The organism is uncultured Algibacter sp. (assembly GCF_947487605.1).
Lineage (GTDB): Bacteria > Bacteroidota > Bacteroidia > Flavobacteriales > Flavobacteriaceae > Algibacter_D.
The window spans coordinates 115,344-230,686 of sequence record NZ_CANKXK010000001.1 but is presented as its reverse complement, the minus strand read 5'-3'; the positions used below and the strand labels follow the sequence as shown (position 1 = coordinate 230,686).

103 protein-coding genes and 2 tRNA genes (2 of these 105 cut by a window edge) are annotated in these 115,343 nt (G+C 32.1%); 39 read left to right on the top strand and 66 right to left on the bottom strand.

The window, feature by feature from the left end; genetic code table 11:
- Both Q0739_RS01050 and Q0739_RS01045 read left to right on the top strand, forming a co-directional pair.
- On the top strand, positions 1-554 hold the final stretch of the coding sequence (locus Q0739_RS01050; RefSeq protein ID WP_298236841.1) for a hypothetical protein. 949 nt of this gene lie to the left of the window's left edge; only the last 554 of its 1,503 coding nucleotides appear in the window; the start codon falls outside the window, past its left edge; it ends in the stop codon at positions 552-554.
- Between the two features lie 28 nt (positions 555-582).
- Positions 583-1,275, top strand: a complete 693-nt coding sequence (locus Q0739_RS01045; RefSeq protein WP_298236840.1) for a peptidoglycan DD-metalloendopeptidase family protein — start codon at positions 583-585, stop codon at positions 1,273-1,275.
- Between the two features lie 87 nt (positions 1,276-1,362).
- On the opposite strand, the gene Q0739_RS01040 is transcribed toward Q0739_RS01045, so the two are convergent.
- From Q0739_RS01040 to Q0739_RS01020, 5 genes are all read right to left on the bottom strand, one after another.
- On the bottom strand, positions 1,363-1,539 hold the full coding sequence (locus Q0739_RS01040; protein ID WP_298236839.1) for a hypothetical protein: 177 nt from the start codon (positions 1,537-1,539) through the stop codon (positions 1,363-1,365).
- 91 nt (positions 1,540-1,630) lie between these two features.
- A complete protein-coding gene (locus tag Q0739_RS01035; protein WP_298236838.1) occupies positions 1,631-2,011 on the bottom strand; it encodes a hypothetical protein in 381 nt (126 codons plus the stop codon).
- A gap of 20 nt (positions 2,012-2,031) precedes the next feature.
- Positions 2,032-4,305: a TonB-dependent receptor plug domain-containing protein gene (locus tag Q0739_RS01030; RefSeq protein ID WP_298236837.1), complete on the bottom strand. Its 2,274-nt coding sequence runs from the start codon at positions 4,303-4,305 to the stop codon at positions 2,032-2,034.
- Positions 4,306-4,342: 37 nt separating this feature from the next.
- Positions 4,343-5,254 (bottom strand): FecR family protein, encoded by a 912-nt coding sequence (locus tag Q0739_RS01025; protein WP_298236836.1) that lies wholly within the window; start codon positions 5,252-5,254, stop codon positions 4,343-4,345.
- Positions 5,255-5,527: 273 nt separating this feature from the next.
- Positions 5,528-6,043 (bottom strand): sigma-70 family RNA polymerase sigma factor, encoded by a 516-nt coding sequence (locus Q0739_RS01020; protein ID WP_298236835.1) that lies wholly within the window; start codon positions 6,041-6,043, stop codon positions 5,528-5,530.
- 147 nt (positions 6,044-6,190) lie between these two features.
- Here Q0739_RS01020 and Q0739_RS01015 point away from each other — a divergent pair, with 147 nt between their 5' ends.
- The 4 genes from Q0739_RS01015 to Q0739_RS01000 all read left to right on the top strand — a co-directional run bounded on the left by Q0739_RS01015 (position 6,191) and on the right by Q0739_RS01000 (position 11,380).
- Entirely contained in the window at positions 6,191-7,954 is a 1,764-nt protein-coding gene (locus Q0739_RS01015; protein ID WP_298236834.1) for a hypothetical protein, read from the top strand.
- A 374-nt stretch (positions 7,955-8,328) separates the two neighbouring features.
- Positions 8,329-9,657 (top strand): signal recognition particle protein, encoded by a 1,329-nt coding sequence (gene ffh, locus Q0739_RS01010; protein WP_298236833.1) that lies wholly within the window; start codon positions 8,329-8,331, stop codon positions 9,655-9,657.
- A gap of 76 nt (positions 9,658-9,733) precedes the next feature.
- On the top strand, positions 9,734-10,612 hold the full coding sequence (gene folD, locus Q0739_RS01005) for a bifunctional methylenetetrahydrofolate dehydrogenase/methenyltetrahydrofolate cyclohydrolase FolD (RefSeq protein WP_298236832.1): 879 nt from the start codon (positions 9,734-9,736) through the stop codon (positions 10,610-10,612).
- Between the two features lie 30 nt (positions 10,613-10,642).
- Positions 10,643-11,380 (top strand): TIGR02206 family membrane protein, encoded by a 738-nt coding sequence (locus tag Q0739_RS01000; RefSeq protein ID WP_298236831.1) that lies wholly within the window; start codon positions 10,643-10,645, stop codon positions 11,378-11,380.
- Here the strand turns inward: Q0739_RS01000 and Q0739_RS00995 are convergent.
- The 7 genes from Q0739_RS00995 to Q0739_RS00965 are packed head-to-tail and all read right to left on the bottom strand — an operon-like array spanning position 11,373 to position 16,904.
- Positions 11,373-11,801, bottom strand: a complete 429-nt coding sequence (locus tag Q0739_RS00995; RefSeq protein ID WP_298236830.1) for a VOC family protein — start codon at positions 11,799-11,801, stop codon at positions 11,373-11,375. The two genes, Q0739_RS01000 and Q0739_RS00995, sit on opposite strands and share 8 nt — an antisense overlap.
- Positions 11,794-12,558: a 23S rRNA pseudouridine(2604) synthase RluF gene (gene rluF, locus Q0739_RS00990; RefSeq protein ID WP_298236829.1), complete on the bottom strand. Its 765-nt coding sequence runs from the start codon at positions 12,556-12,558 to the stop codon at positions 11,794-11,796. The genes Q0739_RS00995 and rluF overlap by 8 nt, the downstream gene beginning before the upstream one ends.
- Before the next feature lie 16 nt (positions 12,559-12,574).
- Positions 12,575-13,402: an alpha/beta hydrolase gene (locus tag Q0739_RS00985; RefSeq protein WP_298236828.1), complete on the bottom strand. Its 828-nt coding sequence runs from the start codon at positions 13,400-13,402 to the stop codon at positions 12,575-12,577.
- The gene (locus Q0739_RS00980; RefSeq protein ID WP_298236827.1) at positions 13,399-13,764 is read right to left on the bottom strand and encodes a cupin domain-containing protein; all 366 of its coding nucleotides are present in this window, start codon (positions 13,762-13,764) and stop codon (positions 13,399-13,401) included. The genes Q0739_RS00985 and Q0739_RS00980 overlap by 4 nt, the downstream gene beginning before the upstream one ends.
- A 1-nt stretch (position 13,765) precedes the next feature.
- Positions 13,766-14,740, bottom strand: coding sequence for a YitT family protein (locus Q0739_RS00975; RefSeq protein ID WP_298236826.1), 975 nt, complete (start codon positions 14,738-14,740; stop codon positions 13,766-13,768).
- Positions 14,741-14,758: 18 nt separating this feature from the next.
- Positions 14,759-15,316 (bottom strand): hypothetical protein, encoded by a 558-nt coding sequence (locus Q0739_RS00970; RefSeq protein WP_298236825.1) that lies wholly within the window; start codon positions 15,314-15,316, stop codon positions 14,759-14,761.
- Between the two features lie 43 nt (positions 15,317-15,359).
- Positions 15,360-16,904, bottom strand: a complete 1,545-nt coding sequence (locus Q0739_RS00965) for a helicase HerA-like domain-containing protein (protein ID WP_298236824.1) — start codon at positions 16,902-16,904, stop codon at positions 15,360-15,362.
- A gap of 103 nt (positions 16,905-17,007) precedes the next feature.
- On the opposite strand from Q0739_RS00965, the gene Q0739_RS00960 reads away from it, so the two are divergent.
- On the top strand, positions 17,008-17,637 hold the full coding sequence (locus tag Q0739_RS00960; RefSeq protein WP_298236823.1) for a 7-carboxy-7-deazaguanine synthase QueE: 630 nt from the start codon (positions 17,008-17,010) through the stop codon (positions 17,635-17,637).
- Between the two features lie 160 nt (positions 17,638-17,797).
- On the opposite strand, the gene Q0739_RS00955 is transcribed toward Q0739_RS00960, so the two are convergent.
- From Q0739_RS00955 to Q0739_RS00940, 4 genes are all read right to left on the bottom strand, one after another.
- Positions 17,798-18,340, bottom strand: a complete 543-nt coding sequence (locus tag Q0739_RS00955) for a DUF2911 domain-containing protein (RefSeq protein WP_298236822.1) — start codon at positions 18,338-18,340, stop codon at positions 17,798-17,800.
- 242 nt (positions 18,341-18,582) lie between these two features.
- Positions 18,583-21,927 (bottom strand): bifunctional amidotransferase subunit GatB/aspartate--tRNA ligase AspS, encoded by a 3,345-nt coding sequence (gene gatB/aspS, locus Q0739_RS00950; protein WP_298236821.1) that lies wholly within the window; start codon positions 21,925-21,927, stop codon positions 18,583-18,585.
- A complete protein-coding gene (locus Q0739_RS00945; protein ID WP_298236820.1) occupies positions 21,927-23,327 on the bottom strand; it encodes an amidase family protein in 1,401 nt (466 codons plus the stop codon). The genes gatB/aspS and Q0739_RS00945 overlap by 1 nt, the downstream gene beginning before the upstream one ends.
- Positions 23,328-23,329: 2 nt before the next feature.
- Complete coding sequence (locus tag Q0739_RS00940) at positions 23,330-23,596, bottom strand: hypothetical protein (protein ID WP_298236819.1); 267 nt, start codon at positions 23,594-23,596, stop codon at positions 23,330-23,332.
- 1,067 nt (positions 23,597-24,663) lie between these two features.
- Here Q0739_RS00940 and gyrB point away from each other — a divergent pair.
- On the top strand, positions 24,664-26,613 hold the full coding sequence (gene gyrB, locus Q0739_RS00935) for a DNA topoisomerase (ATP-hydrolyzing) subunit B (RefSeq protein WP_298236818.1): 1,950 nt from the start codon (positions 24,664-24,666) through the stop codon (positions 26,611-26,613).
- Between the two features lie 157 nt (positions 26,614-26,770).
- Here the strand turns inward: gyrB and Q0739_RS00930 are convergent, their stop codons facing one another.
- Positions 26,771-27,535 (bottom strand): membrane metalloprotease, encoded by a 765-nt coding sequence (locus Q0739_RS00930; protein ID WP_298236817.1) that lies wholly within the window; start codon positions 27,533-27,535, stop codon positions 26,771-26,773.
- 111 nt (positions 27,536-27,646) lie between these two features.
- Here Q0739_RS00930 and Q0739_RS00925 point away from each other — a divergent pair, with 111 nt between their 5' ends.
- The 4 genes from Q0739_RS00925 to secDF all read left to right on the top strand — a co-directional run bounded on the left by Q0739_RS00925 (position 27,647) and on the right by secDF (position 33,636).
- Positions 27,647-28,663, top strand: a complete 1,017-nt coding sequence (locus tag Q0739_RS00925) for a DUF6588 family protein (protein WP_298236816.1) — start codon at positions 27,647-27,649, stop codon at positions 28,661-28,663.
- Between the two features lie 197 nt (positions 28,664-28,860).
- Entirely contained in the window at positions 28,861-29,787 is a 927-nt protein-coding gene (gene mdh, locus Q0739_RS00920) for a malate dehydrogenase (RefSeq protein ID WP_298236815.1), read from the top strand.
- A 72-nt stretch (positions 29,788-29,859) separates the two neighbouring features.
- On the top strand, positions 29,860-30,477 hold the full coding sequence (locus Q0739_RS00915) for a hypothetical protein (RefSeq protein WP_298236814.1): 618 nt from the start codon (positions 29,860-29,862) through the stop codon (positions 30,475-30,477).
- 177 nt (positions 30,478-30,654) lie between these two features.
- Positions 30,655-33,636 carry a protein translocase subunit SecDF gene (secDF, locus tag Q0739_RS00910; RefSeq protein ID WP_298236813.1) on the top strand — a complete coding sequence of 994 codons (2,982 nt, stop codon included), beginning with the start codon at positions 30,655-30,657 and terminating at the stop codon, positions 33,634-33,636.
- A 304-nt stretch (positions 33,637-33,940) separates the two neighbouring features.
- Here the strand turns inward: secDF and Q0739_RS00905 are convergent, their stop codons facing one another.
- Together Q0739_RS00905 and Q0739_RS00900 are read right to left on the bottom strand one after the other, a co-directional pair.
- Positions 33,941-34,138, bottom strand: coding sequence for a hypothetical protein (locus tag Q0739_RS00905; protein WP_298236812.1), 198 nt, complete (start codon positions 34,136-34,138; stop codon positions 33,941-33,943).
- Between the two features lie 162 nt (positions 34,139-34,300).
- Positions 34,301-35,032 (bottom strand): hypothetical protein, encoded by a 732-nt coding sequence (locus Q0739_RS00900; RefSeq protein WP_298236811.1) that lies wholly within the window; start codon positions 35,030-35,032, stop codon positions 34,301-34,303.
- A gap of 123 nt (positions 35,033-35,155) precedes the next feature.
- On the opposite strand from Q0739_RS00900, the gene Q0739_RS00895 reads away from it, so the two are divergent.
- From Q0739_RS00895 to Q0739_RS00885, 3 genes are all read left to right on the top strand, one after another.
- Positions 35,156-36,034, top strand: coding sequence for a PPK2 family polyphosphate kinase (locus Q0739_RS00895; RefSeq protein ID WP_298236810.1), 879 nt, complete (start codon positions 35,156-35,158; stop codon positions 36,032-36,034).
- Between the two features lie 73 nt (positions 36,035-36,107).
- Complete coding sequence (locus Q0739_RS00890) at positions 36,108-37,520, top strand: M20/M25/M40 family metallo-hydrolase (protein ID WP_298236809.1); 1,413 nt, start codon at positions 36,108-36,110, stop codon at positions 37,518-37,520.
- Between the two features lie 7 nt (positions 37,521-37,527).
- Complete coding sequence (locus Q0739_RS00885; RefSeq protein ID WP_298236808.1) at positions 37,528-38,085, top strand: hypothetical protein; 558 nt, start codon at positions 37,528-37,530, stop codon at positions 38,083-38,085.
- A gap of 5 nt (positions 38,086-38,090) precedes the next feature.
- Here Q0739_RS00885 and Q0739_RS00880 read toward each other — a convergent pair whose 3' ends face one another.
- The 9 genes from Q0739_RS00880 to lysA all read right to left on the bottom strand — a co-directional run bounded on the left by Q0739_RS00880 (position 38,091) and on the right by lysA (position 49,080).
- Entirely contained in the window at positions 38,091-39,020 is a 930-nt protein-coding gene (locus Q0739_RS00880; protein WP_298236807.1) for a hypothetical protein, read from the bottom strand.
- A 44-nt stretch (positions 39,021-39,064) separates the two neighbouring features.
- Positions 39,065-40,360 carry an APC family permease gene (locus Q0739_RS00875; RefSeq protein ID WP_298236806.1) on the bottom strand — a complete coding sequence of 432 codons (1,296 nt, stop codon included), beginning with the start codon at positions 40,358-40,360 and terminating at the stop codon, positions 39,065-39,067.
- A gap of 12 nt (positions 40,361-40,372) precedes the next feature.
- A complete protein-coding gene (locus Q0739_RS00870) occupies positions 40,373-41,554 on the bottom strand; it encodes a heparan-alpha-glucosaminide N-acetyltransferase domain-containing protein (protein WP_298236805.1) in 1,182 nt (393 codons plus the stop codon).
- A 6-nt stretch (positions 41,555-41,560) separates the two neighbouring features.
- Positions 41,561-42,844, bottom strand: a complete 1,284-nt coding sequence (locus Q0739_RS00865; RefSeq protein ID WP_298236804.1) for an amidohydrolase family protein — start codon at positions 42,842-42,844, stop codon at positions 41,561-41,563.
- A gap of 13 nt (positions 42,845-42,857) precedes the next feature.
- A complete protein-coding gene (locus tag Q0739_RS00860; protein ID WP_298236803.1) occupies positions 42,858-44,273 on the bottom strand; it encodes an MBOAT family O-acyltransferase in 1,416 nt (471 codons plus the stop codon).
- A 2-nt stretch (positions 44,274-44,275) separates the two neighbouring features.
- Positions 44,276-45,316: a hypothetical protein gene (locus Q0739_RS00855; protein ID WP_298236802.1), complete on the bottom strand. Its 1,041-nt coding sequence runs from the start codon at positions 45,314-45,316 to the stop codon at positions 44,276-44,278.
- 11 nt (positions 45,317-45,327) lie between these two features.
- Positions 45,328-46,641: a DUF418 domain-containing protein gene (locus Q0739_RS00850; RefSeq protein ID WP_298236801.1), complete on the bottom strand. Its 1,314-nt coding sequence runs from the start codon at positions 46,639-46,641 to the stop codon at positions 45,328-45,330.
- Between the two features lie 3 nt (positions 46,642-46,644).
- Positions 46,645-47,517 carry an ester cyclase gene (locus tag Q0739_RS00845; RefSeq protein WP_298236800.1) on the bottom strand — a complete coding sequence of 291 codons (873 nt, stop codon included), beginning with the start codon at positions 47,515-47,517 and terminating at the stop codon, positions 46,645-46,647.
- A gap of 327 nt (positions 47,518-47,844) precedes the next feature.
- Positions 47,845-49,080, bottom strand: coding sequence for a diaminopimelate decarboxylase (gene lysA / locus Q0739_RS00840; protein WP_298236799.1), 1,236 nt, complete (start codon positions 49,078-49,080; stop codon positions 47,845-47,847).
- 198 nt (positions 49,081-49,278) lie between these two features.
- On the opposite strand from lysA, the gene sucC reads away from it, so the two are divergent.
- The gene (gene sucC, locus Q0739_RS00835) at positions 49,279-50,469 is read left to right on the top strand and encodes an ADP-forming succinate--CoA ligase subunit beta (protein WP_298236798.1); all 1,191 of its coding nucleotides are present in this window, start codon (positions 49,279-49,281) and stop codon (positions 50,467-50,469) included.
- 41 nt (positions 50,470-50,510) lie between these two features.
- On the opposite strand, the gene Q0739_RS00830 is transcribed toward sucC, so the two are convergent.
- Positions 50,511-50,771: a DUF1456 family protein gene (locus Q0739_RS00830; protein ID WP_298236797.1), complete on the bottom strand. Its 261-nt coding sequence runs from the start codon at positions 50,769-50,771 to the stop codon at positions 50,511-50,513.
- A gap of 333 nt (positions 50,772-51,104) precedes the next feature.
- Here Q0739_RS00830 and Q0739_RS00825 point away from each other — a divergent pair, with 333 nt between their 5' ends.
- Positions 51,105-51,506 (top strand): TerB family tellurite resistance protein, encoded by a 402-nt coding sequence (locus Q0739_RS00825; RefSeq protein WP_139002933.1) that lies wholly within the window; start codon positions 51,105-51,107, stop codon positions 51,504-51,506.
- 45 nt (positions 51,507-51,551) lie between these two features.
- On the opposite strand, the gene uvrB is transcribed toward Q0739_RS00825, so the two are convergent.
- The 5 genes from uvrB to Q0739_RS00800 all read right to left on the bottom strand — a co-directional run bounded on the left by uvrB (position 51,552) and on the right by Q0739_RS00800 (position 66,466).
- A complete protein-coding gene (uvrB, locus tag Q0739_RS00820) occupies positions 51,552-53,555 on the bottom strand; it encodes an excinuclease ABC subunit UvrB (RefSeq protein ID WP_298236796.1) in 2,004 nt (667 codons plus the stop codon).
- A 46-nt stretch (positions 53,556-53,601) separates the two neighbouring features.
- On the bottom strand, positions 53,602-55,941 hold the full coding sequence (locus Q0739_RS00815; RefSeq protein ID WP_298236795.1) for a choice-of-anchor L domain-containing protein: 2,340 nt from the start codon (positions 55,939-55,941) through the stop codon (positions 53,602-53,604).
- A 58-nt stretch (positions 55,942-55,999) separates the two neighbouring features.
- On the bottom strand, positions 56,000-61,021 hold the full coding sequence (locus Q0739_RS00810) for a T9SS type B sorting domain-containing protein (protein WP_298236794.1): 5,022 nt from the start codon (positions 61,019-61,021) through the stop codon (positions 56,000-56,002).
- Between the two features lie 279 nt (positions 61,022-61,300).
- The gene (locus Q0739_RS00805) at positions 61,301-66,208 is read right to left on the bottom strand and encodes a T9SS type B sorting domain-containing protein (protein WP_298236793.1); all 4,908 of its coding nucleotides are present in this window, start codon (positions 66,206-66,208) and stop codon (positions 61,301-61,303) included.
- A gap of 129 nt (positions 66,209-66,337) precedes the next feature.
- Positions 66,338-66,466: a T9SS type B sorting domain-containing protein gene (locus Q0739_RS00800; RefSeq protein WP_298236792.1), complete on the bottom strand. Its 129-nt coding sequence runs from the start codon at positions 66,464-66,466 to the stop codon at positions 66,338-66,340.
- Between the two features lie 238 nt (positions 66,467-66,704).
- Here Q0739_RS00800 and Q0739_RS00795 point away from each other — a divergent pair, with 238 nt between their 5' ends.
- The gene (locus Q0739_RS00795) at positions 66,705-68,105 is read left to right on the top strand and encodes a serine hydrolase (RefSeq protein WP_298236791.1); all 1,401 of its coding nucleotides are present in this window, start codon (positions 66,705-66,707) and stop codon (positions 68,103-68,105) included.
- A gap of 27 nt (positions 68,106-68,132) precedes the next feature.
- Here the strand turns inward: Q0739_RS00795 and Q0739_RS00790 are convergent, their stop codons facing one another.
- Genes Q0739_RS00790 through Q0739_RS00780 form a run of 3 tightly spaced genes read right to left on the bottom strand, consistent with a single transcriptional unit; the run spans position 68,133 to position 72,623 of the window.
- The gene (locus Q0739_RS00790) at positions 68,133-70,853 is read right to left on the bottom strand and encodes a T9SS type B sorting domain-containing protein (protein ID WP_298236790.1); all 2,721 of its coding nucleotides are present in this window, start codon (positions 70,851-70,853) and stop codon (positions 68,133-68,135) included.
- A 28-nt stretch (positions 70,854-70,881) separates the two neighbouring features.
- Positions 70,882-71,706 carry an ABC transporter permease subunit gene (locus Q0739_RS00785; protein ID WP_298236789.1) on the bottom strand — a complete coding sequence of 275 codons (825 nt, stop codon included), beginning with the start codon at positions 71,704-71,706 and terminating at the stop codon, positions 70,882-70,884.
- 20 nt (positions 71,707-71,726) lie between these two features.
- The gene (locus Q0739_RS00780; RefSeq protein ID WP_298236788.1) at positions 71,727-72,623 is read right to left on the bottom strand and encodes an ATP-binding cassette domain-containing protein; all 897 of its coding nucleotides are present in this window, start codon (positions 72,621-72,623) and stop codon (positions 71,727-71,729) included.
- A gap of 111 nt (positions 72,624-72,734) precedes the next feature.
- On the opposite strand from Q0739_RS00780, the gene Q0739_RS00775 reads away from it, so the two are divergent.
- The gene (locus Q0739_RS00775) at positions 72,735-73,793 is read left to right on the top strand and encodes a hypothetical protein (RefSeq protein ID WP_298236787.1); all 1,059 of its coding nucleotides are present in this window, start codon (positions 72,735-72,737) and stop codon (positions 73,791-73,793) included.
- Here Q0739_RS00775 and Q0739_RS00770 read toward each other — a convergent pair.
- From Q0739_RS00770 to Q0739_RS00745, 6 genes are all read right to left on the bottom strand, one after another.
- A complete protein-coding gene (locus Q0739_RS00770; RefSeq protein WP_298236786.1) occupies positions 73,790-74,299 on the bottom strand; it encodes a hypothetical protein in 510 nt (169 codons plus the stop codon). The genes Q0739_RS00775 and Q0739_RS00770 overlap by 4 nt on opposite strands.
- 131 nt (positions 74,300-74,430) lie before the next feature.
- Entirely contained in the window at positions 74,431-75,447 is a 1,017-nt protein-coding gene (locus Q0739_RS00765) for a COX15/CtaA family protein (protein ID WP_298236785.1), read from the bottom strand.
- On the bottom strand, positions 75,423-75,899 hold the full coding sequence (locus Q0739_RS00760) for a GNAT family N-acetyltransferase (RefSeq protein WP_298236784.1): 477 nt from the start codon (positions 75,897-75,899) through the stop codon (positions 75,423-75,425). The genes Q0739_RS00765 and Q0739_RS00760 overlap by 25 nt, the downstream gene beginning before the upstream one ends.
- 1 nt (position 75,900) lies before the next feature.
- Positions 75,901-77,319, bottom strand: coding sequence for an HD domain-containing protein (locus Q0739_RS00755; protein WP_298236783.1), 1,419 nt, complete (start codon positions 77,317-77,319; stop codon positions 75,901-75,903).
- 67 nt (positions 77,320-77,386) lie between these two features.
- Complete coding sequence (locus Q0739_RS00750; RefSeq protein WP_298236782.1) at positions 77,387-77,947, bottom strand: L-threonylcarbamoyladenylate synthase; 561 nt, start codon at positions 77,945-77,947, stop codon at positions 77,387-77,389.
- 21 nt (positions 77,948-77,968) lie between these two features.
- A complete protein-coding gene (locus tag Q0739_RS00745; RefSeq protein WP_298236781.1) occupies positions 77,969-78,814 on the bottom strand; it encodes a glycosyltransferase in 846 nt (281 codons plus the stop codon).
- Between the two features lie 144 nt (positions 78,815-78,958).
- Between Q0739_RS00745 and Q0739_RS00740 the strand changes: the two genes are divergently transcribed.
- On the top strand, positions 78,959-79,714 hold the full coding sequence (locus Q0739_RS00740; protein WP_298236780.1) for a lipopolysaccharide kinase InaA family protein: 756 nt from the start codon (positions 78,959-78,961) through the stop codon (positions 79,712-79,714).
- Position 79,715: 1 nt separating this feature from the next.
- Here Q0739_RS00740 and Q0739_RS00735 read toward each other — a convergent pair whose 3' ends face one another.
- Positions 79,716-80,474: a glycosyltransferase family 2 protein gene (locus Q0739_RS00735; RefSeq protein WP_298236779.1), complete on the bottom strand. Its 759-nt coding sequence runs from the start codon at positions 80,472-80,474 to the stop codon at positions 79,716-79,718.
- Positions 80,475-80,517: 43 nt separating this feature from the next.
- On the opposite strand from Q0739_RS00735, the gene Q0739_RS00730 reads away from it, so the two are divergent.
- Positions 80,518-81,339 carry a glycosyltransferase family 2 protein gene (locus Q0739_RS00730; protein WP_298236778.1) on the top strand — a complete coding sequence of 274 codons (822 nt, stop codon included), beginning with the start codon at positions 80,518-80,520 and terminating at the stop codon, positions 81,337-81,339.
- A gap of 2 nt (positions 81,340-81,341) precedes the next feature.
- Here the strand turns inward: Q0739_RS00730 and Q0739_RS00725 are convergent, their stop codons facing one another.
- Positions 81,342-82,418 (bottom strand): CDP-glycerol glycerophosphotransferase family protein, encoded by a 1,077-nt coding sequence (locus Q0739_RS00725; RefSeq protein WP_298236777.1) that lies wholly within the window; start codon positions 82,416-82,418, stop codon positions 81,342-81,344.
- A 190-nt stretch (positions 82,419-82,608) separates the two neighbouring features.
- On the opposite strand from Q0739_RS00725, the gene Q0739_RS00720 reads away from it, so the two are divergent.
- Positions 82,609-83,271 (top strand): class I SAM-dependent methyltransferase, encoded by a 663-nt coding sequence (locus tag Q0739_RS00720; protein ID WP_298236776.1) that lies wholly within the window; start codon positions 82,609-82,611, stop codon positions 83,269-83,271.
- Here Q0739_RS00720 and Q0739_RS00715 read toward each other — a convergent pair.
- Both Q0739_RS00715 and Q0739_RS00710 read right to left on the bottom strand, forming a co-directional pair.
- Entirely contained in the window at positions 83,242-84,315 is a 1,074-nt protein-coding gene (locus Q0739_RS00715; protein ID WP_298236775.1) for a glycosyltransferase family 9 protein, read from the bottom strand. The genes Q0739_RS00720 and Q0739_RS00715 overlap by 30 nt on opposite strands.
- Before the next feature lie 99 nt (positions 84,316-84,414).
- The gene (locus Q0739_RS00710; protein WP_298236774.1) at positions 84,415-85,230 is read right to left on the bottom strand and encodes a 2,3,4,5-tetrahydropyridine-2,6-dicarboxylate N-succinyltransferase; all 816 of its coding nucleotides are present in this window, start codon (positions 85,228-85,230) and stop codon (positions 84,415-84,417) included.
- Positions 85,231-85,546: 316 nt separating this feature from the next.
- Between Q0739_RS00710 and Q0739_RS00705 the strand changes: the two genes are divergently transcribed.
- From Q0739_RS00705 to Q0739_RS00675, 7 genes are all read left to right on the top strand, one after another.
- Positions 85,547-85,819: a hypothetical protein gene (locus Q0739_RS00705; RefSeq protein ID WP_298236773.1), complete on the top strand. Its 273-nt coding sequence runs from the start codon at positions 85,547-85,549 to the stop codon at positions 85,817-85,819.
- A gap of 112 nt (positions 85,820-85,931) precedes the next feature.
- On the top strand, positions 85,932-86,342 hold the full coding sequence (ruvX, locus tag Q0739_RS00700; RefSeq protein ID WP_298236772.1) for a Holliday junction resolvase RuvX: 411 nt from the start codon (positions 85,932-85,934) through the stop codon (positions 86,340-86,342).
- A 54-nt stretch (positions 86,343-86,396) separates the two neighbouring features.
- On the top strand, positions 86,397-86,987 hold the full coding sequence (def, locus tag Q0739_RS00695) for a peptide deformylase (RefSeq protein WP_298236771.1): 591 nt from the start codon (positions 86,397-86,399) through the stop codon (positions 86,985-86,987).
- 53 nt (positions 86,988-87,040) lie between these two features.
- Positions 87,041-87,469: a DUF5606 domain-containing protein gene (locus Q0739_RS00690; protein WP_298236770.1), complete on the top strand. Its 429-nt coding sequence runs from the start codon at positions 87,041-87,043 to the stop codon at positions 87,467-87,469.
- Between the two features lie 132 nt (positions 87,470-87,601).
- On the top strand, positions 87,602-88,273 hold the full coding sequence (locus Q0739_RS00685; protein ID WP_298236769.1) for a Crp/Fnr family transcriptional regulator: 672 nt from the start codon (positions 87,602-87,604) through the stop codon (positions 88,271-88,273).
- A gap of 76 nt (positions 88,274-88,349) precedes the next feature.
- Positions 88,350-89,225 (top strand): anti-sigma factor, encoded by an 876-nt coding sequence (locus Q0739_RS00680; RefSeq protein WP_298236768.1) that lies wholly within the window; start codon positions 88,350-88,352, stop codon positions 89,223-89,225.
- Between the two features lie 72 nt (positions 89,226-89,297).
- Positions 89,298-89,858, top strand: a complete 561-nt coding sequence (locus Q0739_RS00675; RefSeq protein WP_298236767.1) for a TlpA disulfide reductase family protein — start codon at positions 89,298-89,300, stop codon at positions 89,856-89,858.
- Here Q0739_RS00675 and Q0739_RS00670 read toward each other — a convergent pair.
- Genes Q0739_RS00670 through Q0739_RS00650 form a run of 5 tightly spaced genes read right to left on the bottom strand, consistent with a single transcriptional unit; the run spans position 89,836 to position 94,257 of the window.
- Complete coding sequence (locus Q0739_RS00670) at positions 89,836-90,540, bottom strand: lycopene cyclase domain-containing protein (RefSeq protein ID WP_298236766.1); 705 nt, start codon at positions 90,538-90,540, stop codon at positions 89,836-89,838. The genes Q0739_RS00675 and Q0739_RS00670 overlap by 23 nt on opposite strands.
- Before the next feature lie 4 nt (positions 90,541-90,544).
- Positions 90,545-90,994 carry a sterol desaturase family protein gene (locus Q0739_RS00665; protein WP_298236765.1) on the bottom strand — a complete coding sequence of 150 codons (450 nt, stop codon included), beginning with the start codon at positions 90,992-90,994 and terminating at the stop codon, positions 90,545-90,547.
- A 10-nt stretch (positions 90,995-91,004) separates the two neighbouring features.
- Positions 91,005-91,844, bottom strand: a complete 840-nt coding sequence (locus Q0739_RS00660; protein ID WP_298236764.1) for a phytoene/squalene synthase family protein — start codon at positions 91,842-91,844, stop codon at positions 91,005-91,007.
- Complete coding sequence (gene crtI, locus Q0739_RS00655) at positions 91,841-93,313, bottom strand: phytoene desaturase family protein (protein WP_298236763.1); 1,473 nt, start codon at positions 93,311-93,313, stop codon at positions 91,841-91,843. The genes Q0739_RS00660 and crtI overlap by 4 nt, the downstream gene beginning before the upstream one ends.
- Before the next feature lie 44 nt (positions 93,314-93,357).
- Positions 93,358-94,257, bottom strand: a complete 900-nt coding sequence (locus tag Q0739_RS00650; protein WP_298236762.1) for a MerR family transcriptional regulator — start codon at positions 94,255-94,257, stop codon at positions 93,358-93,360.
- A gap of 183 nt (positions 94,258-94,440) precedes the next feature.
- Here Q0739_RS00650 and Q0739_RS00645 point away from each other — a divergent pair, with 183 nt between their 5' ends.
- Positions 94,441-96,693, top strand: a complete 2,253-nt coding sequence (locus tag Q0739_RS00645) for a tetratricopeptide repeat protein (RefSeq protein ID WP_298236761.1) — start codon at positions 94,441-94,443, stop codon at positions 96,691-96,693.
- Positions 96,694-96,706: 13 nt separating this feature from the next.
- On the opposite strand, the gene Q0739_RS00640 is transcribed toward Q0739_RS00645, so the two are convergent.
- A tRNA-Leu gene (locus Q0739_RS00640) sits at positions 96,707-96,792 on the bottom strand.
- A gap of 57 nt (positions 96,793-96,849) precedes the next feature.
- Positions 96,850-96,922: transfer RNA gene (locus Q0739_RS00635), tRNA-Lys, on the bottom strand.
- A 144-nt stretch (positions 96,923-97,066) separates the two neighbouring features.
- Here Q0739_RS00635 and Q0739_RS00630 point away from each other — a divergent pair.
- The gene (locus tag Q0739_RS00630) at positions 97,067-97,588 is read left to right on the top strand and encodes a shikimate kinase (protein WP_298236760.1); all 522 of its coding nucleotides are present in this window, start codon (positions 97,067-97,069) and stop codon (positions 97,586-97,588) included.
- On the opposite strand, the gene Q0739_RS00625 is transcribed toward Q0739_RS00630, so the two are convergent.
- Together Q0739_RS00625 and Q0739_RS00620 are read right to left on the bottom strand one after the other, a co-directional pair.
- Complete coding sequence (locus Q0739_RS00625) at positions 97,580-98,083, bottom strand: phosphoribosyltransferase family protein (protein ID WP_298236759.1); 504 nt, start codon at positions 98,081-98,083, stop codon at positions 97,580-97,582. The genes Q0739_RS00630 and Q0739_RS00625 overlap by 9 nt on opposite strands.
- A 28-nt stretch (positions 98,084-98,111) precedes the next feature.
- A complete protein-coding gene (locus Q0739_RS00620; protein WP_298236758.1) occupies positions 98,112-98,483 on the bottom strand; it encodes a S4 domain-containing protein in 372 nt (123 codons plus the stop codon).
- Between the two features lie 80 nt (positions 98,484-98,563).
- Between Q0739_RS00620 and Q0739_RS00615 the strand changes: the two genes are divergently transcribed.
- Positions 98,564-99,511: a hypothetical protein gene (locus Q0739_RS00615; RefSeq protein ID WP_298236757.1), complete on the top strand. Its 948-nt coding sequence runs from the start codon at positions 98,564-98,566 to the stop codon at positions 99,509-99,511.
- A gap of 25 nt (positions 99,512-99,536) precedes the next feature.
- Here the strand turns inward: Q0739_RS00615 and Q0739_RS00610 are convergent, their stop codons facing one another.
- Together Q0739_RS00610 and Q0739_RS00605 are read right to left on the bottom strand one after the other, a co-directional pair.
- Positions 99,537-100,199, bottom strand: coding sequence for a 3'-5' exonuclease (locus Q0739_RS00610; protein ID WP_298236756.1), 663 nt, complete (start codon positions 100,197-100,199; stop codon positions 99,537-99,539).
- Entirely contained in the window at positions 100,200-102,116 is a 1,917-nt protein-coding gene (locus Q0739_RS00605; RefSeq protein WP_298236755.1) for a DUF294 nucleotidyltransferase-like domain-containing protein, read from the bottom strand. It lies immediately after the preceding gene.
- Between the two features lie 186 nt (positions 102,117-102,302).
- Between Q0739_RS00605 and Q0739_RS00600 the strand changes: the two genes are divergently transcribed.
- Positions 102,303-102,821 (top strand): DinB family protein, encoded by a 519-nt coding sequence (locus Q0739_RS00600; RefSeq protein ID WP_298236754.1) that lies wholly within the window; start codon positions 102,303-102,305, stop codon positions 102,819-102,821.
- Here Q0739_RS00600 and Q0739_RS00595 read toward each other — a convergent pair.
- A complete protein-coding gene (locus Q0739_RS00595; protein ID WP_298236753.1) occupies positions 102,818-104,023 on the bottom strand; it encodes a multidrug effflux MFS transporter in 1,206 nt (401 codons plus the stop codon). The genes Q0739_RS00600 and Q0739_RS00595 overlap by 4 nt on opposite strands.
- Before the next feature lie 96 nt (positions 104,024-104,119).
- Between Q0739_RS00595 and Q0739_RS00590 the strand changes: the two genes are divergently transcribed.
- The 5 genes from Q0739_RS00590 (at position 104,120) to Q0739_RS00570 (ending at position 107,197) form a co-directional block, all read left to right on the top strand.
- Positions 104,120-104,566, top strand: a complete 447-nt coding sequence (locus Q0739_RS00590; RefSeq protein WP_298236752.1) for a DinB family protein — start codon at positions 104,120-104,122, stop codon at positions 104,564-104,566.
- Entirely contained in the window at positions 104,559-105,152 is a 594-nt protein-coding gene (locus tag Q0739_RS00585) for a Crp/Fnr family transcriptional regulator (RefSeq protein WP_298236751.1), read from the top strand. Before Q0739_RS00590 ends, Q0739_RS00585 begins: the two co-directional genes overlap by 8 nt.
- 102 nt (positions 105,153-105,254) lie before the next feature.
- Positions 105,255-105,833, top strand: coding sequence for a YceI family protein (locus tag Q0739_RS00580; RefSeq protein ID WP_298236750.1), 579 nt, complete (start codon positions 105,255-105,257; stop codon positions 105,831-105,833).
- A gap of 274 nt (positions 105,834-106,107) precedes the next feature.
- Positions 106,108-106,392 (top strand): hypothetical protein, encoded by a 285-nt coding sequence (locus Q0739_RS00575; RefSeq protein WP_298236749.1) that lies wholly within the window; start codon positions 106,108-106,110, stop codon positions 106,390-106,392.
- Positions 106,393-106,396: 4 nt separating this feature from the next.
- Positions 106,397-107,197, top strand: coding sequence for an amidohydrolase family protein (locus Q0739_RS00570; RefSeq protein WP_366140755.1), 801 nt, complete (start codon positions 106,397-106,399; stop codon positions 107,195-107,197).
- Positions 107,198-107,206: 9 nt separating this feature from the next.
- Here the strand turns inward: Q0739_RS00570 and Q0739_RS00565 are convergent, their stop codons facing one another.
- The 7 genes from Q0739_RS00565 to Q0739_RS00535 all read right to left on the bottom strand — a co-directional run bounded on the left by Q0739_RS00565 (position 107,207) and on the right by Q0739_RS00535 (position 114,527).
- The gene (locus Q0739_RS00565; RefSeq protein ID WP_298236748.1) at positions 107,207-108,469 is read right to left on the bottom strand and encodes a divalent metal cation transporter; all 1,263 of its coding nucleotides are present in this window, start codon (positions 108,467-108,469) and stop codon (positions 107,207-107,209) included.
- A gap of 32 nt (positions 108,470-108,501) precedes the next feature.
- Complete coding sequence (locus Q0739_RS00560; RefSeq protein WP_298236747.1) at positions 108,502-110,043, bottom strand: acyl-CoA carboxylase subunit beta; 1,542 nt, start codon at positions 110,041-110,043, stop codon at positions 108,502-108,504.
- 47 nt (positions 110,044-110,090) lie between these two features.
- A complete protein-coding gene (accC, locus tag Q0739_RS00555) occupies positions 110,091-111,530 on the bottom strand; it encodes an acetyl-CoA carboxylase biotin carboxylase subunit (RefSeq protein WP_298236746.1) in 1,440 nt (479 codons plus the stop codon).
- A gap of 1 nt (position 111,531) precedes the next feature.
- Positions 111,532-112,017 (bottom strand): acetyl-CoA carboxylase biotin carboxyl carrier protein subunit, encoded by a 486-nt coding sequence (locus tag Q0739_RS00550; protein ID WP_298236745.1) that lies wholly within the window; start codon positions 112,015-112,017, stop codon positions 111,532-111,534.
- A gap of 78 nt (positions 112,018-112,095) precedes the next feature.
- Complete coding sequence (locus Q0739_RS00545) at positions 112,096-112,776, bottom strand: PrsW family glutamic-type intramembrane protease (protein ID WP_298236744.1); 681 nt, start codon at positions 112,774-112,776, stop codon at positions 112,096-112,098.
- Complete coding sequence (locus tag Q0739_RS00540; protein WP_298236743.1) at positions 112,773-113,330, bottom strand: NUDIX domain-containing protein; 558 nt, start codon at positions 113,328-113,330, stop codon at positions 112,773-112,775. The genes Q0739_RS00545 and Q0739_RS00540 overlap by 4 nt, the downstream gene beginning before the upstream one ends.
- 108 nt (positions 113,331-113,438) lie before the next feature.
- Positions 113,439-114,527, bottom strand: a complete 1,089-nt coding sequence (locus Q0739_RS00535) for a M42 family metallopeptidase (RefSeq protein ID WP_298236742.1) — start codon at positions 114,525-114,527, stop codon at positions 113,439-113,441.
- Positions 114,528-114,693: 166 nt separating this feature from the next.
- Here Q0739_RS00535 and Q0739_RS00530 point away from each other — a divergent pair, with 166 nt between their 5' ends.
- Positions 114,694-115,343: the 5' portion of an ABC transporter ATP-binding protein gene (locus Q0739_RS00530; RefSeq protein WP_298236741.1), read on the top strand. The gene runs 238 nt beyond the window's last position; only the first 650 of its 888 coding nucleotides appear in the window; the start codon lies at positions 114,694-114,696; its stop codon lies beyond the right edge, outside the window.

Here is a 115,343-nt window from a genome sequence, read left to right as displayed (position 1 = left end):
TGCCTAAAGATGCCAAATTAAAGGTAAATGTAAGACACGGCGAATTAAAGTTTGCAGCGAATATAGATAATTTAAAAGCAGATTTATCTCATACAAAATTTATAGCTCATAGCATTAATGGAAGTTCTACTTCCATTAATGCATCTTATTCACCAATTAAAGTAATGCATTGGAATGTAGGAGAACTGAACTTAAATTATGTAAAGAAAGCACAGTTAAGTAATGTTAAGCAAATGGTTTTAACAGCCAATTCCTCAGATATTGAAATAGAAAACTTACTAGGAAATGCTATTATTGATGGTAGTATAGGCGATTTAAAAATTCTAAAAATTGATGATAATTTTACTAACTTAAATATTATTCTTCAAAATACAGATGCGGTTATTACCTTACCTAAGGTAAATTATAACTTACAGTATAAAGGAGATCGTACACGTTTTACACATCCTAAAAAAATAGCAAAAGAAAATACCTCTTCTTTTTCCACTGGAAATTTAGACTCAGGTAAAAGTATTGTAGTAAATGCTAAATACAGCAATGTAGTTATGCAATAGATTTCTTAGTTTTGAGGAAATAGGTTGTATGGACTCAAAAGCTTTTTCAAAATTTCTTAATAGCATCAGTACAAGTCCACTTCGCGTTTTAGATGCTACCATTCCAAATTCGAAATATATTCCTTTAAATTTATCTAAAGATAATACACCCCTTAAAAAGGTAGATGTATATTCTTCCAACGCTTTAGCAAATTTTGTAAATACGCATATAAAAAGGCACAATGCTTTAATAGCTTATGGTGGGTATAATGAAACAAGGTCTATTTATACCCGAAGCAATCATTTTAATAAAACCGAAGAAACAGAGCGTAATATTCATTTAGGTGTTGATTTTTGGTGCGATGCAGAAACACCAATTTATACACCATTAGATGCTACGGTACATAGTTTTAAAAACAACACTAATTATGGTGATTATGGCCCAACCATAATATTGAAGCATAAAATGAATAATGTTGAGTTTTATACACTTTATGGACACTTAAGCTTGCAGTCTATTGAAAACCTAAGAGTGGGACAAATATTTAAACAAGGAGCTTGTATTGCAAAATTAGGTGATGCATACGTTAATGGCGATTATCCACCACATTTACATTTTCAAATTATAAAAGATCTACAAAATTATAAAGGCGATTACCCTGGTGTTTGCAATAAGAATAACTTAGCTTTTTATTTAAACAATTGCCCAAACCCTGAGTTGCTTTTGAAGCTAGATAGTTAGTTTAGCTCTAATAATATGAATTTGTTTTTAATGATTTATATCAGACTTTAAATGAAGGTCGTTAGTTTTTCTAACAAAGTCAAGCAATTAAAAAAGTTCTTTTATGTCTTCTTCTGCACTATCATCTTCTTTATTGTCAAGTTGTTCAATCTTAAATTTAGGTGTGTTATCTTTTCTGTAAAAAGTTATTGGTACTGGTAAAATGCACGCTAAAGCTATCATGAGAGCTAAAGCAATTAACCTTACTATTCTTTTAATATTCATAAAGTAGTAATATAAGAGTAGCATCAATAAAATTGATATTACTTATGTTAAAATGTTTTTGAAAGTATTGCTTAGAACATGGCAATAAAAATTACTCTATGAACCTATCTGGAAGATTACTTGAATGTTGATGAGCAATAAGATTTTGCTCTAAGATATTATGAAAGTTAACAAGTTTTAAAACGGTTTCATTTTGTGATTTAAAGCGAACAGTTAAATCGAAATTTAAAGCACTTACCAAGCATTTAAAATTAAAAACGATGTATTTATTAAAAACATGTTTTTTAAGTGTATTAAGAGAAACCTTAGAGAATGTTATTAACTTCTTATCTGTTTGAGGTTTTTCAACTAAAAGCTCTGTAATAGGTTTTTGATAATTAGTACTAGCTGGTGCAAATCCAGAAAAACTTAATAGGGTTAATAGTAAAACAAAACCTGTAAGTAATCTATGTATGTAATTAGCTAATAACATAATACAAATGTACAAATTTTCTAAAAATTAACACGAAAACTAACATTAGGAGTGATACCTAAAGACAAATTTTCGATAGGTATTATCGAGTTGTCCTCTTCGTCTAAAATGTGATATTTATTAATGATATTCTTTTTATCTAAAACATTCCAAACAGAAGCACCAATTGTTGCCTTGATATCATTAACAAGATTGAAGGAATAGGTTGCAGAACAGTCGGTCCGTAAATAATCATCTAAGTTGCTACTATTAGGCGATTCGTAATTTATGGTGCGAAAAGTGCTATCGTCTAAACCAGTAGGCTCAGTATTGGGTTTTCCAGAATGCCAATTAATCCCAACAGATAATTTAAAATCGTTGTATGTATAGGTGCCACCTGCCGTTGCTGCATGTGTAATATCGGCGTTATTTGGAAAAGTATTACCACTATTTAAATCAGTAAAGGAATAGTCGTTTTTACTATAAGAATAACTTAGCCAAGTACTCACAACATCCTGAAATTGCTTATTTATTAAAACATCCACACCTTTTATTTTATAGCCTCCAGTATCATTTATAAATTGAAACTGGTTCTGAAATCCTTGACTTCTACTAGTAATACCATCTACCTTTTTTAAGTAAGCCTCAACGCTTATTAATAGTTTGTTTTTATTGTAGTGAAGTCCAATAGACGCTTGTTTGCTTTTTAGAATGGGAATATCCTCATTATTAGAAAGTACCCAACGACGTTTTTCAATACCTAAAAAATCATTTTGTAAATCGATAATTTGTGATGTTGTTTGACTTTTTAACTCGCCTAATATTTCAAGCCTAAAGTTGTTTAAAAACCTCTGACTGAAACTTAATCGAGGTTCTACTAAAAACGTATCAAACTTTTTAAAATGATTAACCCTGGCACCAATGTTTAATTTGGTTTTAACATTGTTTGATAGAAAAGATCCTTCGCCATAAACAGCATGACTTCTTATAACCTCTTTTATAAAACTTCTAAAAACAGGATTATTAACATCTTCTAAATTACTAATTCCTACTTCGGTAAATTGATACCCGCCGTTAAATTTTAAGTTCTTATTTGCTGCATAATCCACATCTAATCTTGCAGAGCCATCGTAGACCTCATTTTCTTGAATAAGACGTTGGTCGTTTATAATATCGAAATTTGTGGCGTCTAAATCGTAATTAGAAACATAAACTTGTGCGGTTGTTTTTAGTCTGTTATTCCATTCCCTAGAATAAGTAATGCCAGTAGCTAAATTTTGTTGTGATAGCTTGCTGTTAAGCGCTTCGTTTCTATCATTAATTCTAGATTGTTCGTCGTAATTTAGTTTGTTATTTACGGTCAAAAAATGAAGCCTAATTTTGTCTTTGTTGGTTATATTATAAAGAAATTTAGCCGTAAAATCGTAAAAAAAGAAATTTTCATTTTTTGAAATCGAGGTATCGTTAAACTGGTTTAAATCGGAATCTTGAAAAACACGTTTAAAATATTGATCGTAAGTGGGGGTAACAATTAGGTCTGTAATCGAACGTCGTGTTGATAATTGCAATTCGGTATTTCTTGAGAGCGGTATTTTTGCAAAAGCATCTGCATTAATTAAATTAAAACCAGCTCCCGCTCTAAATTGATTATCGATTTTATCTGAAAGACGCATATCGATAATACTCGAAATACCATCACCATATTTAGCCTTCGTGCCATTTTTTGAAACATTAACCGATTTAGTTGTGTATGGGTTGAATGCCGAAATTAATCCAAAAAAATGCCCAGATTGATACATTTTAATCCCATCCCACAAAAATAAATTTTGGTCGTGTGTTCCGCCTCTTACATTAATATTCGAAACAGTTTCATCTATACTCAATATACCTGGAAGTGCTTGTATTGTTTGTAATACATCAGGTTCAATTAGACCTGGTAGGATACCAAATGTTTCAGGTTTTATGGCAATGCTTCCATCATTCAGTTTTGTTACACCTGTTGTAAGGTAATTAACAACTACAATTTCTTCTAGTATTTGAGTATTATAATCATCAAGATTATCTGCCTTTTTTTCTGTTACGACTATAAACCTATTATTAAGTAATTCAAAGTTTAAATTGGTTTCAGTACTTATAAAGTTTAAGATATCTATTAGGGTTAAATCTCTTTCTGGGAGTATTAATTTTATGTCTTTTAACAATTCATCAGCATAGGAAAACCTGATATCGTAAAGATTCTCTAAAGTGTTTAAAATTGTGGTAAGGTCTTGCTTTTCTTTTTGAACGGTTTGAGCATTTAAATAGGTAATGTTCAAAAAAAATAATAAGATAAATAGAGGAAAGAGTCCTTTACTATTCACGCTTTAAGATTATGGAATTATGTTCTCTACTATAACTTAATTGTAAAGGTAGTGTAATGTTTTTTAATGCCAATTCTAGATTATCGTGAGCAAAACTACCTGTAAATAACTGTGAGCTATCAATGTTTAAAAGTGTGAAATCGACATTGTATTGTCTTTCAAATTCTGCAATAACCGTTTTGTACGGCATACTTTTAAATTGACTTTCGTTATTCAACCACGAAGGCGTTGAGCGATTTTCCTTTTCTTTAGCAATAATTTTCCCATCTATAATTAAAAAACTGTCGCCAGGTTTTAATTTCGTTTCATGAGAATTATGGGTAACCCCAACTAAACCTTCGTAGCAAATAACCTCAAAATAATAGTCCCGTTGTTTTACATTAAATTGAGTACCATAAACCGTTACGGTTCCTGATTTTGTATTAACTTTAAACGATGATCCTTTAGCAACTTTAAAAAAGGCTTCACCGTTAAGTTCTACCTCGCGTTCTTGTTTCCAATCTTTTTTATTAAATGCTAAAGTAGATTTAGCATTAAGTAAAACACTAGAAGCATCGGGTAATTCTATAGTAGTTTTTTGTGCAAATTCTGTAGAAATTGTTGTGTCTAAAGTTGTCGTGTAATAGTATAAACTAAAACTTATAGCGAGTATGGCAGCAATACGCATAAATGGTTTAACCCAATTAGTTGTTTGCTTTTTAGCGTTAATAGCTTTTGTGTTTTTAATAACCGATAGCACACCTTGAAGTTCTTTTTGGGTGTTGTAATTTTCGACCTTAAAAGCCTTTAAACTGTTATTCAACCTTACTAATTCATCATAATCTTCAAGCTTTTTAAATGCTTCAAGTTCTTGATTATTTAGATTGTTATCTAACCATTTCGATATTAAAGTTTCTCTATTCATGACTACTTATTCAACTATATAACAGGTTGCTTTTATTTTTTCCTACCCTACCTATAAAAAAAATAAAATTCCAAGTTCCAAATTCTAAATTGTTTCATTAAGATTTACTGAAATTTACTGAGTTTTTTGCAAAGATTTAAAGAGAATTTTTTATAGATTCTATATTTTATTCTCATTAGTGAGTCGTCTTCATTATTTTTTATATGAATGTTCAAAATTTAAAATTAGTTGCTAACAAAACTTCTGTATTCAGTCTTCCGATTTCCGTCTTTTTTACAGCTCCTTAATCTCTGCTCTTAACTTTTTTAATGCACCATAAATACGTTTTTCAACAGCTTTAGTAGAGATGTCTAAAATTTCAGCTATCTCTTTAAAGCGTTTTCCCTCAACTCGATTCATTAAAAAAGCTTCACGCTGAGGTTCGGTTAAATTTGCCAATGCATTTTGGAGCTTGTCCATATATTCACTTTCCTGCATTAAAAATTCAGGATTCTCATTCGTATGCATTTTTGGTTTTGTTTGTTGATGCTTTAAAACTACTTTTTGATGTGCTGCTTCATTCAACATTAAATTATTTGCTGTAGTAAAAACAAAACTTTTTGCTTTGTCTGGAGAAATTTTAGAGCAATTCTGCCAAAGTTTAATAAATGCTTCTTGAACTTTATCTTTTGGATTTAATAAATCACCAAACTTATAGTATAGAAAGTTGTGTAAATCTTTAGAGTACTTATTAAATATTGAAGAAAATAAATGTTCTTCACAAATATTATCATGGAGTTGTTTACTCATTCATAGGAGTGATTGGTTGCACTAAAATAAGGTTTTTTGGAATTTGGAATTTTTATTTTTTCAATTTTTTTTAAAAGAAGGGTAGGAATTTTTAAAGTTATGCTGTTTTATCAATAAAAAGCTATGTTTAACCCAAATTCAATTATTATGAAATCTTTTATGAAAAACCTACTGTTATTACCTTTTTTTGCCCTTATTATGTTTACTTCCTGTCAAGATGAAGTAACAGAAATTACCGATCCAAATGAGGCAGAAGCACTTGTTGCCGACTCTAATTTAACTGCAATGGTAAGTGCTACTGCTAAGTTTGATGGTTCTAAAGACAATATAATAGACAGAGCAAATTGCTTATCTGTTAATTTACCTGTTACGGTTGTTGTTAATGGTCTTGAAATTATTATAGATTCTGAAGAAGACTATAAAACAATCGAAGCTATTTATAACGAATTTGAAGACGATGATGATCGTTTAGATATTGTATTTCCTATTGTGATAATTACAGACAATCATGATGAAATTACTATAAATAGTGCTGCCGAAATGCAAGAATTTGTTGCGAAATGTAAAGGTGAAAATGAAGAGGATGACGATATAGAATGCATCGATTTTAAATACCCTATTTCGTTTTCTATTTTCAACCCGAACTTTCAAATTATCGATGTTATTTCTGTAGCAAACGATAGAGAATTACACCGTTTTATTAAGCGTGTAAAAGATGCCGAAGTTATTGCAAGTATTAACTACCCTGTAACTTTAGTATATGCAGATGGTTCTGAAGTTGTTGTTAATAGAAATCAAGAATTAGCAAGTACGATTGAAGAAGCAAAAGACGCATGTGACGAAGATGATGATAACGATTATGGAGACGACGATTTTACAAAAGAACGTTTAGATAATTTGTTAAAATCTTGTCCTTGGGTTGTGTATGAATTCGAAAGAAATCAAGATAATTTAAGAGACGTATACGTTGAGTACGTAATGAATTTCAAAGAAGATAATGTTGTAAAAGTTCGTAAAAGAAATGGAGATTTACTTACAGGAACTTGGACAACCAGAGTAACAGACCACGGTGCTTTAATAAAATTAGAATTTGAAACTCTAGTCGACTTTACTTTAGAATGGTTTGTATACGATCTTGAACCAGGGAAAATTAAATTGTACCAGTCTGGTGGTAATAAGATTATCTTAAAGAAAAACTGTGATATTGTAGATATAACAAAAGAAAGAATTGCAAACTACTTGCAAGAATGTTTATGGAGAATATCTCGATTAAGTATTGATGGGATTGATAAAGAAAAGGATTATATAGGCACACCATTTAAATTCTTCGAAGACAACGTTGTTAAACTACGCGTAAAAGGAGAATTGGTTGAAGGAACCTACAATATATTAGCTTACAATACAGCTGGATTTGTATTACAAATTAACTTAGAAGATAGACCAGATTTGCAATTAGAATGGTTTGTTACATTCTTAGAGTCAGGTTTAATTAAATTAGAATCTTTAGGAAATAGAGAAAACAAGATGGTATTGAAAAGACACTGTCCAGATGGAGATGATGATTTAAACTTTATTGACGACGTATTAATTAGTAGCGATTGGGAAGTTGCATTATATCAAGATGGAGATATTAACAAAACAGAAGTGTTTTTTAACTATACCTTCGATTTCCTAGAAAGTGGAAGAATTAAAGCAATTAACCCTAATAATGTTGTTGATGGTGATGGTTCTTGGTTAGCCTATAGAAACGAAGGGTTATATTTAGGATTGCATTTTGGTCCAGAAGAACCATATACTGTTCTTAATCATAGATGGAAAATTGTAGAAATCACCCAAGAAAGAATTGAACTTAAAGATTTAAATGCTAACGGCGCAATTGAACGCATATTAGTATTAGAAAAGAAAGCTTAATACAAAAGATTCCTCGGGACTAAATCTCTCGAGGATTCCATTAAACTGGGATTCCCACGAATGTGGTAATCTAATAAAAAATTTGAAAAAAAATTATTATGTTTTGGTAAAAGGAAATATTATCTCTTCGGTTTAATAGGTTAGTTAGCTAAATTTCCTTTATAAGGGCTGTCAAATAAAAATTGACAGCCTTTTTTTATTTTTTTGTTAGCGAGACTTCTACAATAACATAAAAATCATTAAATAATTAATATTTCTTTCCAGTTTTTACTAGAGAAACAAATTATTTGTTATTCCTATGAAAACGGATATCTATCAAAGAGAAAAACAAAATATTTCTTTACTTTTGCAACTTAAAATTTCAATGAAAAATTATGTTTAATAATTTAAGCGATAAATTAGATAAAGCCTTACACGTACTAAAGGGACATGGTAGCATTACTGAAGTAAATGTTGCCGAAACTTTAAAAGAAGTACGACGTGCTTTACTTGATGCCGATGTTAATTTTAAAATAGCCAAAGATTTTACCAATAAGGTAAAAGAAAAAGCTTTAGGTCAAAATGTATTAACAACATTACAGCCTGGGCAGTTAATGGTAAAAATTGTTAAGGACGAATTAACGCAACTTATGGGTGGCGATGCCGAAGGGGTAAATCTATCGGGTACACCAAGTGTTATTTTAATGTCTGGTTTGCAAGGTTCGGGTAAAACGACTTTTTCAGGAAAGCTAGCTAACTATCTTAAAAATAAAAAAACTAAAAAACCTTTATTAGTTGCATGTGATGTGTATCGTCCAGCTGCGATAGATCAACTACATATTGTAGGAGAACAAATAGGTGTTGAAGTTTTTAGCGATAGAGGAAATAATGATCCAGTTGCCATATCTAAGGCTGCTATCGCACATGCAAAAGCAAATGGGTTTAATGTTGTTATAATTGATACAGCAGGTCGTTTAGCGGTTGATGAGGCGATGATGACTGAGATATCGAATATTCACAAAGCTATTCAACCTCAAGAAACTTTGTTTGTAGTAGATTCTATGACAGGGCAAGATGCGGTTAATACTGCAAAAGCTTTTAATGATATTCTTAATTTTGATGGGGTAATCCTTACCAAATTAGATGGTGATACTCGAGGTGGTGCCGCAATTTCAATTAAATCTGTAGTCAACAAACCAATTAAATTTATTGGTACAGGTGAAAAGATGGAAGCTATTGATGTGTTCTATCCGTCGCGTATGGCAGATCGTATTCTTGGTATGGGAGACGTGGTGTCTTTAGTTGAAAGAGCACAAGAACAATTTGATGAAGTTGAAGCAAGAAAACTTCAAAAGAAAATAGCAAAAAACCAATTTGGGTTTGACGATTTCTTAAAACAGATTCAGCAAATAAAGAAAATGGGAAACATGAAGGATCTTGTTGGAATGATTCCTGGTGCTGGAAAAATGATGAAAGATGTCGACATTGATGATGATGCATTTAAAGGTATTGAAGCTATTATTCATTCAATGACACCCAAAGAGCGAGCAAATCCATCAATAATTAACGCAAGTAGAAAAAAACGTATTGGTAGTGGTTCGGGAACATCTGTTCAAGAGGTAAATCAGCTTTTAAAACAATTTAACCAAATGAGTAAAATGATGAAGATGATGCAAGGTGGTGGTGGTAAAAAGATGATGCAGATGATGAAGAACATGCGTTAATTTTGTTAGAAGCTAGAACTATGTTATGCCGAGCGTAGTCGAAGCATCTTAAAGAATATATCTAAATATAAATTGAATGACTATCCTAGACGGAAAAAAAGTAAGTAACGATATAAAAGAAGAAATCGCAGACCATGTAAAGTCAATGGTTTCAAAAGGAGAGAAAGTACCGCATCTTGCTGCAATTTTGGTAGGTTCAGATGGCGCAAGTATGACCTATGTGAATGCTAAAGTAAAAGCATGTGAACGTATTGGTTTTAAATCAACTTTAATTGAATTACCAGAATATACTTCGGAAGAAGAGTTATTAGAAGAAATACATGCGTTAAACACTAATGATGATATTGATGGTTTTATTGTGCAGTTGCCATTACCTAAACAAATTGATGAACAAAAAGTTCTAATGGCTGTAGACCCAAATAAAGATGTTGACGGTTTCCATCCAACAAATGTAGGTAGAATGACTTTAGATTTACCAACCTTTTTGCCAGCGACACCTTATGGAATTATGGAGTTACTAGAAAGGTATCAAATTGAAACCTCTGGTAAGAATGTAGTTGTTATGGGGAGAAGTCATATTGTCGGTCGCCCTATGAGCATTTTAATGAGTCAGAAAAGAAAAGCTGGAGATGCCACAGTTACGGTTGTTCATAGTCGTTCTAAAAATTTAGAAGAAATCACCAAAAGTGCAGATATTATAGTTGCTGCGATTGGTATTTCAGAGTTTCTAACTGGTGATATGGTAAAGGAAGATGTTGTGATTATTGACGTTGGTATTACACGTGTACCCGATGCAACTAAAAAGAACGGATACAGACTCGCTGGAGATGTAGAGTTTGAGAGTGTTAGTAAAAAAGCAAGTTATATAACCCCTGTACCTGGAGGTGTAGGCCCAATGACAATTGCTATGTTGCTTAAAAATACATTACTAGCAAGAGAAAGGCATTTGCTTTAATCTTAAAAATAGATTTGCTTAAATTGCATTATGAATTTATTGATTTGTAATGCAATTTTTTTATTATCAAAAGTTGTTATTGGAAGTTTACTTCATTTAATGCCCATTGGATTAGCTATACTAGCTGGTGGTCTATTTATAAATTACTTTAGAAATAATGGTAACAGTCTTCAGCAAAAAAGAGTAATCCATATTTTTGCTTGCTTTATTAGTTCTATTGTAATTATAAACGATACTTATAAAATCAGTTCTGGAAACTATAATCTCGCAACCGATTTGCCTTTTCATTTATGTAGTTTACTCGGACTTACCATTCCATTATTTACTTATTATAAAAAGTATTGGATGTATGAAATATTGTTGTTCTGGATAGTAGGAGGGACGCTTCAAGCTGTTATTACACCAGACGTTGTTAACGATACGTCTTCACTGGATTATTATAGATATTGGTTCGTACATCTTGGCTTGTTAATTGTTGTTTTCTATGCGACTTTTGTATTTCATATGCGTCCAGTTTTTAAAAGTGTAGTAAAGTCTTTTTTAGCGTTGCAAGTGTACGTTATTGCTATGGTACTAATTAACTATATATTTAATTCTAATTATTTCTATTTGAATGAGAAGCCAGTAACAGCATCATTATTAGATTATTTTGGCGAGTGGCCTTATTATATACTTGTAGGACAGTTGATAATATTCCCTTATTTTGTATTGATTTATTTACCGTTTTATTTAAAAAGTAAAACGAAGAAAAAGACTCAAGTTATTTAGCAAATAATTGAGACATGTCTTTGAAAGCTTTAAATTCAAGAGCGTTTCCAGAAGGGTCATAAAAAAACATTGTAGCTTGTTCACCTACGAGACCCTCAAAACGCACATAAGGTTCTATTACAAATTTTATCTGTTTATTTTTTAGATGCTCTGCTAACGAATGAAAGTCTTTCCAAGTTAAAACAACACCAAAATGTGGAACAGGGACATTTTTACCATCAACTGGATTTGTATGTAAATCAAGAATTTCTAATTTGGGTTTATAATGAATAACTAATTGATGCCCAAAGAAGTTAAAATCAATCCAATGGTCGCTACTTCTTCCTTCTTCGCAGCCTAAAATATCTCGATAAAATACGCGACATTCATTAAGGTTGAAAACAGGGATTGCTAAATGAAAAGGAGGTGTATTTTCATTCATTTTTTTTATCGCTTCTCATCCACGGTTTAAATTCTTTTGTTGAATTAGAAATTAAGGAATTTAATTCATTAAACTCATCCTTAGTAAGTTCTCTATAAGAACCTAAAGGGATGTCTAACTTGACATTCATTATTCGAACCCTTTTAAGTGTTTCTACTTCATAATTCAAATATTCGCACATGCGTCTAATTTGCCTATTTAAACCTTGAGTTAGTATAATTTTAAATTCAAATTTGCCTGTTTTTTTTACAATACAGGGGTTTGTTGTCTTGCCCAAATCTATTAGTGGAATACCACCTGACATTCTTTGAATAAACGTTTGTGAAATTGGTTTATCTACTGTTACAATATATTCTTTTTCATGATTGTTACTCGCTCTAAGAATTTTATTTACAATATCGCCATCATCTGTAAGAAGTATAAGTCCTTCACTTGGCTTATCGAGTCTGCCTATGGGAAAAATTCGTTTGGGATAGTTTATAAAATCGATAATATTATCCTTTTCTACACGAGTATCAGTAGTACAGACAATACCAATTGGTTTGTTGAATGCTAAATAAACAAACGATGTTTTATTATTGGATATTTCTTTACCATCAACAGCCACTACATCATCTTTACTAATTTTTGTACCCATTTCTGGAACAATACCATTTATAGTCACCCTTCCTGCATCAATTAGTTTATCGGCCTCTCTGCGCGAACAATAACCAGCTTCACTTAGAAATTTATTTATCCGTTTTAATTCTTCTCCCATTTTTTTTTAGAATATTCTAATCTGTAATAAATTCTATAATGTATTTATCAATTTCTTCAGATTTTAAACTGTGATCATGATTTTTAGTAGATATAAGCTTTGCTTCTCTAAAGTTTTTACTATAATCTAAAGCATCTTCGTACGGAATAATATTATCTCCCAAATCGTGAATTATCAATCCTTTAGCATTTAACTCGTTTGAAAACATAGCAGTATCATAATATTCGGGTAAGTTTCCAAATCGTTTTAAAGCAAAATCATTGATGCTTTTAACCAATGGTTTATGATAGCTCATCATATTTATATAACGGTTAAAAACTCCTTCATAATTAGATGGTGCACCCAGTAAAGCAATTCTTCTTAAATTTGGTAGTTTGTATTTATACTGAAATAATACAGCCGCCATACCTCCAAGTGAATGCCCAACAATTATATTTACTTTAAATTTTTTAGCAACTAGATATATGCATTCTGCATAATCTATTACGTTAAATGATTTACCACCAGATTTGCCATGCGCAGGGGCATCTAAAGCAATGACATGAAAACCTTGAGATTTTAGTGATTCGATTAAATCTTTCCACCGAAACGAATTACTTTCCCACCCATGCACTAATAAAATTGTTTCTTTGTCACCCAACCATCGGTAAGTCATTATAGAAGAGTTTTTAAAAGTTACGTCTTCTTGAAATGCAGAATTTAAAAAGTTGGTTGCTTCTTCTGTGAGTTTGCCTTTTCTAGGAGTGCTAAACAAATTTATGGCTAACCTAGCTGCATAATTTGGAGAAATATATGCGATAATGTTTATAAAAAAACCTGTGATTTTAGCTATAACGAGTTTCATATATCTTCTCTATTTACTAAATCCATTGAAAATGCAGGTAGGCAAATAGCTATGTATTCACACATTTCGGTAAATGGATTAGAATATTGAACACGCGTATTCTTTTTTATTTTTATAGATTGACCAGCTTCTAATACAATTATTTCGTCTTCAATTATAAATTGCTTTTTGCCTTTAATTATAAAGGTGTATTCATCAAATTTTGGAGTTTGAAATGGTTCGCTCCATCCTGCGGGAGCTTTCATATGGGCAATGCTTATTTGGGAATTCCCATTAGTGGCTAATCCAAAATGTTCATTAATAATTTTGCCGTCATCTGTTGGAACCACAAAAGGATTATCTTGAATTTGATATTTTTTCATTTCAATCTTTTAGTGGTTTACGTTTAATCATACCACCTTTTAAATCTTTAACAATACCCATAACAAGAAAGGCTTTTTTATCAACTTTATCAATTTCAGTTTTAAGTTTGGGTAGTTCTAAACGTGTAACAACTGTGTAAATTATATTTTTGTCGTAGCCTTCTTTGTGTTTTCCAAAACCACCTTTACCTGCATAGATAGTACATGCTCTTCTTAATTTTTCGGTTAGCATGATTCTAATATTTTCATGTTTTTCAGAAATAATAGTTACGCCCACATATTCTTCAACACCGTCAACTACGAAATCAACCGTTTTGGCTGCTGCAAGATAGGTTAGAATAGCGTATAAAGCAGTTTCGACAGATAGAATGTAGGCACCAAATGAAAAGATAATAATATTTATAAGTAAAAGAACATCACCTACAGTAAGAGAGGTTTTTCTACTTAAGTAAATTGCTAAAACTTCGGTACCATCAATTACACTACCTCCTCTCATAGACATTCCTATTCCTAGACCTAAAAAGAACCCTCCAAAAACGGCAATTAAAAGTTTGTCTTCTGTTATTGTTGGATAATCAACAAAATGAACCACTAATGCTAACAAAGCTATGGCTACAATACTGCGTAAAGCGAATTTAAGGTTTATAGTTTTTGAAGCAAGAATTACAAAAGGGAGGTTAATAATAATTAATAAAACGCCAAGTTCGATGGATGTAATATTTTCTAATAATAAAGAAATTCCAGTTGCACCACCATCAATAAAACGGTTAGGTAATAAGAACCCTTTTAATCCAAACCCTGCTGAGAATACTCCAATTAGTATAAATATATATTTTCTTATGGTATGTATTAGCTCAACCTGTAAGTTTCGAACAAGCGGAACTATTTCCTTTTGACTTATTTCCTTTTTATGATATTTGTTCTCAAGCTTTTTACGAGCAACATCAACTAATATCTTGGAAATAAATGGATTCATAGTTTTATTTTTACTTAATTAGTTATTCCAGTTCAAGAAAAAGTATTTTATTTTTGCATTGTCTGGTATATGCGTTGCCTCTATAGTTAGGTTCATATCAAAGCGTAAGTTCGCAGGTAATTCTTTTTTGTCAATGGTGAAAGCTGCATTTATTTCATTTACAAAAACCACTACAGAATTAATTAAATTGTTAATTCGTGAGACTTTATAGGTACTGGTTATATCTTTAAAAGTACTTAGTGACGAAATATTTTCTCTTGTTTTATATCTAGAATCTACTATTTGCACATTTTGAATTACCGAAGTAGAATCTAATGAATGTTTAGGAGATAATACTAATAATTTTTTTCCTCCTTTTTCAAAAACTTGAATATTGTTAATGTTACCTGCAAACTCATCGCCACTTGTAAACTTTACAAGCGAGTCTTTTGCAAAAATAACTTCTAAATCCTTTACTTGTGTTGAATCTGTTAAAAAGCCAACATGTTGTTTGCTTATATGAAAAGGGTCTTTTTCGTTTTTGCAAGCGATAAAAAATAAAAGGAAAACAATGATGACTAAAAATGGTTTGTTCATTAAGTGAATATGGTTTAAAATGTATAATAAAAATTTACTGAAATTATTTTTTCATAACCTTAGTTAAAATACCAAAAACACTTCTTATAAATGTGGCACTGGTTAAAACTTTAACTATGGGATTCATTCGGGTACTACTACGTCTTCTGGTTGCAGGAGCTTTTCTTTTAGACTCTGCTTTCTTAAGTGCTTCGCGTTCTTTTTTGGCTTGTTCTTTTGCTTCTTCTGCTTCTGCTAACTTAATTTTTTCATTAAGCATTTCATAGGCACTTTCTCTATCTATTGTTGTATTATATTTTTTTACAAGTTTCGATTCAGATAAAAGAGAATTAAGTTCTAAATCGGTTAATACATCCATTCTACTCATTGGCGCACGCATCATAGTTGCGGCAAGTGGGGTAGGGCGACCTTTTTCGTCTAAGGCAGATACCAAGGCTTCACCAATTCCTAAAGAAGTTAAAACATCTGTTGTATCGTAATATTCTGAATCTGGATAGTTTTGAGCCGTAAGCTTAATAGCTTTCCTGTCTTTTGCTGTAAAAGCTCTTAATGCATGTTGTACTTTTAATCCTAATTGACCTAAAACAGCTTCCGGTACATCGGTTGGGTTTTGAGTTACAAAATATAAACCAACGCCTTTACTTCGGATTAATTTAACAATACTTTCAATTTGATTTATTAAGGGTTTAGAGGCTTCATTAAAGATTAAATGTGCCTCATCAATAAACATAATTAGTTCTGGTCTATCACTATCTCCTTGTTCTGGAAATGTAGAATATATTTCTGCTAAAAGACTTAGCATAAAAGTTGAAAACAGTTTTGGTCTATCTTGAATATCTGTTAGTCTAATAATATTAATGTAGCCTCTACCATCTTCATCAATACGCAATAAATCTTGTGTGTCAAATGAAGTTTCGCCAAAGAATAAACTAGCGCCTTGTTGTTCTAATTCAATAATTTTTCGAAGAATAGCTCCTGTAGAAGCAGTTGAAATTCTACCGTATGCTTTTGTAAATTCCTGTTTGCCTTCGTTAGTGGCGTAGTGTAATATTTTTTTAAAATCTTTTAAATCTAAAATAGGTAACTTATTATCGTCACAGTACTGGAATAAAACGGCAACAACTCCAGATTGCGCCTCTGTTAAATTTAAAATTCGCGATAATAAAACAGGTCCAAATTCGCTTACCGTAGCTCTAAGTCTTACACCATTCTGTTCAGAAAGCGTTAATACTTCAACAGGAAAACTTTTTGGTTCAAAAGGTAAACCTATTTTCTCGTGGCGTTCGTCTATTTTTGGATGTCCTGGACTCGGTTGTGCCAACCCGCTTAAGTCACCTTTTATATCCATTAATAAAACTGGAATTCCTTTATTACTTAAGTTTTCAGCAAATACTTGTAAAGATTTTGTTTTTCCTGTACCTGTTGCTCCTGCGATTAACCCATGTCGATTCATGGTTTTTAATGGGATTTTTACATGAGCGCCTGTAACAGTTTTACCATCTAATATGGCAGCACCAATAGGAATAAAATCACCTTTTGTTTTGTTGCCTTCGGTTATATAATTAAAAAAATCTTCGGTTTTACTCATAAGAACTAAATTTTGATAAAAATAACTATTCTGTGTGAATAGAAATGAACAAGATATGCAAAACTTTGAACAATTTGATTACAATGCTCTATCTTTGCGCACGATGAAAAAAGAACTACAATTATTAGTTAATAAAGGTCAGATGTTACCTTTAATGGAAGAGTTTTATACCATTCAAGGAGAAGGATACCACAAAGGAACTGCGGCTTATTTTGTTAGAATAGGTGGTTGTGATGTTGGATGTCATTGGTGTGATGTGAAGGAAAGCTGGAATGCCAATATACATCCTCCAACCGAAACATCTAAAATTGTAGAAAATGCCAAAAAGTATAGCGATACTATTGTTGTAACGGGTGGAGAGCCATTAACATGGGACATGACTGTATTAACAACACAATTAAAAGCAGAAGGCATGCAAGTTCATATTGAAACGTCTGGTGCTTATAAATTAACAGGTGTTTGGGATTGGATTTGTCTATCGCCAAAGAAGCTAAAATTACCTACTCAAGAAGTTTATGAAAAGGCAGATGAACTTAAAATGATAATTTACAATAAAGACGATTTTCGTTTTGCAGAAGAACAAGCCACTAAAGTTAATAAAGATTGCATTCTATATTTACAGCCTGAATGGAGTAAAAGAGACAAAGTTGTTCCTGAGATTGTGGATTATGTTATGTCAAACCCAAAGTGGAAAGTGTCTTTGCAAACGCATAAGTATTTGAATATACCATAAAAAAAGAGGCTATCTGAAAAGTTTTTATAATTTGAATTGCCAGGTTAATCCTGTCGAAACCGATATTGATTATCAGTAGTTAAAAATATTTCGACAAGCTCAATATGACATTGAACTTACTATTCAGACAGCTTCTTTTGTTTCAATAGATATATTTAATTTATTTGCTAAAAGGGACTGCTACACGTGTAGTTCCCCAGCCTAAATGCATATGAGCTCCACCGTCTACCTCTTCAAAAGCTATAGAAAATGCTTCAAGCAATTCACCTTTTGAAGTAGCAGCTTTAACACGAACCACATCGTTTGCCTCGCTGTAAGCATAGGATCCCCAAATGTTAGCATCGGTATTTAAAATAATAGTCCATTCGTTGTCACCTGGAATAGTGAATAACCCATAAGTACCAGCCTTAACTGCTTTTTCTCCAATTTTCATGTCTTTATAAAGTGTAATCGTAGCTGCTTCATTAGCACCTGTACGCCATACTTTTCCATTTTGAGCCAAGGAACTAAGTTCTCTTCCTTTTAGTTGAGGTCTACTATAAACTACTTTTATAAGTTTATCTGAAACTTTGTAACTAGCAGGGAAAGACGCAGCATCCATAGGGCTTTTGTCTAATCCTCTGAATTTTTGAGCATCTACATTCGTACTTAATAGCATAATAAATGCGAAGGCGATTGTAGTAAATAGTGTTGATTTTTTCATAATGTCTTATTAATTTTTAGAATTGCTTAAAGTTAAAGTGAAATTGTCTTAAAGTTTTTATAAAAGTCGTTTAGTAATGTTAAAGTTTACAGTCTATGCCTTTTAAATTCATAACTTGGTAATCTTCATACCATTAATCTACTATAATCCTTAACGTAAAAGAGACTGTCTGAAAAGTAAGCTCAATATGACATCGAACTTACTTTTCAGACAGTCTCTTTTAAATAATCTAAGTATAGAGTTTACTTACGTATCACCGTTACATTCATCTCCTCCACTTTTTTATCAGATAACTGAGAAGGGGCTCCAAAGAGTAAATCTTCACTAGTTCCAGTTTTTGGGAATGCCATTACTTCTCTAATAGATGCTTTTTTCTCTAAAATCATCATTAATCGATCTACACCCCAGGCAATACCACCGTGTGGAGGTGCGCCATAATGGAAGGCCTTGTACATGGTGCCAACACTCTTCATCATTTCTTCTTTGTTATAGCCCATGTTTTTATAAGTAGCTTCCAAAATTTCAGGTTTGTGGGCACGCACAGAACCACCACCAATTTCGTAACCGTTTAAGATAAGGTCGTATTGTTGTGCAATGATGCTTCCAATTTCCTCTTCGTTTCCATTCATGTGTTTGTCAATATCATAAATAGCAGGCATAGAGAAAGGATTGTGCGTAAACGTCCAACGGCCTTCGTCTGTTTTTTCAAACATCGGAAAATCAATCACCCAAGCTGGTCTTAATTCTTTAGGGTTGATTAAGCGTAACATATTACCAAGCTCTTGACGAACCGCATCTAAAGCTTTATTAGCTGTTGCATAATCTGCTGCAGAAAAGAACACAATATCGCCAACTTGCGCATTTGTTGTTTTAATGATACCTGCAGCAATATCTTCGCCTAAAAATTTAATAATTGGCGATTGTAAATCGTTTTCATTAACAATAATGTATGCTAAACCTCCAAGACCATGACTTTGTGCCAATGCTGTTAGTTTTTCTATTTGCCCTTTTGATAAACGCTTACTACCTTGTTCTTCAGCAGAAACTTTAATGCATTTTACAATACCGCCCTCGTCAATAGGTTTACTAAATACTTGGAAAGTGGTGTCTTTTACAATTTCAGTAATATCTTGTAGTTTTAAACCAAAGCGTAAGTCTGGTCTATCACAACCATAATCGTCCATGGCTTGTTTGTAAGTCAAGACTTCAAACGGACGTAAAATCCATTTTTTACCATAGATGTTTTCAACTATACTGTTAAACATTTGCGTATTCAAATCAATGATTTGTTGCATGCTGGCATACGCCATTTCAATATCCAACTGTGTGAACTCTGGTTGACGATCGCCACGAGAATCTTCATCTCTAAAACAACGAGCGATTTGGAAATACTTTTCGTAACCGCTTACCATTAACATTTGCTTGAATTGCTGAGGTGCTTGTGGTAAGGTATAAAACGATCCTGCTTGTTTACGTGTTGGTACAATAAACTCGCGAGCGCCTTCATCGGTTCCTGCACTTAAAATAGGCGTTTCAATTTCCAAGAAATCTTGTTCGTCTAAAATATCACGCATAAGTTTGATAACCTTATGGCGGTTAACTATCACACGGCGCACATCATTATTCCTATGGTCTAAATATTTATATTGAAAACGAACATTTTCATTAGTTTTAGTCGCGCGTTTGATTTCAAAAGGTAAGGTTTTAGAAAGGTTTAAAATTTCTAAATCTTTAGCTTCTAATTCAATTTTACCCGTTCTTAATGCGGTGTTGTAATCATCTTCTTTACGTTGCACAATCGTTCCAGAAACGCTAATAACAGTTTCGGGTTTAAGCTTTACTAACTCATCTAAATTGTCAAAGGATTCTCTACTTAACCGCACTTGAAATACTTGTGTACTCGAATCGCGTAAATCAATAAAGATTAACTCACCATGGTCGCGCACGCTAGACACCCATCCAGAAAATGTTACATTTTTGTTGATGCTATCATCCGTAATATCAGAAATGACATGAGTTCGATAGCTGTCTTTGATGATAATTGGGATTTCAGGTAGAACTTCTTCGTCTTTTTTGGTTTTTGTTTGGGCTTCGACTGCGTTTATCCTAACATTAGTTTCGCTTCCGTCTTTTGACTTCGTGCTTCCGTCCTCTCCAGTAAGTGCATCAAGAATACTTTTGCGAATCACTTTTCCAGACGCCCCTTTTCCAATAATTCCAATAACTTTTCCAACAAGAATACCAGCTTTTCCTTGGTTTCCAGAGCGTATGTCGTTTGCTATGGCTTCATTATCTGAAATGACTTTTGCGATAGCATCTTCAATTTGAGATTCAGAAATGGTATTGTCTTCAAAATATTGGTTGTAATCAAAACTTCTATCTTTTAAATAAGATGTTATAGCGTTTTGTACTAAAACCGATGTGATTTTTTCGTCTTTAAATAATTGAAAAATTTCAATTAAATGATCAATGCTATGAATGTCTGCATAATCATCTGCAGCAATGTTATTAACTAATGTTTTTGCAACAAACGAAGCGTCTTTAATCACATTGTTAATCGCAACAAAGGTTTCAGAGCGCAATGAATCTGCTGTAAAAAACTTTGCATCTTGCGGTAAAACACCACCTTTTATTAAAATGGATTCTACTGCAAAAGGCAGTGTGCTTAAATCGACATCAATAGACTCTACCACATCTTTTATACTTACAAAAGGTAAATCAGGTTCCGAAATAAAACGGTAATCTGCTTCAAATTCCTTTTTACGCATGGTTTTGGTTTGCTTCAATTCGGCATCCCATAATACGGTAGTTTGGTCTGGTCTAAATTCTTTATGCTCTAAGAAATAGTTGAGTTGTTTTTCAACTTCTTCTTTTAAAGCTTCAACCATAAACTTAAACGAGTTCAAGTTTTTTATTTCGGTACGTGGATTTAAATTGTAATCGTGTTTTTTGCGAAGTGATACCGAAACATCCGATTTGAATTCTCCTTTTTCAAGGTTAGCTTCAGAGATTCCTAAATTTTGAACAATGCGCTGAATGTATTGTGCGTAGGTTGAAGCATCTTCAATATGTCGAATACAAGGTTCGGTAACAATTTCAATAAGAGGGACACCAGCTTTATTAAAATCGACTAAAGACACCTTCTTTTCATGCATTAATTTAGCTGCATCTTCTTCAATATGTACTTGTGTTAAGTTTACCGTAAATTGCGATCCATCATTACGAAAACAAGAGACTTGCCCATCTGGAATAACAGGGTTGTGAAACTGCGTAATCTGGATGTTCTTTGGATTGTCAGGATATTCATAATGCTTTCTGTCCCAAGAAATCACATCGTTTTCAAAAGTAGATTTTACTGCCTTACCAAAATAAATAGCTTTATTAATGGCTTCTTTATTAATGGCTGGTAAAACACCCATTTGTCCCGTACAAACCGAACAAATATTTTGATTAGGGGTTTCTATTTCCTGATTAGCGCAAGAGCAAAATAACTTGGTTTTTGTATTTAACCGAACGTGTGTTTCTAGACCTATTACTAACTCTAATTCATGCTTTTTAAGCAAATCGTTTAATTGTTCTAAATCCATTATATCGTGTCTTTTAAGAAGTTAGCAAACTTCAAAACGAGTTCGTCATTATGTTTTGCGGCCGTAATTTGTAAACCTGTTGCAGTACCTTGTGGTACGGTTAGTGTTGGTAGTTGCCCTAAGCTAAAACCAACGGTATATGCATCAGATAAATACATGGCATGCGGGTCTTTTAAACTGTCGCCAATTTTAGGCGGTGTACTTGGTGTAACTGGAGATATGATGATATCAACTTCTTCAAAATCTTTTTCAAAATTTTCAGAAATGTTATCTCTTAGGTTTAATCCTTTTAAATAGATTTCATCTGAAAATCCTTGAGATAACACTTGGTTTCCACCAACAATTCTGCGTTTTGATTCTTCTGAAAAATTCTCAGAACGTGTTACCGAATAGGTTTCTTTTAAATTATCACCTTCAATACGATTACCATAATTGGTGCCATCTAATCTGGAAAGGTTAGAGGCGGTTTCTGCCATCGCCAGAGTATAGTATGTTGATACTAAAGTTTCAGATTCAAAGAAATCTAAAGCTTTAACTTCGATGCCTTTAGCTTTTATTTTTTCGATAGTCGCTAAAAAATCAGATTTTATATCGGCATCAATAGCATCAGTTTCTATAAAGTTTTTAAAGTACCCGACTGTTTTAATATTTTCTGAAGATGAAATAACCTCTTGAGATATGTCTGCAGACGCATAAGTGGTTTGATCTTTTGTGTCTTTACCACTCATAATATTTAGGACAATACGAATATCTTCGATAGATTTTGCAATAGGGCCAACACAATCGGTTGATGAGGCGTAAGCCATTAATCCGTAACGCGAAATACGCCCGTAAGTGGGTTTTAAACCATACACATTATTATAACCAGCTGGTTGGCGCACAGAACCACCTGTATCGCCACCAATAGAAAATACCGTATAATCTTTAGCGACATTTACTGCAGAACCACCACTAGAACCACCACCAACTAAATCGGGGTTAATAGCGTTTTTAACTGCCCCAAAAATGGTGTTTTCTGATGACGAACCATGACCGAAACTATCGCAATTTTCTTTTACTAAAGGTATAGCCCCAGCATCTAATAATTTTTGAATGGCTGTTGCTGTGTATGCTGATTTGTAGTTTTTTAGCAAATCAGAACTCGCCGTAGTGTATGTACCTTGAACCATATACACGTCTTTAATACCAAACGGAATACCTTCTAGTAAACCAATAGTTTCGCCATTTGCAATTTTGGCATCTACTTTGGCCGCTAAATCTAAGGCTAGAGTATCTAGTAGGGTATTAACGGTGTTGTTAGTATTCTGTTTTAGTAGGTCTAATTTTTCTTGAACCAACGCGGTACAAGAGATGTCTTTATTCATCAATTGCTGATGAATGTGATGTATTTGCGAACTCATAATTATTCTTCTATAACTTTAGAAACTACTAAATAGCCGTTTTTTTCTTTTGGGAAGTTCTCGATAATGATTTGTTTTTCTGTGGCAGAACTATCTATAACCACATCGTCTCTTAAATTGTTTAAAGACACTGCATTATTATGATTATTAAAAGCATTATTATTTGTGGTATTGGCTTTTTTAATAACCTCAAATAATTTGTTTACAGCCTCTGATGGCTGCGCGCCTTTAATGCTCGACAATACGTCAACGGTCATAATTTTACTCATCTTTTATCAATTTTAAATTATAGAGATTGTTTTAAATCAATCTCAAAAAAAAGCCTTCCGATATCGGAAGGCTTTATATATTTTTAAACAATAACCTTCCGAACCCTAAAAATTAGGATTATTGAAATTATTATTATTGTTATTATTTCTCATTGTTATTTTAAACGCCTTCAAATATATATAGAATAAATAGAGTACACACTATTTTTACTGATATCCTGTAGGATATTGTGAAATTATTAAAAAAGCTAAAGTTAATTTGAAAGGTTGTTAGCTTAATTATGGGAATTGCTTGTTTATTTTAATGGGTTTTTTCTGATACATCCCTTAATCTTTTCTTTTTAGGAGGAAAAATGTTGTTCTAAAATGGCGAAGATTAGTTTTCTTTTTTGGAAAGCAATTAATCGGTGGTTTATCCTGCTAGGTTTACAAAACCTTGTAGGTATGGTTTATTGCATTTTGAAAAAAATCTAAAAGGCTTTTGAAACCTTTGGGGGTTTTAATTGTTGATGAAAACATGTTAAAATTGAGGCTTAAAAATTAGTTTTAAGGCGTTTTGTGTTTTTGTTTTTTTTAGAATTGCTTTAAAACCCAAGAAATCTATTTTAAAGTGCTTTTTAGGCGATTTAAGCGACTTTTTAGTAATTAACAATTGTTGATAATTATTGATTTGCCTCGTTAAAATGCTTTTAAAAAGGCTTAAAATTTTGTATATTTGTTTGTATTCAGAAGGATGCTATTGGGCGTCTTTTTTTATGTTAATAAAACTCTGTTTTAATGGGGATGAAAACCGAAATTAAAATAGTAAGTTGAATTAATCCCGATGTAAATCGGGGCCTTTTTAAAGTTGAATTTTTATCGTGAAATGTTTTTTGCTTTTGCAAATAGAAAATGATGATAGCTTTGCGGTTTGAATTTGGCGGATGCGTGCGTTAGGGATTGCAGTGGAAAGCCCACAGCCCGACATTAGGAGGTGCGAGGACTTGTAGCGGAAAGCCCGACCCTTGTGGTAACGCCCAAATAATAAAAATAAGAAATAATAGAAATAAACAATTTTAAATAATAATATGAGCGAACCTAAAGAAGAATTTAATAAGCATAATTACTCGGCTGATAGTATTCAGGCCTTAGAGGGGATGGAGCATGTGCGTATGCGACCATCGATGTATATTGGTGATGTTGGTGTGCGTGGATTGCACCATTTGGTGTATGAGGTTGTAGATAACTCGATTGATGAGGCTTTGGCGGGACATTGTAATAATATTACCGTGATTATTAACGAGGATAACTCGATTACTACCGAGGATGATGGTCGTGGTATTCCTGTGGATTTGCATAAAAAAGAAGGGGTTTCGGCACTTGAGGTTGTAATGACTAAAATTGGTGCTGGTGGTAAATTTGATAAAGATTCTTATAAGGTTTCTGGTGGTTTACACGGTGTTGGTGTAAGTTGTGTGAATGCGTTATCGGCACATTTAAAGGCTACGGTTTATAGAAATGGAAATGTGTATGAGCAGGAATATGAGCGCGGAAAAGCATTATATCCTGTAAAAACTGTAGGCGAAACTGATAGACGTGGTACTACGGTGACGTTTAGACCAGACCCTACTATTTTTACCCAAACGCTTGAGTATAGTTATGATACTTTGGCGAGCAGATTGCGTGAGTTGGCTTTTCTTAATAAAGGAATTACGGTTCATTTAGTTGATAGAAGGACTAAGAAAGAAGATGGTGAGTTTGAGGGTGAAACATTTCATTCTGATGAAGGTTTAAAAGAATTTATCAAGTATTTGGATGCTACTAGAGAACCTTTGATGAAAGATGTTATTGCTTTTGAAGGTGAGAAAAATGGTGTACCTGTTGAGGTTGCTATGATTTATAATACCTCTTATGCTGAAAATTTACATTCGTATGTAAATAACATTAATACCCATGAGGGTGGAACGCATTTATCTGGTTTTCGTCGTGGATTAACGCATACCTTAAAGAAATATGCGGATGAATCTGGGATGTTAGATAAATTGAAATTTGATATTGCTGGTGATGATTTTCGCGAAGGTTTAACGGCTATTATTTCGGTAAAAGTTCAAGAACCACAGTTTGAAGGACAGACGAAAACAAAATTAGGTAACCGTGAGGTTTCTGCATCTGTAAGTCAAGCAGTTTCTGAAATGTTAACTGATTATTTAGAGGAGCACCCTGATGATGCAAAAATTATTGTACAGAAAGTAATTTTAGCAGCTCAAGCGCGTCATGCAGCCCAAAAGGCTCGTGAAATGGTGCAGCGTAAAACGGTAATGAGTATTGGTGGTTTACCTGGGAAATTAAGTGACTGTTCTGAGCAAGACCCTGCAAAATGTGAAGTATTCCTTGTTGAGGGAGATTCGGCAGGTGGAACTGCTAAACAAGGTCGTGATAGAGCGTTTCAAGCTATTTTGCCACTAAGAGGTAAAATTTTAAACGTTGAAAAAGCCATGACACATAAGGTTTTTGAAAACGAAGAGATTAAAAATATATTTACAGCTTTAGGTGTAACTATTGGTACGGAGGAAGATAGTAAAGCTTTAAATCTTTCAAAATTACGCTACCATAAAGTGGTAATTATGTGTGATGCCGATATTGATGGTAGCCACATTGCTACACTTATATTAACTTTCTTCTTTAGATATATGAAGGAACTTATAGAAGCAGGACACATTTATATTGCGACACCGCCGTTATATTTAGTTAAAAGAGGGGCAAAAAAGCAATATGCATGGTCTGATAAAGAAAGAGATGATATAGTATCTGAATTTGGTGATGGATCTAAAATTCAACGTTATAAAGGTCTTGGAGAAATGAATGCGGAGCAACTTTGGGATACAACCATGAATCCTGAGTTTAGAACCATGCGTCTAGTTCAAATAGACAATGGAACTGAGGCAGATCGTATTTTCTCGATGCTTATGGGAGATGAAGTACCTCCAAGAAGAGAGTTTATAGAGAAAAATGCAGTTTATGCCAATATTGATGCATAGACAGTACAGTTTTTAAAATAAAGCGGCTGTCTAAAAAGTAAGTTCGATGCCATATTGAGCTTGTCGAAATGTTTTTAACTTACTGATAATCAATATCGGTTTCGACAGGCTCAACCTGACAAATGAAATTACAATGACTTTTTAGACAGCCTCTTTTTTATCGCCCACCATTTGCCTGTAAATCTGCAATGCACTGCGAATCTAATTGAGGAATAGAGCTCATGTTGTTAATTCCAATGCCAAATTCGGATGCCCAATACATTAAGCAGCTATCTACATTGCAGTGATTTTCATGCGTTTCATCTTCATGTTCTGTTTGCATGGGCGAACCCAAGTCTGTAAGACCTAGAATATGACCAAATTCATGATTAATAACGGTTGTTTCTAGTAGAGTACGATCTGGCTCAAAAGGGCTATTGCTTAAGCCTTGAATAGTTTCTTCGTAAATAACAAATGAGGTGTTCCAATAAGCAGTACCTAAAACAACTGTATTATCTTGTTCAGAATCATTTTCAGATTTGCCATCAGAAAAATAAGCCCAAATTGCAAGTTGGGATCCTTTGTTGTATTTGGTTCTTTGTTCTCTTTCAATATCTGCTATGTCATCAATCGAGTAAATTTCTACACCCGGAGAAGGTACTTCTCTTTTTTCAACTGTAATACCGTTAGGTTTAAACGTTCTTGCTTGTAAAAATGATACAAAATTATTAATAGTATTTTGAGATGGTTCAAATCCTTGAACATAAACAAGCTCAATTACAATACTTGTAAACAAGTCGTCAGATAAAATATCATTAGCACTACTTCCTGTTGATTGCCTATTATCGAGTATGTTTACAGTTTCTTCTTCATTAACTGTGTCCTTGGAACAACTGTATATAAAGATTAAGAGTAAAAGGAAAATAAGTACTTTATTTTTCATTTTTTTCTTGCTAATATAGTAAAAATCCGATTAAATGTATTTTTTTAACGATTAAAAGTTGTTTTGTGTGAAAAATGTTATATTTTTGTTACAACCAAATTAAATAAACAGATGAAAAATTTAACCTTACTTTTATTATTGATTTTCGGAATTCAAGTTTCAAAGTCGCAAGAATTAGAGAGTATTTTATTGGCTGCAACCGAAGATGCTAATAAATTGACCAAAGCTTATATTAAACCAGCTATGACAGGATTGATATATGGCATGAGTAGTGGCTGGTATCATACAGCCGAAGTTCACAAGAAATTAGGATTCGATATATCTATTGGTCTTAACGCATCCTTTGTGCCAACAGAGGATGAAATTTTTACACTTTCTGGATTAGAATCTGTAAACTTACCATTGGGGTCGGTGACTTCGCCTACAATTGCGGGTTCGGGTGTTGGTTCAATTATAAATGTAGGAACTATAATTAATGGACAACCAGTAACAACGTCTTTTGAGATGCCTGAGGGAATTCAAGATGATTTACCCTTAAATGCAATTCCAACTCCTGCTATACAAGTAAGTTTAGGTTTACCTTATAAGTTTGATGTCATGCTACGTTTGGTTCCAAAAGTTGGCGATGATGATGTAAAAGGAAACTTATTTGGCTTAGGTCTAAAAAAGGAGATTACAAGCATTTTTGGGCCATTAGAAAAGCTACCATTGCATGTTTCTATTTTAGGAGCTTTCACAACAATGGGTGTAGATTATAACATTGATGGAAGTGAAATACCAGGTCAAAACCAACTAGCAGAATTCAAATTAAATTCATTGACAATTCAGGGTATAGCATCATTAAATTTCCCTATAATAAATATTTATGGTGGAGTTGGTTATAGTGGTGGCAACTCTTCTTTAAAAATGTTAGGTTCTTATGTACTTGAATATAATACAGGATTACCTTCGCCTAATGATGTGGTTAGCGAAACGGTGAATGATCCAATAGATTTAGATTTTGATGCAAGTGGTTTTGGAGCAACTTTAGGTGCTAGATTAAGCTTAGGTTTTTTTAAGATTTATGGAAGTTATACACTTCAAGAGTATAATACTTTTTCAGCAGGAATGGCTTTTAGTTTTAGATAATAATTTAAACATAAAATTACTGTTAAAAGCATAGGATTTAATCTTATGCTTTTTTCATTAAAAGTATTTTAATTCATACTTTTGTGTTTCAAAATTTATAATGACAAAACAAACATAAGTCATGTTTTAAGTAGTTAAAATTTATGAATTTTGACAAGAATTTTTAAACGTATCAAAAATAATTTAAATATAAACTTATGAAAGTTACAGTAGTAGGAGCAGGAGCAGTAGGAGCAAGTTGCGCAGAGTATATTGCAATTAAAAACTTTGCTTCGGAAGTCGTTTTATTAGATATTAAAGAAGGGTATGCCGAAGGTAAAGCCATGGATTTGATGCAATGTGCATCTTTAAATGGATTTGACACCAAAATTACTGGTGTTACTAACGATTATAGTAAAACAGCAAATAGTGATATTTGTGTGATTACTTCTGGTATTCCTCGTAAACCAGGAATGACACGTGAAGAATTAATTGGTATTAATGCTGGAATTGTAAAAGCAGTTTCTACCAGCTTACTTGAGCATTCTCCTAACATGATTCTTATTGTAGTAAGTAATCCAATGGACACGATGACTTATTTGGCTCATAAATCGCTTAATATTCCAAAACACAGAATTATTGGCATGGGCGGTGCTTTAGATTCTGCACGTTTTAAATACCGTTTAGCAGAAGCGTTAGGAGCGCCTATAAGTGATGTAGATGGAATGGTAATTGGTGGACATAGCGATACTGGTATGGTACCGTTAACATCTCAAGCTTCAAGAAATAGTATAAAAGTATCAGAATTTTTAAGTGAAGATAGACTAAATCAAGTAAAAGAAGATACTAAAGTTGGCGGTGCAACACTTACCAAATTATTAGGTACTTCTGCATGGTATGCGCCAGGAGCGGCAGTAAGTGGATTAGTTCAAGCTATTGCTTGTGATCAAAAGAAAATGTTTCCATGTTCTACATTCTTAGAAGGTGAATATGGTTTAAATGATATTTGCATTGGGGTGCCAGTTATTTTAGGTAAAAATGGAATAGAAAAAATCGTAGACGTTCCTTTAAGTGATGCTGAAAAAGCACATATGCAGGCAAGTGCCGAAGGTGTTAAAAAGACTAATGGCTTATTAGACGTATAAGATTCAACCTATTAAATTGATATTTATTTAAAGACTGTAGTGATACAGTCTTTATTTTTTTATATTTGGCGCATGAAAAAATGGTACATAGGTACTTTAGTGGTTCTACTTGCCGTACTTGGCATTATTGATAGAGAGCAAGTTACGCTCCCTAATCAAGAAATTGTTTTACAATTTAATGACGTAAAACTAGCTTTAGAAGATACCAAAATTACCATTGCAATTGTTAAGGAAGAATTGCAAAATGTTGGTGTTCATAATTTTCAGGTTAAGGAAAATGATAAAGGAACATTAAAAATCACTTATTACAGTGAAGCAGATGTTACAGTTATTAAAAGACTCCTTTCAAAAAGAATACGAGCCGAATTAGAAGCGTCTTCTGATGACGATGAAGAAGCGCCTATAAATTTCCCTTTGCATGATGAGACTATTGCTTATAATCTCGATGTTTATGAAATTCAAAAAACAGCCGATGCCGATTCCGATTTAAACGGAATTGCTGTTTCAGAGTTAAAGCCTAAAGCAGATCGCTTCTTCAAACCTAAAATGGGTGCATCTGTTCTAGCATCCAATTCTGAAAAAGGTGATACAGAAATATTATTAGCATTAAAAATACATAGTACTATTGCTTTAGCAATAAAGAATACACTACAATACATTCCAGAAGTTAGAGCAGGACCTGCTTGTTAATCTGGTTGATTTGAAACTATTTTCAGTTTTAAAACATTCTAAAAAAACATATCACAAAAAAACTGTTCCATTTTAAGGAATAGCAGAGATTATTTCAATTAAACATAATAAATTGTCAAGTTTAATAGTGAATTTCATAATTGCTTTTCACATTAAATTTGACTTAAAAACAGAAAAATGCAAAATAAAGGATTAGTAAAATTATTCGCGCTTTTGTTTGGATTGGTAAGTATTTATCAATTATCATTTACATTCAAAGCAAATCAAATTGAAGCGGAAGCGGAACAAGTAGCAATAAATGCCGTGCCTGATACAGAGGATGATTATCGTGCTAAAAGAAGTCAAGAAGAAGTTAATTATTTAGAAGCTAAAGCAACCGATACGGTATTTAATATTGGTATTGCGAAATTTTCTTATAATGATGTTAAATCTAAAGCCATGAACCTTGGTTTAGATTTAAAAGGAGGTATTAACGTTATTCTTCAGGTATCAGTAAAAGATATCTTAAAAGGGTTAGCTAATAATAGTAAAGACCCTGTGTTTAATAAAGCACTAGAAGATGCAACCGAACTTCAGAAAAATAGCCAGAACACCTATTTAGAAGATTTTTTCACATCATTTGATGCTATTAAAGGAGACACAAAGTTAGCGTCTCCAGATATTTTTTATACCAAAGCATTAGACGGAGAGATTGATGGTACCATGACAGATGATGAGGTTAAAGGAATTATTGAAACTAAAATTGATGAATCCATCGTTTCTGCTTTTGAGGTTTTAAGAAAGCGTATTGACGAATTTGGAGTTACATCTCCTAACATTCAACGTTTAGGTACCTCTGGACGTATTTTAGTTGAATTACCAGGTGTAAAAGATGTAGAACGTGCTACAGGATTACTACAAAGTACAGCACAACTAGAGTTTTGGGATGCTTACAAAGGCGAGCAATTTTTTGGTTTTTTAACACAAGCTAATGAGACTTTAAAGGGTATAGTTGATGTACAAACAGAAACAGACGAAATTGAAAGTCAAGATGAAGAAGATGCCCAAGATGCAGCTATTGATGATCTTTTAGGGGAAGCTGAAACAGATTCTACAACTGTAGCAGTAGCGAACCCTTTATTAGATTTATTTAGAGGACCAGGTTATCAAGGAGGTCCTGTTATTGGAAGATTTGAACTAAAGGATAAAGAAACTATTCTTGAGTACTTGAATATGCCAGAAGTTCGATCTTTATTACCAGTAGAGCAACGTTATGCAAAATTTGTTTTTGGTAAACCAGAGAAGGATAACGAATTAGTAGAGTTATATGCTTTAGTTGGTAATAGAGATAACATACCACAATTAAGTGGGGCGGTTGTAACCGATGCTAGAAATCAGTTTGGACCAACAGGAAAATCCGAAGTATCTATGCAAATGAATGCTAAAGGAGCCAAGATTTGGGAAGAAATGACAGGAAAGGCATATACCCAAGGATCCCAAATTGCCATTGTTTTAGATGATGTTGTTTATTCCGCTCCTGGAGTAACTACAGGACCTATAGCAGGTGGAAGTTCTTCAATTTCTGGAGATTTTACTTTAAATGAAGCTATTGATTTAGCAAACGTATTACGAGCAGGTAAATTACCAGCATCGGCAGATATTATTCAAAGTGAGGTTGTCGGGCCATCTTTAGGTCAAGAAGCGATTGATAGTGGTACGACGTCATTTTTAATTGCATTAGCTTTAGTGCTTATCTGGATGATTTTTTACTATGGTAAGGCAGGAATTTTTGCTGATATAGCCATGTTATTAAATATACTTTTAATATTCGGAATTCTATCAGGATTAGGAGCAGTATTAACATTACCAGGTATCGCAGGTATTGTGTTAACAATTGGTATGTCGGTAGATGCGAATGTACTTATTTATGAAAGGATTCGTGAAGAACTTACTAAAGGAAAAGGGCAAAAAGAAGCCGTTCAAGATGGATTTAGTAATGCCTTATCATCTATTTTAGATGCAAATATTACCACAGGTTTAACAGCTTTAATCTTATTTATATTTGGTACAGGTCCTATTAAAGGATTTGCAACAACCTTGTTAATTGGTATTGGTACATCATTATTCACAGCTATTTTTATCACACGTTTATTAGTTGACTGGTACGTAAATAGAGGAGGAAAACTAGATTTCTCTACAGCAATTACTAAAAACCTCTTCAGAAATATAAATATTAAATTCTTACAAAAGCGTAAGATTGCTTATGTTATTTCGGGAATTTTTATTGCTTTAAGTTTAGGGTCATTAATAGTTAATAAACTAGACCAAGGGGTCGATTTTGTTGGAGGTAGAACCTATCAAGTACGTTTTGCACAGGATGTTAGTCCTTCAGAAATTTCAGCTACATTAACTGATGCATTTGGTAGTGCAGATGCTAAAACTTTTGGCGATGCAAATCAATTAAAAATTACTACAAAATATAAAGTAAATGAAACTGGAGCTGAGGTAGATGAAGAAATTAGAAAATCATTATATGATGCTTTAATTCCTCATTTAGAAGGTATATCTTATGAAGATTTTATAAGTGATGCCGATACGAAAACTACAGGTTTAATGAAGTATTACAAAGTGAGCCCTACTATTGCCGATGATATTAAACAAGCATCATTCTGGGCAATTCTAGGTTCACTAATCGTAGTGTTTTTGTATATTTTATTGCGTTTCAAAAAATGGCAATATTCGCTTGGTGCAGTTGCGGCAGTATTCCATGATGTATTAATTGTATTGGGGATATTCTCTTTAACATACAAGTTTATGCCATTTAATATGGAAATAGATCAAGCTTTTATTGCGGCGATATTAACAGTAATTGGTTATTCATTAAATGACACGGTTGTTGTATTCGATAGAATTCGTGAATTCTTTAACGAACATACAAGCTGGGAATTTAATCGTGTAGTAAACTCGTCATTAAGTAGTACACTAAGTAGAACATTAAATACCTCATTAACAACGTTAGTAGTATTACTTGCTATTTTTATTTTTGGTGGAGATTCTATTAGAGGATTTATGTTTGCATTAATTGTGGGTGTGATAGTAGGGACATATTCGTCTTTATTTATTGCGACACCAATTATGTATGATACAGTAAATAAACTAGAAGGAAAGAAGAAAGACTAACTCAAATTTTTTTCTAAGTAATGAAGTCGTCTAAAAAGGAATTTTTAGACGATTTTTTTTAGGAACATTTATAAAATATCACGTCTATTATATTGAAAATCAATGCTGCGTTAGAATAATCTAATAATGTATGAATTTATTAAACTTCAAGAAATTCTTATACATGAATACGACTTAGACTATCTTCTTTTACTAAATTTTGCAAGATTATATTGCCTTGATAACTAGTCTGGTGCTTTATAAATTTGTTTTAATTCCCCATTGTCTTAAATAGTAATAGCATCGGATTTGTTAACTGATTTTTTTATACTTTGTGGGTAGCCTTCCCTAAAACACGGGAGTCTACATTTTTAGGGAAGCCTACATCATAATCATAATGACCAATGTTTTTTGTTCTCAAGTCTATAACATCAACATCAGTTTTCGATTTTATATATTCTACAATTTTGCTAGTATCTCCTTTACTTCTAGAGCTAGCTTGAATGATTACTGTTTTTTTCATATTTCAAAATAACAGTAAAAAAACTGATAATAATACATTTAAAATAGAAACAATTAATACGATACTTTAAAAAATTTATAGAAACAATTATGAAATTAAAAGGGATTAGTCGTGACACTAATCCCTTTTAATTGATTTTTATATGAGTTTTTTTCTACCTAATTATTCATCACAAAGATCTAAGCGAGACAAATAATTTGTAGTTAAACCCTTTATGTTTTCTATTAGTAATAGCTTAATTTCTTCAACACTTTTATCTGCAATTTTTTCTTCTTTTGGTTTTATATCAGCTAAAGTACTAGGATCGCAGTCACAAATTTCTAAGATATTATTGTACGTTTTTATATTATTTGCAATAGCTTCTTTATAAGTATTAATTAAGCGTTCTTTTTTAAGATTAGATTCCTTTTCTTTTTGAAGCGCAAGTTTTGCTTTTATTTCTGCTTCTTTCTCTTTCAATTCATTTTGTAATTGTTCAAGTTTATCTTTTTCAGACTCTAAAGTCAAAAGCTCTTCTTCTTCATTTGTCAAAATGGTGAATTTGTCAAGTTCGACAATACTTTTTTGAGCAATATCGCGAGCACGTTTTACATAAAAACGCCCATCTTCATAGGTGTTAGCTTTTTCAACATGGACTAAAAGTTTTGCACCATCGTAAGCTAAGTCATAGGCACTATTACAGCCACATGCTTTTAGTTTTTCTTTAGAACGTTCAAAAGCTTCTAATGATCTATTTGAATAATATTTTAAATGAGAAATATTATTCGATTTATATGCCGATTTCACATGAGAATAGGCATAGAGTAAGTCTGAGTCTGCATCTTCACATTTAGATTGTGCAATTGAAAGTGTAGAAACTAGAAATAGCAACACAATAAAGTAAGATTTTTCCATAATAATTAGGTTAAGTTTATATGAATTAACGACGAATGTATTAAAAATATCGTTAAAACACATGTGTTTCATCGAAAAAATGGATTTAGTATATTTATAGAATTTTAAAATTGAAATATACTTATGAAGAAAATAAACCTTGAAGAATTTAAAATAAAATCACCAATTCAAATAAAAACCCAATCATCAACTTACAATTTAGAAGCTTCTAAAAATATCATAGAAGACGAACTAAATGATGTTAGTAAGAAGCTAGGAAAACTCCAGAATACAATGTATGCGCACGGTAAATATTCGGTGCTTATATGTTTACAAGGGATGGACACTTCTGGAAAAGATAGCTTAGTTAGAGAAGTTTTTAAAGAATTTAATGTTCGAGGTATTCAAGTTCATAGTTTTAAAGTACCAACCGAAGTGGAGTTAAATCACGACTATCTGTGGCGTCATTATATTGTGCTTCCAGAACGTGGTAAATTTGGAGTTTTTAATAGAACACATTATGAGAATGTTTTAGTAACTCGTGTACACCCAAAGTATATTTTAGGGGAGAACATACCAACTGTTAATTCGGTTGAAGATATAAATGCCGCTTTTTGGGATAAGCGATTTGAACAAATTAATAATTTTGAAAAACATATAGCAGATAATGGTACCATTATTTTTAAATTCTTTTTAAACCTATCTAAAGAAGAACAAAAAAATCGTCTTTTAAGGCGCTTAGAGAAGCAAGAGAAGAATTGGAAATTTTCACCAGGCGATTTAAAAGAACGTAGGCTATGGGAAAAATACCAAGATTGCTATGAAGATGCCATTAATAGAACCTCAAAAGAACATGCTCCTTGGTATAATATTCCAGCCGATGATAAACCTACGGCACGCTATATAGTAGCTAAAATAATATACGATACGCTTAGTACATATACAGATATACAAGAACCTGAATTGGATGATGATATTAAGGCCAATATTGAATTGTATAAGCAACAACTAATGAGTGAGTAGTTTTTTATGATTTCTTTTAGACTAAAGCTTTTATAAAATGGTATTTTAGTCATTAAATTTCACGTTATATTTTATGGTAAATCTTAGATTACTTATAGCAGTTTGCTTTCTTACATTTTCATTTAATTCTATTTCACAAACAGATGAAGAAGTTATTAAAGATATTTATAAAACATCTTTAACTAATGGGCAAAGTTATCATTGGTTAAATTTCTTATCCAATCAAATAGGTAGTCGCTTATCTGGCTCTTATGGCGCAGAAAAGGCAGTTGCATGGACTAAGGAGGAACTAGAAAAATTAGGTTTAGATAAAGTTTGGTTACAACCAGTAATGGTGCCAAAATGGATTCGTGGGGCTAAGGAATATGCATATATCGAATCGGGTTCTGGTAAAACATCTATAGTTAATATATGTGCATTAGGTGGTTCTGTTTCAACACCATCACTTGGTTTAAAAGCAGAGGTAGTAGAAGTTCAAAATTTTGAAGAATTGGCAATTCTTGGCGAAGAAAAAATAGCTGGCAAAATAGTATTTTATAATCGTCCGATGCAGCCAGATTTAATTCATACGTTTGAAGCTTATGGAGGTTGTGTGGATCAAAGGTATAAAGGGGCAGTAGAAGCTGCAAAGTATGGTGCTGTTGGTGTTATTGTTAGATCAATGAATTTGAGACTTGACGATTTACCACATACAGGCGCGATGACATATGATGATTTACCAGTAAGTGAACGTATACCTTCAGCAGCAATTAGTACCAATGATGCTGAATTATTGAGTGCTATGCTTAAGTTAAATAAGTCCATAAGCTTTTATTTTAAACAAAGTTGTAAGCAGCTAAAAGACGTCTTGTCTTATAATGTTATTGGTCAAATTACAGGATCGGAGTTTCCAAACGAATACATGCTCGTTGGTGGCCATTTAGATTCATGGGATCTAGGTGATGGCTCACACGACGATGGGGCAGGAGTTGTTCAATCTATGGAAGTATTGCGCTTGTTAAAAGAAGTTGGCATTAAACCAAAACGAAGTATTCGCGTTGTTTTGTTTATGAATGAGGAAAATGGTTTGCGTGGAGGCAATAAATATGCAGAGGTAAGTAAACAGAAAAACGAAAAACATGTTTTTGCTTTAGAGAGTGATTCTGGAGGGTTTACTCCTAGAGGGTTTAGTTTTGATTGTGATGATGCCAGTTTTAATCAAGTTTTACAATGGAAACCCTTATTCAAACCATATTTAATTCATTATTTTGAAAAAGGTTATGGTGGAGCAGATATTGGACCCTTAAAAAGTGATGCTATGGTTTTAGCAGGTTTACGTCCAGACTCACAACGCTACTTCGATCATCACCATGCTAGTAATGATACGTTCGATGCGGTTAATAAAAGAGAATTAGAATTAGGAGCTGCAACAATGACTTCTTTGGTATATTTATTTGATAAGTATGGTGTAAATCCAATTTCAAATTTAGAAACAATAAAAAACTAGAATTAAAATGAAAAAACTAACAGTGCTATTTGTTTTACTACTTTCAGTAACAATTTTTGCTCAAGATGAAAATGAATTACCTTACTCTGATATTTCTATTACTCCTGAAACATATACACCTGGTGCTGTAGCAGCTAGAATGGTTGATGGTTTAGGGTTTAGATATTATTGGGCAACAGAAGGTTTAACAGAGACCGATTTAGCTTATAAACCAAGTGAAACAGGTAGAACAGCCAATGAAAACCTCGATCATTTATATGGACTTTCGAGTTTTATACTAAAAACTTTATTGAAAGATACAGGTAAAACAGAAGAAGTAGAATTTGTTAGTTTCGAGGAGAAACGAAAAGCAACCTTATTAAACTTTAAAAAAGCTTCAGATATTTTATTAAAGAGTAAAGATTTATCTGAGTTTGATAATAATAGATTTCCGTTTTGGAATCTAATTAATGGTCCAATATCAGACGCATTGTGGCACACTGGTCAAATTGTTTTACTTAGGCGTGCTTCTGGTAATCCTTTTAATTCGAATGTTAGTGTTTTTGCTGGAAAACTTAGAGATTGAGTATTCTATTCATTCGTTTCTTCGGGAGCCTCCAGAGGTTCTTTCAGTAAGATTTTACATATTTGAAAATAACCATTTCTAGTGCTGGATATTAATAAATTAATGTCCTTTGGAGACCAAGAAGGAAGTATATCAACTTCATCGTTAAAGGTTATTTGTCTTTTACTTTTGCCGTCATGCTTCATAATATAAATTTCGGGTTTTCCACTTCCCACAGTAGCAGAATAAACAACTCTTAATTTATTATTAGAAAGCTTAGCGTAATTACTATGATTTTTAAAATAAGTAAGTCTTGAACGTTCCTCTGTAATAATATTATACGTATAAATTACATCGGTTTCTTTTTCATTATTTTTATTAGAATAGTATAAAAAATAATTACCTCTTCTCGAGAATTGCGGATATAAATTATTGTACTTATCGTCTATGAGTTTTTTAGGTCGCTTTCCTTTTTGATGAATATGGTATATATCGAAATCGCCTTTTGGGTCTTCTAAATTAAAAACGATTTCAACACCATTGGGAGCGTATTGAGCGCGCGATTTATTTCCAGCTAAAGGTATAGGAATTTTAGAAACTTTATAATTGTCTAAATTAAGTTTGTAGATTTCGGTCATGCCTAATCTGTCCGATTCAAATAGAATGATATTCTTGTATGGGTGCCAAGTTGGACGTCTATCATTAAATGAGTTTGTTAGTAACCTTTTTTGATGCTCACCATTTATGTCCATAGTGTATAATTGCCATTTACCCGTTCTATTTGATTCAAATAGTATTATAGTACCTTCTTTATTATAACTAGCATATCTATTATCTGAAGAATTATTGGTTAATTGTACTTCTTTATATCCAAATTCTTGACTATTGGCAATAAAATTGTAGCAAAAAAAAGTGAGCAGTAAAACAAAGTTTTTAAAGGAAAAAGTAGGAGGCATTTCAAATAGCTAATTAATAATAGCACTAAGATAAAAATAAATACTTAGACACGTTTTTTTATAAATTTAATAATACCAAATAGAATCGTTAGTAATGCGATACCTATGATTGTTGCAATCATTTCTTTTGAAGACATATTATATAAAAAATATAGAATAACCATTATTGCTAATATAGGCACTAACAACCCACCTGGTATTTTAAATTCCCCTTCTTGAGATTTATGAGTTTTACGCAGTTTTATGACTGATAATGCTACGGCTAAATATACAATTAGCATCGAACTACTAGCAATAATGGCTAATTTTTCAAAACTACCACTAGCTGCGATAATAAAAACAATGAAGGCATAAACAATAATAGCTATGTGAGGCGTAGCGAACGATTTATGAAGATTTGCTAATGATTTTACAGGTATTACTTTATCCCTAGCTAGAGCATAAACTACACGAGGATTATTGAGTATGGAACCACTTAAGTACCCAAACATGGATATGATAGCTCCAAAGAATAATATTGTATAACCAATTGGTCCTAATGCTGCTCTAGCAGTTTCTGCTAATGGTGTTGCTGTAAAGGTTGCCAAGTCACTGCCTAAAACACCTTGTGAAACGGTTTGGATTAGAATATATAATATTACAACAACAAAAATGCTAATAAATATAGCTTTGGGAACAGTACGCTTTGGATTGATAACTTCACCACCAACAATTAAGCCTGTTTCGGCTCCTTGAAAAGCAAAAAACAGAATAAGAGATGTTTCTCCTAATGTTTTTATACTTGGTAAGGAATCTATAGATAAATTATTAAATGAGACGCCTTTCCATCCTAAAATAACTAGTATAAGTAACGGAACGAGTTTAGTTAAGGTGTTAAACTTCACTAATCCAATGCCTTGTTTTAATCCAAGAATATTTATAAAAGCAAAACCAAAAAATATGATAAAAAGAAAGGATAATCGAACCCATTCAATTTCAAAAAAAGGATTAGCCGTCGCTAACATGTTAATTAAGGCATTTGAAACGGCAGCATCAGCAAAGAGTGCACTTATCATCACAAATACACCCCCAAGAAATCCAGCATAGTCACCAAAAGCAGTTTCAATATAAGTGTATGGACCACCAGTATTGGTGACTTTACTACCAGCTTCAGCAAAACAAAGCATTACCAATGCGATTAGAATACCACAAAAAAGGTAAGCGATAAGGCTTGACGCACCCATCTTGGAAGCTATTATGGCTGGAAGCGCAAATATACCAGCACCAATAATAATGTTTATAATGTTAGCAGATAAACCTAATGTGCCTATGCGTCGTTTTAAACCATCGTTTTTAATCATTTCATCAAAATTTTATAAATAGCTTAGCCACCATTTATCTTTATTATTCGCTTTATATGTCATGTATTTTTTACTTGGGAAATAGAGCAGAGTAATAATTATCATCCAGACAATATAAACTGTAAAAAGTGAATAACCATGCTTTGCTAGACCAGCAATTGGATTTTGTGAAATATTTAATAATTCTTGCCAGTTATCATTTAACAAAATAACACCCAGAATGGCCCCTATATGAATAACTAGAATATGAAGGAAATAATAAAACAGAGGTACCCTTCCAAATACTAAAAGGATATCTGTTACCCCATTCTTTACACGCTCTATAGTATATAAAAAAAATAAAGCAGGGCCCATAGTTATTAAAACATAAGATAAGGAAGGAGGATATTTGGTAACATTTAAAAAAGCCATTATTGTTTTGGCAGAAGTATTTTGAACCGACCAAGGAGCTAAATCACCATAAATATTAATACCTCGAATAGTAAAAAACAATAGAATGCTAGTAATGCCTAGTCTAAGTAGCCATTTCTTCCGAATTGTAACATCAAAACCTCTGGTATATAATGACCCTAAGCAATACCCCAAAGCAATAAGACCAATCCAAGGGATTACAGGATAACCGAAAAATATATAATGATTATCATATAGTGTAAACCCATTGGGTTGATGTAACATATACCATAGTAATGCGCTTATACTATTACCTTGCATTGTAATACCGTCCAGTAAATTGTGCCCAGAAATTAAAATTAATCCTATAGCCGCAATTACTTTTTTTGGCAGAAAAACAAGGAAAGATAGACATATCATGCTTACTCCAATAGCCCAAATAACTTGAAGAAGAACAAAACTATAAGAGAGATCAAAAAACCATAGAAGGTTGTTTAAAAATATTTCTAAAACTATAAGCCATATACCACGAGTAAATAAAAATTTAAAAAGCTTAGGTTTGGTTTTATTACTACCATATAAAAAAGCTGATGTACCTGCTAAAAACACAAAAACAGGAGCACAATAATGTGTAATAAAACGTGTAAAGAATAAATAAGGCGTTGTTGTTTCTAAATTAGTAGGATCATTTAGGGCGGCGTCATAATGAAAGTAATCTCTTGTATGATCTAGTGCCATAATAACCATAACTAACCCTCTTAGAATATCTATAGATTCTATTCTTGTAGATTTTACCAAAGCCATAATTAGTTAATTTTCTAATTTGTATACTACGCCATCTTTCATAACAAATTTAACAGTTGCTAAAGTATTAATGTTTTTCAATGGGTTGTCGTCTACTGCAATAATATCTGCCAAATACCCAGTTTTTAGCTCTCCACGATCACTAAGTTCTAATAAGGCTGCAGCATTTATGGTGGCAGATTGGATAGCATCAATTTCAGACATTCCTCTGTCCATCATCGCAAATAATTCTTCAATATTCTTACCATGTGGAATTAATGGCGCATCTGTTCCTAAAGCAATGTTTACTCCAGATTTTATAGCATTTTTTACGCTCTCTTTAGCTAAAGGTAAAATATATTTAGCCTTTTTAACTAAACGAATATCCATTTTGTCATAACCACTTGTAATTTTATCTACTAATCCAGTCGTAGGAACTAAAAAAGTCCCTTTATCTTTCATAAGAGCTATAGCTTCATCATTTAAAAGAGAACCGTGTTCAATAGAATTAACACCAGAATTTATGGCAGCTATAATACCTTCGGTACCATGAGCATGTGCACCAACAGTAATGCCGTGCCTATGAGCTTCTTCAACAACAATTTGCATTTCTTCATTTGTCATTTGTTGTGCCCCTATAGATTCTTCTAAAGACAATACACCAGCTGTTGCCATTATTTTAATAGCCTTTGCGCCATACTTAATTTGATACCTCACAGCTTTAAGGGCTTCATCTTTACCATTAATCATTCCATTTTCATAGCCTAAATCGTAAACACCTTCTGCAAAGCCTCCCATCATTGATATATCTGCATGTCCACCAGAAATGCCTATCATATGTCCGCAGGGAATTATTCTAGGAGCTTCTATCCATCCAGCATCAGATGCTTTTGCAAGTGATACACCAATTAATTCTTTAGTTGGGTGAGTTTGTCCAATATTTCTTATGGTTGTAAAACCAGCCATAAGTGTCTTCTTCGCATTTTTAGTACCTCTCAATACAGCATCGCTACCACTTTCTGTTACTGATAAAAATTGATAATTCTTTATGAAGTCTAGGTCTAAATGAACATGCATATCCATTAGTCCAGGTAATAAGAATTTATCACTTAAGTCTATAATTTCTGTATTACTGGGTAATGATACTGGATTGATTGCTGAAATAAAATTATTTTCAATTACTAATATTGCAGGTTCAACTAATTGTCCTGTTCGTACATTTAGAAAAGCTTTTGCTTTTATAATTTTAGTTTGACCAAACAAGTTGATCGTGATGAAAAGGATGAGAATTAAAAATGGACTTTTTTTCATATAATTTGAAATTTTAAAACTGAAAATAAATAAACTGTTCGCCACTACCTTGAGCTATGATTATTAAGAAGGTCATAATTGCCCATACTAATCCTAGAACATAAGGAGATGTTTTTAAAGATACTTCTTTCATAGAAGTATTTCGCATAACCCAATGGCATAGAAACAAAATGGCTATCACCACACTTACTTTTAATATATCAAAAGAACTTAAAATCTTTTCGCCATCTGTTTGCATATAGAACATAGATTTTATCATATTCCAAGCTGTTTTAAACTCACGAGCTCTAAAAAACACCCAAGTAATATTAACACAGGAAAACGTTATAAATGCGAGAAATATGCCATTCCATTTAGTTATTTTAAAAGGTAGATATCTACGCTGTAGTCTTTCAAGGATTAGGTAGGTGCCATGTAAACCACCCCAAACCATAAAAGTCCAAGCGGCTCCGTGCCATAATCCTCCTAAAAGCATAGTTAACATTAAAGCAACGTACATTCTAGTAATACCATGACGGTTACCGCCTAAAGGAATGTACAAGTAATCCTTAAGCCATGACGAAAGTGAAATATGCCAACGTTTCCATAAATCTGAAAAGCCTAATGACGCATAAGGGTATCTAAAGTTGTCTGGTAAAATAATACCTAGTATTAACGCGATGCCAATGGCACATGTAGAATACCCAGCAAAATCAAAGAATATTTGTCCTGAAAAAGCGATAGTACCTATCCAAGCATCAATACCATGTAGTAATTTACTAGAGCCAAAAACAGCATCAGATGTGTCTGCTAGCAGTGTGTCTGCCATAACAACCTTTTGAAACAATCCTATTGTTAAAAGAAATAAACCCCAAATAAATTGATTCGTGGTTGCTTTCTTTTCTTCATAAAACTGCGTTATTAAATCTTTAGCGCGTACAATTGGTCCAGCAACTAACTGTGGAAAGAAGGTTACATACAATGCAAAATCTAGAAATGTTCTTGCAGGTTCTATTTTACGCTTATACATATCTATGGTATAAGACATGGTTTGAAAGGTGTAAAATGATATACCCATAGGGAGTATTATATCCATTGGTCTTGCTTTAAAGTCTATGCCGATGCTGTTCATAACAACCACAAAATTTTCAAGAAGGAAATCACCATACTTAAAGAAAGCTAAAAAGCCAAGATTAACAAACATGCTAAGTAGTAACCATATTTTTCTTTTTTTCTGATTGTCTTCAACTGCTAACCTTTTACCAGCAGTCCAATCGACAATGGTTGATATCCAAAGTAAAATGACTAGAGGAGGATTCCACATGCCATAAAACACATAACTGGATAACAACAGCATACGCTTCTTACCAGTCCAATTAAAAATTTTAGAATAGTATAATGCTAGAACTATAACTAAAAACAATACGAAACTTAATGAGTTAAATAGCATGATTAGTTGGTTTTATGGTTAGTAATTACACCGTCTTTAAGCATAATCTTTGCCAATTCAGCAGTAAAAAACGTGGCATCTTCTGCTGACAAATGAGACCATTCGGGACAATTTAAGTTTTTGAATTGCTCATAATCTTCAAAGTGGTAGGCAGGTAAATTTGATTGTTGTACTAAGTCTTCCCAAAAATCTTGTCGAGGTAAGAACTTCGCTTCTCCACCTCTCATAAAACCCGACGATGGACAGCGTAATAAAATAAGGTTTCCACCTCTTTCTGTAAAAACTTTAGCATCTTTTAAAAAATATTCCATAGTTGATTTTTTATCAGGAGGAGGTATATCACCACTTGTCAAAATAGCTTTCCAATTTGCTTTAATTTTATTAGCAAAAGAAGTGTCGGAAGTAGTTCTTTTGGTCATTTTCATGTTTCTATCTCTAGATAAATCACCAAAATTGTAATAAAGAAAATCTTTTTTACCAGTTCGGTTTCCAAATCTGCATCTTCTTAAAATAGATTTTAAATCTACATCGTCTTCTAGTTTTTCTTCATCTCCTGACATAAAAACCAGATTCTCTTCTAACGGTAAGCCTAGATAAAAGTTTAATTTTTGTGCATAAGTTCTTTTGTGAAAATAATTATTTTTCACGATGCCTCGTTTCCAAATAAAGGCTTCTGGGTAGGTTGTTGAAAAAAATAAGCCAGGAGTTACACCAACTATTATAGTTCCTGAAAAATTTGTATTCTCAACAATGTCACGAAATATTGGCAAAGGTGTTGTGCCTTGAGAGGCAAGCTGGATTGGTTTTACACCAGTTGTTCTTTGCCATTCATCTAATTGAATATCAAAATAAATTCGAGATGAACCTATAGTTAATATATCATCAGTTGTAGCTTTGTCCACTCGAGCTCTTTGAGTAGCCCAAATTTCTTTGTTATCATTTAAATTAGGTTCATAGCCTTGAGAGCGCCAATAGCTTTCCCAAGATATCGTTGTAATAGCAGTAATTGTTAGCGCAACAATTAGTGTTAGTTTTAATTTCATTTTGGTTGGTTTTAATCATTTTTATTAATCTTAAACGGTTGCTTCTTTTGATAGGTAAGTGAACGCCATAACCATTCTACGGGACCATACTGAAAATATTTTAACCAGATTGGGCTAAAAATTAGTTGGAAAACCCAAATACTTCCTACTATATAATAAAGTTCATATCGCTGTAATTCTCCGAATAAAGCAAACCCAAAACCGTAAAATAGAATAGAAGTAATGATGCTATGCATCAAATAATTTGTTAGAGCCATACGCCCAACCGCAGCTAACGCCTTTTTAAGAAAGCCTAAGATTCCAGACTTAATGAATAACATAAATAAGCCAATATGTCCAATGGTAGTAAATAAGCGACCAATTTGATAGGTCATGCCTGCTTTGTGCATCGTTAATTTATCAAAACTACTATCTAGAATCGCTGTGGTTTCTAGGTAGTTTGTTGTTAAACCAATTAGGTAACCAGTTATTAGCATTATAAGATAATAAATGTTAGAACGTTCGCCATGAAAAATTCGAAGCTTAAAGAAAGCCATACCCAATAGCATATAACTTAAAATATCCCATAGCCATAGTCTATATGGAAACCAAGTTTGCATAAACTGATTCATTTTTACTTTTTCTGTTGCAACAGACCAATATCCCTGATGCATTTCTTCGATATATTCGTCAACTTCTTCTGGGGTTTTCTTAGTGTTGAAATTCTCCCATTTTTTTAAGTCTTTTTCTTGTGCTTCACTTAATTCGGTACCTTGCTCCTTAATCGCTTGGGCTTCTAAACCTGCTTTTTGAGTTTCTAAATCGGAATAATAATCGCTTACGTCCCACCAAATGCCAATACTAATTAGTAAGCAACCTATAATAATGAGATTTTTAATACTCGCATTTCTAAACGGAAATAGCATAAGTGCGAAGATGGCATATGGAAATAAAATGTCACCATGCCACAATAAAACCCAAACATTAATTAATCCGAATACAAGGAGCCATAATATGCGGCGATAGTAAATATCTGCTGTTGTAATTCCTGCTCCATTAGTTTCAAGCCTTTTGGTTAGTAAGATAACGCCAGCTCCAAATAGCAAGGTGAATAGACCGCGCATGGTGCCTTCAAATAGCATTTCGTTTACAATCCAAACTTTTAAATTAAGTCCTTCTGAACCACCGGCAACACTAGGGTCGGAATAAGCATAGGGGAGTCCCATACCGTTAATATTCATTAAAAGAATACCCAGAAGTGCAATACCGCGTATAACATCTAAAGAATTTATTCGAGACTTTTGGCTTGTAGGTTTAAAATGGGTTTGGTTGGTTAGGTTCCCCATGTCTTATTTTTTCGCTGTATCAGCTAATTGTTTGGTATCCACATGCTGTTGGAAACCTATTATTTTTCCATCCTTTAGTTTCCAATGGTGTGCTACTTGTGCATCAATTTTTTTCCCAGTGGCTTTAACAATTGCGTTGTAACGTAGTGTGGTTAACACTTGGTTTTCAGACATGTCATGTTGTTTAATATTAACAAGTTTGAAATTATCCCATTGTTCTAACACACGAGTAAAAACACCATTTAAGACTGCTTCGGGGCCTAGATATGGATTACCATCTGCTAAACTATTACCTTCCGCTTCATTCCAAATTATGTTTGGATCCATTGCTGCTAAAACCGCTTCAACGTTACCTGTGGCAAAATCGTCATATAACTTTTGAATAACGAGCACATTATTAGGGTCAGAAACAATACCCAATTGTTGTAAAAACAGCATATTATCCATAAAATCTTGTTCTTGAGCAATTTTACCATCTTTCATTTTTACAAGTGTTGTTCCTTCTATGTTAATGGTTCTTCCTGTTGCAGGAATGCCGAAGAAATCGCCAGAATGCGTTCCTTTAAAATGCCAATGTTTTACAAGTTTATCGTTTTGCCCAAAAACATCTTTTTGAGTGAATTTTACATCTGAAAACCCAGTAACAAAATTTTGGTAATAAGCCTTGAAATTTTCAATTCCCACAATATTTTCTGGACTGGAAATTAAGGTAATGTCATCTGTAAAGTTAGTTTCATTAATTAGGTCTAGGTTACCTTTATTAATAATTTCATCCCATGTTTGAGAGTACATTTCAATGTCTTTGTTGATTTTGGAATCGCATGATATGAAACTAATTACGATTGAGAACAGTAAAATTTTAAATAGATTTTTCATAAGGAATAAAGTTTTATTGGTTAGGTTTTAAATGTTTTTAAAACAAGAGAATAGAAAGTCCATTAGAAATAACAAATTTTAATGGAATTTATAAAATTAATAAAATAGGAAGAAAGGAATTCCGTAGTAGGGAATAATTTGAATGATTCAAACATATAGTGTCTTTTATATTTAACTGCTATTAAAAAAAGACTCAGGGAATAATGGAGTAAGTTAGGAAATTTAAGTATGCTAAGCAAACAAGTAATATTTGTAGGACTCATATAAAATAAAAAATGCCCAACTTTTTAGAGTCGGGCACTTTCTTGAGTTAGTTTAGTTTGTTGTTTATTTTACCAATTCTTTTTCTTTTTTATTACTAAAATTAACTTCTACTTGATTTTTTATAATATCATCAAAAGTTTCTCTTTTGCGTATTAAATGAGCTTTTTTATTATGCCATAATACTTCTGCTGGACGATAACGTGAATTGTAATTGCTTGCCATAGAGAAGCAATAAGCTCCAGCATTTTTAAATGCTAAAACGTCATTTTCGTTAATTTCATTGATACGTCGGTTGTTTCCAAACGTATCTGTTTCACAGATATAGCCAACAACAGTATAAAAACGTTCACGTCCTTTTGGATTAGAAATGTTTATAATATCATGGTGCGAGCCATAAAACATGGGTCTAATTAAATGATTAAATCCAGAATCTACTTGTGCGAAAACCGTTGAGGTAGTTTGTTTAACCGCATTAACTTTAGTTAAAAAAGTGCCAGCTTCGCTCACAAGAAATTTTCCAGGTTCAAAAGCCAATGTTAATTCTTTGCCATAACTTTTACAAAATTCATTAAACTTGGTTGACAATTTTTTTCCTAATTCTTCAATATTAGTTTCAATATCTCCCGTTTTATAAGGAACTTTAAAACCTGAACCAAAATCAATAAAGTCTAAATTCTTAAATTGATTAGCTGTTTCAAATAATATTTCACTAGCATAAAGGAACACATCAATATCTAAAATATCACTACCAGTATGCATATGTATACCATTAATAGTCATTTTAGTATTCTCTACTATGCGAAGTAAGTGCGGTATTTGATGGATGGATATCCCAAATTTAGAATCAATATGTCCTACAGATATGTTTGCGTTACCCCCTGCCATAACGTGTGGGTTAATACGAATACAAACAGGAACGTTAGGGTGTTTTGTTCCAAACTGTTCTAAAATAGAAAGGTTATCTATATTAATTTGAACTCCTAATTGGGCTGCTTGTTCAATTTCAGATAAAGAAACACCATTTGGTGTGAATATAATTTGCTCTGGTTTAAATCCAGCTGCCAAGCCTAAATTAACTTCTTGTATCGAAACGGTATCAATACCAGATCCAAGAGTATTAAACAATTTTAATATAGATATATTAGACAATGCTTTAACCGCATAATTTATCTTTAAATGTTTTACATCATTAAAAGCATTGGTTAAACGATTATATTGGCTTGTTATTTTTTCCGAATCATAAACATAAACAGGACTTCCAAACTCTTCTGCAACCTGTAATAATTGACTATTAGTCATAACACTTCTTATTTTTTAACAAAGATATTTTTTTAGTTTTAAAATAAAATAAAAAATCAATATTTAAACAAATTAAACAAAATGTTAATTATATAACAATAAGTAATAAAGATTGATTTCCTTGTTTTTCTTAATTAAAATATTAGTGTAATTAGTAGCTATTATTTACATTTGCCATCTTAAATTATTAAGCAAATTATGAATTTACACGAATATCAAGGTAAAGAAATATTAAGTAGTTTTGGGGTACGTATTCAAAGAGGGATAGTTGCTCAAAATGCCAATGAAGCTGTCGCTGCAGCTAAACAATTAACTTCTGAAACAGGAACTAGTTGGCACGTTATTAAAGCGCAAGTTCATGCTGGTGGCCGTGGAAAAGGTGGAGGCGTAAAATTGGCTAAAAACTTAAAAGAGGTTGAAGAGATAGCTGGACAGATTATTGGAATGAACCTTATTACACCTCAAACTTCGGCAGAAGGAAAAAAAGTTCATCAAGTTTTAGTTGCTGAAGATGTGTATTATCCTGGCGAAAGTGAAACGAATGAATTTTATATGTCGGTACTTTTAAATAGAGCTACTGGCCGTAATATGGTCATGTATTCTACAGAAGGAGGTATGGATATTGAAACGGTTGCTGAAGAAACTCCTCATTTAATATTTACCGAAGAAATTGATCCTTCAGTTGGATTAATGCCTTTTCAAGCAAGACGTGTCGCTTTTAATTTAGGTTTGTCTGGTTTGGCATTTAAGGAAATGACCAAGTTCGTTACTAATTTATATACGGCTTATGTTAAGTCTGATTCTTCATTATTTGAAATTAATCCTGTTTTAAAAACGAGCGATAATAAAATCATGGCAGTAGATGCTAAAGTGACTATTGATGATAATGCATTGTTTAGACATAAAAACTATGTTGATTTACGCGATGTACGTGAAGAAAGTGCTATAGAAGTTGAAGCTGGAGAATTAGGATTAAATTATGTTGATTTAGATGGAAATGTAGGATGCATGGTTAACGGTGCAGGTTTAGCTATGGCAACAATGGATTTGATTAAGCAAGCAGGAGGCGAGCCAGCAAACTTTTTAGATGTTGGAGGTACTGCCGATGCAGCTAGAGTAGAGGCAGCATTTAAAATTATATTAAAAGACCCAGCTGTAAAAGCAATCTTAATAAATATATTTGGAGGTATTGTTCGTTGCGATCGTGTTGCTCAAGGTGTTATTGATGCTTATAAAAATATGGGTAATATAAATGTCCCAATTATTGTAAGACTGCAAGGAACGAATGCCGATATTGCAAAAGAATTAATTGATAATTCTGGACTAGATGTTATGAGTGCTACTGAATTTCAAGAAGCTGCAGATAAAGTGCAACAAGTATTAGGATAAGACTAAAACTTTATAAAAAAATAAGAAGAGCAATAACGAAATTAGTTGTTGCTCTTTTTTTGTGTATTAGTTTCTCCTTTTTTTGGCATAGGACCTCGCATATGAATAACCAAACCATTCAAAAAATTTCTTAAAATTTGGTCTCCACATTCCATATATTTTGGATGATCTTCTTTTCTAAAAAATGCTCCAAGCTCGCTTTTTGAGATTCTAAAATCAACCAGTTTTAAAATATCTACAATATCGCTATCTCGAAGTTTTAGAGCAACTCTAAGTTTTTTTAAAATATCATTATTTGTCATAAGTTTTAACCTTACAGTTTAGTTTTCTAGCGTTTTGGTATTTTTTGTAAAGATACTTTTTAAAATGTAAGCTACAATTCATTTTAATTAAATGTATAATTTGTATTAACTACTTGATAATAAGTATTTTAATTGATTGGTTTTATGTGTTATAAGATTAAATTTTATATTGAAAACAAAGATTTTTTGTTTATACATTAATTTTTTTATTGATAAACTAAATAAAAACTGCGACGAACTGCTATATAGTTTTCGATGAGATACATTATATCTACGATTATAAAAAGGCTGTTTTAAGTATCTTTATGGTATAATTATTTAATCCTTCCTCACATGATTAATAGGGTAGAAAAACTAAGTCTACTTTCGGAAATGATTGCATTTGCAAAGTACGACAAGGATATTAAAAACATAGAATATAATTTTCTATTAGGTGTTGCTAAACAATTGGGTATTACAAGAGAAGATTTTGATTACCTAATAGAGCATCCAGTTACTTATACACACTTAAAATCGCACAGTGAACGCATTGTTCAATTTCATAGACTGGTTTTATTAATGAATATTGATAGCGAAAGTTCTAAATCTGGAGCGATAAAGTTATTTAATTTTGGACTTCGTATGGGATTAAGTCATGAGTCTATAAGTAAGGTTTTATATTTAATGGAAAGTTTTCCGAATAAAATTGTACCACCAGATGTATTAATAGACATCTTTAAAACACAATATAATTGATATTTAGGAATTGGTTTGAATCCTAATTAAGAAAGGCTAGAAGTATTATACTTTTAGCTTTTCTATTTTATATTGGTATTGTTTTATTTCATCCCTAAGTTTTGCGGCAACAATAAAATCTAAGGCTTTCGCAGCTTCTTCCATTAATTTACGTTTTTCACGAATTTTCTTTTCTAATTCTGGTTTGCTTAAATATTCGCTTTCAGGTTCTGCTGCTTTTAAAGCCTCTAATTCATAACTATAAGTACTTACTGAGTTTTTTGCCAAGGCATTGTTTAAACTTTTGTTTAATGCTGTTGGGGTTATATTATTTTCTGTGTTATAATCTATTTGTTTTTCACGCCTATAGTTCGTTTCATCAATTGTTTTTTGCATGCTTTTAGTAATTTTATCGGCATACATTATAGCTTTTCCATTTAAGTTTCTAGCAGCTCTTCCAACGGTTTGTGTAAGCGAACGTGCTGATCGCAAAAAACCTTCTTTATCGGCATCTAAAATAGCCACAAGCGATACTTCAGGTAAATCTAACCCTTCACGAAGTAAGTTAACACCAACTAAGACATCAAATAAACCTTTACGAAGATCTTGCATAATTTCTACACGCTCTAAAGTATCTACATCACTATGAATATAACGGCAACGAATTTGAATTCTATCGAGATATTTAGTTAATTCTTCAGCCATTCGTTTGGTAAGTGTTGTTACGAGCGTGCGTTCATCTTTTTCAACACGTAATTGAATTTCTTCAATTAAATCGTCTATTTGATTTAAACTTGGTCGAATTTCAATAGTTGGGTCTAACAAGCCAGTTGGTCTAATAACTTGTTCAATATAAACACCATCTGTTTTTTGTAGTTCGTAATCTGCAGGTGTCGCACTTACATATATTACTTGGTTTTGTAGTGCTTCAAATTCTTCAAACTTTAGAGGTCTATTGTCCATTGCTGCAGGTAACCTGAAACCATATTCAACCAGATTTTCTTTTCTACTTCTATCTCCTCCATACATAGCATGTACTTGAGAAATGGTTACATGACTCTCATCAACAACCATTAAATAATCATCTGGAAAATAGTCAAGCAAACAGAATGGGCGTGTGCCAGGTAATCGGCCATCTAGATAGCGCGAATAATTTTCAATACCAGAACAGTAGCCTAATTCGCGAATCATTTCTAAATCGAATTCGGTACGTTCTTTTAAACGTTTAGCTTCTAAATGCTTTCCAATTTCTTTAAAGTAGTCATGCTGTTTCACTAAATCATCTTGAATATCTTTTATGGCACCCTGAAGGATTTCGGGTGATGTTACAAACATATTGGCAGGATAAATGTTTAACCGGTCGTACTTTTCTATAACCTTATTGGTTTGTAAATTGAAAGATTCAATGTCTTCAATTTCGTCACCAAAAAAATGAATTCTAAAAGCATCATCAGCATAACTCGGGAATATATCTACAGTATCACCTTTTATTCTGAAATTACCATGATTGAATTCGGCTTCTGTTCTTGAATATAAACTTTGAACTAGTTGATGTAAAAGTTGTGTTCTAGAAATAACTTGATCTCGTTCTAATGAAATAACATTTTTCTGAAATTCGACAGGGTTTCCAATACCATACAAACAGGAGACTGAAGCTACAACTAAAACGTCTCTACGTCCAGAAAGTAGGGAAGACGTCGTACTTAAACGCATCTTCTCAATTTCTTCGTTAATAGATAGATCTTTTTCTATATAAACTCCCGAAACAGGTATATAGGCTTCTGGTTGGTAATAGTCATAATAGGAAACAAAATATTCTACTGCATTATTTGGAAAAAACTGTTTAAATTCTGAATACAATTGTGCCGCAAGTGTTTTATTGTGCGCCAAAACAAGGGTTGGACGCTGAACTTCTTGAATTACGTTAGCTACTGTAAATGTTTTTCCAGAGCCAGTTACACCAAGTAAGGTTTGGTATTGTTCTTTTGAAACAAGACCTTCTGTTAGTTGTTTTATTGCTTGTGGTTGATCACCAGTAGGACTAAATTCGGATTCAATTTTGAATTTCATAACACAAAATTACGGAAAAATACATGGGTATTTTGAGAATAAAAAGTTAACGTTTGAGCGTGAAATGACCAATAAATGTACTATTGTCTTCAAGAGTAGCTTTAAACCAGTAATCGTCTGAAGGCATAAGTGTTCCGTTTAATAATCCGTTCCAGCCATTTCCTGTAGCACTTAACTCTTTTAGCAACTTCCCATAACGATCAAAAATGCTAATTTTAATATCGCTATAAAATTCAGCATTTACACCATAAGGTTTCCAGGTGTCATTAAACCTATCATTGTTTGGTGTGAAAAAACTTGGAAAACCTAATACGGAAATCTTTTTTTCTGAAATCTCACAATCATTAATATCTGAAACAAATATGGTGTGAAAACCAGGTTTAACATTTGTAAAGACATTGTTGTTTGAGAAGTCTTGGTTATCTAAAGCGTATTCATAATTTCCTAAGCCAGATGCGTTAACCGTTACCGTATTATTGTTTGATAATTGATGTGTTATAGAAGCTTTACCTGAAGCTTCAACTGCTATAAGTCTATTGGAAGAACAACCATTATTATAAGTTACTTTTACCTCATAACTTCCTGGTTCATTAATGTCTAATATTGGTGTATTACTATTCGTAATACTTATATTATTATATGACCATTCATAATTATAATTATTTGGATCGTCGTTAATAATCCCAGCATCTAGCGAGATAAATTGCGGATATATTTCTTCACAATAATAGGTAATCTCATCTGGAAGTAATGTGGGTGTAAATAGCACGTTTATAATTAAGGGACTAATGCCGTAGCACCCCATAGCATTATCAATTCTAACATATACAGTATCAGAATTTGGTATTATGTTTTCAAATAATCCTTCCAATGCATCTAATTTATTTAACGCTTCGGTTTCGGATCTGTAAAAGCTAATAATGGAGTTTAATGGTACAAATGGTATTACATGATTTTTTAGGGAGGCTATATCAAATTCAAAAAAACCATCAATTATATCGTTATCACAAGTATCAAATGGCGGTATAATAACACTATTATTAGAAGTATCTAAAGTTATTTCTGCAATTGAAAAACATCGTGATTGATCCACCACTTTGGCATAAACAATTTGCGTTGCGCTAGTGTTTTTAAACATTAGAGGGGAATCTATTTCGTTCATGTCTTGTTTAGCATCTAAACTAGACCTAAAGAAATTCTCAATAAATAGAGTGCTATCACCATTAGTTACTTGAACTTCTGCATCATATAAATTATAAATTGTGAGTCCGTCCTGATTATCATCGCATTCAGTTAAAGTTGCATTAAAAACAATTGGTTTTGGTACGTATTCTATTGTTATCTCTCCATATGAAAAGCACCCCCTTTCAAGTTCGACTTCAACATTATAAGTACCAGGTTCTGAAACGTCGTATTTTCCACAATTTATACAATTACTAGGTTGAAAATCAACCAATATACCATCTTTATACCATGAGTAAGCATTATTCCCAGATTCTTCTGCGTCAAGTTCTAAAATCTCATTTTCACATAACGCATTATCTGTTAATATTAATCGATTTGGACCTAAATCTGTATTTAATTGGAAGCTACCCGCTTCTAAAAATACAGCCGAATCGAACCTAAAATTTTCTTCATCTGCAATAACTAACTTGACTTTATAGGTTTCCCCTGGGGTTAAATCTGTAGTTGCAGAAAGAACAGCTGTTTGCCCATTAAAATTAATAGGGACATTACTATTATTAAAACTACCAAAATAAGCTTCATTAACAGCTTCGCAACCACCAGATCCAGGAATGTCTGGGTGTACAGTGGTAACTTTAACTTCTGTTTGTGTATCTGGAACCAAAGCTATGTTATTGTATTGTGTATCGTTGATATTTCGGATAAGAAATCCGAAAAGATCTGAAAATCTACACGTATTAGGATTATTTTCTTGATATTCTTCGGAAGCAAATAAATATTTAAAACTAACACGATTTGCAATTGCTTTAAATTGAAACTCAATTATAGTAGCATTAAATGTATTGTTTTCGTTAAGTAAAGTTTCCAAATCTGAATCGCCATTCCAGTTAGGAGCATCATCATCACTTAAAGTAGTATTAGGACCAGGTACATTTGACAGTCTCCCAGTAGTTAACACGATACCGCTTTGGAAAGGAAAAGATGAGTCATTAGATTCGAAATAACCATAACTAAATTCTGAGCCACCAAAATCCCCACTAACGGCATTAGTAACAACAATGTCTGTTATGCAATTACTGTCAATTAATATGTCTTCAATAAGTTGTTGGGGTGTAAAGGTTTGACTATCTACAACAATATTTTGGCTGTATAAATATGAAGCAAAAATTAAAGTAAAAATTAAAGTAAAGGTGTTTTTCATCAAATCTATTAAGAGACATGTAAAGATAATAGAGTTATAATAAAATATGAATTAATGACTATCGCTTTAGTGTGAAATGTCCCATGAATGTTCTTCCGTCACCTAGAAGAACACGAAACCAATAATCATCTGTAGGCATTATACCACCATTATAAGTGCCATCCCACCCTTGTGAAAAGGGATCAAGCTGTTTGATTAATTTTCCATACCGATCGTAAATATGAATTTGGCTACTACTTTGTAATTGACTGAGTCCTTGAATTTGCCAGTATTCGTTTTGTCCATCTCCATTAGGAGTGAAGAATTTTTTATGACCTATAACTGAAATTCGTAATGATACCTCATCACATATCTTCTGTATATCTTGAGCAAAGAGTGTATAAAATCCAGCTCTAATATTATTAAAAACAAGGGTTTCTTGATAAGGGAAATATAATCGTCCATCATCTGATACTAGAGAGAACATATAGCTACTATTACCAAGACTAGATGGGTTTAGAATAGTTACTGAGTTATTTTCTGATAAGTCATTTATTTTTAAATCATTAAGTGTAATAGTGGGAGGGTCTGCTGCTTTTACATTAACCGCTAACGATTTTGAACAAAGTGTAATAGGATTTGTTAGTGTTAACGTATAATCACCTGGTTGTGTAATATTACTACTGGGTAAAACAAGTGCGTTGCCAGCAATACTTCCATCTTCAAAGACCCATTCATAAATAAATGTTTCAGATGGAGTTTTTTGAACTGGAATTATATTTCCTGACACGAATGGATTTCCACAAACAATAATCTCTTCTTCCAAAGAAAATTCGGGAAGCGGGTTTACAATTAAATCTATGGTTGTTGTTGCTACACAACTTCTATTTATAGGGTTAATTACCTCGATAGAAATGGTTTGATTGGATGATATAAGTGAATTAGGAAAATTTGATGCATCATCTGTGACTGTAGTTCCATTTTCATCAACATAGGTAAAATAGATATCCATATCGGTTTGTGAGCCTCTAATAATACTTTCAAATAAAGATAAATCAAAGTTATGTAGACCATCGTTTTCGTCTGTTATATCCATCCCATCATCGCAAAAGGCTTGAGGAGGTATGGTGTTGGCAATTACAGGCTGTTCATCTACAATAAAATCTATCATTGTTTCATCGTAGCATGCGCCATCAGGATCATTTGTTATATTGTTAGTGACCCTTACTGTTATAGTTTGGTTTTTAGTTAAAAATACTGGTAGAATTGGACTTATAACAGTTGTGCCATCTGAATATAACAATGGATTACCAGTGTTATCAAAATAGGTGATAGAAACATTCATTGGATTCTGTCCGTTTAAAATGTTACTTTCTAATTGAGAGGTGTCAAATGGATAAGATAATATGGAATCACTTGTGTCGTAGTCGCATTGTCTATCAAATGTTACTGTATTTGCAACTGGCAGAGATTCAGTAATTAACAGATTTGGAAATTCTTGTAAGCCTAGACAATCATTCCCTAAACTGCTTTTCACACGTACCCATATACTTTGGGTATTAGGTGAACTGGTATTTTGATGGTTAGCAATATCAGGAATTTCATTGGTTTCTAATTCGGCATCACTTTCATTTTCGTAAAAATGTACAGTAATAGGAATGGTGTTAAATATCACATTTTCTATATGATTACTAATATCAGTCATGTTAAACATTGCAACGCCATCTCGATTATCTATACCATCGTCACATCGATAAATTGAATTGGGTGTATAGCTAGCAAGGGCTGTGCTACTTGGGCTTACCTCTAGAGTCAACGGAACAACTCGAGCGCACCCACTGGAGTTTTCAACGCGTACATAAATAGTTTCAGTGACAAATCCTAGATTGTCTTGATATGATTCTGGTGTTGAAATTGAAATACCATTTATTTCTGCTTCTGTTTGATTTTCAAAATAACTAAACGTGAGTCCTTCAGCTATATGATCTGAATTAATTTCCACTTTTATCCAATCGAGTGTTAAATTAAAAAAAGCTTGCCCATCATTTGAATCGTCGTCACATTGTGAATACGTGCTTGGCGTATTCACCGTTGGTAAATTATAAATTAATAAATCTATTTCTTCGGAATACAAGCCGCATGAATTTCCAGTTCTATCCAGTTTTACACGATATTGGAAATTTTCAAAGGCTCTTAAAACACTTGAAAGTGTTAAATCTGCGGTTGTTGTACCAGAATAATTAGCATCATTTGATAGAAGAGACCAATTAATGCCATCGGTTGTTACTTCCCATTGGTATAATTCTGCTTCTGGAGATACAATAGAAATAGTTGTACTCTCATTTTCACAAACTGTCAGCTCCGTTGGTTGTGATGTTATGGTAATATTTGCTTGTGTAAGATAATCTGGATGAGGTAAAGTATAACCATCAGAAGCGTTTGTAACCAAGCCGTTTGTATCAACAACCACAGGGCTATCACCTAATCGATCATCTGTATTACCATCTGAAAAACCAGCTTCGATGACATCACTACAGCCATCACCATCACTATCTAAATCTATATAATTGAATATATTATCACCATCTGTGTCGGCTATGGTAAAGTCTATAATATTTGAATCAGGGAAAGTTTCTGCTCTGTTAGTCCAGCCATTCATTCCAAAATCTGGTCCATCATCAATACCATTCACATCTGTATCAGACAAGTTTGTAAATAAAGGGTCTGCTTCAATTGAATCGTAAATTCCATCATTATCGCTATCTAAATCATAAAAATCTGAAATGCCATCGCTATCACTATCAATTGGAATAAAGTTAATATCATAAACATCATCCAGTCCATTGTTGTCTGCATCAATTCCTGTTAAAGCAAATGATACACCTCCATTTTCAATATAATCTGGAATACCATCATTATCACTGTCTAAATCTAATTCATCTTTTATCCCATCGTTGTCATTGTCATTCTTGAAGCAGGTTAATGAAAATTCTCCATTAAAAGTTGAAGATTCATTAGGATTAGAAAGTTTATGTACAAATGAAAAGCTATCTACTTGATTTGCATAAAATGAATATTGTGTAGTCCCTGTAGCTGTAGCTGCTGAATTAATTTTAAAATGAATTTCTGAACCCGATATTTGAGTTATACCTGTTTCAAAAATACCATCAAAATTAGAATCTACAAGTAGTGTGTTGGACGGGTCTAGCAAAGTGATATTTTTGTTAGATGGAGTAATTCTAACAATAAAATATTCACCATCCACCGAGGGGGTTATGAATGCAGGGTTGTGTTGAGTAAGTTTAACATTAACAGGCTCAATAAATGTCATGGTATAACTACCTTCACCATTTGATGCTGCTTCTACTGTACTAGTAAAGTTCCCTGAATTATCACCTACAAAAGTATTTGAGCCTCCTGCGCTCCCCATTGTATTATATGCTCCACTTGTTATTGTTGAATTGGTAGTTGTATCTTGAAACTCCAAAATAGGATTATTTAGGTTTGTTAGGTTTATATTTACATCCCCTCTTGATTCCCTGCAGCTCGTTATACCATCATTGTCGTTGTCTATATCTAGGTTATCAATGATGCCATCATTGTCATAATCGTCTGGGCAAATACTAACGGGAATTTCTTTTGATTCTAATTCTTCTCCAGTACAACTTATAATACCTATTAGTTTATACTTTCCAGGTTGACTTGGCGTGATTAAAGGGGAAGAAATCATTAAATCAACAAAACCAGAGCCATCATTGAACAACCACTTAAAACTATCAAAATTTTGAGCATTTGCAGCTTCTAATGTTACATTTGGAATACAATTTCCTAGTGTAGCAAATTGTAAATCAAAATTTATTTCTGGATTTGATGGAAAACCAGAGTAGAACCCGCCAGATGTGGCAAAGCCATTTACATTGAAATAGGCAACATAAAGCTCGTCATTACCTTGAACTGAAATATTACCTCTAAGCCCTGTTATTCTATAGGTTTCATAATCTGTATTTCCATCAACAATACTTGGGGAACCTATATTTACTGCTCCAGTTACAGAGGAGTTTACTGTAACTATGGCTCCAACTTTAGTAACAATTGAGACTCCGCTATTTTCTGTGTACGGAGTACTACCAATAAAATCTATTATAGGAATGTTGTCAATGTTTCCTCTAGTTTCACAACTTAAAGGTGGTACAAAAAACATGCCTTGTCGTGCTTCTGATATTGAACCTAAACCTTGATAAGCAAAAACATCTTCTGATGTTTCTACATACATATTGCCTAATGCATTATATTGATCTCCTTCAATTAAATGATAGTCTCCAGCATTAATTGTGGCTACTACGCTATTACCATTTATGTTTATTGTTGTATTATCGGAATGTGCAACAATTAAAACATTTTCCCATTCGTTATCACCACCTCCTTTAACAAAAATATATTCTCTCCCTGTTTTAGAAAGTCCAGCTATTTGGTCGATACCGTAATCTCTTCCATTTCCATTATGAAAGCTTCCATTTGCCGACCCACAATTAACAACAATACCTTTATCAGATGTAACTAAACTTCCGATAAGACCATCTCTATTTGCAGGAGTTTGAATAGAGCTGTTGCAGGCTATAGTGTAACTTTCTCCTTCATTTAGATTAATTGTAAAAGGAAACGAGCCGAAGTAACCCTCTACAACCAAATCAGCTGGTAAATCATCAAAAGTAACTTGAGTATTATCTTCTGATGCCATTACAGAGATGAAACTTAAATAATTATTTTGTGGATTTTCATTTGTAAATGTACCTATTCTAAAATTGTTCCCAAGCGCTGAAGTTCCTTTGCTTACAACAGCACCTGCTTGATTACCACTGTTTCCAGCGTTCATCCTAATAGAAACATATATAGGAGCTTCTGCTTCTATAATGTAGCCACTATTGTTTCTAACAACGCTTGTTTGAGAGGGCGATACAAAAAGTTGGCCATATCCAGAATCTAGATTTATTTCAACAGGATTACTGTTAGATACTGTACCTGTAATATAACTTGTTGAAGGCTGTCCTACTGGAATTATAGTATAAGGCACATTAGCATTATTGGGAGTTGATAAATACATGTATTGATCAAGAGGAATAGAACTATTAGATTCCGCACTTGTTAATGGAGGTATGTAGTGTTTTTTGCTTAATTGGGAGAAACCTTTTAGTCCAATTAAAATTGCTAATAAACATATTAAAAATCTTATGTAGAATTTATTGAGCATTTGTCTAATTGTCTAGTTGATGTTATTTAATTAAGGCTAATAAAAATATAGCATTAAATTTAATTAGACAGAGAAAAGAGTCGAAGGTTTAATTTAAACGATAAAAAGTTGAAAGTAATTTATAGTTGAAGGTTACCGTTTTAAAGCGAAATGACCACGAATATTAAAGGATTCACCATTATGAATAATGTCGGCTGAAAACCAATAATCATCTGATGGCATATTTTGCCCATTAAAAGTGCCATCCCAACCAATTGAAGTATGCGGTAGCATTTTTATTAATTTACCATGCCGATTGTATATATATACTAAAGTTCCAGGTAATCTGTCAATGCCAACAACATGCCATGTATCAAAATGACTATCATTGTTAGGTGTTACAAATTTTGGAATATCTATTACAAAAACGTCTGTGTCTGTGGGTGTACACCCATTTAAATCAATAATTCTCACAATATGTGGACCAAGGCTAACATTATTGAACACATTCGAATCTTGAGGTTGACCACCTAGATCTGGGTCTAATATATATTGATAATCTCCAATACCACTTACTGTAACTGTTATTGTATTTGGGTCAGTAAAATCTGCGGTTGCAGTAGCTTCAATAGTAGCTTCAATAGATTCTATAATTTCAAATTCTCTTCTATAAGTACAACTTTGCGGAGCTCCAGTAGTAACTTCTACCCAACGTGTGGTTCCAATATCTGTAAGATCTACTTCTATATTTGGGGTGGTTTCACCTGTCCACCATAAATAGGTATCTCCAAAATTACCAGTATCGGCATTTAAATCTCTAGGAATGTCGTTACTGCAAATAGCTTCAATATCGTTTATAGGAATTACAGGTAAAGGGTTTATTGTAGTTTGAAATTGTGTTGTACTATAGCATCCTGTTATATTATTCTCAATACGTACGTATATAGTTTCACCATTTAGAGCACTATATAAATCATTTAACCTACCAGAATCGGTTTCTGCGTTGTTTATACTGCTGTTATAGTAGTAAATTGAATAGTCTGCAGCATTTTGAGTCCCTAAAAGAGTATTGTTTATTAGGGTTAAGTCAAACTCTAGCCTATTTGTGCTATCAAAATCATTATCACAATTAAAGAGATTTGGAGGGACATTGGCAATGGGGTTAGGGTTAATTTGAAGCGTAAAAGATGTAAACGCAGGACAGCTATTTACTAAGTCTTCAATTCTAGCATGAATGGTGTAAGCTCCTGAGTTTAAATAATTATAAATTTTATTCGGAATGGCATTAACTCCATTAGCTGCATCTATTTGCGATGTATAGTAGTTTATACTAACCAAACTCGGATCATTTACCAATAAATTGTCTACTTGACTTAAATCGTATGAATTGGTTTGGTTTTCGCAGTCTGGAACATTCCCAACTACGTTGAATGTAGGAGGTAGATTTATTTGTAAATCTAACGGAGTTGAATCTGAGCAATTTGTAGCATTTTCAACATTTACATAAATGGTAGCACTATTGTTTACTGTGTAGTTACTAATATCGTTTGAAGGAATTTGGATTGTTAATGCTGCGTCTTCAAAAAATGTAAATGTAACATCTCCAAAGCCTGGTCTTACATTTTCAATAGTATAAATGGCATTGTTTAGGTTGATTGTTGCAATACCATCGTAGTCAATATCGCAGATAGGTTGAATTGTTGCTGAAGTAATAACTGGAGTTGGAAATGTAATAAATGTGACCTCTTCAATTATAAAACATTGGTTAGCATCATTTTCTATTCTTGCATAAAACTGCCCTTGTAGTTCTTGAGATATGTATGTTGGTGGTAAAAAATTACTTGCATTAACTTCAGCATCATTGAGCGATAAATAAAAATTTATATTTAAAATATCGGTACTTCCTTGAGCTATTTCTTGACGTTTTGCTTCTAAATCAAAAACGCGATTTCCAGCATCATTTTGACATGCAGAAGGGAAAGCAGTAAAGTTTGTATTATAATTTGGATTGGTTCCAATTTCTAGAAGAAAGGATGAATTACTATTACAAGTTACATCGCTTATATTTTCAACAAGCACATAAATGGTCTCAGACCCAGTGCTGTTATATGCTATTGTTTTATCGACTTCATCTGTAAAAAGGGCATCTCTAAAATACCTTACTTCCTTGCCTGTTTGCCCATTTAATATTTCGGCATCTTTATCTTGAAAATAAAAATCTGCGGCAGATGTACCTGGGTCCACACATATTTGGAATGGAGTGATATTAGGAATTACAGGAATAGTATTTACAATTACATTAAATGACACAATATTGTAACACCCAGAAGATGCTGTGGATTGTACCCGAACAAATATAGACTGTGTTGATGCTGCAAAACTTTGCTTGTCCAAATTATTAAGAGGATTAGCAATATCAAAGGTTTCGGCTTGAGTCAAATCTGTGAAAAATTCAATGCTGACATTTGTTGGGTCGGCAACAATTTCATTAGTATCAATCTTATCTTGAAGCCTTATATTTGCAGTTGTGTTTGTGCTATTATTACATATTAGAATATCGTTTGGTTGCAAAACAGTAGGGGCAGGTATAACATTAACTTCAAATTGATTTACAGTATAACAGCCCGTTATTGAATTTTCTATTCTTGCATAAAATATACCGGAACTAGTATCATGAAATTGTGGTAACGAACCTACACCTGTATCTGCATCATTAGGATCTGTATAATAACGCACTCCAAAATCTGTATTTCCACCAGTAATAGTCGAATCGAAAGTATCAAAATCAACAGTTGTGAATCCGTCATCGTCAGTATCACAATAATCAAAAGGGGCAACTGGGTTAAATGTAACAACTGGGTTAATACGCAATATAACTTCAGATAACTCTGTACATAATCCATTTTCAAGTCTTAAATACACCGTTTCTGCCATCGTTATAACATACGGATTTGAAGTATCAATTGGTGATATGTTAGAATCTCTGTCGCTTTCACTATTATAGAACGTTACCGATACATTTGGTAGACCATTGGCGATAGCATTTTCTATGGTATTTAGGTATACATCAACACTACCATCATTGTCTTGGTCACAAAACGCAAAACCAGTTTGAGGAATATTAGTTGCTGTTAAAAGTAAATTAGTATGAACTTCAATAGGTACAATGGCATAACAGCCAGTTGTGGCATCTTCTAACCTTAAATAGATAGTTTGCTCATCTTGATCGGTATTGGCATAACTATTTGGATTTGGGATTGGATTATTTCCAGTTTCTGCATCAGTTTGACTTGTATGATAGGTTGGTGGTAAAAACCCAGTTTGGCCATTTAATACATTGTTTAATATACTGGTTAAATCAAAATCATTAAAAAAGCCATCATGATCCATATCACAAGCATCTATAAATTGTGTATCTCTTACAATACCTGTATTTCCGTTGGTAATGTTTATTGTTAATGTCTCACCACTAGCATTTGCGCAACCTGTAAGTGTATTAACTATTCTTATATAAAGTGTTTCTGAAGGATTTGTATTTGTGTATGATATTGGTACTGGATTTGCACCAGATTGAGCTTCTAATGGTGTGAAGTGATAAGTAACTGAAAGGTTAGGGTTACCTCCAGTAACTTCATTATTTCTTTGGCTTAAATCTATTTGTGTACTTGAATTTGGTAAATTATCATTATCACATTCATTGATGTCTGAAGGTTGTATAATAGTTGGAAGTGGATTAACTTCTAAGTCTATGGTTCCAAAAATTAGACATCCAAGGGAGGTATCTTCAACGCGAACAAAAATAGTTCTTGATCCACTAGTAATAGAGGTAATATTATTATTTGGGTTAGTTCTAGCATCGGCATCTGTTAAATAATAACGAATGGTGTAAAAAGGAGGGAGGTTTTGTATCGCATTTTCAACGTCGGTATCTTTTGTTGTAAGATCAAAAAATTCTTGATTATTTCCATCAGAATCACATAATTGATAAGGCGTAATAGGATCTGTAGATAACTCGGTATCTATGGTTACATTCACTTCATCTTGAACGGTACAGGAAAATCCATTGATGCTTATTTCAACTCTGTAAAGTCCACTAATAGTGGTTGTAAGTGTAGGGTTATTTTCTCCACTAATAGGACTGTTATCTCGAAACCAAGCATAAGTTGCTAGCGGATTTTGTATTTCTCCATTTAGAGTAACACTACCAGAACAGGTACTTATATCATCTCCTAACTCTAATTCGTTAAATGTATTGGCTTCAATAAAAACAGCCGTATCAATTGAAGGGTCTTGTGCATTGGCATTCTGGTCTGCAACAATTAATTTTACATGGTATTGCACATTGGGTAAAACATTAAAGCCTGCAGTAAGAATAGCTGTTCTACCAACATAATTTGTGTCATTGAATGAACCATCATAGTATGAGTCATTCATAGCAGAACAAAGAACAGTTCCAGTTGGGCTTAAAATTTCGTCGTGTATATTGTTTACCGTTACGGTGTCTCCACTACCAGGAACAACAGCTATATTTTGATATGGACCAGTACTAGTAGCTTCTCTTATTAAAAAAACAAATCCGTCTGATGAATTACATGGGTAATTTCCAAAGTACTCTTCGGAAGCTAATATGTAATTAAACTGTATCATATCTGAGATTGAAATAAAATCGAATTCAATGGATGTTGCGTTAACTGTATTGCCAACGCCTAAATAAGTTTCAATATCAGGGTCTGTTCCCCAGCCTAGAGTACCTTCACTTAAAGGTGTGTTGTTTACTGTATTTCCAGCAGAGGTCGCATTTCCAGTAGAAAGGACAATACCATTATTTAAAGGGAAATTAGAACTACCTCTTTGGAATGCGCCATAGCTAGTAAACCCATCTGTACTTCCGTTAATAGTTGAATTTACATTGGAAATTTCTACGCAGCCATCAGCCAAATTGTTTTCTATAAGTTGCTGTAGGGGAATACTATTATCTACTGTAATTTGTTGGGAAAACATTAAGTTAAAGCCAAAAAATAGCAGAACTAAAGCGCAACTAGCATGTAGGTTTTTTTTCACTGTGTTTTGTTTGGGTAAAAACAACTAAATGATTTGGTTTATTTTAAGAGCGAAAAATAACTTTTTTTCGGATAAAATGCAAAAAAAATCAGATAAAATGCACTTTTTGATAGCTTTTAGGTTTGTAATTTATCTTTTAAGCGTAAAATGATTCTTAAAAACACGACCGTCTTGTAATGTTACTGCAAACCAATAATCATCAGCAGGCATCAATTCACCATTAAATGTGCCATCCCAACCTTCTCCTAAAGGATTCAATTTAAATAAGTACTAAATTGTTCGAATTTGGTTAGAGGAGTTTCTATATACATTATTGAGTTAATTTGGTTGGAGTATAGTTGACTTATAGTATTTTTGAATTTGAAGCAAAAATCATCAAATTAATGTGATATTAGATTAGACTATCTAAATGTATCCGAAATTTTGTTCATAATTAATTATTATGTAATTTTAAAAAGAATCACAAATGGTTCTAGATAAATGAAAATATACACTTATGTTGAAGAATATGCATTTTTGCTTTAAATTAGGATTATGTCTATCATTAATGTTTTTTTATGGATGCAATAAGGACATTGAATTTGAGGAGTCATTTAGTTACAATTTAGAATTAATTTCTGGTAATAATCAAATAGGTCTTCAAAATACTACATTATTAGAGAATGTTGTAATTAAAGTTGTAGATGATTTTGGAGCTATTGCTTCGGGTGTTATATTAGGCGTAGAAATCATTTCAGGAGACGGAGAAATAAATAATGTTTCAATAATTACAGATGAAGATGGTCTTGCAACTATTTCATGGAAGCTTGGTACAGACTTTAATAATAAATTGGAAGTATTTCCTAGTTTTAATAGATCGTCTTCAGTTTTAGTTAACGCAATTGCAAAATATAATTATACAATTCCTGTAATTACTAGTGATGGATGGGAACCTTCTAATATAGGAGATATAGTATTGAATGAAGAAAAAGTTTATGATGGTATAGACGAAATAAGGAAAGGTAATTATAGAAAAATACATTCAATAGTTTTATCGGTTAATAACAGTTTGGTTTTAGAAGAGTATTTTTCTGGCACAAACTCTTTTGGTGATTTTATTGAGTATAATAGAAATACACCCCATGAGTTACAATCGGTTAATAAGTCTTTTAGAGGAGCCATGCTTGGAATTGCTATAGATAAAGGTTTTATTGAGAGCGAACAAGAGCATATTAGTAGTTTTTTTCCAGAATTAGATTATTTAAAAGAAGATGGTAAGGAAGCTATTTTATTAAAACATTTTTTGAACATGTCATCAGGTTTACAATGGGATGAGGGTAGTGACTTATCAGGGTTTTATGGAACCCCATTTTCAACAGCTCACTCTTATGTTTTATCTAAACCGTTAAGAAATATTCCTGGAACTGTTTTTGAGTATAATACGGGAACCTCTTTTGTTTTGAATAGAATAATAATGAATTCGATAAATACTGACTTTGAAGTTTTTGCCAAAAACAATTATTCAGATTTAATAGGAAGTAATGAGTTACCAGGAACTGGTGAACCTTTAGGTTTTAGAAATACGCCTAGGAATATGTTAAAATTGGGACAAATATATTTAAACGATGGAAAGTGGAAAGATACTCAGGTAATTTCAAAAACTTGGGTTGATGAGTCTACCAAAGTGCAGTTTAATGTATCTTCAAATAGTGCCTACGGGTATCAGTGGTGGATAAGAAACTTTAATACTGGAACTAATACATACAATTGTTTTTATGCAGCTGGTTTTGGTGGACAATATATTTTTGTAATTAAAGAATTAGGTTTAGTAGCTGTTTTTACAGGAGGTAATTTTAATTCTAATATGTCTGTTCCATATGAGATAATGGAGAATTATATTCTACCCGCATTTGAATAATAGAATACTAGAATACTATTTTTTATATCAACGCTTTAGCGTAAAGTGATTCTTAAAAACGCGCCCGTCTTGTAATGTTACTGCAAACCAATAATCATCACTGGGCATCAATTCACCATTAAATGTGCCATCCCAACCTTCATCTAAAGGATCCAATTGTTTTATTAATTTTCCATAGCGATTGTATATTAAAATTTTGGAATTCGATTGAAACATATTTGAGATTCCATAGACTTGCCAAGTATCATGAGCATTATCGTTATTTGGTGTAAAAAATTTCGGGAAACCAATAACTGAAACTGGTATATTAACAGTCCCACAGTCATTTTTTATGTCCTTTACATTAATAGTATAGATTCCAGGAAATACATTGTTAAATGTATTACTCTCTTGGAAACCTCTGTAAATCCTAGTATTATTCTCATTATATAAAGCGTACTCATAAATCCCTTCACCTGAAACAAAAACTGTTACTGTGTTATTTTGAGAAACATCACCAACCTCATATGGTTTAGGCTGGTTGAAAGTTGTAATATTAGAAGCTTCAACATTAACTGTTCTTACTTTAGAACAGCCTGTTGTTTTGTTAGTAACAATAACTGAATATGTACCTGTCTCATTTACGTCAATGGCATAAGTAGTTTCACCTGTGGACCATTCATATTCATAATCTGAAATGGGAGAACCATCTAAGATGGCAGCATTCAAGGGAATGGCTTCTGGAAATATATTCAGGCAATAATAGGCTAATTCTTGAGTTGCCAAATCTGGAAGTTTGTTAACAGTTAGTAGAACTTCGCTAATACCATAGCAACTATTTAAGTTTTCAACTCGAGCAAAAATAGTTTGAGAAAAGGGGATCGTATTTGTAAATGATCGGTCTAATGGATTTTGTTCTTGCAAAGCATCTTTGTAAGTTTCAAAATAAGTAATTATTAAACCACTAGGAAGATCATTCACTATTTCATCATCAGCATCACTTAAGTTAAATATATGAAAACCGTCTTCATTACCATCATCATCACATACAGCAGGTAAAGCAACATCATTAGTATCAGTAATACTTATATCAAGTATTAATTCAGAGTTGCTAAAGCAATCAGTATTGTCATTCACTACTTCTACATAAACAGTTTGTAGGTTAACAGTATTAGAAAAAGAATCTGGATTAACTATTTGATTCATTCTAGCTGGATCTGTATAAAACCTTGTAGATAACTCAGTAATACCTCCAGTTAATATATCATTGGCTTCATTAAGGTTAAATAAAGTGAGACCATTTTTAGTTTCATCATCATCACATTGAATGAGGGTAGCATCATAAGCTGTAGGATTTGGATTGTATGTCACAAACGCTTGTCCTTCCAATGCGCAGTCTCCATTGTTTGGGTTAATGTAAACTTCATAATGACCTTCATCTATGACTTCAAGTTCAAAACTATCTTCTGTTAATGGAATATTGTCTCTTGTCCATGAATAAGAAGCTCCTACAATTTCTTCAGCCTCTAAATTATATGATTTTCCATCACAAAGTTCTAGATTGATTGTGCTCAAACCATTTTTTATAATATCAATTTCAGTGTTAAAAAAGGAGGTGATAAAAGGCGGGAGTCCTTGAGAAGAAAAACCATCAAGCCCGATGCCATTATGCTCATAATCACACGCAACCCCTATAGTATTAGGTTTATGTATAACACCTAACGATGGTAATCCAATAAAATAAGTGGCACTTAATGCTCGATATATTTTTCCATTGGGTCCTAGTTGAAGACCACCGCGATAAAGCTGTCTATCATCTAATGTGACGGTTGAATTAACTAGGTCATCTGATGTAAGATCAAATTGAGTTAAAGTAGATCTATGATCTTCAGGATTGGTAAATCCACTATTATTAAAAAAATCATTTGATGAGTGTACATAAAGAACTTTGCTATTTGGTGAAAATTCAACCCCATATGGGTTATTAGCACGTCCTCTTATTCTAACAGGAGTTTGGTTTGATACTATTCCAGAGCTTGAATCGAAATCGTACAAGTAAAGACCATCACTTGCATTTGCACAGGCAACTTTTGTGCCATCTGGAGATAGTTTTAAATAACCCCTAGCATCGTTAATATCAATGTTAAACGTAGACTTTACTGACAAAGAGTTAACACCCAAATCACTAACTTCAAACGCATGAAACGTATTGTAGGGGTTAGAAGAACCGTCAGAAGAAGCAAAAGTGACTACCCATATGGCATCAGAAATACAATCTTTTAAAACAGCAGTTATTTTTTCTGAACACTCTCGTAGCAAATTATGGTTCTTACTTACAACTTTACCTAATCCATTGTCTAATGTTATGTTTACTATAGAATAGTTTAGCCCAAAGTTTTGGTCATCTAAAAAATTGTCAACTGTAAAAATAAAATAGATATTTGGATCTTTTGGTTTTGGAACTATTATTGCAGATTGTGTACTTGAAGAGTCTCCATAAAGTTCAGTGCCGTTAACCATTACAGTATGGTTCTTATTCCATACTGTAATGCCATCAGTATAAAATAATAAAATTCCATTTGCATCTGAAATTGATGCACAACCTTCGCGTGTATTTAGTTGTCCATCAAATAGATTATTTACAGAATTTGTATTCAAATTAAAATTAAGCCCAGAATTCTCACCAAAATACCAATTGGAAGCCTCTGCTTGTGCAAACCCATAGGCGCAAAACAGCAACAAAATTATTGAAATGGCAGTTTTTTTCATTTTTCACTAGCAAAAGCTAGCAAATGTATCACAAATCTCGCTTTTTTAATAATCTATACGATAAAAAGACAAATAGTACAGTCCATACTAATACGATTGCAATTTCATACCAATGTACGGCGTAGTCATAAACTAATTCGCCTTTATCTGGAAACTTAGTCATAGCTACTCGTTGAAAGGGTTGATCTATTAATTTATACATAGACTTTAAAGGAAAGAAATTTTGAATTTTTTCCGATAAATTAGTATCCAGTTTCCAAGCCATTAAGCCAAAAATGATCCACTCTAATATGAATAGTATAAAAAGAAATGCTAATGCAAATGCTGATCGTTTTACTAATATGCCAAAAAATAAGCATAAACTAAAAAATCCTATTAGTTTTATGAAATACCCTAGCAGAAATACACTTTCTTGTATGATGATGCCAAATTCATTATAACTTGAATAATAAAGTCCGATACATAAGGATATTAAGCCAATGAGTATTGTTGATACCAGTGAAAAGAATACAATGGTGTAAAATTTAGAAAGGATAAACTCCTTTTTACTTAAGCCATCAATTAAATTTTGCTTTATGGTTTTATTACTGTACTCATTACCAATCATGCTTACAACAACAATTGCAAAAAAGAATTTGAATTGAGAAGCAAAAAAAGTAGTTAAATGCCAAATAATGGGGAAATTAAAAACGCCTAATTCTCCTAATTCTAAGGTAAAAAAACCAAATACATTTATTCGTAATGATGATAATAGTATTACAAAAAAAGGTAAAACAAATGACACAAAAATCAATATTTTACTTGTTTTATTAAGAAGTAATTTTTGTAATTCTAAATTTAAAAGTCTGAACATTGGTTGGTGTTTTGGTTGTATTAGTTGTTGTCTGTTAATTGTAAGAACTGTTCTTCTAAACTTTCTTTTCGCTGTACTAAATGTGTTAAAATAATGCCCTTATCAAAAAGTTGTTTATTAAAATTTTCAGAACTCATAGGTTCATTTAAGAAAGCGGTTATTAAGCCATTTTCAACTTTTACTTTTCCAAAAGCGGTATTGTTTTCTAAAAAGGACATTAATGCCTCTTTTTTATTTGTTTTTAGTTCAAAAAAACCATGACTAGAAATCATTTCATCCACACGGCCAGAATAAAGTTTTTCGCCTTTGCGTAGCACAACGACATGAGAGCATACTTTTTCTACTTCATCTAATAAGTGAGATGCCAACAGTATAGTAGTGCCTTTTGTAGCGATTTGTTTAATTATTTCTCTTATTTGGTGGATACCTTGCGGGTCTAACCCATTTGTTGGTTCATCAAGAATTAAAATCTCAGGATCGTTTAACAGTGCAGAAGCGATTGCTAAGCGTTGTTTCATACCTAGAGAATAGGTTTTAAATTTACTATCCTTTCGGTCTAGCAATCCAACAATTTCGAGCTTCTCATCTATTTTATCGTAATGAACACCTTTTATTTTGCAAACTAATTTAAGGTTTTGACTAGCTGTCATATATGGATAAAAGTTTGGACGCTCAATAATAGCACCTACTTTTTTTAAGGCGTCGTGTGTTGAGGTGTTTCCATCAAACCAAAGAAAATTGCCTTCAGTTTTATTGACTACGTTTAAAACGATTCCAAGTGTTGTAGATTTACCACTTCCGTTAGGGCCTAAAATGCCATAAACATTACCTTTATTAATAGTAAATGTCAAATCTTTAACAGCAGTGAGGTAGCCAAATTTTTTTGTAAGATTATTAATTGTTAGAATTGGTTCCAAGTGTAATAATGTTTTATGCCAAATTAATTTAGCATGGGTTAGTTATAAACGTAAGACGAAAGTAGACTAAGTTTGTTACATTCATTTCAATAAAAGCATTAACTTTATACTATGCAAGATTTAAAAATATCTAAAAAAAAGCCTTCGTTTCCTGTTACGAAAATGCTACATGATTATCTATTTGAATATAATAGAAACATAAAAATACCTATTTTTTATGATGATTTGCTGCGCTTTCAAGGATCTGTAGTTGTTTATGATAAAGAAGATAACGATACGCTTTGGATTCGGGTTTATTATAATGATTATGAGCGCGAAGAAATTGATTTAAGCTTAAAAAAAGTATATACTATTTTACATTCTGATGGAAATGAAAGCACAATCCCTTTTTTAAACGTTGATGCAATTGATTTTTGCACATTTGGAAACTCTAAGCCCTTTAGAATTAAAATTAGAAATATTTTAAATGATAATTACACATATTTCTATATTAAGACTGCCGATGCATCACGTATTTATGGTTTGGAATTAGAACACATGTTATCGCCATATAATCTAAATTTTCTAGTTTATAAAAACACTTTAATTGAAGAGCATATTGCAGGAATACCTGGTGATGTTTTTATAAAAAACATGTTACCAAATTGCTCTAAATCTGAAAAATCTCAAATAGCTAAGGAGTTTGTAAAGTTTAATGAACGTTGTATGATTAGGCTTTTAGGAGATATGCGTTCGTACAACTATGTTATTGTACCAACACATGATTTTGATCACGTAGTTTATAAAATTCGTGCTATAGATTTTGATCAGCAATCTTATGAAGGTAAATTTAATATATATAGACCTCAGTTTTTTAAAGAGAACCTCGAAATGGTGGAATTGGTGTCTGATACTTTTCAAAAATTTTCGATTAATCAATATAAAATTGAAGAACGATCTATTCTTGTAAAAAGATTAAAGAGTTTTCATGACAGAGTAGACTTACTTTTAAAATGCATGATTAACGATACAATTTCGAAAAAGGAATATGTTGAATTATTAAAAATGAAAATTTTCGAATACACACAAGACGTTAAGTTTAAACGTGCTAATAATATGGGTAAAATATTAAAAAGTTCTTTGGAATTTTTAACTCGAAACTATGAAAACGTAAATCCTAAAATACTTTAGTTCCAGTTTTCATCAAAATCTAAACTGTCGTAATCATCTACGTCTATGCCATCTTCAAATTCATCAAAATCGTCATCATCAGTCTCAAATATTTTTTTTGGTGCTGTTTCTGGAACCTGACCTTGAACAAACATGAGGTTTGGATAATCGAAACCTTCAGCTTCATCAACTATTTCTGCTAATTCCACATAAAAAGTCCACATACTTAAAAAATCGTAAACATAAATAAGTTTAGGTTGTACCTCATGTGCCACATCATTTATAGCTGTCTCATTCATTAATCGAGCAGAGCCATCTTCACTTAAATCAAACAATGAAATTTCTTCACCTTGATTCCATTGGTCATCACTAATATAAAAAGATGCCATTTCAGTGCCATCAAACCCAAAAGATTGTGTAATAATATTGTGTAAATCCTCCAAAGTATCGTCTTCACGAATTTCTAGATCGCGAAAGATATCTTCTTCTGTATCATTATCAAGTATAACTCTAAATCTGTAAATCATTAATTAAATAAATATGATGCAAATGTATGCTTTTTTTAAATTATTCTGAAGGAATTCCACGAGTCTAAACTTCGAGGTTCCCATTGAAATTGTTATTCCCATGAAGATGGGAATCTAAATAAATATTTTCTTTATCTAGTAAAACGATGTAGTGTAAATGTCATGCTACTTAACAGGAAAAAAGCACCTATTTGATGCGCAACACCCAGCCATACTGGAACTTGCAATAATATAGTAAAAACGCCTAATAGAAACTGAACCCCAACCATTATTAATAATATATTAATTGCTTTTGATTGTAAAACCATTAAATCTATTTTTTTTGATTTTTGCCAAATTATAAAAATGAATAAAACCACAATATAAGCAAGGATTCTATGAACAAATTGAACACCACTTTTACCTTCAATAAAATTTCTGTAAAATGGATTTTGCTCAATATATACTGTTTCATGGATGAATTTACCTTCGCTCATCATCGGCCAATGGTTGTGAATAAAACCAGCATCTAAGCCAGCTACAAAAGCGCCATATATAATTTGAAGAATTAGTACGCCCAATCCAAAACGAATTAAATTCCTAAAACTTTTATTGATTTGTTTTTTATCTGGGAACATTAAATCTAATGCTACCCAAAAAGTATAGGCAAATGTAATAAATGCCGTGGTTAAGTGTGCTGCCAATCTATAGTGGCTAACGTCAGGATTGTCAACTAAACCACTTTTAACCATGTACCAGCCTAAAAACCCTTGAAACCCTCCAAGAAAAAGTAAAACCACACATTTCTTCATAGTTGGTTTTGATAGTTGTTTTTTAATTAAAAAATATAGAAATGGAATAAAAAATACTAGCCCTATAAAGCGTCCAATTACGCGATGTAACCATTCCCAGAAATAAATGTCTTTAAAGTCTTGAAGCGAAAAGTGGCTGTTAAGTTTTTTATATTCAGGATACTGCTTATAAAGCTCAAAAGCGGTTTGCCATTCAGCTTCGTTTAATGGTGGAATAGTACCAGAAATGAGTTTGTAATTCGAGATTGATAAGCCAGAATGCGTTAATCTAGTTATACCCCCAACAACTACCATGATAAATATAAGAAGGCATCCAGTTAATAGCCAATAAATTACCTGTTTATTATCTTTTTCCATGGTGATAATTGTTTTTCAAAGCAGACACTATTTTCAATATTTTTATACGGCCCGAAGTTTGGAATTATATTATAGTTTTGGTTTGAATAAAAATTTACTGCGGCAACTTGCCTTTTCCCAGTTTCTAAGATGCAGGAAGTATACTTTAATTCTTTAGCCCAGTGTTCTAATTCATTTAAAATTTTACTAGCAATTTTTTGACCTCTGGATGCGGGCAATGTGAACATACGTTTAATTTCCACACTGTTATTATTAAACATTTTGAATGCTCCACAACCAACGGGTATGGCATCATTATATGCAACTACAACATGTTTTAAAACATCAATATTATTGAATTGATTATAAAATGAGTGATCGTCGCCATCAATAATTTTTAGGTACGAATCAAGTTTTTTAACTAAGTAAACGAAGTCAATATTATTGGAATCTGTTCTAAGTAGTTTAATCATTTTAATCGCTTGTCTTTAGTCCTAGTTGCTCTCCCTCTTTAAGCATGAGTTTATAGGCGGCATCATATTCATTAGGGATGTCTCCTTCAAGTATGGCTTCCTTTATAGTTTCTTTTATCAAACCGATTTCGCGTGAAGGTTTCAAATTAAAAGTTTTCATAATTTCCTCACCTGAAATTGGGGGTTGAAAATTACGAATATGATCTCGTTCTTCAACTTCAACAATTTTCTGCCTAACAATTTTAAAGTTGTTCTTATATTTATTAAATTTTTTAGGATTCTTGGTTGTAATATCTGCTTCACAAAGCGTCATTAAATCATCTACAAAATCTCCAGCATCAAAAACTAAACGACGCACAGCCGAATCTGTTACGATATCTTGTGATAACACAATGGGACGCGAACTCATAAATACCATTTTTTGAACAAACTTCATTTTATCATTTAAAGGCATTCTGAGTCTTTTAAATAATTGATAAACCATTTTAGAACCTTCAAATTCGTGCGCATGAAAAGTCCATCCAACCTTTTTGTTGAATTTTTTTGTTGGTGCTTTTCCAATATCGTGTAAAAGAGCAGCCCATCGCAACCATAAATTGTTTGTGTTTTTGGAAATGTTGTCGACTACTTCCAAAGTATGATAAAAGTTGTCTTTATGTCGTTGTCCTTCAACTTCATCTATTCCTTTTAAAGCGGTGAGTTCTGGCAAAATATGTTGTAACAAGCCTGTTTGCTCTAGTAATAAAAAACCAATTGATGGTTTCTCACTTTCAAGAATTTTATTTAATTCTGTTACAATGCGTTCTTTGGTAATTATCTTAATTCGATGGCTATTCTTAGAAATAGCTTTAAGCGATTTATCTTCAATTGTAAAATTTAATTGTGAGGCAAACCTAATGGCACGCATCATTCTTAGCGGGTCATCGCTATAAGTGATATCTGGATTAAGCGGTGTGCGGATAATTTTATTTTCTAAATCCTTAATTCCATTAAATGGATCAAGTAATTCACCAAAATTATTTTCACTTAGATTTAAAGCTAAAGCATTTATAGTGAAATCGCGACGATTTTGGTCGTCTTCTAATGTGCCATTTTCTACAGCAGGATTTCTGCTGTTTTCATTATAAGATTCTTTTCGAGCACCAACAAACTCAATTTCGACGTCTTCATTTCTTAGCATTGCTGTACCATAAGTTTTAAAAACTTGTACTTTTGGTTTGTTAGAAAGGTTTTTAGCAACTTGTTGAGCGAGTTTAATACCATCACCAATGGCAACCACATCAATATCTTTTGCATTGCCACGATTTAAAATAAAATCACGAACAAAGCCACCAATAACATAGCTTTCTACACCTAATTCAGATGCAGATTGAGATATAATTTTGAATATTTTATTTTGTAATGCTTTTTTATAATTCATCAATTAAATTCCAATGGTTAAATTCCAAACCAGTTTTAATTGGAATTTGGAATTTAAAATTTGTGTTTTATTCTCTGATTATATTAACAATACCACTATTGCTCAACTTTATAATTGAAGATGGTTTGTCACAAATTTTTTCGCGATGCAAATTTACAACATAGTCAACACCTTTTAAAATAGCTGGACTTATTTCTTTAAACGATTTCGGGGTTGCTTCACCACTAATATTTGCAGATGTTGAGACTAACGCACCATTAAGCTTTCTTGATAATTGATAGCAAAATTCGTTATCTGGAATTCGTATAGCTATGGTATGGTCTCCGGCAATTAAATTACTAGCTAAATTTCTAGCATCATCATAAATAATTGTTGTAGGTTTATTAGTAATGTTAATAATATTTATGGCAACATCAGGTATCGTTTTTATATATCTTTTTAGCATTCTATCATCTGCTACTAAGCAAATAAGGGCTTTACTATCTTCGCGTTGTTTTAGCTTATATACTTTTTGCACTGCTTCAGTATTAGTAGCATCGCAACCTATACCCCAAACTGTGTCTGTAGGGTAGAGAATAAGGCCACCTTGTTTTAAAACTTTAAGTGCATTATTAATTTCTTGATGCATAACTACCAATTATATAAATGTTTATTTGAATTTATAGACGCCTAGTTTCTTTTTTATATTTTTAAATGTATAGTTCCAATAAGAAGAAATGTGATTTCTTTTGCTTTCCTTTTTCCATTCTATATACGGAATAGCCTCATTTTTTAGTTTGGTTACTTCTGAAGGATCAATTATAAAATCTTTAAAAAATTCTGTCAAATTAACATCGTCATAGCCTACAAAAGCATTGATTTTATTTTCTTGATGGATAACAGCAGCCCATGTTCTGTGATTTCTAATTTGTACTATATTTTTTTCACGTTTCCAATGTGAATGACGAATAGCCCAAACGGTCTTTGGGTCATCATTTTTTTCTATAAGCGAAATAAAAGGATTGTACTGGTCAAAACGTTTGCCTATTTTAATGTTCGGACTTGTTTGTATCGTATAACCGTCAATGAAATCTATAGCGGTAAAATTTTGCTGATTGAACTGCTTTTGAACTGCATCTATATAGTCTTTACTCAAACAATCATCATTATCAATACGGCTAGTTATAATATATTCTTGGTTGAAATTTGAGACGTACGATTTAATTCCAGGTAAAAACTGTTCCATTCCTTCTACAAAAAAGGGTTTAAAGTTGACCAATTTTTTGTCTAATTCATCAATAATGAGCTTGTATTTTTTAGGAGTTGTCGTATCGAAAAAAACTAGCCATTCAAAATCTTTATTTGTTTGTGCAGCTACACTATAAAAACAATATTTCACAAAAAGCTCGAACCTGTTTTTATGCCATTCTTCAGTGAGAACAGGAACGTTGTTTTTTGTTGTTTTCCAATCTGGTTGTCTTAAATTAAATCGAGTTATTAAAAAATGTTTGAACATATTCATATTAATTTATGAAGCTTATATTTGCACCAGTGCAAATATATAATAGAAAACTTTTAAAAATTGATTGTTTTATTTTTATATAGGTTTTGAAAGGACTGATATTCGATATTTCAAAGAATCAATATTATATTAATAAGAATGGAAGTTAAGGTATTTAGCAATGATCAAGACGAAGTAAATAAAAAAACTCTAACCCAAATCGTTAGTGATTTTGATTTGTTTGAAGGTGGAGTTGGAGAAAGGAACATTATCAAAATTATTCCTTTTAATTACATAGATATAAATGTTAAGGAATTTAAAGTACCTAATATAATTAATCAAATCGCATATAAGTTTTTTAGAAAAAGTAAAGCACAGCGTTCGTTTGAGTATGCCAATAAATTATTGGAATTGGGTGTTGGAACTCCAAAACCATTGGCATATTTTGAATATAAAACTTTGTTTCTATTCAAAAGAAGTTTTTACATAAGCGAGCAATTAGATTGTGATATTACCTATAGAGAGTTAACCAGCGACTTTAATTATCCAGATTACGACAATATATTGAGAGCCTTCACAAGGTTTACTTTTAGTCTACATGAAAAGGGAATTCAGTTTTTAGATCATTCACCAGGAAACACCTTAATAAAGAAAATAGGAAATGGATATGATTTCTATTTAGTTGATTTGAATAGGATGAATTTTGGCCAGATGGATTTTGAAGCTAGAATAAAAAATTTTTCAAGACTTACAATACATAAAAGTATGGTAGAAGTTATGAGTGATGAGTATGCTAAATGTTCTGGGGAAGATTTTGATAAAATATTTAACTTAATGTGGAAAGAAATTGAAGCTTTTCAAGAAAAATATCATCGTAAAAAACGATTAAAAAAGAAATTGAAGTTTTGGAAATAAATTAGGCGTTTTGCTTATAAAGTTCGCTTAATTTGGTGTATTTTAAAAATGTAATATTAGCGGTTTGTACACAAATTATAAAGCCATTAAGTCCATCTAAAAAACCAAGTCTTAAAAAATAAGCTTTAAAAAAAGCCCAAGTGGGATTAAATAAAATTTTCCATATTGAAGACTTTTTTCCTATATCATAATAAGCTTTTGCTGCTATAGTTGAAAACATTTCTGTTTTCAAATTAAATTCAGAATAGGTTTGGTAAGTCCAATGTAAGATATCTCCTTTTAGATAACCTGTTTTATTGCTACGATGCATAACGACATTGTCATGCGGGTTTATTCCTTTCCATTCGGCTTTTGTTCTGTCAAAAACACGAAGCTTTTTGTTTGGATACCAATCGGAATGTTTAATCCACTGCCCACAAAAGTTATTAAATCGATTGCAGTAGTAGGCATCATAATCCCAATTGTTTTTTACGTCAATTATAGACTTTTGTAAATCATCAGAAAGCGCTTCATCACCATCAAGTGATACAACATAATTGTTTGACGCCTGCTTTAGAGCAAAGTTTTTTTGTTCAATGTAGCCTAAGAATTTCTGTTCTATAAAAACAACATTATATCTTAAGCATATAGTTTTAGTGTTGTCTGTTGAAAACGAATCTACTACTACAATTTCATCAACAACGTTAATTAAAGATTGTAGACATTTTTCAATATTCCTTTCCTCATTATAAGTAATAATAACCCCCGATAGTTTAATCATTGCTAAATATTGTTCTTGGGTAAAAATAGTTATTTTTGTTTCAATGAACACATTTAAGGCATCGGTAATTATAAGTACATACAATCAACCAATGTGGTTGCAAAAGGTGCTTTGGGGTTATGAGTTTCAAACAGAATCTAATTTCGAGATTATTATAGCTGATGATGGTTCTTCTGAAAAAACTAGAAATGTTATTGATGAATTTAAACGCGACTCAAAGATAACTATTCGTCATATTTGGCAGGAAGATAATGGATTTCAAAAAACTAAAATTTTAAACAAAGCTATTTTACAGGCAACTACAAACTATTTAATATTTACAGATGGAGACTGTATACCTAGAAGAGACTTTGTTGAAACTCACTTGAGATTGCGTAAACGAAATAGTTTTCTATCTGGAGGTTATTTTAAGTTACCTGAATCAATTTCAAATAAAATATCTAAAAAGCATATTAGTAATGCAAATTGTTTTGATATTAACTGGTTAATTAAGAATGGTTTAAAAAAGAATTTTAAAGCTAACAAGTTAACAGTAAATGGATTAAAAGCATGGTTTTTAAACACTTTTACACCTACTAAAGCAACTTTTGATGGAATGAATGTTTCAGGATGGAAAGATGCAGTTTTAAAAGTTAATGGTTTTGATGAACGTATGCAATATGGTGGAGAAGACCGCGAAATTGGTGAACGCTTAATGAATGCAGGATATAAATTTTTACAAGTTAGGTACAGTGTTATTTGCTTGCATTTATATCATGAGCGTCCTTACAGGAATGAAGCAGCACTGTTATTAAATAACTCCATAAGAAAAGAAACACGCCGCTTAAAATTGAGGTATACTAAATTTGGTTTAGAAAGTTTATAATTTTAATTTTCACGGTGTTTTGTAAACGCACGATTATAAGTCTTTAACGTATAGTATTGTAAACGTTTTCGGATTTTATACTTTCTAACTAAATTAATTGGTTTGCTTTTTAAGTAACTTTTATCCTTATGCAGAAAATTAATACAGGTGTTTATTACACGCTCACTCGAATGCCCATCAGAATAAGGATGTAAATCTTTATTAAATTTTGCCAACTCATTTAAAATTGTTTCAGGATATGTTAAAGCTTCTTGAATTGCTGTTTTGATTTCAGATGCTTTAGTTATGTTGATTAAGTATGGTTTTGGTTTGTAATGATTAAATGTAACGATAGGCTTTTGTTGTAACCCGAATTCTTGAATAGCAGAGGTTGTATCGGCAAACATAACGTCGGCTCTCCTAAATAAAGGAATTAAATCTGTCGTGTTATAATATTTAAAATAATTATTGGATAAGGATTCCCATTTTGCTACAATATCTTCTGAAATTTTTGGATGCAAAACCATTTCAAAATAATAATCACCTTTGCTACTTAACAACTTTATCATCTCGTAAACATTATTATTGTAAGCCAAACTTAAGCGTTCAGTAAAAGTAGAAGCAATAAATACCGTGGGTTTGTTATTTTTAGATTTCAATGAAACAGGAAATAAAGAATCTACTTTACTCCATCCTGTTTCAATTACTTCAAAATGTTTTCTTTTTTTTGCAATTTCTTTAAAGACAGTAGTTGTACTTGGGCCTTGTGTACAATAGAGATCAAAAAGGCCTCTTATTCTAAAATGATCTTTTTTAAAGCTGCGCTTTTCAGCATTAAATCCATGAAATATTTGAACTTTCAAACCTCTTAAAAAGTCTGGAACACTATCTGTTGCAGCTAGAATAATATCAGGATTATAATTAATAACATCATGAATTGAACCCAGCACATTAGATTTGTTTTTTAATGCTTTTGAACCTTCTTCTAAATCACTAAACCACTTAACGGTGTATCCTTTTTTTAGAATCTCTTGTTCTAAAGGAGAGCCTATAGGAAGCGCATAACTATATGATATGTAAATTAGAAATGTATAGTTCATAAAATTTTTGAGCTTTAGTTGTTATTGTAGCGTAATACTAATTCTTTAAAAGCTGTCTGCAAACAAAGTTAAATTTTATTAGTTAATATGAAAAGGAAGATTGGTTTATGATTTTTTTTGAAAAGTGAGTTTATCAATTTTGGCAGTCTCTATTTTACAATTATATTTACCACTAAATTAAATTTTACATATGCAATACTTCTTGTGGGTTTTAGGATTAGGTGTTTTAGGATTTTTTATTGGGAAGTTTATTAAGCACAAGTCGCTATATCCTTTTATGCCATTTAGATATGACTTTAGAAAGCGAAGAGGTACTTTTTTAAAAGTTTTAGAATTATTAGAAAAAACAAAGTCAAAACTAATTATAGAAACAGGTACTTCAAGAGAAGGGTTGCATGGAGCCAAAAGTAATGGTGCTGCTACAATTGTTTTTGGTAAATGGGCAAAACAGAACAGTGCATTTTTACATTCAGTAGATATTAGCGAAAAATCTGTGGCTGCGTCACAGCAGGAGGTAGATAGACAAAAATTAAATTCTAGTGTCAAAATTCATCTTTCAGACTCAATTGCTTTTTTGGAAAATTTCAAGGAACGCGTAGATTTTTTATATTTAGATAGCTACGATTATAGTGATGATATTGATGTTCAAACTAAGAGTCAAATACATCACCTTAAAGAATTTAAAGCTATTGAAGACCAATTACACGATAATTCAATTGTACTTATTGATGATTGTGATCTTCCAAATGGAGGTAAAGGGAAATTGGTTGTGGAGTATATGCTAAAACACGATTGGAGAATTTTAATTAATGCCTACCAAATATTACTTGTTCGTAATAAATTTGTGGCTTAGAAAAATTTTCAATTTTTTATCTATTAATGAAGGTTTCAAATATTGGTATAAATTTGAAGAGTCTTCGCGAAGTTCTTTTCTTGACTTACCATCAATTTTTTCAGGAAAATAGTCTTCTACATGGACTGAAACATTCGATTCACTTTTAAAAAAATCCCAGGAGGCTTTTGTTATCCATGGAGAATAAATGCTAAAGGTGGGTATGTTAAGCGCTTTTGCCATATTAATTGCGCCACCTTCATTGCCTATTGATGCATAACAATGGTATAATACACCTAAGAACGAACGTAAATTTGAAGGGTAAGCATCAAAATAAATGAGATCTTTAGTTGTTTCGTTACATAAATTATATAGTGCTTTTGCATCAGTAGCTTGATCTGGAGAATAGTTAAACAGTAAGTTGCCCAAACTTTTTTCGGCGATAGTGTTTATTATTTCCGCCATATATAGTAAAGGGTACGATTTTTTGTCATTACTACCCAAAGCATTTATCATGATAATTGGCTTAGAGAAATCAATTTTATGAGTTTCTAGAAACGTTTTTGCAAGAGCTATTTCTTTTTCGGTTAAATATATTTTTGGCTTTTTAATAAAGTTTTTTGCTTCTGGTAAAATAGGAGAAAGTAATTTTAAACGGCTTTCTATAGCGCGATCAACTTCAATTGTTCCTTTTACGGTATATTCAAAAACATGGGTAAATAATAAACTTGTATACCATTTTTTATAAGAAATCTTTATAGGTGCATTAGAAAATAGACAGATTAAATTACTTTCTAATTTTCCATAAACATCTATAACAACATCATATTTCTCCTTTTTTATTTCTTTTAAGAAATTGTAAAAAGCTAATTTGCTTTTACGGTATTTGGGTGTAAAAAGGACTATTTTATCTATATATGGATTGTTTTCAACTACAGCTTTTGTTTGGCTATTAATTAAATAATGAACTTTGGATTCTTTTATATTAACTTTAATATTCTCGCATAGAATCGTGCTAGTAAGCACATCACCAATCATTTTTTGCTGTATAATTAATACCTTCATATAAAGATCAAAGTACAAATAAAAAAATCCAAATTCCAATAAAAACCTTTTTATTGGAATTTGATATTTAACTTTATGGAGTTTATGAGTAAAGCGAGCTTATACAGCTACATCATGCTCGCGAAGCGCATCATTAAGCGATGTTTTCTTATTAGTGCTCTCTTTACGTTTACCAATAATTATTGCACAAGGCACATTATAGGTGCCAGCAGCGAACTTTTTAGGATAACTACCAGGTATCACAACGGAACGAGCAGGGACTAAGCCTCTGTATTCAACTGGTTCATTTCCAGTAACATCTATTATTTTAGTACTCATTGTTAAAGTAACTCCAGCACCTAATACAGCTTCTGTTTCAACACGAACGCCTTCAACAACAATACAACGCGAACCAATAAAGGCATTATCTTCAATTATAACTGGAGCTGCTTGTAATGGTTCTAATACACCACCAATACCAACACCACCTGATAAATGCACATTTTTACCAATTTGGGCACAACTACCAACGGTAGCCCAAGTGTCTACCATAGTACCTTCATCTACATAGGCTCCAATGTTTACATAACTAGGCATTAAAATGGTTCCAGCCGATATATAAGCACCATGTCTAGCAACTGCATGAGGAACCACTCGTATACCTTTTTGGGCATAACCAGTTTTTAACGGAATTTTGTCATGAAATTCTAATGGACCACATTCAATAGTTTCCATTTTTTGAATAGGAAAATATAAAACAACAGCTTTTTTAACCCATTCATTAACTTGCCAACCACCTTCAATAGGTTCCGCAACACGTAATTCGCCTTTATCTAATAAATTTATAACGTTTCTTATAGCAGATGTGGTCTTTTCATCATTTAAAAGTGCTCTATCTTCCCAAGCATTTTCTATTATTTGTTGTAATTCGGTCATTATCTTAATATTTTGGGCAAATATACTAGCTATCATTTAAAAAAAGGAAATATGTAGTCGTCATTATCTTTAAAAATATGTCCGATTTCCTGCTTATTTTTCAATCCCTAATCTCAATTTTCGCTTTTAAGGAATAATTTTTATGGATGAAATACAATTTCTGTGTTTTTCGTCGGTAAATAATTCACTTTTATCTGTTAGTCGATAGAAATAAGCATAATCTCTAATAATCGAATTTCCAGTAACTTATAACTAATATTTTCCCCAATCCTTTAGAACGCACTTATATTTGAACCATCAAAGAAACCCAAATCTGATGAAAACAAATTTTTACTTATTATTAATTTTATTACTTTCTTTTTCTGTTGCTAACGCACAGAGTACTACTCCAAGTAACAAAGCTGAAGTTAAGAATACAGTTTCTGAAACAGAAAATGTAAATAATAATGATGTAGAAATTATTGAAACATTAGAATTAAAAGAAGTTATTGCGCGTACTAGTGATATTAGATCTTTTTTAAATCGTGAAAGAAAGGTTGAAAATATTAAGTTAGTATTCCCTAAAATAAATAACGCAAGAAAAGCATAATTATAAAGAATCATATTCAACAAATATTTGAGGTTAAATACCGAAAAAGACTATCTTTAAAAGATGGTCTTTTTTGTTAAATTACATTACTTTTGACCACAGAATAAAAATTATGGCTCGAATTTTAGCATTAGATTTTGGAAGCAAAAGAACAGGAATAGCTGTAACAGATGATTTGCAGATTATAGCTTCTGGATTAACGACCGTGTTAACGAAAGAGTTGCTGCCTTTTTTAAAAGATTATTTTGTTAAAGAATCTATAGAACTAATTTTAGTTGGTGAACCCAAACAAATGGATAATACACCTTCTGAAAGCGAGCAGCTAATATTGAGTTTTTTGGAGAAGCTAGAAAAACAATTTCCTAACACACCTATTAAGCGAATAGACGAACGGTTTACTTCTAAAATGGCATTTCAAACAATGATAGATAGCGGTTTGAAAAAAAACCAAAGAAAGAACAAAGCTTTGGTAGACGAAATAAGTGCTACATTAATTCTTCAGAGTTATTTATATTCTAAATAATTCTAACAATAAATTATAGTATTGTATTTTTGCAATAATTAATGGCAGAATAGAATGATATTACCAATAGTAGCCTATGGCGACCCAGTATTAAAGAAAAAAGCTCAAGATATTTCAGAAGAATACACAAATTTAGATGTTCTCTTGGCTAATATGTATGAGACCATGTATAATGCATACGGTGTTGGTTTAGCGGCACCTCAAGTAGGTCTACCAATACGTTTGTTTTTAGTAGATACAACGCCTTTTGCTGAAGATGAAGAATTGCCTGAAGAAGAACGAAACAACTTAAAAGATTTCAAGCGTACATTTATTAATGCAAAAATACTTAAAGAAGAGGGTGAAGAATGGGCTTTTAACGAAGGTTGTTTAAGTATCCCCGATGTTAGAGAAGATGTTTTTAGACAGCCTAAAATAACTATTGAATACTTTGATGAAAATTTTAAAAAGCACACCGACGTATTTGAAGGATTGGTTGCAAGAGTAATACAGCATGAGTATGACCATATAGAAGGTGTTTTATTTACAGATAAATTATCGAGTTTAAAAAAACGACTTATAAAAGGCCGACTATCCAATATTTCTAAAGGAAAAATACGAGTGGATTATAAAATGCGTTTTCCAAATCAAAAAAAGAAGCGATAACATTTGCTATATTTCCACAAACAAATATATTTGCCACTTTCTAAAATAAACTTATGGGTTTAGATAAAATATTAGCAATCTCTGGTAAACCAGGATTATATAAATTAATAACACAAACAAGAGGTGGCTTTGTTGCCGAATCACTTATAGACAATAAACGACTATCGGTTAGTATCCGTCAAAATGTGAGCATTTTAAGTGAAATAGCTATTTACACACTTACAGAAGAAGTTCCTTTAAGACAAGTGTTTTTAAATATTAGTAAAAAGGAAAATGGTAAGCAAACTAGTGTGGCAGCTAAAGAAAGTAAAGATAAACTAGAAGAATATTTCTTTGATGTATTGCCAGACTATGATGAAGACAGAGTATATGCAAGCGATATTAAAAAAGTAATACAATGGTATAATTTGCTGCAAAAACAAGATTTACTGGACTTATTAGATGAAGAAAAAGCGTCTAAAGTATCTGAAGAAGAGGAGTAGTATGTAGTACAAAATAACCTGAATGTTTAAAATAATAGAAGCATCTAATTTAATTAGATGTTTTTTTTTGTTTTTTTGTAAGGTTCTATGGTTAATTTCGACTTTTTTCAAGTTAATAAAATGCTACTTTTTATGGAATCTATTTGGTTTTTCGATGATGTAAATCTTTTTAAAGTTTTATGCCCTCACAAGTTTAAGGCTTACAAATCAAATCATGATTTTGATGCTTACAAAAAGAAAGATTATATCTATTTTGAAGAAGATTCGGCAAATAAGGTATACCTAATTGAAAAAGGTAAAGTTAAAATCGGCTATTATAGCGAAAGCGGCGAAGAGATTGTAAAGGCTATATTATGCCGTGGAGAACTATTTGGTGAGAAAGCTATTTTAGGTGAATCGAAACGGGATGAATTTGCGCAATCTATTGATAATACCACTTCAATTTGTCCTATAGGCGTAGATACAATGCATGATTTAATGCGTAATAATCAAACCTTTAGCTTCAAGGTTTATAAATTTATTGGATTTAAATTTAAAAAATTAGAAAGACGTCTTCAGTTATTGCTATTCAAGGATACTAAAACAAGATTACTAGAGTTTTTAGAAGAATTATGTAACGACTACGGTTATGATTGTGAAAAAACGGGAGATAAAGTGATTCATCATCCTTATACACAAAAAGATATTGCCTCATTAATTGGTACTTCAAGACCAACACTAAATATTCTTTTAAACGAATTAAAAGAAGAAAAAGTTATTGAATTTAGCAGAAAAGAAATAAGAATTCATGAAAAAAGTGCCTAATGTTAGATAGCTAACATTTTATAGAAATGGCTTGGTATACTTTTGAAGTATAATTAAAATACTTAAAAAAAATACCATGATTAAAAAAATGTTTTTGGCAATAATAGCCTTAGGAGTTTTCGCTACTTCATGTAGTGATGATGATGATAATGGAACTACAAATTCTAATTTAACTTTAGAGTTAAGCGGACTAGAAGAACTAGGAAGTGATTATGTTTATGAAGGATGGATAATTGTAAACGGAGCACCCGTATCTACAGGAACGTTTTCTTCAGTTACATTTCCACAAACGTTCTCAGTTAATTCTGCTCAACTAGAGGAAGCTACAACGTTTGTATTATCTATTGAGCCTGCAAATGACCCAGATCCAGCACCAGCAGATACTAAAATGTTAGTTGGTGATTTTTCTGGAAACACAGCAAATGTAAACTCTGATATTGTAGGAGATTTTAGTAATGCTTCTGGTAAGTTCTTTTTAAGATCTCCTACAGATGAAGTTGATCCAGGTAATCCTAACAATATGAATGATGAATATGGGGTTTGGTTTGGGACCCCAGGAACGCCTCCAACACCAAATTTTGTGTTGCCTACATTATCAGAAGGTTGGGCTTATGAAGGCTGGGTAGTTGGAGAAACAGGACCAATAACTACAGGAAGGTTTACTGATTTTGATGGAAGAGATGATTTTAATATGTTTAGCGGAGATGAGTTTAAAATGGGACCTCCAATTCCTGGAGAAGATTTCTTTTTAAATGCACCAGCGGGAGAAACATTTCCTTTAGATGTTAGAGGACGTACAGTTGTAATTTCTGTAGAGCCAGTTCCAGATAATTCACCAGCTCCTTTTTCAATGAAGCCATTATTAGGAAAAGCAGGTCAAGAAACCGCACCTGCAACACATAACTTTGATCAGAATTTAGGGACTTTGCCTTGGGGTAAAGTGACTAGATAAGATTATAAGTTTATTTTGTTAGATTTAAGGCATAGTTTCAATATTGAAACTATGCCTTATTAATTTTATGCTATGAAATTTTCAAAAAACAGAATAAAGAATATTATATTTTTTGTATTAATAGGTTTATTGCTTGTACCACAAACCCGACTACCTATTCAGGTTTTATTGCATAAAAGTTTAGCGCTTTTTGGTCCTTCAACAGTTAATGAATCTGAACAAAATATTTTACATGATTATACTTGGAAACTGAAAGCTAATAATGGAATCATTCTTGATTTTGAAAACACCAAAGGAAAAGTTGTTTTAGTAAATTTTTGGGCTACTTGGTGTCCGCCTTGTATTGCAGAAATGCCTAGTATGCAAAAACTTTATATAGATTATAAAGATAAAATTGAATTTGTTTTTGTTTCAAATGAGGAATTTTCAGTGATTAATAGATTTATCAATAAAAATGAATATGATTTTAAAGTTTACAATTCAATTACAAGATATCCAGATGTTTTTGATGTGACTAGCATACCCAGAACTTTTTTAATAGATAAATCTGGTAAAATTGTTATTGATAAAACAGGTGCTGCTAATTGGAATAGTGATTCCGTTAGGAATACTATTGATGATTTATTACACTAGTTTTTTTAGTTCCTATCAAATCCATAATAAATAAATTTAGAAGAATAAGTGAGAAAGCATAAACGGCATCTTCAATGGGAATGGTGAATAATCTAATATTCAAGTTTTCTGAGTTATTATACCAAACGACTTCGTGCTCTATAAAACTTCCTGTTAATATACCATTCACAATAAAAAATGGAATTAGCATCACAAGAAATGTTAGATAGAAACTACATAACAATTCCGAGTTTATATGTATTACAAAAGTGATTAATAGAGCAGCTAATGAGAAGTTAATGACACTATACCATTTGTTGTAATTAGCAAAAGCGAGTACAATACATATTAAAATAAATAAATAGCTAATAATTTTTGTGTTCTCTTTTGATAGTTTCAAATTAGGAAAATAATAAAGTAAGGCGTAGTGTGTAAAAACGCAAGCATAAGGAATGCATATAAAAAACAACCATTCTTCAATAGGTAAGTGAAATAGTTTTATTCCTAAAAAATAAGTGTCATTAAAACCCCAAATACCTTGTTTTGTGAAAATAATATCCCAAGGAATGAAAAGTAGCATGCTAATTAATATTCCTGTAAATAGGGGTTTCCAGAGTCTGTAAAATTTTAATTTAGGATGAAAACTGAAAATAAAAGGAATAATTAAGGAACCTAAGTTTAGTAACAGATATAAATAGTTCATCTGTTTATTTCTTGAAATATTTAAACGGAACAAATAACATTCCGAAGCATTCACCATCTTCTTTACCTAAGTGTTTGTGATGCATTTTATGTGCACGCCTTACGCCTTTGGCATACCAATTATTGGCATTTCTAAAAATCTTAAAACGTTGATGAATAAAAATATCATGTACTAAAAAGTAAGACAGACCGTAAACAAAAATGCCTAAGCCAATAGGTAAACCTGCCCAAAAGCTAGTGTATTTCCAGAGTAAAAAGAAGCCTATACTTACAACTGCGTAAAATATAAAAAAGGCATCATTACGCTCAAACCAGCTGTCGTGATCTTTGTGATGATGATCTTTGTGTAAACTCCATAAGATACCATGCATGATGTACTTATGAGTAAACCACGCCATAAATTCCATGAAACAATAAGTTCCTAGAAATATAAGTATCCAATACAGTGTTTGCATCACTTAAAATTTACATTAAATTTAATTGATATTTTACATAACTCCTTGCTAAAAGTTCAATTTTTTTTGGGTTTGAAACCCGTATTCTAGAATCTTTTATTTTTAATGCAGGTGTTTTTTTGAGTTTTTTAAGAAGTTGACTATAATATCTATAAGCCATAAAAACACCAAACTTGGCTTCAATTGGCAGTTTTTTAATACCACTTAAACCTTTTTCAAAATCTTTTTCAATATCATCAATAATGTCTTGTTTTGACGATTCATCAAGATTTTCAATATCTGTATTAGGGAAGTAAGTTCTATCTAAACCTTCAAAATCAGCTTTCAAATCTCTAAGGAAGTTGACTTTTTGAAACGCAGAGCCTAATGCCATGGCTGTATCTTTAAGTTCATTATACTTCGTATTATCTCCTTTTACAAAAACTTTTAAACACATTAATCCAACAACATCAGCAGAACCATAAATGTAGGCTTTATATTCTTCTTCAGTCAAGTATTTAGTTTTATGTAAATCTAATCGCATACTTTTCATAAAAGCGTCAACAAGAGATTTGTCTATATCATATCTGTGAAATGTATGCTGAAATGAGTTAAGAATGGGGTTAAGACTTATTTTGTTTTTTAGAGCATGCTCTAAATCATCTGAAAACTTGTTGAATAATTCCTCTTTGTTATAGTCATGGAACGAATCTACAATTTCATCAGCAAATCGAACAAAACCATAAATATTGTATATATCACTACGTATAGATTTGTATAGCATTTTTGTAGCTAACGAAAAAGACGTACTATACGTTTTGGTTACTAGCTTACTGCTGTTGTAAGAAACGGTATCAAATAATGCCTTCATACTAAAATGCTATGGTGTTTTGTTATTAAATCGGCTACTAATTTTCCAGATATTAAGGATGGTGGAACACCAGGACCAGGAACCGTTAATTGACCAGTAAAAAATAAATTTTCTACTTTTTTGCTCTTAATCTTGGGTCTTAAAAAAGCGGTTTGTAATAAAGTATTTGCCATTCCATAGGCATTTCCTTTATACGAGTTGTAATCTTTTATAAAGTCGTTTAAACAAAAGCTCTCCTTAAATATAATGGCATCCTTTACACTTTGAGAGGTTAAATTTTCAAAGCGGTCTATAATTTTATTGAAATAAATAGCTCTTAATTCAGGGGTGTCTTTTAATCCAGGGGCAAGGGGGATTAAAAATATACCAGCTTCTTTTCCTTTTGGGGCAGCATTATCGTCTGTTATACTTGGGAAACTAGCATAAAACAATGGGTTTTCTGGCCATTTAGGAGTGTCATAAATAGCTTCTGCATGCACATCAAAATCAACATCAAAAAATAATGTGTGATGATTTACATTTTTTAGTTTCTTGTTAAAACCAACATAAAAGAGGAGTGAAGAAGGGGCAAAAGTTTTTTTCTCCCAGTATTTTTCTGAATATTGTCTGAGAGGTTTGTCTAATAGTGTTTCTGTATGATAATAATCAGCACCACTAACAACAATATCTGAATAGTAGTTTTTGCCGTTTGAAACTAAACCTTTAGCTTCTCCATTTTTTACAATAATTTTTTCAACTGGTGAGTTTATATTAATAGTTACTCCAAGTTCTTTAGCTAAACTTTCCATAGCTAAAATTACTTGATACATGCCTTTTTTAGGATGAAAGGTGCCAAGACCAAAATCTGCATAATTCATGAAGCTATAGAATGAAGGCGTATCACTAGGTTTTGCGCCTAAAAACAACACAGGGAATTCAAGAATTTTTACTAATCTATCGTTTTTAAATTCGTTTCTAACATCTTTTTTAATGGTACTAAAAAACTGATTTATTTTCTTTATTGTCGCAGGCGTAATTAATTCTAAAGGAGATACTCCTGGATTATAAACCAAATCCTTTATGGCGATATCGTAATTGTTTTTAGCTTTATTAATAAACTTTTTAAGCTTCATAGAACTTCCAGGTTCTTCTACTTCAAAAGCTTTGATGATTTTTTCTAAAGTATCTTCTATAGTTATAAAATCATCTTTACCAAAGTAAACACTATAAGCAGGGTTTAATTTTTCTAAAGTGTAATAATCAGATGGCTTTTTGTTAAAATCTGAAAAAAAACGTTCAAAAACATCAGGCATCCAATACCAGGTAGGACCAATATCAAATGTAAATCCATCTTTAGTTAACTGTCTTGCTCGCCCTCCAATAGTTGTGTTTTTTTCGAATATTGTAACCTCATATCCCGATTTTGCTAAGTAGCAAGAAGCAGCAAGAGAAGAAAAGCCTGAGCCTATTATATGTATAGTTGATTTCATATTGTTTAACAAATATAGTTAAAAGTTAAACAAAAATGAAATATTTATAAATCTTTAACTAAATTTTCAATAGAATTATAGATAGAAACTTTTTCTGGAGTATTTTCTAATTCAAAATCAGTAAATCTTTTTCCTAATAACATCAGTTTTGTGTTATCCTTTTGTAGTAGAAGATCGTTAAAATTGTTTATGTAATTTGGAACATCTTTTGTTTCTGGATAAACTGTAAAGTAAGATATAAATGTAATTTCGTTGAAGAATTCAAGTAGATCTGATAGACTTTCCATAGGAACACTCTCTCCTAAAAATATAGTATGATAGCCTTTACTTCTGAGTTGATAATTTATAAAAAGTAATCCTATATCATGAATTTCATTTTCGGGTAAAAACAAAACAAATGTTTTTGATACTGGTTTGGGCTCTAAAAGCTGAAGTCTTTCTGTATTTAATAGTATTTTTTGTTTGATATGAACAGATAAAAAATGCTCATGAGCTGGTGTAATGGTGTTGGTTTGCCAAAGCAAGCCTATTTCATTTAGTAATGGTAAGAAAACTGAATAAAATATTTCGCTAAAAGTCTTGTTTTCTAAAAGGTTATTGTATGTGCTGTAAAATAAAACCTGATCAAAATTAACCATGGCCATTTTTAGAGCATTTATAGCATGATCTTCAACTTTGGCTCTAGAAGCTATTTCTCTAACTTTTATAGGAATTTGATCTTCATCTAGATTAGCAATTTTAGAAATTTTTAATCCGTTATTATTTAAATACGAGATATTTAAAAGTTTCTGAAAACTTGTTAAACTGTAATTTCTAATATTAGTATCTGACCTATTTGGAGTAAGTAAATTATATCTTTTTTCCCAAATACGTATGGTATGTGCTTTAATACCAGTAAGGTTTTCTAAGTCCTTAATACTAAAGTTTACTTTAATATTGTTCATTAAAAAGTAATTTTTCTTAAACAAAAATAAGCATTTTTACTATACGAACAATAAAAAAAAATTTATAAAGCATATTTCTTTTAGTTATACTTTGATTTTTTATGTAAAAAAATGATATCGCTTAGCTTTTGAAATTAACAAATGATTTATATTTAAAACTTATAATGTTTTAAATAATTTATATTGAAATTTTCAAATAAATCATCGTTATTCTTCATCTTAATAGTATTTTTTTTCTCTTGTAAACAAAAAGAATCGAAGTATATAAGTGATTCTGATATAGAAAAAGATGTTTTCGCATCTACTAATTTAATCCCTGATAATCATTTTTTAGGAGATCAAAAATGCAAAGAATGTCATGTTTCCGAGTTTAAATCTTGGCAAGGGTCTCATCATGATAAAGCAATGCAAATCGCATTAGATACTACGGTTCTTGGAAATTTCAATAACGTCAAATTTGCAAGTCAAGGCATTACATCACTTTTTTACAAAAAGGATAGCGAATATTATGTTAATACCGAAGGAAGGGATGGTAAGTATCATGATTATAAAATTGAATATACCTTTGGAGTTACGCCATTGCAGCAGTATATAGTTAAGTTTCCTGATGGGCATTACCAATGTTTAAGAACAGCATGGGATGTAGAAAAAAAGAAGTGGTTTGATTTATACCCAGATTTTAAGGTAGTGCATTCGGAGTGGTTACATTGGTCAAGAGGCGGGTTGAATTGGAATAATATGTGTGCCGATTGTCACTCAACTAATGTTAGGAAAAATTATAATTTAGAATCGCATAGTTATAATACAAAGTCTGCTATAATAAATGTAAGCTGTGAAGCATGTCATGGTCCAGGTAAGACACATGTTGAACTAGCTAATCGTGATGGAGAAAGGTATAAACCTCAAGGGGATTTAAAAATGATTCCCGGTATTTCTTCAAAAGCATTAGTTGATGCGTGCGCTAGATGTCATGTTAGACGAGAACAGTTTTCAGAATTTTATAATTTTGAAGGTACTTTTTTAGATCATTATTTTCCACAGTTAATCACAGATAACTTATATCACCCAGATGGGCAAATATTAGATGAGGTATATGTTTATGGTTCATTCCTTCAGAGTAAAATGTATCAAAACAATGTAAGTTGTACTAATTGCCATAACCCACATTCTTTAAAACTAAGATTTGAAGGTAACAAGTTATGTATTCAGTGTCATGATACCAATGTTTACGACCAAACATCTCATCATTTTCATCAAGCTAACTCAGAGGGAGCAAAGTGCATAAATTGTCACATGTCTGGTAAAGTTTATATGGGGAACGATTACCGCAGAGACCATAGTTTTAGAATACCAAGACCAGATTTGAGTATAAAATATAATACCCCCAACGCATGTATTCATTGTCATACGGATAAAGATGATACTTGGGCTTGGGAACATTTTAAAAAAAATTATGGAACTCCTAAGTCAAAACATTTTTCCGAGTTATTGGCTCCTGGTTTAGTAGGAGACCCTCATGGTTTAGAGAAGTTAATGGAATTATCAAAAGACACCATTTATCCAGAAATAGCTAGAGCATCTGGAGTAAGTGCTATGGGGAATTATTTAAATGATGAGGTTATTAATAATATGTTAGCATTTTTAAACGATGACTCGCCTTTGGTGAGGGGTGCTGTTATTGATGTTTTAAATAATTCTAATTTTAATGATTATGCTAATTATTTTTTACCACTTCTAGCAGATGAAAAACGATCAATTAGAGTTAAAGCATTTATGGCAATAGCATCATTAAATGAACTTCAAATACCTGATGAATATAAAGGCGCATACAAAAAAGTTAAAAAAGAGTTTGAAACTCAGTTAAGTGTTACAGGAGATTTTTCAGCAGGAAGAGCAAAAAAAGCATTGTATTATTTTAAAAAGGGAGATATTTATAATGCTATCATCTGGTATGAAAAAGCTTTAGAGATAGATAATTTAAATAATGTAGTTAGAACAAACTTAGCTAATTTGTATTATCAAAATCAGGATTATGCAAAAGCTGAAGAAGCCTTTAAGACGATTATTAGGCAAGAGCCAAATTTTGGGCAAACGTATTATTCGTATTCGTTATTATTAGCAGAACGTAATAGGGTAGAGGACGCTATTGAACAAATGCATTTAGCTATTAAATACATGCCAGATAATATTCGGTTTTATTATAATTTAAGCTTGTTGTATGATAAAGTAAATAATTTTAAAAAAGCCGAAGATGTTGCTAAAAAAGGCCTTAAGCTTGATGCTAGAAATGAAAGTTTACTGTATGTATTGGCTTATCTCTATCAAAAAGAAGGAGAAATAGAGAACGCTAAAAATATCTCATCTCAGCTTGTTGAATTATATCCTAATAATGTTCAGTATCAAACGATGTTTAACAATTTGAATGCTTTAAAGTAAGGTGTATTTTAAGTGCACACGAGAAGATTCGAACTTCCACATCCTAAAACGGATACTGGCCCCTCAAGCCAGCGCGTCTACCAATTCCGCCACGTGCGCATTAAATGAGGTAAGTAAAAATAAAAAAAGTTAAGCAATAACGCTTAACTTTTTTTGTGACCGGGCTGGGGCTCGAACCCAGGACCCTCTCCTTAAAAGGGAGATGCTCTACCAACTGAGCTACCAGGTCATTAATTAAAAATGCTAACACATTGTTGTTAGCGGGTGCAAATATAAAATGTTTAATTAATAAAACAATATTTTTTTTGAAGAAATTTTCGTTTTTTTGCAGCACTTAATCGTATGTTTTTAATAATCAATTTGTAGCATAAAAATGATATTAGTTTTAATTGGGTATATGGCTTCTGGTAAGTCGAGTATTGGAAAAAAATTGGCTAAAAAATTGAATTATAACTTTATAGATTTAGATGATTTTATTGAAGAAAAGGAAGATGCGACTGTAACAGAAATTTTTGAATCAAAAGGTGAAATATATTTCAGAAAAAAAGAATCTTTTTATTTGAAAGAATTATTAAATATTAAAAACAAGACTATACTATCTGTAGGAGGAGGTACACCATGTTACGGAGATAACATGAGCCATATTTTTAATGCTGAAAATGCTAAAAGCATCTATTTAAAAGCGACAATTCCAACTTTAGTAAAAAAACTTATTGAGAAAAAGGCAAAACGACCTTTGATTGCTCACATTGAAACTGAAGAAGCTATGGCAGAATTTATAGGAAAGCACTTATTTGAACGCGTACCTTTCTATAATGAAGCGGAAATAAAAGTTTCTGTTGATAATAAAACTAAAGATGAAATTGTAGAAGATATTATTTGTGAATTATTCTAAAACAGCTTCAAAGTTTTTGCCTTCTAAGAATACATTAACATGTTCATGAAGTGAGGTTGACAAAGAAATTCCTTTAAAATCGGCTTTTACAGGATACTTTTTATGGTTTCTATTTACCAATACAGCGGTTTTAAACTGTTTTAGCGGTACATCTAGAAAATGTTTAACTCCATAAATTAAAGTCGTTCCAGAGTTTAAAACATCGTCTACCAAAACCAAAGATTTATTTTCGTATTCAGAAGATGGAATAGACGTTTTTATTTCAGACCAAGGATTTTTTTTATCAATACTAACTTTACAAAGTATTGGTGTTATATCAGATATTTTTGAAAGCGCCACTTTTAATTTTTTTGCCAATATATAGCCGTTGCTATCAATACCCGCCAGAATTATATCTTTTTCATTTACATTGTTTTCATATATTTGAAAAGCAATGCGCCTTATTTTATGGGTAATTTCATTATGATTTAGAATCACATTGTTTTTAGCTGTCATCTATCATTAATATTTAGGTGAAATAAAATTACTCATTTTTATCAGTAAAATCATCAATATCTCTTCTATCTTTTTTTGTTGGTCGCCCAACGCCTTTTTTTCTATAATAATCTTTGGCGTATTTTAGTAATGCTTGAGCTTCAAAAGCGTCTTTTGGGGTAGTGTCAATTCTATAAATATCTACTAATTTAGCACCAATTCTACTTTCTGGTATGTCGTTAACTGTTAGTTTGTATTGTATTTGGTTTTTCCTTAACTCAATTTTATCTAGCGGATAAACCTCTCTACTAGGCTTAACAATTTCATCATTAACTCGAACTTGCCCTTTTTTACAAGCAGTAGTTGCAAGGGTTCTTGTTTTATAATACCTGATACACCATAAATACTTGTCTACGCGCATATTATTATTGTAAAAACTACGTTAATGTTCTTGTGCAAAATTATATTAAAATTGTATCTTGCGCCTCAAAAATAACAATAATGAAAATAGGAAAGGTTAGTTTATTTATTTTATGTTTTGTACTTATTTTTTCTTCTTGTAAAAAAGATGATGGTGGGGTTGATCCAATTGTAGTTGAGCTAAGAGATAGAACAGAGCAACAGATAGAAGATTTAGCTACACTTGAAGAATATTTAGCAACTCATTATTTCAACTCAGGAGATTTTGTTGGTAATTCTAATCCACGTTTAGCAGATATAGTTATTAAAGAACTTGCTGAAGGAGAAACTGGTCCACCAGCAGACCATACAATGTTAAATGTAGCGGTTGGTGATCCTATTTCTGTTGTTTTTGCAGATACAGACTATCAATATTACCTTTTAAATTTGAATCAAGGAGGAGGTATTGAATCTCCTACTTTTGCTGATAATGTACGCTTGAGTTACGAAGGGTTTTTGTTAGATGGAAGCATTTTTGATAGTGCTGTAACCCCAGTTGATTTTGATTTAGTAGGGCTTATTCCTGGATGGAGAAAAGTTATACCACAATTTAATGTTTCTGAATCATTTATGGAATTAGGAGATGGTTCTATAGATTATGTAAATAATGGTCTAGGTGTTATGTTTTTACCGTCTGGTTTAGCATATTTTTCAAGTGGCCCTGGAATAATTGGTTCCTACACACCAATTATATTTAAGTTTGAGTTATTCCAAATGTTTGAAAATGATCATGATGGTGATGGTATTCCTTCATATATGGAAGATTTAAATGGAGATGGTGAGTTTACTTTAAATTCTGATGTCGATACTTTTGATGGAGATGATACTGATGATGATACATTCCCAAATTATTTTGATGCAGATGATGATGGTGATGGTGTGCCAACAATAAATGAAGATATTAACGATGATGGGGATCCAACAAATGATGACACTAATCAAAATGGAATTCCTAATTATTTAGATCCAGAAGAAACGGAATCTAATTAATCTAGACTATAGTATTCAAATATTTTTAAGAACTTAATAAGTAGTTCCACTTAAGGTTTTTACGTTTGTCTAAACGTGAAATAGTTTTTAGAAATACCATAGCGGTTATTAATGCATCACCAGTAGCAGTATGCCTATCTACTTTTGGTACATTTAATTCTTTGCATAAGTCATCTAGAGAGTGATGCTTTAAGTTTTCTTGATAAATAATATGTTTCGATTTTTTAAATAAAACACCTGTGTCTATAAATTTGTTTTTTAATTTACCAAGACCGTTTCTTTGCATCATTTTATTCATCATAGTTCTATCAAAATTAGCATGATGAGCAATTAGAACATCATTTTTTATATAGGATAAAAAAATCTTAATAGCTTCCAATTCATTTACCTTATTTAATGCACCATGTTTAATTAAACCATGAATTTTAACTGTTTCTGGATTAAATATGTCTTGTTTAATATATAATTCAAGACTATTATTTACATGAATAGATTTGCCAATAAAAGAAACTGCACCTATAGATAATACACGATCTTTATCAAAATTAAACCCTGTGGTTTCAGTATCAAAAGCAACAAAACGCGTACTTTGTATTCGACCTCTTTTTTTCTTTTTAAAAAGATCTAAGTATTCTAGATAGAAACTGGGATAATGCTTCTTTTTTTTATGTAACCATTTTTCAAGCATCTACATAAAATTTTTTAAATCGAATCGTACTTTTAAAGTTTCTTGGATATCCTGAATGGGTTTAAAACAGCGTTTTAGTTTTAGTTTTTCTTCTTTAGTGAGACTTTCTAATTCAATAAATTTTCCAGAATTATTATTTTGAAAACCTTGTTTAGTTTTAAACTTGGATAAAGCTTTAAAAGCATACGAACATGATTCGTATAATTCTTTGTTTTTTGGGTCTATTTCGGCTAATCGTTCATAACGCTCAGAAGTGTTATTAATGCCTTTAAGTTGCTTGCTTAATACAAGTAACCTTGCAGCATCAATTAATGGCATTAAAGCTCTGCTTTTTATATTAAATAAATCTTTTTTATCTCCGTTTTGCTCTACTAGAAACTGTTTAAAAAAACCAAGTGGTGTAGGGTTTTTTATAGCGTCAAGACCTAGAAAATTAAAGAATAAAGAAGAGTTTTCTAGATTTTTGTATATGGTATTTGTTAATTCGTCAACTAATTTTTCATTCCCATAAATTCTACTATAATCAAAAAAGATTGAAGACAATAAAATAGCTTTTTCATCAGGGTTTGTAATCCAATTTTCAAACTGAGCTTTCCATTCTGTAATAGACTTGCACCATTCTGGATTGCTAGCCATCATATCGGCTTCGCAATATTCAAAACCAATTTTGTTTAGTGCTTTTGTAATTAGCCTTGCTAATTCTAAAAAATATGCTTGAGTTTCTTCATAACTAGATTCTGGAACATCTTCAAAAATAAGTGCATTATCTTGATCTGTAAATAACAATTGCTCTTTTCTTCCTTGGCTACCAAGTGCTAACCAAGAAAATGCAACAGGAGGCGGTGTTAGCATTTTTTTTAATGATAATTCAATAGCTCTTACGGTAACGGCATCATTAATTTGTGATATAATTGTTATAATATGTGATAACGGAATATTTTGTTCTAAATAACTTTTTAATAAAGTATTGGCCTTTAATCTTGCTGTACGTAATTTTTTAGTGCGTTTAGCTCTTTTAATTTCTTTTAAAATTACTGATGGATTATTACCTAAGGTGACTAAAATATCATGATGCGATAGTACACCCACAAGTTTAGAGTTTACTGTTCCGTCTTTGGTTATACATAAATGCCCAATATTATGCTTTATCATTTGTAGTTGCCCATCGGCTACTGTTAGTCCTTTTTTGTTAGTAATAACTGGCGAACTCATAATATTTTTAACATTGGTTTCTATGGGGAATAACCCTGTAGCAATTTTATTTTTTATATCACTATTGGTAATAATACCAACTGGCTTTTTTGTGTCATCTACAACAATAATACAACCAATTTTATGTGAAGACATTTGTATAGCGGCATCTTTTAACTTTGAGCTTATATGGCAAACAATTGGTGACTTTGTGTAATTTGCAGTTTGAAAATTTGTGATGTCTTGAGAATTGCTGGGTAAATAATCGACAAAAATTTCCTTGTTTTCTTTTGAGGTATAAGAATCGTATGCATTTGTTGCAAAAGCAGTAATTAAGTATTTATAAACAGCACTATTATTTTCTACAGCTTCTTGAAACGCTACAATAGGTATAGCATAAACTATGGACTCTTCATTGGCTTTGGCTGTTAACTTATAATTTTCTTGTGCAATAAGTGGTCTTACTCCAAAAATATCTCCAACATCACTTATTGTTACAATTTCATCAACTCTTTTGTTTTGATGAAATAAACCAATTGCTCCATCTCTAACCATATAAAAATGTTCATTAAAAGTGTCATTTGCTTTAAATAACGAGTCTCCTTTTTCTAAATAAATAATAACAACTTCTTCTGCTATTTCGAGAAGTTTCTTTTGCTTTAATAGATTAAAAGGAGGGTGGTTTTTAAGGAAATCTCTAACACGTTCGGCAATAGAATTTTTCATATATTTAATTAATACTATACTATATTAATGTAACAGTTATTTATAAATAAGTTAGGCTAAAAATAATGATTATTATGAATAGAACTGCATAATTAATACGCTATTTAAAATGTATAATTTTTTATAATAGACCTAAATAGATTAATTATTCATTATTTTAGATATCTAAACGACTTAACGGAAATAATGAAAAAATCAGAAATTACTACTTCAGAATATCACAAATATTATAGTGCTTATTTAGCTCAAATTGATGATAAAACAGAGTTGCTAGAAGGCTATTTATCTGGATTGAATGTGATTTTAAATTTTTTTCAATCAATCCCAAGTGATATACTAATCTATAGATATGCTGAAGGTAAATGGAGCGTTAAAGAAATTTTTCAGCATTTAATTGATGCAGAACGAGTATTTACACATCGTTGTTTTCGTATTGCGAGGCATGATAAAACGTCGCTAGCTGGGTTTGATGAAAACGATTATATAGAACCATCTGGAGCCAACGATAAATCGATAGAGACTTTAATAGAGGAATTTGAAGCTGTAAGGCAAAATTCTATAGTCATGTTAAAGAATTTTAAAGCTAACGATTTAAATTTTGTTGGTAATGCCAATGGCTCATCCCTTTCGGCAAGAGCATCAGCCTTTATTAACTTAGGCCATTATATGTGGCATATAAAGATTGTTAAGGAACGGTACCTTTAAGTATTAAAAGAAACTTTTTTCTTTTTTAAGAAAACAAATACCAACACAGACAATATCCCAAAGAGTGAAAACCCGATAAATAGCGGTAATACAGAAGTACTAACAAAGCCGCCTATATAGTTAGCAATTGGAACTGCCATTACTGTAGAGATAAAACCATTTATTGCAGCACCTATACCTGCAATATGCCCTAAAGGTTGCATTGCTAAAGCTCTTAAATTTCCAAATAAAAACCCTACAGCAAAAAACTGTAACGCAAAAAAACTAAGCAAAACATAAATGCTTGGGTTGTTTCCAGAGAAAAAAATTAAAACATACAATACCGATATAATTGTATAGGCTATTGCTGCATAGTAGGCTATTCGCCACATACCAAACTTAACTACAAACCTACTGTTTAAAAAAGTAGCTAACCCAACCGAGATAGCTAAACTTGCAAAAATATAAGGAAACATGTGACCTAGATTGTATTGCTCTTGAAAAATTTGTTGCGATGTACTTAAATAAACCATAAACGAGCCAGTAATAAAACCAGAAACAAACGTAAATGCAACTGCTTCTTTATATTTAAAAAACTCTTTTGTGCCATCTATAAAAAGATGTGATGAAAATTTAATTCTGTTTTTAATAGCTAAAGTTTCGGGTTGCCTTAGCCAAAACCAAACCATTATTATAACACCAAAAATTAGATTAACATAAAAAATAGATTTCCAATCAAAAAAAGTAATTAAAAACTGACCTAAGGTTGGAGCGATTACTGGTACCAGAATAAAAAACATAACTACTATAGAAACTATTTTAGCCATGTAATCCCCACTATAAGAATCTCTTATCATAGATAGAGCTAAGCTTCTTGGGGAAGATAAACCAATGCCTTGAAGTACACGACCCACGATCATCATTTCAAAACTCTCGGTAGTAACACAAATAACACTAGCAATAATAAAAACAATAAAACCTATATATACAATTGGTTTTCTTCCAAAGCTATCAGATAAAGGGCCAAAAACCAGTTGACCGAACCCTAGCCCTAAAAAAATCATAGTAATGAGTAATTGATTATCATTCGCATTTGTAACCTTTAAATAAGTACCAATGTTAGGTAGCGCAGGCAATAACGCATCTATTGAAAGTGCCACAATAGACATTAATGATGCCATAAGAGCAACGAATTCTAACTTAAAAGTCTTTTGATTTTGCATTCATCAAAAGTAAGTTATATAAGCGTATCAAAAATCTAATAACCATATAATAAAGCAATTTTATTATTATTAAATTTGATATTAATTTAGTGAGATATGTATACAGATACTTTAATAAAAATATTTCAAAGGGACTTAGTGAAGCTTAAGGTTGAATTAGAGGCATATACAAACGAAGAAAAACTTTGGTTGCTCCCTAAAGGTATAAATAATTCGGCTGGAAATTTGGGTTTACATATTGTGGGAAACCTAAATCATTTTGTTGGTGCTACACTGGGAAATACGGGATATGTTAGAAAAAGAGATTTAGAATTTTCTCAAAAGAATGTTTCAAGAAATGTTATTCTTAAACAAATAGATGAAACCATAGAGGTTATAGAAACAACTTTGCTAAAATTAACTCCAGATGATTTCGCAAAGCAATACCCTCTTATAGTTTTTAAAGAAGCAATGAGTACGGAGTTCTTTTTAACACATTTAATAACACACTTGTCTTATCATCTTGGGCAAATTAATTACCATAGAAGGCTATTAGATGAATAAAGAAAAGGCACAACCTCTTTTAAGTTACATTAGTAAATATATAACGCTTACTCCAGAGGAAGAGCAGTTGTTAATGTCTCAGATTAAGTATCGTAAATTTTTGAAAGGACAATATGTTATTCAACAAGGAGACGTATGTAAACATGAATGTTTTGTTGTCTCTGGATGTACGAAGATGTTCCATGTAGATGATGATGGGCAAGAGCATATAATCATGTTTTCAATTGAAAATTGGTGGACTGCAGATATGGGTAGTTTTATAACACAAACACCTGCCGATTATAACGTGCAATGTATTGAGAATACAGAGTTAATACTGTTTCCATACGATATTATTGAAGATTTATATGCTAAAATCCCAAAGCTTGAACGTTTTTTTAGACAAATTATTGAGCGTGCTTTTGTTGCTTCACAAAAACGAATTATTAGAAGTTTTAGTCTGTCGGCCAAGGAAAGATATAAATATTTTAGCAAGCAATATCCAGAAATTGAACAACGTATTCCACAATATATGATAGCTTCGTATCTTGGAATAACAAAGGAGTTTTTGAGTAAAATAAAAGGACAAATAGCACTAGAAGAGTAAAAATTAAACTAGTTTAACATTATTTTATAATCTAGTTTATTTCAGTATCATTAGTTGTTCAAGATCTTTGCAGTAATAATTTTAATTTAAAAAAATATAAAAATGAAAAACAAAATAAAAAACATTGCAATTTTAGTATTCGTTACAGCACTTACATTTTCTTTTACAACACTTGATAAAGAGAAAAAAGAAATTAAGATAGATGCCAGTAAAGTGGTTTGGAAAGGTTACAAAGTAACAGGGTCTCATGAAGGAACAATCAATATAAAATCTGGAAATTTGGTTTTTGAAGGCGACAAATTAACAGGAGGAGAATTTGTTATTGATATGACATCAATTACTGTTACCGATTTAGAAGGAGATTATAAAGGCAAGTTAGAAGGGCACTTAAAGTCTGATGATTTCTTTGGTGTTGCTAATCACCCAACAGCTTCATTGGTATTTACTAATGTTGAAGCCTCTGGAAAAAACGCATATAGTGTTACTGGGGATTTAACTATTAAAAGTATTACAAACCCAATTAGCTTCAGTATATCCATTTATGGAAGTAAGGCTGCTGCTTCACTTAAAATTGATAGATCAAAGTATGATGTTAAATATGGATCAACAAGCTTTTTTGATGGATTAAAAGACAAAGCTATTTACGATGAATTCGATTTAGTGTCAGACTTAGAATTCTAATAAAAAATAATTTATTTGTCTATTTAAGAGACTGTTTAAAAAGTAAGTTCAATGTCATATTGAGCCTGTCGAAATATTTTAACTTAGTGATAATCAACATTAGTTTCGACAAGCTCAACTTGACAAAATGGATTATAATGACTTTTTAAATAGTCTCTTTTTTGGTTACCAATTTTTTTAAAGTGCAAAATCCATTGTTAAAGCCATCTTAAACTTGGTTTACAATTGTATAAGTTGATTATTTTTATGGCTTATACCTTAAAACCATTCCAAAATGTTTTCTAAAATTATTTACCCATTTATAATAGTTCTATTTTTTGTTTTAACGGTTGAAGCGCAAGAGATGTCTTTTGAAGCATATAACCCTAAATCAACGCTTGTAGTTCCAGGTAAAGTTATAAAACAGGCTAAGTTTCCGTTTATAGATGTTCATGGACATCAGTATCGAATGGCGACTCAAAACTTATCACCTGTTATTGCTGCTATGGATACATTAAATATGGGAATTATGGTTAATTTAAGTGGTCGCTCAGGGGAGCATTTAAAAAAAAGCTGTTGATAATATTAACACTAATTACCCAAATAGATTTGTAGTTTTTGCAAATATAGATTTTAATGAAGCAGGAGCAGAGGACTGGATTGAAAAGACAGTAACGCAATTAAAACTAGATGTAAAAAATGGTGCTAGAGGATTAAAAGTATATAAGAGTTTAGGGATGTATAATAAAGATGTCGACGGAAAAAGACTCGCTATTGATGATAGCCGTTTAGAACCAATATGGGAAACCTGTGGCGAATTGGGTATTCCAGTTCTTATTCATGCAGCAGATCCAAAATCGTTTTGGGATGCTTTTGATGGGGATAATGAACGATGGTTAGAACTAAAAACAAAACCAAGGAGAAAACGTGGAGCAAATAATCCAGCGCCATGGGAGCAAATAATTGTAGAACAGCACAATATGTTTAGAAAACATCCTAAAACAACCTTTATAAATGCACACATGGGGTGGTATGCCAATAATTTAGGGAAATTAGGAGAGTTACTAGACGAAATTCCAAATATGAATGTCGGCATAGGTGCTATTATTGCTGAATTAGGAAGACAGCCCCGATTTGCGAAAGCATTTTTTATAAAATATCAAGACCGAATTTTATTCGGAAAAGATAGTTGGAAGCCTGAAGAGTTCCCAACATATTTTAGAGTATTAGAAAGTGCCGATGAATATTTTCCTTATCATAAAAAGTATCATGCGTTTTGGGCCATGTATGGATTGGATTTACCAGACGAAGTTTTGAAAAAAGTATACTATAAAAATGCCCTTAGAATTGTTCCTGGGTTAGATAAAACATTATTTCCTAATTAAAATGAAGCGCTATTTTATAAACTTAATGTATACATAAAACAGTGCAAACCCAGTTAAAAAGGCAATACCTAAATAACTAACAAACTTCATTAGTGGTTTTGGCGCGTATGCCTTACCAATATATTTTTTGTCTACTAATTTTAAGTTTGCAATGGCAACTAATGGTGCTATTAAAAAAGATATAGTTGTAGCTAAATCTATTAGATTTTTGAATTCACCCATAAAGAACGCTGTAATTGAAAAAGAACCAATAGCGAGAATAATTAAGGAAATGATGTAAACACGTTTAGAATGTTTGTTGTCGTTTGAAAGAAATAATATTTCCGATGAATGTTGCAATACACGCGAATAACCATCAAAAACACCAATACTGGTTCCTAACATAATAGAAAATGCAGCAATAGCAATTATTAAATAACTCCAATCGCCAATTGTAGATGTGTATAAATCAATAACGCTACTGGCAAATCCTACGCTATCTTTAGGAAGAACATTGCCTGTGCCAAAAATCAAAAAAGCTCCCATGGTTACAAAACAAATTGACAAGAAAGCTGCTACCCAATAACCAAGGTTAAAATCAAATAAATTTTCTTTTAATGTTGGATGGTAGTTGGTGGATTTAATTTTTTCAACAACCCATAAACTAGTCCAACAAGACATGTCTAAGGCTGTTGGCATCCAACCCATTAAGGCTATTATAAATAAAATCCCAACATCATCAAATACATTTAAAGGTGTAAAATTATTGATGTGATCTATTGGTCCATTGATTAAGGTTAAAATAAAAACAATGATTGTAGAAACAAACAATAAGATGCCTATGGTTTTTATTAAACCATCTAAGACACTGAATTTGCCAGTAATTAAGGCGCCTGTACTAACCAAGAATACAAGTACAACTGGAAATAATTTAAAAGAAGGCCAAAGAGACGACAGACCAAAGAGATTGTCCATAAAACCAGCAGTTACTATGCTTACTGCTGCAGTTACAAAAAACATAGAAGCAATTGTAATTAAGAAATAAATCCATAAAACAGGTTTCCCTAATTTCTTGTAACCCTCTATAAGGCTTTCACCTGTAGCATTGGCATACCTAACTGCATATTCGAAAAACGGAAATTTTAAGATATTAGTAATTATTATCATTCCTAAGAGAGCAAACCCATAATTAGCACCAGCTCTAGTGCTTTGTACTAAATGGGACACACCAATAGCAGTGCTAGCAAATAATATACCTGGACCTAAAGTCTTTTTTAGTTTTTTCCACTTCATGAACTAGCTTGTGTTTTAAGTTAGAAATTATTTTAAAGCGGAATATTACCATGCTTGCGTTTAGGAGTATCTACTTTTTTGTTTTCAAGTGAAGCAAAAGCTTTAATTAGTTTGCGTCGTGTGTTTTTTGGAAGAATGACTTCATCAATAAAACCTCTTTTTGCAGCTTCATAAGGATTTGCAAACTTGTCGGCATATTCTTTTTCTTTTTCAGCTAATTTTTCTACTGGATTATCTGCGGCAGCTATATCTCGTTTAAATATTATTTCACTGGCGCCTTTTGCACCCATTACGGCAATTTCAGCTCCTGGCCATGCAAAATTAAAATCGGCACCTATGTGTTTAGAGTTCATAACATCGTATGCTCCACCGTATGCTTTCCTTGTAATAACAGTTACTCTAGGTACTGTTGCTTCGCTTAAGGCGTATAATAATTTTGCACCATGTACAATAATGCCATCCCACTCTTGGTCTGTTCCAGGTAAAAAACCAGGTACGTCTACAAGTACTAATAGTGGAATATTGAAGCAGTCACAAAATCGTGTGAAACGTGCTGCTTTTCTGGAGCTTTTTACACCTAAAACACCTGCAAATGACATGGGTTGATTGGCTACTATGCCAACACTTCTACCACCTAAACGAGCAAAACCTACAATAATACTTTCAGCATAATCTTTATGAATCTCATAGAAAGAATCAGCATCAATAATACCAGAAATAACACTATGCATGTCATATGGTTTGTTGGCGTTATCTGGAATTATATCTGATAAAACATCTCTTATTTCATCTTCTAATTTAAAGTTCAGGGCTTGAGGCGTTTCGGTATTATTCTGAGGTAAATAACTTAGTAGTTTTTTTATATCTTCAAGACATTCAACATCATTTAAAGTTGTTACATGAGCAACTCCCGATTTAGAAGCGTGGGTTTCGGCACCACCTAATTCTTCACTAGTTACGGTTTCATTGGTAACTGTTTTTACCACATTGGGGCCTGTTACAAACATATAGCTACTGTTTTCAACCATAATGGTAAAGTCTGTTATTGCGGGTGAATAAACAGCACCTCCGGCGCATGGACCCATGATAGCAGATATTTGAGGGATAACTCCAGAAGCTCTAACATTTCTATAAAAAATATCGGCATAACCACCTAGAGAACGCACTCCTTCCTGTATGCGTGCGCCTCCTGAATCGTTTAATCCAATTATGGGAGCGCCTACTTTAACTGCCATGTCCATTATTTTGCAGATTTTTTCAGCATGGGTTTCAGATAAAGAACCTCCAAAGACTGTAAAATCTTGAGCATAAACATAAACGAGTCTATTATTAATGGTGCCATAGCCAGTAACTACGCCATCACCTAAGTAAATCTGGTCTTGCATACCAAAATCTGTAGTACGATGGGTAACGAGTTTTCCAATTTCTTCAAAAGAACTTGCATCCATTAAATAATTTATGCGTTCTCTTGCGGTTAGTTTTTTATTAGCATGCTGCTTGTCAATGCGTTTTTGTCCACCGCCAAGGTTAGCTAAAGTATTTAGTTCGTTTAGTTTATTTATTTTAGAATCCATAAGGCATCAAGTGATAATAAGGTTTCTACAATATGTAGGAATGATAATTAAATAGGTAAACGTAAAAGTTTTTGATCTTCAATATATTGTTTAACAGCTATTATTGCAGCGATTTTAGCTTCGTTTTCAGTTTCTTCTTTTAATGCTTCTGGCGAATAATATTTCTTGACAAAATGTGTGTCAAAATTTCCAGATCGAAACGCTTCATGTTTGCAAACATATTTTCCAAATGGAAGTGTTGTTTGTACGCCCTCAATATGATAATTATTAATGGCATTTATCATTAACTCAATGGCTTCTTCGCGGGTGTTTCCGTAAGTAATCAATTTAGAAAGCATCGGATCGTAATAAATTGGAATGTCCATGCCTTCTTCAAAACCATCATCAACACGAATACCTTTGCCATATGGTATTCTATAAATATTTAAATGGCCCACACTTGGCAGAAAATCATTTAAAGGATCTTCGGCATACACGCGCAGTTCTAGTGCATGTCCATTAATTTTTAAGTCTTCCTGTTTTATTTTCAATGCTTCACCACGAGCCACTTTTATTTGAAGCTCAACCAAATCTACACCAGATATTATTTCTGAGACTGGGTGTTCAACCTGAAGGCGTGTATTCATTTCAAGGAAATAAAAATTATGTTCAGCATCCATTAAAAACTCTACAGTTCCAGCACCTAAGTAATCACACGATTTAGCAACTTTTATGGCAGCATCACCCATTTCCTTTCTTAATTCTGGGGTTAAAATACTTGATGGCGCTTCTTCAACCACTTTTTGATGACGCCGTTGAATACTACATTCGCGTTCGAAGAAATGTAATATGTTTCCATGACTATCTGCCATTACTTGAATTTCGATATGCCGAGGGGAGCTTACATATTTTTCTATAAAAACAGAGCCATCTCCAAACGCAGATGTGGCTTCGCTAATCGCGCGATTCATTTGAGATTCTAAATCACTTTCTTTTTCCACGACACGCATGCCTTTCCCGCCACCACCAGCTGATGCTTTTATAAGAACTGGGAAACCTATTTCTTTAGCGACCTTATGTGCTTTATTTACATCGGTAATAGCTTCATCAATACCTGGTACCATTGGGATATTATATTGCTTAACTGCTTCCTTGGCTGCTAATTTACTTCCCATAATCTTAATAGCTTTAGAACGTGGCCCAATAAAAGTAAGATTATTTTCTTCGCATAATTCTGCAAAGTCAGCATTTTCACTTAAAAAGCCATAACCAGGGTGTATGGCATCAACACTTAAATTTTTAGCAACTTCGATAATTTTATCACCTCGAAGGTATGATTGACTTGAAGGTGCTTCTCCAATGCACACTGCTTCATCTGCAAACTTAACATGTGGTGCATTCCTATCTGCTTTTGAAAATACGGCAACCGTTTTTATGCCCATTCTTTTAGCGGTTTTCATAACTCTTATAGCTATTTCTCCACGGTTGGCAATTAATATTTTTTGCATTTTATTCGAAATTAATTAGAAGTTGGTTTTTCTCGACAGCATCACCTTTTTTTGCATCTATAGACTTAATAATTCCGTCTCTAGGTGAGGTGATTATATTTTCCATTTTCATGGCTTCTAGAATTAAAAGCGGGTCATTCTCTTTAACTTCTTGCCCAACTTTTATATTTATTTCTAAGATTAATCCAGGCATTGGAGCTTTTATAAAATTGACTTGCTTAGTCGAACCAACTGAAAACCCCATTTTTTTAATTAATACATCTAATTCATTGAAAATATTTACATTATACGTGTTATTGTTAACTTTTACTTTATATGATTTCTTATTAAAATCAGTGGCGATAACTTCAGTATTATAGGATTTGTTATCACTAAGTATGTGGTGTTTTGAATCGGTAAGTTTTAAAGAATCTATTTTCGATAGATCTGCTGTGGTAATCTCAAAATCGAATGAATTATTAACACAGGCATTAAAATTTTTACTCATATTTAGTTTAATTAGTAGAAGTAAATATAAGGATTTTATTAGGTAGATTCAATTACAAATACTAACACTGTTGAAGTATTAATTTAAATTTTTAAATATAGAATTATCCTGATGCTTTTTGATTGCTTTCCTTGATAGGATGATGCCAATTATCAACGAAACGAAAGCACCAATCCAAATTCCAGGAACAAAATCAATAAAAAGGAAAAAGTCGTAAGCACCATGAAATATTACAGCCAATAACAACCCTGTTAAATTTAAAATAATTTTATTATTAGAGAATTTTGCTTTTCCCATATAGTAGCCCATTAAAATTCCAAAAGTTGCATGCGCTGGTACTGCTGTAAAAGCCCTAAGTAAAGCTGTTTGATAACCGCCTTCTAATACATAAAATATGTTTTCGGTGGCTGCAAAACCCATAGAAACCATGACAGCGTAAACTATGCCATCAAAAGGTTCGTTAAAAGCTTTTTTGGTTTGAGCGAAATAACGAACTATGATGTATTTACTGAATTCTTCGGTTAAGCCAACTACCAAAAATGCTTTTATAAATTGTTGAAATATGCTGGTGTTGTTTGGTAATGGTAGAACGATATCAAACCCATAATAAAGTATAGTAGTAATGATGATGCTGACAATGGCACCAAGCAGGAAATTATAAAACAAAAGGATCTTGGGTTCCTTTTCGTATTTATCTTTTATATAGATGTAGCAAATTATAATAAAAACTGGAGCAATAGCTACAAGGAATAAATTCATCTAGTAAGGCGGTTTTTGATTTCTTGTAAAACAAATTCATAATAACCTTTGTTTGAGGACACAAAGTGATTATCATTAGCACCAACAGTATCTATTAGTTTTTTAAAATCTTTAATGGAAACAAGTTTTAAAGCTTCAACTTCTTCTTCTTGTGGTTTTAATTTTGATAATGGTACCTGTAATAGACAAATAAAAGTATTATGAAATTCGTTGTCTTTAATGCCGTTATTGTACGCCTGAAAACATTCGAAGACTCCAATTTTGTTGAGATTATTTTCAGAAATAGTTAAACCTATTTCTTCTTTGGTTTCTCTAATAGCTGCTTTTTCAATTGTTTCTCCAGCATCGATATGTCCTGCAACCGAGACATCCCACATTAGCGGGCAGATTGTTTTCTTTGAAGATCGTTGCGATAATAATATATCGCCATTTTTAGTATAAAACCAAACGTGTGCAGTATTATGATAATAACCTTTTTGGTGTATGATCGATTTTAGTTCTGACTTTCCAGTAGGGTTACCATTGGTGTCAACTATGTCTATAAGCTCGTCCATATTCAAAAAGATTAGTCATTAAGAGGAGGTAAGACGTAGTTCTTAATAATTGAAATTATAAAAGAAGCAGATTGTTTCGTCGTGCATCATCACAATGACGTGTATAATTTAATCAAAATAGCTAAATGTTTCTCCGTCCTTTATGTTGAGCAAAGATTCATAAATTAGCTTAATTACGTTTTCAACATCATCTCTATGTACCATTTCAACGGTTGTATGCATGTAGCGTAATGGTAAAGAAATTAATGCTGAAGCAACACCACCATTGCTATAAGCAAAAGCATCAGTATCTGTTCCAGTGGCTCGCGATAGGGCAGAACGTTGAAAAGGAATCTTTTTTGCCTCGGCAGTTTCTGTAATTAAATCGCGTAACTTTTGCTGTACCGCAGGCGCATAAGCAACAACTGGACCTTTGCCAATTTCTAAATGGCCTTCTTTCTTCTTTTCTATCATAGGTGTTGTTGTATCGTGGGTCACATCGGTTACGATAGCTATGTTGGGTTTAATGGTTTCTGTAATCATTTGGGCGCCACGTAAGCCTATTTCTTCTTGAACCGCATTGGTAATGTATAATCCAAAAGGCAATGTTTTTTTATTCTCTTTAAGTAATCTAGCTACTTCAGCAATCATAAATCCACCCATGCGATTATCTAAAGCACGACACACAAATTTATCCCCATTTAAAATATGAAACTCATCTGGATAGGTAATAACGCATCCCACATGAATTCCTTTTTTCTCAACTTCTTCTTTAGTCGAACAACCACAATCAATAAAAATATTGTCAGGTTTTGGTGGTTCTTCTTTTGCTCTATTCCTAGTATGAATTGCTGGCCAACCAAAAACACCTTTTACAATACCATTTTTTGTGTGAATATCTACAATTTTACTTGGTGCAATTTGGTGGTCACTACCACCATTTCTAATAACATAAATAAGTCCGTTATCCGAAATATAATTTACATACCACGAGATTTCATCGGCATGCCCTTCAATAACTACTTTATATTTAGCCTTAGGGTTTATAACGCCTACAGCAGTCCCATAGGTGTCTGTAATAAATTCGTCTACATATGGTTTTAAGTAATCCATCCATAATTTTTGCCCATCCCATTCGTATCCTGTAGGAGCAGCGTTATTAAGGTATTTACTTAGAAAGTCTATTGATTTTTTATTGAGAATACTTTTGTTTGCCATAGCAATGAAAAATTATTTATTGAATTAAAGAAAGTTTTTAAATTTCGTGTACTTTGTAAAAATAAGAGATTTCATAATTTTTATGTCATATTACAAACAATATTTTGTAACAAAAATGGCTTTTATAATACTAATTGAATAATTTAATTATATAAACCAGTCAACTATGAAGTTAGTCATTAAAGATTTAACAAAAACGTATAAAAATGGAGTTAAGGCAATAGATAACTTGAGCCTAGAAATAGGAACAGGAATGTTTGGATTACTTGGACCAAATGGTGCAGGAAAATCATCTTTAATGCGAACGATTGCTACATTACAAAGTGCTGATACAGGATCCATTACTTTTGGCGATATTAATGTTTTAGAAGATAAGATGTCCTTACGAAAAGTACTAGGATACTTACCACAGTCTTTTGGTGTTTACCCTAAAATGTCGGCGGAAGCACTACTTCATTATTTTGCAACCCTTAAAGGGATAGCTTCAAAAACGGATAGAGACAAAATAGTTAATGAAGTTTTAGAAATAACTAATTTATATGATGTTAAAAATAAAAATGTTTCTGGTTACTCTGGTGGTATGAAGCAACGCTTTGGTATTGCTCAATTATTATTAAATAATCCAAAACTTATTATAGTCGATGAGCCTACAGCAGGTTTAGACCCTGCAGAACGGAATCGTTTTTTAAATGTGCTTCGCGAAGTTGGTACAAACTGTACCGTAATTTTTTCGACACATATTGTTGAAGATGTTAAAGAGTTGTGTAATGAAATGGCCATATTAAATGGCGGGCGTATTTTAAAGCACACAACACC

Bases quoted from the DNA above. Each gene is read 5' to 3' on its own strand.
- Q0739_RS00845 (WP_298236800.1), bottom strand. From the start codon at position 47,517: ATGAAAAATCTATTTAAAATTTTACTGTTCTCAATCGTAATTAGTTTC.
- rluF (WP_298236829.1), bottom strand. From the start codon at position 12,558: ATGGGAGAAGAATTAAAACGGATAAATAAATTTCTAAGTGAAGCTGGT.
- Q0739_RS00605 (WP_298236755.1), bottom strand. From the start codon at position 102,116: ATGAAAAATTCTATTGCCGAACGTGTTAGAGATTTCCTTAAAAACCAC.
- Q0739_RS00715 (WP_298236775.1), bottom strand. From the start codon at position 84,315: ATGAAGGTATTAATTATACAGCAAAAAATGATTGGTGATGTGCTTACT.
- Q0739_RS00625 (WP_298236759.1), bottom strand. From the start codon at position 98,083: ATGACAGCTAAAAACAATGTGATTCTAAATCATAATGAAATTACCCAT.
- Q0739_RS00550 (WP_298236745.1), bottom strand. From the start codon at position 112,017: ATGAGTAAAAATTTTAATGCCTGTGTTAATAATTCATTCGATTTTGAG.
- Q0739_RS00705 (WP_298236773.1), top strand. From the start codon at position 85,547: ATGAAAACAAATTTTTACTTATTATTAATTTTATTACTTTCTTTTTCT.
- sucC (WP_298236798.1), top strand. From the start codon at position 49,279: ATGAATTTACACGAATATCAAGGTAAAGAAATATTAAGTAGTTTTGGG.
- Q0739_RS00590 (WP_298236752.1), top strand. From the start codon at position 104,120: ATGTATACAGATACTTTAATAAAAATATTTCAAAGGGACTTAGTGAAG.
- Q0739_RS00915 (WP_298236814.1), top strand. From the start codon at position 29,860: ATGAAAAAATGGTACATAGGTACTTTAGTGGTTCTACTTGCCGTACTT.
- Q0739_RS00955 (WP_298236822.1), bottom strand. From the start codon at position 18,340: ATGAAAAAATCAACACTATTTACTACAATCGCCTTCGCATTTATTATG.
- Q0739_RS00600 (WP_298236754.1), top strand. From the start codon at position 102,303: ATGAAAAAATCAGAAATTACTACTTCAGAATATCACAAATATTATAGT.
- mdh (WP_298236815.1), top strand. From the start codon at position 28,861: ATGAAAGTTACAGTAGTAGGAGCAGGAGCAGTAGGAGCAAGTTGCGCA.
- Q0739_RS00985 (WP_298236828.1), bottom strand. From the start codon at position 13,402: ATGAAACTCGTTATAGCTAAAATCACAGGTTTTTTTATAAACATTATC.
- Q0739_RS00995 (WP_298236830.1), bottom strand. From the start codon at position 11,801: ATGAATGAAAATACACCTCCTTTTCATTTAGCAATCCCTGTTTTCAAC.
- ruvX (WP_298236772.1), top strand. From the start codon at position 85,932: ATGGCTCGAATTTTAGCATTAGATTTTGGAAGCAAAAGAACAGGAATA.
- Q0739_RS00870 (WP_298236805.1), bottom strand. From the start codon at position 41,554: ATGGCTTTGGTAAAATCTACAAGAATAGAATCTATAGATATTCTAAGA.
- Q0739_RS00620 (WP_298236758.1), bottom strand. From the start codon at position 98,483: ATGCGCGTAGACAAGTATTTATGGTGTATCAGGTATTATAAAACAAGA.
- Q0739_RS00660 (WP_298236764.1), bottom strand. From the start codon at position 91,844: ATGAAGGCATTATTTGATACCGTTTCTTACAACAGCAGTAAGCTAGTA.
- Q0739_RS00770 (WP_298236786.1), bottom strand. From the start codon at position 74,299: ATGATTTACAGATTTAGAGTTATACTTGATAATGATACAGAAGAAGAT.
- Q0739_RS00900 (WP_298236811.1), bottom strand. From the start codon at position 35,032: ATGGAAAAATCTTACTTTATTGTGTTGCTATTTCTAGTTTCTACACTT.
- Q0739_RS01000 (WP_298236831.1), top strand. From the start codon at position 10,643: ATGAATTTATTGATTTGTAATGCAATTTTTTTATTATCAAAAGTTGTT.
- uvrB (WP_298236796.1), bottom strand. From the start codon at position 53,555: ATGAAATTCAAAATTGAATCCGAATTTAGTCCTACTGGTGATCAACCA.
- Q0739_RS00685 (WP_298236769.1), top strand. From the start codon at position 87,602: ATGGAATCTATTTGGTTTTTCGATGATGTAAATCTTTTTAAAGTTTTA.
- Q0739_RS00535 (WP_298236742.1), bottom strand. From the start codon at position 114,527: ATGGCAAACAAAAGTATTCTCAATAAAAAATCAATAGACTTTCTAAGT.
- Q0739_RS00650 (WP_298236762.1), bottom strand. From the start codon at position 94,257: ATGAACAATATTAAAGTAAACTTTAGTATTAAGGACTTAGAAAACCTT.
- Q0739_RS01020 (WP_298236835.1), bottom strand. From the start codon at position 6,043: ATGAGTAAACAACTCCATGATAATATTTGTGAAGAACATTTATTTTCT.
- Q0739_RS00755 (WP_298236783.1), bottom strand. From the start codon at position 77,319: ATGAATTATAAAAAAGCATTACAAAATAAAATATTCAAAATTATATCT.
- secDF (WP_298236813.1), top strand. From the start codon at position 30,655: ATGCAAAATAAAGGATTAGTAAAATTATTCGCGCTTTTGTTTGGATTG.
- ffh (WP_298236833.1), top strand. From the start codon at position 8,329: ATGTTTAATAATTTAAGCGATAAATTAGATAAAGCCTTACACGTACTA.
- Q0739_RS00735 (WP_298236779.1), bottom strand. From the start codon at position 80,474: ATGATTAAACTATCGGGGGTTATTATTACTTATAATGAGGAAAGGAAT.
- Q0739_RS00980 (WP_298236827.1), bottom strand. From the start codon at position 13,764: ATGAAAAAATATCAAATTCAAGATAATCCTTTTGTGGTTCCAACAGAT.
- Q0739_RS00760 (WP_298236784.1), bottom strand. From the start codon at position 75,899: ATGATTAAACTACTTAGAACAGATTCCAATAATATTGACTTCGTTTAC.
- Q0739_RS00710 (WP_298236774.1), bottom strand. From the start codon at position 85,230: ATGACCGAATTACAACAAATAATAGAAAATGCTTGGGAAGATAGAGCA.
- Q0739_RS00865 (WP_298236804.1), bottom strand. From the start codon at position 42,844: ATGAAAAAAAGTCCATTTTTAATTCTCATCCTTTTCATCACGATCAAC.
- Q0739_RS00665 (WP_298236765.1), bottom strand. From the start codon at position 90,994: ATGCAAACACTGTATTGGATACTTATATTTCTAGGAACTTATTGTTTC.
- def (WP_298236771.1), top strand. From the start codon at position 86,397: ATGATATTACCAATAGTAGCCTATGGCGACCCAGTATTAAAGAAAAAA.
- Q0739_RS00675 (WP_298236767.1), top strand. From the start codon at position 89,298: ATGAAATTTTCAAAAAACAGAATAAAGAATATTATATTTTTTGTATTA.
- Q0739_RS00595 (WP_298236753.1), bottom strand. From the start codon at position 104,023: ATGCAAAATCAAAAGACTTTTAAGTTAGAATTCGTTGCTCTTATGGCA.
- Q0739_RS00810 (WP_298236794.1), bottom strand. From the start codon at position 61,021: ATGTATTTATCAACTCCCAATAATGCTAATGTGCCTTATACTATAATT.
- Q0739_RS00975 (WP_298236826.1), bottom strand. From the start codon at position 14,740: ATGAATCCATTTATTTCCAAGATATTAGTTGATGTTGCTCGTAAAAAG.
- Q0739_RS00890 (WP_298236809.1), top strand. From the start codon at position 36,108: ATGGTAAATCTTAGATTACTTATAGCAGTTTGCTTTCTTACATTTTCA.
- Q0739_RS00945 (WP_298236820.1), bottom strand. From the start codon at position 23,327: ATGAGTTCGCAAATACATCACATTCATCAGCAATTGATGAATAAAGAC.
- Q0739_RS00775 (WP_298236787.1), top strand. From the start codon at position 72,735: ATGCAAGATTTAAAAATATCTAAAAAAAAGCCTTCGTTTCCTGTTACG.
- Q0739_RS00580 (WP_298236750.1), top strand. From the start codon at position 105,255: ATGAAAAACAAAATAAAAAACATTGCAATTTTAGTATTCGTTACAGCA.
- Q0739_RS00725 (WP_298236777.1), bottom strand. From the start codon at position 82,418: ATGAACTATACATTTCTAATTTACATATCATATAGTTATGCGCTTCCT.
- Q0739_RS00965 (WP_298236824.1), bottom strand. From the start codon at position 16,904: ATGAGTAAAACCGAAGATTTTTTTAATTATATAACCGAAGGCAACAAA.
- Q0739_RS00720 (WP_298236776.1), top strand. From the start codon at position 82,609: ATGCAATACTTCTTGTGGGTTTTAGGATTAGGTGTTTTAGGATTTTTT.
- Q0739_RS00745 (WP_298236781.1), bottom strand. From the start codon at position 78,814: ATGTTCAAACATTTTTTAATAACTCGATTTAATTTAAGACAACCAGAT.
- Q0739_RS00940 (WP_298236819.1), bottom strand. From the start codon at position 23,596: ATGAGTAAAATTATGACCGTTGACGTATTGTCGAGCATTAAAGGCGCG.
- Q0739_RS00575 (WP_298236749.1), top strand. From the start codon at position 106,108: ATGTTTTCTAAAATTATTTACCCATTTATAATAGTTCTATTTTTTGTT.
- folD (WP_298236832.1), top strand. From the start codon at position 9,734: ATGACTATCCTAGACGGAAAAAAAGTAAGTAACGATATAAAAGAAGAA.
- Q0739_RS00960 (WP_298236823.1), top strand. From the start codon at position 17,008: ATGAAAAAAGAACTACAATTATTAGTTAATAAAGGTCAGATGTTACCT.
- Q0739_RS00560 (WP_298236747.1), bottom strand. From the start codon at position 110,043: ATGGATTCTAAAATAAATAAACTAAACGAACTAAATACTTTAGCTAAC.
- Q0739_RS00860 (WP_298236803.1), bottom strand. From the start codon at position 44,273: ATGCTATTTAACTCATTAAGTTTCGTATTGTTTTTAGTTATAGTTCTA.
- Q0739_RS01045 (WP_298236840.1), top strand. From the start codon at position 583: ATGGACTCAAAAGCTTTTTCAAAATTTCTTAATAGCATCAGTACAAGT.
- Q0739_RS00610 (WP_298236756.1), bottom strand. From the start codon at position 100,199: ATGCTTGAAAAATGGTTACATAAAAAAAAGAAGCATTATCCCAGTTTC.
- Q0739_RS00930 (WP_298236817.1), bottom strand. From the start codon at position 27,535: ATGAAAAATAAAGTACTTATTTTCCTTTTACTCTTAATCTTTATATAC.
- Q0739_RS00895 (WP_298236810.1), top strand. From the start codon at position 35,156: ATGAAGAAAATAAACCTTGAAGAATTTAAAATAAAATCACCAATTCAA.
- Q0739_RS00615 (WP_298236757.1), top strand. From the start codon at position 98,564: ATGAAAATAGGAAAGGTTAGTTTATTTATTTTATGTTTTGTACTTATT.
- Q0739_RS00680 (WP_298236768.1), top strand. From the start codon at position 88,350: ATGATTAAAAAAATGTTTTTGGCAATAATAGCCTTAGGAGTTTTCGCT.
- Q0739_RS00630 (WP_298236760.1), top strand. From the start codon at position 97,067: ATGATATTAGTTTTAATTGGGTATATGGCTTCTGGTAAGTCGAGTATT.
- crtI (WP_298236763.1), bottom strand. From the start codon at position 93,313: ATGAAATCAACTATACATATAATAGGCTCAGGCTTTTCTTCTCTTGCT.
- Q0739_RS00825 (WP_139002933.1), top strand. From the start codon at position 51,105: ATGATTAATAGGGTAGAAAAACTAAGTCTACTTTCGGAAATGATTGCA.
- Q0739_RS00925 (WP_298236816.1), top strand. From the start codon at position 27,647: ATGAAAAATTTAACCTTACTTTTATTATTGATTTTCGGAATTCAAGTT.
- Q0739_RS00970 (WP_298236825.1), bottom strand. From the start codon at position 15,316: ATGAACAAACCATTTTTAGTCATCATTGTTTTCCTTTTATTTTTTATC.
- Q0739_RS00830 (WP_298236797.1), bottom strand. From the start codon at position 50,771: ATGACAAATAATGATATTTTAAAAAAACTTAGAGTTGCTCTAAAACTT.
- Q0739_RS00545 (WP_298236744.1), bottom strand. From the start codon at position 112,776: ATGAATTTATTCCTTGTAGCTATTGCTCCAGTTTTTATTATAATTTGC.
- Q0739_RS00565 (WP_298236748.1), bottom strand. From the start codon at position 108,469: ATGAAGTGGAAAAAACTAAAAAAGACTTTAGGTCCAGGTATATTATTT.
- Q0739_RS01025 (WP_298236836.1), bottom strand. From the start codon at position 5,254: ATGAATAGAGAAACTTTAATATCGAAATGGTTAGATAACAATCTAAAT.
- Q0739_RS00875 (WP_298236806.1), bottom strand. From the start codon at position 40,360: ATGATTAAAAACGATGGTTTAAAACGACGCATAGGCACATTAGGTTTA.
- Q0739_RS00885 (WP_298236808.1), top strand. From the start codon at position 37,528: ATGAAAAAACTAACAGTGCTATTTGTTTTACTACTTTCAGTAACAATT.
- Q0739_RS00540 (WP_298236743.1), bottom strand. From the start codon at position 113,330: ATGGACGAGCTTATAGACATAGTTGACACCAATGGTAACCCTACTGGA.
- Q0739_RS01040 (WP_298236839.1), bottom strand. From the start codon at position 1,539: ATGAATATTAAAAGAATAGTAAGGTTAATTGCTTTAGCTCTCATGATA.
- Q0739_RS00785 (WP_298236789.1), bottom strand. From the start codon at position 71,706: ATGTTCAGACTTTTAAATTTAGAATTACAAAAATTACTTCTTAATAAA.
- Q0739_RS00670 (WP_298236766.1), bottom strand. From the start codon at position 90,540: ATGAACTATTTATATCTGTTACTAAACTTAGGTTCCTTAATTATTCCT.
- Q0739_RS00815 (WP_298236795.1), bottom strand. From the start codon at position 55,941: ATGAAAAACACCTTTACTTTAATTTTTACTTTAATTTTTGCTTCATAT.
- Q0739_RS00730 (WP_298236778.1), top strand. From the start codon at position 80,518: ATGAACACATTTAAGGCATCGGTAATTATAAGTACATACAATCAACCA.
- Q0739_RS00585 (WP_298236751.1), top strand. From the start codon at position 104,559: ATGAATAAAGAAAAGGCACAACCTCTTTTAAGTTACATTAGTAAATAT.
- Q0739_RS00750 (WP_298236782.1), bottom strand. From the start codon at position 77,947: ATGCATCAAGAAATTAATAATGCACTTAAAGTTTTAAAACAAGGTGGC.
- Q0739_RS01035 (WP_298236838.1), bottom strand. From the start codon at position 2,011: ATGTTATTAGCTAATTACATACATAGATTACTTACAGGTTTTGTTTTA.
- Q0739_RS00740 (WP_298236780.1), top strand. From the start codon at position 78,959: ATGGAAGTTAAGGTATTTAGCAATGATCAAGACGAAGTAAATAAAAAA.
- Q0739_RS01015 (WP_298236834.1), top strand. From the start codon at position 6,191: ATGAAATCTTTTATGAAAAACCTACTGTTATTACCTTTTTTTGCCCTT.
- accC (WP_298236746.1), bottom strand. From the start codon at position 111,530: ATGCAAAAAATATTAATTGCCAACCGTGGAGAAATAGCTATAAGAGTT.
- lysA (WP_298236799.1), bottom strand. From the start codon at position 49,080: ATGACTAATAGTCAATTATTACAGGTTGCAGAAGAGTTTGGAAGTCCT.
- gatB/aspS (WP_298236821.1), bottom strand. From the start codon at position 21,927: ATGGATTTAGAACAATTAAACGATTTGCTTAAAAAGCATGAATTAGAG.
- gyrB (WP_298236818.1), top strand. From the start codon at position 24,664: ATGAGCGAACCTAAAGAAGAATTTAATAAGCATAATTACTCGGCTGAT.
- Q0739_RS00880 (WP_298236807.1), bottom strand. From the start codon at position 39,020: ATGCCTCCTACTTTTTCCTTTAAAAACTTTGTTTTACTGCTCACTTTT.
- Q0739_RS00765 (WP_298236785.1), bottom strand. From the start codon at position 75,447: ATGGAAAAAGATAATAAACAGGTAATTTATTGGCTATTAACTGGATGC.
- Q0739_RS00790 (WP_298236790.1), bottom strand. From the start codon at position 70,853: ATGAAAAAAACTGCCATTTCAATAATTTTGTTGCTGTTTTGCGCCTAT.
- Q0739_RS00850 (WP_298236801.1), bottom strand. From the start codon at position 46,641: ATGGGGAACCTAACCAACCAAACCCATTTTAAACCTACAAGCCAAAAG.
- Q0739_RS00855 (WP_298236802.1), bottom strand. From the start codon at position 45,316: ATGAAATTAAAACTAACACTAATTGTTGCGCTAACAATTACTGCTATT.
- Q0739_RS00795 (WP_298236791.1), top strand. From the start codon at position 66,705: ATGTTGAAGAATATGCATTTTTGCTTTAAATTAGGATTATGTCTATCA.
- Q0739_RS00690 (WP_298236770.1), top strand. From the start codon at position 87,041: ATGGGTTTAGATAAAATATTAGCAATCTCTGGTAAACCAGGATTATAT.
- Q0739_RS00905 (WP_298236812.1), bottom strand. From the start codon at position 34,138: ATGAAAAAAACAGTAATCATTCAAGCTAGCTCTAGAAGTAAAGGAGAT.